This window comes from Mycobacterium sp. 852014-50255_SCH5639931 (genome assembly GCF_001665605.1).
GTDB lineage: Bacteria > Actinomycetota > Actinomycetes > Mycobacteriales > Mycobacteriaceae > Mycobacterium > Mycobacterium paraffinicum.
On sequence record NZ_LZSV01000021.1, the window covers coordinates 57,303 to 152,550 of the forward strand.

The window sequence follows — 95,248 nt, forward strand, 5'->3', positions numbered from 1 at the left end:
CGCTGTTGTCGTTGCTGCTCTTGATCTTTCCGCACCTGGCGCTGGCGCCCTACATGCGGGGTTTGGATCCGATCCTCGGGCTCGACGAACCCTCCCCGGAGCAGCCGGCGCTGGCGGTGCGCCGGCTCGTCGGCGTACTGGCGGCCGCCTTCGCGGCGTCCCCGCGCCCGCCCGTCCACTCAGCCCCACACCAATCCGAGGAGGTCTCATGACACGCACGCATACGAACTCGATGGTTCGAGGGGGACTCAACTGGGACAGCCTGCCGTTGCGGCTGTTCGCCGGCGGCAACGCGAAGTTCTGGGACCCGGCCGACATCGACTTCTCCCGCGACCGCGCCGACTGGGAGCAGCTCTCGGAAGACGAACGTCACTACGCCATCCGGCTGTGCGCGGAATTCATCGCCGGCGAGGAAGCGGTCACCGAGGACATTCAGCCGTTCATGTCCGCGATGCGGGTCGAGGGCCGGCTGGGCGACGAGATGTACCTGACGCAGTTCGCGTTCGAGGAAGCCAAGCACGTCCAGGTGTTCCGCATGTGGCTCGACGCCGTCGGCGTCACCGATGACCTGCACGAGTACCTCGACGACATCCCCACCTACCGGACGATCTTCTACGAGGAATTGCCGGACTGCCTCAACGCCTTGTCGGTCGACCCGTCTCCGGCCGCCCAGGTGCGGGCGTCGGTCACCTATAACCACATGGTCGAAGGCATGCTGGCGCTCACGGGCTACTTCGGCTGGCACAAGATCTGCGTGGAGCGCGGCATCCTGCCCGGCATGCAGGAATTGGTCCGGCGCATCGGCGACGACGAGCGCCGCCACATGGCGTGGGGCACCTTCACCTGCCGCCGCCACGTCGCCGCCGACGACGCCAACTGGGGCGTCTTCGAAACCCGCATGAACGAGCTCATGCCGCTGGGACTGCGCCTCATCGAAGAGGGCTTCTCCCTTTACGACCCGATGCCCTTTGGCCTTTCGGTGGACGAGTTCATGCAGTACGCGTCCGACAAGGGCATGCGGCGCTTCGGCACCATCTCCAGCGCCCGCGGCCGGCCGCTCGAGGAGATCGACCTCGACTACTCGCCGCTGCACCTGGAGGACACCTTCGCCGACGAGGACGAGAAGGCCCTGGCCGCCGCGTCCGCCTGAGCTATCGACCTTGCTGCTGCCGGCCGCCGAGCCGCTCTCGCCGGCCCCGATGTTGGCGACCCGCTGCGCCCGGCTGCGCCGCGCTTGCGATCGCCACTACCCGACCCAGACGGTCTTGGCGTTGCAGAACTCGCGGATCCCGTGGCCCGCGAGTTCGCGGCCGTAGCCGGACCGCTTGACGCCGCCGAAGCCCAGCTCCGGGTAGGACACCGTCATCCCGTTGATGAAGACCTGGCCGGCCTCGATGTCGTCGATGAAGCGCTGCTGCTCGGCCTCGTCGCGAGTCCAGGCGTTGGAGCCCAGCCCGAAGGTGGTGCCGTTGGCGATCTCGATGGCCTCGTCGATGGTCTCGGCGCGGTACATCGACGCGACCGGGCCGAAGACCTCTTCGGTGTAGAGCGCCATGTCCTTGGTGATGTCGGTGATTACCGTCGGCGGGTAGAACCAGCCCGGCCCGTCGAGCGGCTTGCCGCCGGTGCGCAGCTTCGCGCCGGCCGCCACGGCTTCGTCGACCTGCTTGACGATGTCGTCGCGCCCCGACTCGGTGGCCAGCGGGCCGACGTCGGTGTCAGGGTCGGTCGGGTCGCCGACCTTGAGTGCAGCCATCCGCTCGACGAACTTGTCGACGAACGCGTCGTAGATGTCGGTGTGGATGATGAATCGCTTGGCGGCGATGCAGGATTGGCCGTTGTTCTGCACCCGTGCGGTGACCGCGGTCTTGACCGCCTCGTCGAGGTCCGCCGACGGCATCACGATGAACGGGTCGCTGCCGCCGAGCTCGAGCACGGTGGGTTTGATCTCGTCGCCGGCGATGGCGGCGACCGATTGGCCGGCGGGTTCGCTGCCGGTCAGGGTGGCCGCGGCGACGCGAGGGTCACGCAGGATGCGCTCGACGGCGCTGGACGAGACGAGCAGCGTCTGGAAGCAGCCGTCCGGGAAGCCGCCGCGCGCGATCACGTCGGCGAGGTAGAGCGCGGTCTGCGGCACGTTCGAGGCGTGCTTGAGGATGCCCACGTTGCCGGCCATCAGCGCCGGCGCGGCGAACCGCACGGCCTGCCAGAGCGGGAAGTTCCACGGCATCACGGCCAGGACCACGCCGAGCGGCTGGTAGCGGATGTAGGCCTTGGACGCGCCGACCTTGCCCGCGTCGGCAGGCTCGTCGGCCAGCAGCTTTTCGGCGTTCTCGGCGTAGTAGCGAAAGCCCTTGGCGCACTTGAGTACTTCGGCCTTGGCCGACTTCAAGGTCTTGCCCATTTCCAGGGTCATCATCGCGGCGACGTCGTCGGCCTCTTTTTCCAACAGGTCGGCGGTGGCGTTTGCCCACCCGGCGCGCTGGGCAAAGGTGGTGTTATGGCGGTAGTCCTGGAACCGGGCGTAGGCGGCGGCGATGGCCGCGTCGACTTCTTCGTCGGTCGCCGGGGTGAAGGTTTTTACTGTCTCGCCGGTAGCCGGGTTGATGGTGGCGATGGGCACGCTGACATCCTTCGCTTCGGGGTTGGTAAAAGGAGCAACACCCAGCCTGCCACTATCGTTCCCTCGAGGGAGGTGCCGGATGAGTAAAGCCGCCGAGCTGATGGTCAAGTGCCTGGAAAACGAGGGTGTTTCCGTGGTCTTCGGTCTGCCGGGTGAGGAGAACATCCGCTTCGTGCAGGCGCTGGCCTCGTCGAGCATCCGCTATGTGCTCACCCGGCACGAGCAGGGCGCGGCCTTCATGGCCGAGATGTACGGCCGGGTGACCGGCCGCGCCGCGGTGGTATCGAGCACCCTGGGGCCGGGCGCGATCAACATGCAACTCGGCGTGGCCGACGCCACCACCAACAGCACCCCGTTGGTCGCGATCTCCGCGCAGGTGGGCCACGACCGGCAATTCAAGGAGTCGCACCAGTACGTCGACCTGGTGTCGATGTTCGCGCCCATCACCCGGTGGGCGGCCGGAGTCCCCACCGCGCGCGCCATACCCGAGATGTTCCGCAAGGCGTTCAAGGTGGCCGAGACCGAACGCCCGGCGGCGGTTTATCTCGCGGTGCCGGAGCACATCGATGCCGACGAGACCGACTATGACCTGACGCCGTTGCCGCGCAACGTCGTCCGTCCCGATGCGCCCGCACCCGGTCAGGTGGAGCGCGCGGTCGACATCCTGCGCAAGGCGAAGCGGCCGGTGGTGCTCGCCGGTCACGGCGCCGCCCGCGGCAACGCCACCGCCGCCTTGGTCCGGTTCTCCGAGGAATTCGGTATCCCGGTCGCCAACACCTTCCACGGCAAGGGCGTGATGCCCGACGACCATCCCAACAGCATCGGGACCCTCGGGTTCATGCGGCACGACTACGTCAACTTCGGCTTCGACAACGCCGACGTGGTCATCGCCGTCGGGTACGAGCTGCAGGAGTTCGACCCGGTCCGGATCAACCCGCAGGCCGACAAGAAGATCATCCACATCCACCGTTTCCCGGCCGAGGTCGACGCGCACTATTCGGTGGACGTCGGGATCATCGGCGACATCAGCGCCTCTTTGAACGCATTGACGGACGCGCTCGACGGCCACGCCTACGAGGCCGATCCCGAGGTACCCGGCCACGGCCTGCTGGCCGAGGAATTCGCTCGGGGGCAAGAGGATTCGCGTTATCCGCTCGCTCCGGCGCGGTTGGTGGCCGATACCCGCGCCGCGCTGGGCCGCAGCGACGTCGTCCTGGTGGACACCGGCGCCACCAAGATGTGGATGGCGCGGCTCTACCCGACGTATGAGTGCAACACCTGTCTGGTGTCAAACGGCTTGTCCACCATGGGTTTTGCGCTACCCGGTGCGCTGGGTGTCAAGCTGGCGCGTCCCGAGTCCAAGGTGCTGGCGGTCGTCGGCGACGGCGCGTTCCTGATGAACTCGCAGGAAATCGAGACCGCCGTCCGTGAGCGGATACCACTGGTCGTGCTGATCTGGGACGACGGCGGTTACGGCCTGATCGAGTGGAAAATGGACCTCGAGCTCGGCGCGCACTACTACGTGAAGTTCGGCAACCCCGATGTGGTGACCTACGCGGAAAGCTTTGGCGCCAAGGGGTATCGGATCAACAGCGCGGAGGAACTGTTGCCGACGCTGCGGGCCGCACTCGACGACGACGGGGTGTCGGTGATCTCCTGCCCGGTCGACTACTCGGAGAATCTGCGGCTGACCGACCGGCTCGGCGAGCTGGACGAGACGCTGTAATTCACGGACACATCCAGGCCAAGGGTGGGCAGACGCCGGTGTTCGGCGGCAGCCGCAGGCCCGGCGGCTGTCCTTGCACGATCAGCGCGGGCAGACCGGAGTCCGGAGCGAAGTAGTAGGTGTGGCAGACATTCATGTCCCAGTCCGGCATGCGCCGCATTTGGCCCAAGTTCGGGCACCACATCTGGCTGCAGATGTGTGAGGTGTAGCAGCCCGGGGGTCCCTCGGGCGGTGCGCATTCCGGTGGCTGGTTACCGCCGTTGTTCGTCGAGCAGGCGGCATGGGCGGCACCCGCCCCAAGCATCAGATCCGCCGTCCACATGAAGCCGGAGAGGGCCAGCACCGTTGCCAACCCTACGAGTGCTGTTCTCATGCTCGGCTCCTTTTCGCCGGTGGGGGTTCGGCGGCGTGAGTCGCAGTCGCGACAGACAGTTACGCGTCAGGGCGCCTGCCTGAGTTGCAGGTGATTCGTCTGTTGATACCCCGGTGGGTGGCCGCAGGCCGGCACGTTGTACATCAAGGTGCTTGTGCCTTCCAGGGTGTTCGGATCCCACGTGTCGTGGTACGGCTCATTGGGACCGGGGCTACCGTCGGCACAGCGTATGGCCCAGGTGCCTTCCATCGTCCATTGCCCGTTGATCAGCCGCGCCAGGGCCACGGCCTGGCCACCGGGTGCGGTTGCTACCGAAGCGCATCCGTCGCCGCAGGGTGTGAAGTAATAGTCGCCGGACATCTCCGATCCCCGAGGGGTTGTCGAAGTCCAGGTGTAGTGGCCGCTGATCGTCGTGTCGGCCCACGCTGCACTAGCCGTACCGACAGCTAAACCGGCGAACATGGCGGCTGCGGCGATCGCCCGTGTGATGGCCATGATCTCATCCTCCTGCTGAGCTGATACGTACGTAGCTCACAGTGACCGCTATACACCGAAGGCGTTCCGTTTGCTGTGCATTTGGCAAACTTCCATGCCACCGACTGGCCGGGCCATGGCGACGCGGCCTCGGTCAGCCGTGCCGTGACGTCGCCGCCGGCAGCGCCATCGGCCGGACGTAGCCGCCGATCAATGTCCGATGCCACCAGGCCCGCTCGCGGCGTAGCTCGGCGGGCGTCGTGAAGCGGTACTCGTAGAGCTGCGCACGCACGTAACGCGGTGGTGATTCCGGAAATGGGTTGTGCCGCAACAGCCGCAGCGTGGGCCGATCGTTGCGCAGCAGCCGTTGCAGAAACGGTGTCAGCCATGGTTGCGCGTAGCCGGGCGAGATGGCGGCGAACCACATCAGCCAGTCCAGGCGCAGGTGGTACGGCGCCCACTGCCGCGGAAGCCGGCCCACGGTGCCGGGCTTGCCCTTGAATTCGTATTCTTTCCACACCGTCTGGTCGCTGAGGCGGGTGTCCTCGGTGCCTTCGATCACCACCTCGCGGCGGACGCGCCCGATGCTGCCGAACGCACCGTAGGTGTTGACGAGGTGAAAAGAGTTGAACGACATGTTCATTCGCTGACGCGAGGACAGCATGTTGCGCACCGGCCAGTAACTCATGAACAACACCGCAGCCGCGAACGCGATCACCAGCGCGGCGAACCACAGCGGCGGCCCCGGCGGCGCGGGATGGGCGTGCGGACCGAGCACCCAAGCCACCGACGAGTCGTCGATGGCGCTGCACGCCAACAGGATCGTCACCCAGTTGAGCCAGGCAAAGTTACCCGACGCCACCAGCCACAGCTGGGTGACGAGAATGATCGCGGCGGCGATGCTGGCCACCGGTTGTGGCGCGAACAATCCGAACGGCACCACCAGCTGCGAGAAATGGTTGCCCGCCACCTCGATTCGATGCAGCGGCTTGGGCAGGTGGTGGAAGAACCAGCTCAATGGCCCGGGCATGGGCTGCGTTTCGTGGTGGTAGTACAGACACGTCAGGTCGCGCCAGCACGGATCGCCCCGCATCTTGATCAGCCCGGCGCCGAATTCCACTCGGAACAGCAGCAACCGGGCCATCCATAAGGTCAGCACCGGCGGCGCCACCTGGTCGTTGCCGAGGAAGATCAGCAGAAAGCCGATCTCCAGCAACAGCGATTCCCACCCGAACGCATACCAGGTCTGCCCGACGTTGACGATCGACAGGTAGAGCACCCACAGCGCCAGCCACATGAGCATGGCCGCCCAGACCGGCACCGCATCGGCCGCGCCGGCGACGATCGCCGCCGACAGCGCGGCACCGAACCAGGAGACCACCGAGAACAGGCGATCGGAATAGCGCACATGAAACAGGCTGGGCGTCCGCCAAAACGACTGCCCGGCCAAAAACCGCGGAATGGGCTGTAGTCCGTGCTCCCCGATGAGCGCCCGGAACTGCGCCGCTGCCGCGACGAACGCGAGCAGGTAGACCACCGCGGCGCCCCGCTCGAGCACCAGTCTGCCGAGCCAATATTCGGGAGCGGAAAACCAGCCCATGGCCGTAACTCCTTGGACGGTGGCGGTCACACAGACCCAGATATCCAGTCAACCAGCCGGCAAACCGCCAGCCAATACCCTCGAGCGCTATTCGTCGCGGGACCGGCCGGCCCTATCACCGATCGTCACCGCGGAAGCGGCGACCACCGCGAGCGAAATCAGCGCCAGCAGCTGAACATTCGCGGAATGGCCCGCGTAGCCGTCGACCGATCGCCAGGGATGCCGTGACAACACCGCGCCGGCCAGGATGAGCCCACCCGCGCTCAGGACCATCGTGGCGTGGTTCAAGCGCCGGCGGCGCAGCGCGTACCGCAGGCCCAGGGCGCCGCCGACCACCACGACCCCGACCACACCGGCGATCACCGCCCCGCCGGCCAGCACCGCGGCCGCCGCCCATGGTCCCGGCTGCCACGGCTGGGCGGGAGCGTCGTCGGCGCGCCCGCTTCGGGTGCGCCACAGCGCGAGCATCGCGAGCAGTGGCAGCAAGGCCAGCCCCAGCCCCAGACCGACCCGGTACGGCGCGTTGGACGGGAAGGTCAGTGTGATGGTGCCGGGGTCTCCCGGCGGCACCACCCAGCCCTGCTGCCACCCGTTGACGGCGACCGGGGTCAGCCGGGCCCCGGTGCTGGTGCGCGCCACCCAACCGGGGTTGATGCTTTCCGGGATCACCAGCACCCGCGGCGTGGTCGCCGGCGGAGCCTGCACCTCGCGGCGGTCCGGACCCCAAGCCCGCCACACCGGAACCCCTACGGGGCTGGGCGTGGCGGCGGCCGCGGCCGGCGGGGACAGGTCGACACCGTCGACGACGAACTGGGCGCCCGGACTGATCAGCAGCTCCTGCTGGCCCGCCGGCAGCGCGATCGGGTCGCGGTCGCACGCCCGCGCCGCAACCGGCTCGTCGTCGAGCAGAGCGCCGACGGTGGTGCGGATCGACGTGTGCACGAACCGGCCCGCGACCGCGACGACCGGGCCGTGGTCGCAGTCGACGGCGATCTCGCGCGTGCGATCACGGGCGGCGTCGGCGGGCGCGATCGGGTTGCCGTCGGCACCGAGCACGGCCAGCTCGGCCAGCCCCGGCGGCTTGAGCTGGTCGAAACCCAGCGCGTTGCGATCGATGACGTCTTCCCAGTCCAGCAGGCTGACGGTGACGCTGTCGGTCACCCGGGGATGCAGCGGGAGTGTCTGCGGTTCACCGGGTTTCAACGCGCGCACCTGCGGGCCGTCGCCCAGGTTGACCGCCACCACCGTCGGATGGGCGGGCAACGCCGACCGGCTCGGTGCCAGCCGCAGCGCGGTGACCTCGGTGGGCCGCGGCAGCGTGAGCGTCAGCGTGGGCGGGGTCTTGTGTTGCACCACCCGCTGCGGTGCCGTCCATGCCGTGGACGGGTCGCCGTCGGTCGCCGCATACGCCGAGCCGAGGACGTCCACCAGGTCGGAGTCGCCCCGCGCCCGGGTGGTGTTCGGCTCGGCGATCAGGTCGGCCAGCTTGGGCCCCTGCCGTGGCCGCACCCACACCAGCGCGGTCACCGACATCGGCGCCGGAACGGTCAGCGTCCGGCTGAGATTGACCGGCTCTTCGGGCGAAAGGGCCATCGACGGCGCACAGCGCACGCCGTCCGGCGTCGACGCGCAGCCCGGCCTGCCGAGCAATTCGGAACCCAGGTCCCAGCCCGCGACCGTCGCGCCGGGCGGTGGCCCGGGAACCCGCACGGTGTGTCGCAGGTCGAGCGGGTGCGCGAATCCGGACGCGTCGTACTGGGTGATCGACAGGTCGGTGATGCCGAACTGCACGCCGGGGGAGCCGTCGTCGGTGCCCGCGGCGGTGATCCGCACCCACGGCGTCTCGCCGTAGGGCAGCGCGGCGGCGAGCGGCTTGCCGGGCTCGTCGAACCGCAGGGTCGTGCTGCCGGTGGCCGTTTCGATCAGGATTCGGCGCACCTGCGCGCCGACGGCCGTCGCGCTGGGCGTCAGGGTGATCGCCGCGTTGGTCACCGGGTGGTCGAAATCGACCTGCAGCCACTGCCCGACGGCCGATTGCAGGGAGTTGGATACCCACGCGGTCGCCGGGTCGCCGTCGATGGCGGCGACGGGGGAGGTCGCCGGCGCGACGTCGGGCATCGCGGTGGAGTCCGACGACGAGCTCGACACGGTGATCCGCCCGCCGCTCCAGGCGCCGACGACCGGGTCGGCGCCGGGGACGGGGTAGTCGGGCACCCGGTTGTAGGTGTGCCGTGCGTCGCCCGCGGCCCGGATGGCCGACGAATGTTGGTCCACCCGGCCGTAATCGGTCTCGCGGGCCACCGGGGTGTCGGTGACGGTCACCGTCGGCACCGGCAATCCGGCGCCGCGCGCGTCGGCGGTCATCAGCGCGGGGCCCAGCGGCGGCTGGCCCTGCAGCCGGCGCCGCTCGTCGAGGCGCAGCAGCGCCTCCGGTCCACCGTCCACCCGGGGCAACCGGTCGACGTCGGCGAAGTACGGGGCGCCCGGATCGCCGGCGACCTCCACCCGGTAAATCTCTACGGCCGGGTAGCGCGGACGCAGTCCGCTGTCGGCGACGAAGCCCGCCAGGGTGCCGGGACCCACCGGCTCGCCGAATTGGGCCACCTTCCGCAGTCCCGGGGACCCGTCGACAGCGCGGTGTACCAGGATGGGCCGCGCCGAGCGCGACGTGTCCGGGTCCAGGTCGTTGCGCACCACCACGTACGAAATACCTTGGCGGGCAAGGGTATCGGCCAGACCGGCCGACGGACGCCCAGCGGCGAACAGGCGTTGCACCGAGTCCAGCGCCCGGATGGTTTGCGGCGGGGTCAACGGGATCGAGTCGCGCACGCCCCACGGGCTGTTGCCGAGCACCTGCAGTGGCTCGTCATGGCTGGTGCCCCACACCTGCGTGGCGAACGGCGCCCCCGGGGTCACCAGCACCCGGCCGGGAACCGGCGTGCCCGTGTTGTGCTCGCCAAGCCAGTCTGCGGTCTCCTGCCAGTAGCGGGGAATCGCGCTGAAGGTGCCGGGTGGGGTCAGCCTGCCGGTCCACGCCAGCGAGGTGCTCACCATCAGCGCCGTCAGCACGACGATCGCCACCGCCACCCGACGGTCGCGCTCGGGGTGGGCGAACGCGCGCAGCCAGGCCGAGACGGGCTCTCGACCGGGCAGCGGTATCCGGCCCAGCACCTGGGCGATGCCCAGCACGATCGGGATCCGGATCACCGACCCCAGCTTGTGCACGTTGCGCAGCGGCGCGCCACCGGCGTCCAGGAACGCCTGCACGGCGTGCGCCACCGGCGAGCCCAGCCCTCCGCTGTAACCGGCGGCCATCAACACCACCCCGGCCAGCAACATCGTCACCAACCGTCCGCGCGCGGGCATTCGCGGGCTGGCCAGCCCGGCCAGCCCCGCCGCCGCGACCAGGCAGGTGGCCAGGACGGCCGCCGAGCCGGTCACCAGCGGGGCGCCCGCGGTGGCGGTCGGCGCCACGTACGGGGTCCAGCTGTCGGTGCCGCGCAGCATCTCGGTCAGCGACGACCATTGCGTTGTCACACCGGAGGATTCGATGAAGTCCAGGAACGGCGGGCTGATGGCCCGCAGCATCACCAGCGCCACCACCCACCACAACATCGCCAGGAACAGCGCCACCAGCCACCACCCGGTGTAGCGCCACCACAGCCGGTTCGGCCGGTGGCACGCCCACCAGATCACCGCGGGCAGGCAGCCGGCCAGCGTGGCGATCGCGTTGACCGCGCCCATCAACGCGACGGCCAGGCCGGCCTGCGCGGCGAGCGCTCGCACCGATCGGTTGGCGGAAGCGCGCAGGGCCAGGATCGTGGGCAGCAACACCCACGGCGCCAGCATCATCGGCAGGGTTTCCGACGAGATGGACCCCAGGGTGGTCAGCACCCGCGGCGACAGCGCGAACGCGGCGGCGCCGATCACCCGTGACGCAGGGCTGCCGATGCCCAGCGCCTCGGCTACCCGCAACAGCCCCCAGAAGCCGATCGTGAGCAGCAGCGCCCACCACAGCCGTTGCGTGATCCACCCCGGCACGGAGAGCAGCTGGCCGATCGCAAAGAAGGTGCCATGCGGGAATAGGTAGCCGTAGGCCTGGTTCTGCGCCTGCCCGAACGGCAGGTCGCTGTTCCACAGGTTGGTGGCCCGGGCGAGGAAGCGCAGCGGGTTGGCGGTGAGGTCGAGTTTGGTGTCGGGGGAGACCCGGCCGGGGGATTGGCCGAACGTCAGCGCGCAGGCGAGCGCACCGACCAACCACAGCCATTGGCGCGACACGGGCGCGGCAGGCAAGCACGGGACCGGCGGGCCGGCCGCCGCTATGGCCGCTGAGTCCGCAGGCGGCGACCCACTGCGCTTGCGATCGCCGCTAGCTACGGTTGCCGTACTCGACCCGGTTGAGCACTGACGACTGCGGATCGCCCCCGGGGAGTGGCGGTTTCGTGTCCTGCTGCACCATCAAGGTGATCCCGAAGATCGCTGCCGCGCCGAGCAACAGACCAACCACCACGCTCGCGGCGGCGGGCGCAATGATCCGGTTCATCGACGGCTCCTAACGGCATCGGGAAAACGTGGTCGGCCTAGCGCCAACCTAGCAGAAGGGGGTCGGCGCCCCGGAGCGCTCGTCAGGGCAGGCAGTGGCCGTGAAAGCACCGGTCGCCGTATTGGACCTGGTGGGGCCCCAGCGGGTTAAGCGAAGCCGGACGGCCCCGCGCCGGTGCCCCGCCGTGGTCGGCGACGGCCAGCGTGACGCCGACCGTCGTCGCGACACCCACCGACAGACCCACCGCGATGCTGGCCGCCGCGGCCAGGGTGAAACCGGTCAACGCTGGCATCTTGGCCCCCTAGCCCCGCTGGCACCAGCCCAGGAGTGCCCCCGCAGCCGAAGAAGAAAACCCCCGACGAAAACCTCGTCGCTCCCCAGATCCGGAGGCCCGGATAGCGCCATGAAAACATGGCCCGATGTCATTTTCGCGCACCTTGGCCGTGCTCGTCTCCGTGTCGGCGTTGCTGGCGGGCTGCGCTCACCACGCCGCCCGGCCACCGGGCCCGTCGACCTCGGCCGGCAAGCCGGCGGCCGCCCCAGCCCCGCCGGCCTGCGGCGACGTCACCACGCTGCCGGTCCGCGACAAGCTGGCCCAGCTGCTGATGGTGGGCGTGAAAAACGCCGATGACGCCCGCTCGGTGGTGGACGGCTACCACGTGGGCGGCATCTTCATCGGCAGCTGGACGGACCTGTCGATCTTCAAAGGCCCGCTGGCCGATATCGCGGCGAAGGCCGGACCGCTGCCCTTGGCGGTCAGCGTCGACGAGGAGGGCGGCCGGGTGTCGCGGTTGCGGTCGCTGATCGGGGAGGCACCGTCGCCCCGGCAGCTGGCCCAGACCCAGACCGTCGTCCAGGTCCACGACCTGGCGGCCGAGCGCGGGAAGAAGATGCGTGAGCTGGGCATCACCATCGACTTCGCGCCCGTCGTCGACGTCACCGATGCCACGAGCGGCGTGATCGGCGACCGCTCGTTCGGGGGCGATCCCAACACGGTCATCGCCTACGCCGGGGCGTACGCACAAGGCCTGCGCGACGCCGGACTGCTGCCGGTGCTCAAGCACTTTCCCGGACACGGGCACGGCTCGGGCGACTCGCACACCGGCGGTGTGGTGACACCGCCGCTGAGTGACCTGCAGAACCTCGACCTGGTGCCGTACCGGACGCTGATCACCGTGGCCCCGGTCGCGGTGATGCTGGGCCACCTGCAGGTCCCCGGGCTGACCGGCGACGACCCGGCCAGTCTGAGCCCCGCGGCGGTGCAGCTGCTGCGCAACGGCGCCGGCTACGGCGCTCCACCGTTCAACGGCCCGGTGTTCACCGACGACCTGTCCAGCATGGGCGCCATCTCCGACCGATACGGGGTTGCCGAGGCGGTGCTGCGCACCCTGCGGGCCGGCACCGACGTCGCGCTCTGGGTTACCACCGACGAGGTGCCCGCGGTCCTGGACCGGCTGCAGAAGGCGGTGGCCGCCGGCGAGTTGCCTTCGCAGCGGGTCGATGACGCGCTGACGCGGGTGGCGACGATGAAGGGCCGCAGTCCCGCCTGCGGCCACTAAAGCGTGTGCCCACCCGGCGCGTTGCTTACTCTGGAGTCAGATAGACGGGCTAGAGAGGCAAGCGATGGCGGGTGGCACCAAGCGGTTACCGCGCGCTGTCCGCGAGCAACAGATGCTCGACGCCGCGGTGCAGATGTTCTCGGTCAACGGCTACCACGAGACCTCGATGGACGCCATCGCCGCCGAGGCGCAGATCTCCAAGCCGATGCTGTACCTGTACTACGGCTCCAAAGAGGACCTGTTCGGCGCCTGCCTGAACCGGGAGATGGGCCGGTTCATCGACGCGGTTCGCGCCGACATCGACTTCACGCAGAGCCCGAAAGACTTGCTGCGCAACACCATCGTGGCGTTCATGCGCTACATCGACGCCAACCGGGCGTCGTGGATCGTGATGTACACCCAGGCCACCAGCTCGCAGGCGTTCGCGCACATAGTGCGCGAAGGGCGTGAACAGATCATCGAGCTGGTCGCCGGGCTGGTGCGGGCCGGCAGCCGCAGCAGGCGGACCGACCGCGAGCACGAGATGATGGCCGTGGCGCTGGTGGGCGCGGGCGAGGCGATGGCCAACCAGCTCAGCATCGGCGACATCGACGCCGACGAGGCGGCCGAGCTGATGATCACCCTCTTTTGGCACGGGCTGCGGGGCGGCCCGGAGGAGCGGGAGGCCGCCGCCGCGGCGTTGCCCAAGAAGGGCGGCTCCAGCGCGGCCAGGCGCTAGCCCCTACATTCGTCATGTGGCTCGCCCGCCCGCCCGCACTGTCGACTTCTTCTGCGCCGTAGTCATCGTCGGGTTGCTGGCCGGGGTCGCCGGGCTGGCGACGACGTTCGTGCTGCGCTTCGTCCAGCACGTCACGTACAACTACACCTTTGGCGCACTGCTGGTCGGCGTTGCCGGCAGCAGCCCGGTGCGCCGCGTGGTGGGGCCGATGATCGGCGCGGCGTTGGCGGCGGTCGGGTGGTGGATCCTGCGGAGCAGGACGTACGTGCCGCCCCTGGCGGAGACCATCGCGCGCCGCGAGCGGATACCGCGGCTTTCCTGGAGCGTCGACGCGATGCTGCAGGTGCTGCTCGTCGGGTCCGGGGCATCCCTCGGGCGGGAGGGGGCGCCGCGTCAATTCGCCTCGGCGCTAGGCGATTTCGGGACGTCTTGGCTCAAGCGGCTATCGCCCCGCGATCGCGAGGTGTTGCTGGCGTGCGCGGCCGGCGCTGGGCTGGGCGCCGTGTACGCGGTCCCGCTGGCCGGTGCGCTGTTCTCGGTGCGGATCCTGCTCAACACCTGGCATCCGCGGGCGGTCGGCGCGGCGTTCATTTCCTCGAGCCTGGCGGTCGCCGTCGGTTCGGCCATCACGCGCGACGAACCCAGCCTGCAGTGGCCGATCGGGGAGTCGACGTACCTGCTGACCGCGCACGGGCTGCTGCTGGCGCCGCTGACCCTCGCGGTGGGGCTGGCGTTCAACCGGCTGATGGCGGCGGCGCGGCCGGCCAGGCAGATGCGGACTTGGGTGCTGGTCCCCGCGCTCGCCGGGGCCGGGCTGGTGATGGGCATCTGTTCGCATTGGTGGCCCGAGTTGCCCGGCAACGGCCGCAGCATCCTGACCGTCAGCTTGGCCAGCGGCATGACGCTGTTGTCGGCGCTCGCGATTCTGGCCCTGAAACCCTTGCTGACCGCGTTGTTTTTGCGCGCCGGCGGGGCCGGCGGGATGCTGACACCCTCGCTGGCCACCGGCGCGGCCGCCGGTGCGGCGCTGGTGCTGACGATCAACTGGGCGGCCGGGACTCACCTGCACGTGCCGGCGGTGTCACTGGCGGGCGCCGCCGGCGTGCTCGCGGTGACGCAGGGCTCACCGATCTGGGCGGCCATCTTCGTCTGGGAGCTCGCCCGGCCGCCGTTGTGGTTGTTTCTGCTCTTTCTGCTGACCGCGACCGGCGCCCACGGGCTGAAAGTCCTTGCGAAGGGCCGCGGCCCGACCCACTCGGGCTAGTGGCGATCGGGAGCGCGGCGGAGCCGGGTGAAGCGGGTCGCCACCGTCGGCACAGTGGCGATCGGGAGCGCGGCGGAGCCGGGTGAAGCGGGTCGCCACCGAAAGCGCTAAAGCGCCCGGACCGTGCCGGTCAGATACGGGTAGCCCTTGGCGATGTTGCGCAGCGAGATGTCCCAGCCCTCATGGGCCTCGTCGATGTAGAGCCCCGCGGTGCCGGGCAGCACCAGCGGTTTGCCGAACCGCACCGAATACTTCACCGCGTCCGGGAACCGGGCCTCGACGTTGGCCAATACCGCTGCCGCGCTGAACATTCCATGCGCGATGACGGTGGGGAAGCCGAACAGCTTGGCCGCGATCGGGTTGGTGTGGATCGGGTTGTGGTCGCCGCCGACAACGGCGTAGCGCCGGATCAGGCCGGGGCTGATGCGCACGACGGTGCTGGGCGGGGGCAGCTTGGGCTGCTTCTGCGGTGGCGGCTTGGGCTCGTCGGACAGGCTGGTGCGCTGCTGGTGCAGGAAGGTCGTCACCTGATGCCACGCGGTGTCGTTGCCGACGCTCACATCGGTCACCAGGTCGACCAGCAGACCTTTGCGGTGCTCACGCAGGTTCTCGGCATGCACGTGCACGCCAACGGTCTCAGTGACCGCGATCGGCCGGTACTGCGTGATGTGGTTCTCGACGTGCACCGAACCCATTGCGGCGAAAGGGAAGTCGAAGCCAGTCACCAGTGACATCATTGCGGGGAAGGTCAACGCGAACGGATAGGTCAGCGGCACGTTGTTGCCGTAGCGCAGACCGGTGACCGCGGCGTACTCGGCCACGTTCGTGCGGTCGATGGGCAGTTCCTCGATGTCCACCGTGCGCGTGGGCAGCTGGTTGCCGCGGGACACCACCGGCAGGGCCCCGGCCGCCGCGCGCAGCATGTTTCTCAGGCCGCTTGGCTGATTCATCGCTTCTCCTCGGCTATGCGCCCAGCATGGCCTGGCCGCAGACGCGGATGACGTTGCCCGTCAACGCGTTTGACGCCGGGCTGGCGAAGTAGGCGATGGTCTCCGCGACATCGACGGGTTGGCCGCCCTGCAGCAGCGAGTTCATCCGGCGGCCCACCTCGCGGGTGGCCAGGGGGATGGCCGCCGTCATCTGGGTCTCGATGAAACCCGGCGCGACGGCGTTGATCGTGATGCCCTTGGCGTACAGCTCCGGGGCCAGCGCCTGGGTGAGGCCGATCATCCCGGCCTTGGTGGTGGCGTAGTTGGTCTGCCCACGGTTGCCCGCGATGCCGGCCATCGAGGACAGCCCGACGATCCGGCCCCCCTCGCCGATGCTGCCGTTGCCCACGAGTCCTTCGGTAAGCCGCAGCGGGGCAAGGAGATTGACGGCCTGGACGGCGTCCCAGCGAGCATCGTCCATGTTCGCCAACAACTTGTCGCGGGTGATGCCGGCGTTGTTGACCAGCACGTCGGCGCGGCCGCCGTGGTGCTCGCGCAGGTGCTCGGTGATCTTGTCGACGGCGTCCTCGGCGGTGACGTCGAGCCACAACGCGGTGCCCCCGACCCGGCTGGCCGTTTCGGCCAGCGTCTCGGCGGCCGACTCGACGTCGATCGCGACGACGCGGGCGCCGTCGCGGGCGAACACCTCCGCGATCGTCGCGCCGATCCCGCGGGCCGCGCCGGTCACGATGGCGACCTTGCCGTCCAGCGGCCGCTCCCAGTCGGCCGGCGGCGTGGAGTCGGCCTCGCCGACGTAAAACACCTGGCCGTCGACATAGGCGGACTTGGCCGACAGGATGAACCGCATGGTCGATTCCAGGCCCGTCGCAGCGGGTTTGGCGTCGGGTGAGACATACACCAGCGCCACCGTGGTGCCGTTGCGCAGCTCCTTGCCCAGCGAGCGGGTGAACCCCTCCAAGGCGCGCTGCGCGATCCGCTCGTGCGGGCGGGTGGCGGCGTCGGGCGTGGTGCCGACCACCGCGACGCGCGCGGAATGGCCCAGGTTGCGCAGCAGCGGCGTGAAGAACTCATACAGCCCCCGGAGACCCTCCGGCGTTGTGATGCCGGTGGCGTCGAACACCAGGCCGCCGAACTGGTCGGCCCAGCGCCCGCCGAGGTTGTTGCCCACCAGGTCGTAGTCCTTGTCCAGCGCGGCGCGCAGCGGCCCAACGATTCGCCCCTCGCCGCCGATCAGCAGGGAGCCCGCCAGGGGCGGATCACCGGGCCGGTAGCGGCGCAGCGTCTCGGGCTGCGGGACACCGAGCTGCTTGGCGAGAAACGATCCAGGACCGGAATTGACAACCTGAGAAAACAGATCGGACGAGACCTTGGGAGCCACCGGAGCTACCTTCCATGCGCTTGCGAAGTCGGGGTGTGCCTACTGCCCACCGTATCGAGGACGAACTTACTTCAGAGTAAGAACAGTGGGTAGTATGGCCCCAGACGGGCATCCCAAAACCGATAGACGGCAGATACACGGAGAAGACAGTGGCCCCTGCAAGTTCCGAGGCAAACAACCAGCGCAGTTCGCAACGGCGACGCGTCGCCGTGCTGGGCGGCAACCGCATCCCGTTCGCCCGGTCCGACGGCGCCTATGCCGAGGCTTCCAACCAGGACATGTTCACCGCCGCGCTGGGTGGGCTGGTGGACCGCTTCGGGCTGGCCGGCGAACGGCTGGGCGCGGTGGTCGGCGGCGCCGTGCTCAAGCACAGCCGTGACTTCAACCTGACCCGCGAATGCGTGCTGGGCTCCGCGCTGTCGTCGTACACGCCGGCGTTCGACCTGCAACAGGCGTGCGGCACCGGCCTGCAGGCGGCCATCGCCGCGGCCGACGGCATCGCGGCCGGGCGCTACGACGTGGCCGCCGCCGGCGGCGTGGACACCACTTCGGACCCGCCGATCGCACTGGGCGACAACCTGCGCCGCACCCTGCTCAAGTTGCGCCGGTCCAAGTCCAACGTGCAGCGGCTGAGGCTGGTGGGCACGCTGCCCGCGACCCTGGGCATCCAGATCCCGGTCAACAGCGAGCCGCGCACCGGGCTGTCCATGGGCGAGCACCAGGCGATCACCGCCAAGGAGATGGGCATCAAGCGGGTCGACCAGGACGAGCTGGCCGCCGCGAGCCACCGCAACATGGCCGCCGCCTACGATCGGGGCTTCTTCGACGACCTGGTCACCCCGTTCCTCGGGCTCTACCGCGACGACAACCTGCGGCCGGACTCGTCGGCGGAGAAGCTGGCGAAGCTCAAGCCGGTGTTCGGTGTGAAGTCCGGCGACGCGACGATGACGGCCGGCAACTCGACCCCGCTGACCGACGGCGCCTCGGTCGCGCTGCTGGCCAGCGAGGAGTGGGCGGCCGCCCATTCGCTGGCGCCGCTGGCCTTCCTGGTGGACGCGGAGACCGCCGCCGTGGACTACGTCAACGGCCGTGATGGCCTGCTGATGGCGCCCACCTATGCGGTACCGCGGCTGCTGGCCCGGAACGGCCTGAGCCTGCAGGACTTCGACTTCTACGAGATCCACGAGGCCTTCGCCTCGGTGGTGCTTGCGCACCTGCAGGCGTGGGAGTCGGAGGACTACTGCAAGGAGCGGCTGGGCCTGGACGCCGCGCTCGGGTCGATCGACCGCTCCAAGCTCAACGTCAACGGCTCCTCATTGGCCGCGGGCCACCCCTTCGCCGCGACCGGTGGGCGGATCCTCGCCCAGGCGGCCAAGCAGCTCGCCCAGAAGAGGGCGGAGCAAAAGGGTGGCGCGGGCAAGCCGCTGCGGGCCCTGGTCTCCATCTGCGCCGCGGGTGGTCAGGGCGTGGCCGCGATCCTGGAGGCCTGAGCCGTCCCCGGGGTCCTCTGGTTCATGAAATCGGTCACAGCGGGTTAGTAATTACGGCGGAGGGGTATCCGTGTGCCCGGATGACCCCGTGTTGTGGTCTGACCCCCCGACCCCGACGGCAATACGGGGCATCCCTGAAACGACCGCCGGTCAGCGCGGACGGGCGTACGAAAAGGGCCGCCGTTGGAGTGAGGGGATCCAGCGGCGGCCTTTTTGTGCCGTCTGTGGCCGTGAAAAGCAAGAACCCCGCTTCCATCTGGAAGCGGGGTTCTTGCTTTTGCCTGTCAGAAGGCGGCTTCGTCGAGCTCCATGATGTCGTTGTCCAGCGTCTCGATCACCTCGCGGGTGCTGGCCAACAGCGGCAGGAAGTTCTTCGCGAAGAACGAGGCCACCGCGACCTTGCCCTCGTAGAAGGACCGCTCGTCGCCGCTGGCGCCGGCGTCCAGCGCCTGCACGGCCACCGCGGCGTGGCGCTGCAGCAACCAGCCGATGACCAGGTCGCCGACGCTCATCAGGAAGCGCACCGATCCCAGGCCCACCTTGTAGAGGCTGGTCACGTCCTCCTGCGCCGCCATCAGGTAGCCGGTCAGCGTGGCCGCCATCGACTGGACGTCGGCCAGGGCCTTCGCCAGCAGCTCGCGCTCCGACTTCAGCCGGCCGTTGCCGGACTCGCTGTCCACGAACTTCTGGATCTCGCCCGACACGTGAGCCAGCGCCACACCCTTGTCGCGGATGATCTTCCGGAAGAAGAAGTCCTGCGCCTGGATGGCCGTGGTGCCCTCGTAGAGGGAGTCGATCTTGGCGTCCCGGATGTACTGCTCGATCGGGTAGTCCTGCAGGAAGCCGGACCCACCGAAGGTCTGCAAGCTCTCGGTGAGCTTGGCGTAGGCCTGCTCGGATCCGACACCCTTGACCACCGGCAACATCAGGTCGTTGACCTTGACGGCCAGCTCGGCGTCCACGCCGTGCACCGCCTCGGCAACCGCCGCGTCTTGGTAGGTCGCGGTGTAGAGGTACAGCGCACGCAGACCCTCGGCGTAGGCCTTCTGGGTCATCAGCGACCGGCGCACGTCGGGGTGGTGCGTGATGGTCACCCGCGGGGCGGTCTTGTCGGTCATCTGCGTCATGTCGGCGCCCTGCACGCGGGACTTGGCGTACTCCAGCGCGTTCAGGTAGCCGGTCGACAGGGTCGCGATGGCCTTGGTGCCGACCATCATGCGGGCCTGCTCGATGACCTCGAACATCTGCGCGATGCCGTTGTGCACCTCGCCGACCAGCCAGCCCTTGGCGGGCACGTCGTGCTGGCCGAAGGACAGCTCACAGGTGGCCGAAACCTTCAGGCCCATCTTGTGCTCAACGTTGGTCACAAAGACGCCGTTGCGCTCGCCCAGCTCGCCCGTCTCGAAGTCGAACAGGAACTTGGGCACGAAGAACAGCGACAGGCCCTTGGTGCCCGGACCCGCGCCCTCGGGGCGGGCCAGCACCAGGTGGAAGATGTTCTCGAACAGGTCGTCGGAGTCGGCCGAGGTGATGAATCGCTTCACACCCTCGATGTGCCAGGAGCCGTCGCCCTGCTTGATCGCCTTGGTCCGTCCGGCGCCGACGTCCGAACCGGCGTCCGGCTCGGTGAGCACCATGGTGGAGCCCCAGCCGCGCTCGGCGCAGATCACGGCCCACTTCTTCTGCTCCTCGGTGCCGAGGTGGTAGAGGATGTTGGCGAAGCCTGCGCCGCCGCCGTACATCCACACGGCGGGGTTTGCTCCCAGCAGGTGCTCGTGCAGCGCCCACACCAGGGCACGGGGCATCGGCATGCCGCCGAGGACCTCGTCGATGCCGACCTTGTCCCAACCGGCCTCGGTGACCGCGCGGACCGACTTCTTGAACGACTCCGGCAGTGTCACCGAGTGGGTCTTCGGGTCGAAGACCGGCGGATTGCGGTCACCCTCGACGAACGACTCGGCGATCGGCCCCTCGGCCAGCCGGCTGATCTCTGACAACATTTCGCGCGCGGTGTCGACGTCCAGATCGCTGTAGTCGCCGGCGCCCAAAGCCTTCTCAACGCCCAAAACCTCGAACAGGTTGAACACCTGGTCACGGACGTTGCTCTTGTAGTGGCTCACTACGGTTCCTCCTCGTTGAGAATGCCACTTGTGGTTGGGTACTACTTCTAAGTTACCCACCAGTAACACCGCTAAAATATCGCTCCGAGTCAGTTCAACGCAAGTCAATGTGAGCTAGATTTCATCGTCTAATTAACCAACCGGTTGGGGAGCCGATAGGGCGCCTCTGACCTGCGGCGATAACGAAACGGATCTCAAACTGTGAGATGCATCACCACCCTGCCCGTAGTGGATCTGCGCACGTCGGCGGCCCAATTGCAGCGGGGTTTGCGCGAAGCCGCGCACGAGGTGGGCTTCTTCTACCTGACCGGCCACGGCGTGCCCGACGAGCTCGCCGGCAGGCTGCTGGAGGTGGCGCGCCGGCTGTTCGAGTTGCCGCAGGCCGAGAAGGACGCGGTCGCCATGGTGCACAGTCCGCATTTCCGCGGCTATACCCGGATGGGCGGCGAGCTGACCCGCGGCCAGGTGGACTGGCGGGAGCAGATCGACATCGGGCCGGAACGCGCGCCGATCGGGGCGCCCGGCAAGCCCGACTACCTGTGGCTGCAGGGCCCCAACCAGTGGCCGGCCGCGCTGCCCGAACTGCCCGGGATCGTCGACCAATGGGACGCCGCGCTCTCCGCGGTAGCCCGTACCCTGCTCCGGCACTGGGCGGTATCGCTGGGCAGCCCACCGGGGATCTTCGACCCCGCCTTCGTCGAGACGCCCGCCACGCTGATCAAGATCGTGCGCTACCCGCGGAGCGCGGCCTCGCCGCAGGGCGTCGGCCCGCACAAAGACTCCGGCGTGCTCACGCTGCTGTTGGCCGAGCCGGGGAGCCGGGGCCTGCAGGTGCGCCGGCCCGGTACTGAGGAATGGATCGACGTGCCGCCCGCCGACGGCGCCTTCGTCGTCAACATCGGCGAGCTGCTGGAGGTGGCGACGGGCGGTTACCTGCGCGCCACCGAGCACCGGGTGAACCTGGAGGAGCAGCCCGCGGACCGGATCTCGGTGCCGTACTTCTTCAACCCCCGGCTGGACGCCCGGATCCCGGTGTTGACGCTGCCCGCCGAACTGCGGGCGCGCGCCGGCCGGGTGACCGACCCTGCGGATCCGATCTTCTCGGTCTACGGCCGCAACGCCTGGAAGAGCAGGTTGCGCGCACACCCCGATGTGGCTTCGGCGCACGGACATTCGGCAGGTAGGGTCGGGAACGAGAATCCCGTTCTCGGCTCAAGGGGCGAATGAATTCCGGTGAACTCGAACAAGAACCTGACACCATCCACACTTCGTGAGGCCTTCGGCCACTTCCCCTCGGGGGTGGTCGCCATCGCCGCCGAAGTCCAGGGAACCCGGCAGGGCCTGGCCGCCAGCACCTTTGTCCCCGTCTCCCTGGATCCGCCGCTCGTGTCGTTCTGCGTGCAGAACACCTCGACGACGTGGCCCAAGCTCAAAGACCTGCCGATGCTGGGCATCAGCGTCCTCGGCGAGGCCCACGACGAGGCCGCCCGCACCTTGGCCGCCAAGACCGGGGACAGGTTCGCCGGTCTGGAGACGGAGTCCAGGGAGAGCGGCGCGGTGTTCATCAAGGGCACCGGTCTCTGGCTGGAAAGCGCGATCGAACAGCTCATCCCGGCCGGGGATCACACGATCGTGGTGCTGCGGGTCAACGAAGTGACGGTGGACGCCGCCGTCGCACCGATCGTGTTTCACCGCAGCGCGTTCCGGCGCCTCGGCGTCTGAACGCGGCTACGGGCGCCGGCCGAGTTCCGCCCGGAAGCCCGCTATCCTCTGCTCGATCTCGGCGGCGTCGTCGGGGCGGCCTTCCTTGCGCGCAAGATCGGCTCGGGCGGACAACTTCCGGATGGCGGTCCGGATTTCGTTGATGCTGGTGGTTTCTCGCATGTCTCCCACGCTGCCTTTCGGAGTTTGGGTGCTATGCGGGTACCCGGCGCGCCGGGCGGGCTAACGCCCGGGTCAGCGCCGGAACAACTTGTTGCCCAGCCACACCACCGGGTCGTACTTGCGGTCGGCGACGCGCTCTTTCATCGGGATCAGCGCGTTGTCGGTGATCTTGATGTTTTCCGGGCAGACCTCGGTGCAGCACTTGGTGATGTTGCAGTAGCCCAGCCCGTGCTGCTCCTGGGCCTGGTTGCGCCGGTCCAGCGTGTCCAGCGGATGCATCTCGAGCTCAGCGATCCGCATCAGGAAGCGCGGTCCGGCGAACGCCTTCTTGTTCTCCTCGTGGTCGCGGACCACGTGACACACGTTCTGGCACAGGAAGCACTCGATGCATTTGCGGAACTCCTGCGAGCGCTGCACGTCGGCCTGCGCCATCCGGTACTCGCCCGGCTGCAGATCCTTCGGCGGCGCGAAGGCGGGGATCTCGCGCGCCTTCTCGTAGTTGAAGGAAACGTCGGTGACCAGGTCCCGGATCACCGGGAACGTCCGCAGCGGAGTCACGGTCACCACCTCGTCCTCGGCGAAGGTTGACATCCGGGTCATGCACAGCAACCGCGGCACCCCGTTGATCTCCGCCGAGCAGGAGCCGCACTTGCCCGCCTTGCAGTTCCACCGCACGGCCAGGTCGGGTGTCTGGGTCTGTTGCAGGCGATGGATGATGTCGAGCACCACCTCGCCCTCGTTGACCTCAACCGTGAAGTCCTGCAGCGCGCCGCTGGCATCGTCACCGCGCCACACACGCATGGTCGCGTTGTAGGTCATTAGCCTCTCCGTCCTGGATGCTCGGCCAGCTCGTCGTCGGTGTAGTACTTCTCCAGCTCGGAGATCTCGAAGAGCTCCAGCAGATCGGACCGCATCGGCACCTGGTCCTTGTGGGTGATGCTGATGTCGGGGATCACCTCGTCGCCACCGGCGGCCTCGCAGACCAGCAGCACCTTGCGCCACCCCGAGTCCATCGCCGGGTGGTCGTCGCGGGTGTGGCCGCCGCGACTCTCGGTGCGCTCCAGCGCGGCCTTGGCGACGCACTCGCTGACCAGCAGCATGTTGCGCAGGTCGATGGCCAGGTTCCAGCCCGGGTTGTACTGGCGGCCGCCCTCCACGTGCATGTTCTTGAACCGCTCGCGTAGCTTGTCGAGCCGCGCGAGGGCCTCGGAGACCTCGTCCGCCTTGCGGATGATGCCCACCAGGTCGTTCATCGACTGCTGCAGCTCGAGTTGCAGCGTGTAGGGGTTCTCCGCCGGGGCGCCGTTGGTCGGTCCCTCGAAGGGGGACAGTGCCCGCTTCGACGCGGTCTCGACGGCCTCCGCCGAGATCGTCGGACGGCTGCTCAGCGCCCGCACGTAGTCGGCCGCGCCCAGGCCGGCCCGCCGGCCGAAGACCAGCAGATCCGACAGCGAGTTGCCGCCGAGCCGGTTGGAGCCGTGCATGCCACCCGAGCACTCGCCCGCGGCGAACAGGCCCGGAACCGTGGCCGCGCCGGTGTCGGCGTCCACCTCGACACCGCCCATCACGTAGTGACAGGTGGGCCCGACTTCCATTGGCTCTTTGGTGATGTCGACGCCGGCCAGCTCCTTGAACTGGTGGTACATCGACGGCAGCCGCCGCTTGATCTCCTCGGGCGTCAACCGGGACGCGATGTCGAGGAACACGCCGCCGTGTGGGCTGCCCCGGCCGGCCTTGACCTCGGAGTTGATCGCGCGCGCGACCTCATCGCGGGGCAGCAGGTCGGGGGTGCGGCGGGCCGAGTCGTTGTCCTTGAGCCACTGGTCGGCCTCTTGTTCGGTCTCGGCGTACTGGCCTTTGAACACCGGCGGGATGTAGTCGAACATGAACCGCTTGTTGTCGGAGTTCTTCAGCACACCGCCGTCACCGCGGACACCCTCGGTGACGAGAATCCCCTTCACGCTGGGCGGCCACACCATGCCGGTCGGGTGGAACTGGACGAACTCCATGTTGATCAGCGACGCGCCCGCCCGCAGGGCCAGCGCGTGCCCGTCGCCGGTGTACTCCCAGGAGTTCGAGGTGACCTTGAACGACTTACCGATTCCGCCGGTGGCAAGCACCACCGCGGGCGCCTCGAACAGGACGAACTGACCCGTCTCGCGCCAGTAGCCGAAGGCCCCGGCGATCGCGTCGCCGTCCTTCAGTAGCTCGGTGATGGTGCACTCGGCGAACACCTTGATGCGCGCGTCGTAGTCGCCGAGTTCGGCGTAATCCTCCTGCTGCAGCGAAACGATCTTCTGCTGCATCGTGCGGATCAGTTCCAGACCGGTGCGGTCGCCGACGTGCGCCAGCCGCGGGTAGGTGTGCCCGCCGAAGTTGCGCTGGCTGATCTTGCCGTCCTTGAGGCGATCGAACAGCGCGCCATAGGTTTCCAGCTCCCAGACGCGGTCCGGTGCCTCCTTGGCGTGCAGTTCGGCCATCCGCCAGTTGTTGAGGAACTTCCCACCCCGCATCGTGTCGCCGAAGTGGGTCTTCCAGTTGTCTTTCGGGTTGGTGTTGCCCATCGACGCCGCGCAGCCGCCCTCGGCCATGACCGTGTGGGCCTTGCCGAACAGGGACTTACACACCACCGCGACCTTGAGGCCGCGTTCCCGCGCCTCGATGACCGCTCGCAGTCCCGCGCCGCCGGCGCCGATGACGACTACGTCGTAGGCATGCCGCTCGACCTCAACCATGAAAACCCTCGCTAGCTAAGTTCTGATTATTCTTCAAATGGCGTTTCAGCCAACAAATCTCAGGTCACCGATAGTGCCGCTGGCTACCAGCGCGATGTAGAAGTCGGTGAGCATCAGGGTGCCCAGGGTGATCCAGGCGTACATCTTGTGCCGGGTGTTGATGTTGCTGACCTGGGTCCAGATCCAGTACCGCACAGGGTGCTTGGAGAAGTGCTTGAGCCGCCCGCCGGTCACGTGCCGGCACGAATGGCAGGACAGCGTGTAGATCCACAACATGACGACGTTGCCGACCATGATCAGGTTGCCCAGTCCGAAGCCGAAGCCGCCCGGACCGGAGTCGGAGTGGAACGCGATGATCGCGTCGTAGGTGTTGATCACCGAGATGATGCCGGCGATGTAGAAGAAGTACCGGTGGCTGTTCTGGATGATGAGCGGGAACCTGGTCTCGCCGGTGTAGTGCACGCGGGGCTCGGCCACCGCGCAGGCGCTGGGCGACTGCCACACCGTGCGGTAGTAGGCGCCGCGGTAGTAATAACAGGTCAACCGGAACAGCAGCAGGAACGGGAGCGTCAGCGCCGCGTACGGCAGCCACCAGACGTCGGGCAGGATCTGCGGCCAGAAGTCGCCGGCGGCCCCGCAGGCCTTGCTCACGCACGGGGAGTAGAACGGCGTCAGGTAGTGATACTGCGGGACGAAGAAGTAATCGCGTTGGAACGCCCGCAGAGTCGCGTAGATGACGAAAGCGGCAAAGCCCAAGTCGATCCGCAGCGGCGACATCCACCACCGGTCGGTACGTAGGGTCCGTTGCGGGATGCGGGCGCGCGTGGGTGAAAAGACACCTGACGCAGGACGGTTCGCCGTGGGTGCGCTCATCTAGTGTTCCTCTTCGAACGGGCTGTTGGTCGAAGGGTACACAGAGAGCACCCCCTCATTTCCGGGGGGCTTGGGTTGTCAGGACCTGCTGTGACCCCCGACACCCTCGTCGTCGACATCGCGCCAGAATTCGCTGTCGTACTGGGTGTCGGGAATGACGATCTTCTCGCTTGACTGCTGCACGGTGGCGCGCGAAAGGTCCAACTCGGACACGTCGGTGTCGAGCAGTTCGACGTCGGACAGGATCCGGTCGGCGTCGATGACGATGCGCCGCATCGCCGGGCTGTCACCGTAGCGACTCCTCAGGGAGCCCACGCACCGCCGCAGGCCGCCGATGAGGTCGTGCAGTTCGGCGAGTTCAGTAGTGGTGCTCAACGGATCTCCTTGCGCGGGCGGTGTTACGGATCACAGTACGCCCCCGATACTATCCACGGCACAGCCTGACGTCAGGCGACTCATTTCCTTCCCGGACACGGAGCAAACACGCCCATGCCAGGTCAGACCGCCGCCGACCGCGCCACCGCGCTGCTCGACCTGCACCGACCGGGTGACCCGGTGGTGCTGCCGACCGTGTGGGACGCCTGGTCGGCCCGGCTCGCCACCCACGCCGGGTTCGCCGCGCTCACCGTGGGCAGCCATCCGCTGGCGGATTCAGTCGGCAAACCCGACGGGGAGGGCATGTCGTTCGACGACGTGCTGGCCCGGGTCGCCCAGATCACGGCCGCGGTCGACATCCCGGTCTCGGTGGACGTCGAATCCGGTTACGGGTTGGGTGCGAAGCGCCTGATCGAGGGCCTGCTGAGCGTCGGGGCCGTCGGGCTGAACATCGAAGACACCGTGCACTCCGAGGGCAAGCGGCTGAGGTCCGCCGGTGAGCACGCCGAATTGGTGGGCGCGCTGCGGGCGGCCGCCGATGCGGCCGGGGTGCACGTCGTGATCAACGCCCGCACCGATCTGTTCCTGCGCAAGGACGGGGACGATGCGGACCGCGTCGAGCGGGCGGTGGCGCGGCTGACCGAGGCTGCGGACGCGGGCGCCGACGTGCTGTACCCGGTGGGTCGGCACGACCCGGAGACGTTGCGCCGCTTGGCCGCAGAGCTGCCGTTGCCGGTCAACGCGATCGCGCTGCCCGATCAGGACGACCCGGCGTCCTTCGGACCGCTGGGTGTCGCACGCATCAGCTTCGGCCCCTTCTTCCAGGCCGCGCTGGCGACCCGGGCCAGGGAACTGCTGGCGCGCTGGGGCTGATCTAGGACGGAAACGGGTGCGCGACAGAGCGATCCGGCGGGGCCGGTGACCCCGCCGGATCGTTGCTCACCTCTTACTTGGTGATCTCGATGCGCCGCGCCTGGCTGCCTGCATAGGCGCCGGTTACCCGCACGGTCAGCACGCCGGCGTCGTACGAGGCCGTGATGGCGTCGCCGGTGACGTGGGCCGGCAGCTGGAACGACCTGCGGAAGGATCCGTAGCGCACCTCGCGCAGGGTGCGCCCCTCTTTCTCTTCCGCGTGCTCGTCGCGGCGTTCGCCGTGGATCACGAGTCGGCCGCGGTCGACCTCTACGTTGACGTCCTTCTCGACTTCAACGCCGGGAAGCTCGATGCGTACGATCGCGTCGTCGCCGTCCTTGACGATCTCGGCGGCGGGGTTGAAACCGCTGGTCACCGGCTTGTACCAGTCTGACGCGGCGGCGGGGCCGAAGAAGTCACGCAACCACCGGTCGGTGTCCCAGGCCGGTCGCGACCACAGTGCGAGGTTACTCATGGGGATCTCCTTAAACTTCCTTGAGCTTTGTTGTGGATTTGCTGTGTCCGGCGCCCTTCCGGCCGGCTACAAGGAAAAACATGAGTCGACCACGCTTAAGTTCCACCTAGGCGTTCGCCTTGGGCGAACGAATATTCACAGGGCTCCCTGTGAGTTGTGAGATCCTCGTCATAGGACCGTCACATTGGGCGAAATCGCGGTAATTTCCGGCCGTTAATCTCAAAGCCATGGCTGCAGACGGGATTTCGCGCGCTCAGTGTGCGGGCGGTCACATCGTCGTAGTCGGGCACGGCATGGTGGGGCACCGGCTCGTCGAGGCGCTCCGGGCGCGTGACGCCGAGGGGCTTTGGCGCATCACGGTTTTGGCGGAGGAGGCCGACGCGGCTTACGACCGCGTTGGCCTCACCTCGTACACCGAGACCTGGGATCGCAAGCTGCTGGCACTGCCGGGCAACGACTACGCGGGTGACGAACAGGTTCGATTGGTGCTGAACGCTCGCGTCACCGAGATCGACCGGGAAGCGAAGTCGGTGGTCACGGCCGACGGGCAACGGCACGGCTACGACACGCTGGTGCTGGCCACCGGGTCCTACGCGTTCGTTCCGCCGGTGCCCGGCCACGACCTGGCGGCGTGCCACGTGTATCGCACGCTCGATGACCTCGACGCCATCCGGGCAGACGCCCAGCGCACGGTGGAAGCCGGTCGCACCCCGGCGGGCGTGGTGATCGGCGGCGGCCTGTTGGGTCTGGAAGCCGCCAATGCGTTGCGCCAGTTCGGGTTACAGACGCACGTCGTCGAGATGATGCCGCGCCTGATGGCCCAGCAGATCGACGAGGGCGGCGGCGCCCTGCTGGCCAAGATGGTCGGCGACCTGGGCATCGCGGTGCACGTGGGTACGGGTACTGAGTCGATCGAAGCGATCGATCATTCGGACGGTGTGTCGTCGGTGCGGGTGCGCCTGACCGATGGCGAGGTCATCGACGCCGGGCTCGTCATCTTCGCGGCCGGCGTCCGGCCGCGCGACGAGCTGGCCAGGGCCGCGGGTCTCGAACTCGCCGAACGCGGCGGCGTGCTCACCGACTTGGCATGCCGCACAAGCGATCCGGACATCTATGCGGTCGGCGAGGTCGCCGCGATCCAGGGCCGGTGCTACGGCCTGGTCGGACCGGGATACACCTCCGCCGAGGTGGTGGCCGACCGCCTGCTGAACGGGGCCGCGGAGTTCGGCGAAGCGGACCTGTCGACCAAGCTCAAGCTGCTCGGTGTCGACGTGGCCAGCTTCGGTGATGCGATGGGCGTGACCGAGAACTGCCTCGAAGTCGCCATCAACGACGCGGTCAAGAAGACCTACGCCAAGCTGGTGCTGTCCGACGACGCGAAGACCCTGCTTGGCGGAGTCCTGGTGGGCGATGCCTCGTCGTACGGGGTGCTGCGGCCCATGGTCGGCAGCGAGCTGCCGGGCGACCCGCTCGCGCTGATCGCGCCGGCTTCCGGCGAGGCTCCGGCGCTGGGAGTCGGCGCGCTGCCGGATTCCGCACAGATCTGCTCGTGCAACAACGTCACCAAGGGCGATTTGAAGTGCGCCATCGCCGACGGCTGCGCCGACGTGCCCTCCCTCAAGTCGTGCACCGCGGCCGGTACGTCGTGCGGCTCGTGCGTGCCCCTGCTCAAGCAGCTGCTGGAAGCCGAGGGCGTCGAACAGTCCAAGGCGCTGTGCGAGCACTTCAGCCAGTCGCGGGCGGAGCTCTTCGAGATCATCTCGGCCACAGAGATCCGGACCTTCTCCGGGCTGCTGCAGCGCTTCGGCCGCGGAAAGGGTTGCGACATCTGCAAACCCGTGGTCGCATCCATCCTGGCCTCCACCGGCTCGGACCACATCCTCGAAGGCGAACAAGCCTCGCTGCAGGATTCCAACGACCACTTCCTGGCCAACATCCAGAAGAACGGCAGCTACTCGGTGGTGCCGCGGGTGCCGGGCGGTGACATCAAGCCCGAGCACCTGATCCTGATCGGGCAGATCGCGCAGGACTTCGGCCTCTACACCAAGATCACCGGCGGCCAGCGGATCGACATGTTCGGCGCCCGGGTGGACCAGTTGCCGGAGATCTGGCGACGGCTGGTCGACGGCGGCATGGAATCCGGCCACGCCTACGGTAAGGCGCTGCGCACCGTGAAGAGCTGCGTCGGCACCGACTGGTGCCGGTACGGCCAGCAGGATTCGGTGCAGCTGGCGATCGACCTGGAGCTGCGGTACCGGGGCCTGCGGGCGCCACACAAGATCAAGATGGGTGTCTCGGGTTGCGCGCGGGAGTGCGCCGAAGCGCGCTCCAAGGACGTCGGCGTCATCGCCACCGAAAAGGGCTGGAATCTCTACGTCGGCGGCAACGGCGGTATGACGCCCAAGCACGCCCAGCTGTTGGCCAGCGACCTGGACACCGAGACGCTGGTCCGCTACGTCGACCGGTTCGTCATGTACTACATCCGGACCGCCGACCGGCTGCAGCGCACCGCCCCCTGGGTGGATTCGCTCGAGGGCGGGCTCGATCACGTGCGCGAGGTCGTCTGCGAGGACTCGCTGGGCCTGGCCGACGAATTCGAGGCCGCAATGGAGCGGCACGTGGAGAACTACAAGTGTGAATGGAAGGGCGTGCTCGACGACCCGGACAAGATGTCGCGGTTCGTCTCGTTCGTCAACGCCCCGGACGCCGTCGACTCGACGGTGGAGTTCACCGAGCACGCCGGGCGCAAGATCCCGGTGTCCATTGGCATGCCGAAGATCCGTACGGGAGCTGGAGAGGAATCATGACACTTCTCAACGACATTCAGGTGTGGACGACGGCCTGCGAGTACGACCGGCTCATCCCGGGTCGCGGAGTCGGCGTGCTGCTCGACGACGGTTCCCAGGCGGCGCTGTTCCGGCTGGACGACGGCTCGGTGTACGCGGTGGGTAACGTCGACCCGTTCTCCGGCGCGGCCGTGCTCTCGCGCGGGATCGTGGGCGACCGCGGGGGCCGGGTGGCGGTTCAGTCGCCGATCCTCAAGCAGGCGTTCTCGCTGGAAGACGGTGAATGCCTGGACGATCCGAACTTCTCGGTGCCGGTGTACCCGGCGCGTGTCACCGCTGACGGCTTCGTCCAGGTCGGTCGGATCGCCGCCTAGCGGGTGATATCGCCGACGAGATAGCGCTGCATCGTCGGGCCGATGGCGTCGACGATCGCGTCGACCGACATCGAATGCAGCGGCTCGGACCGAATGCCGTAGCGCATGATGCCCAGGCCGACCAGTTGCGAGGCGCACAGCGAGGCCCGGGTGGCGGCCTTGTCGGCCCCCAGGACCTTCAGCAGTGGGCCGAAAACCGGGCCGATGAACATGCTTTGAACGGTTTCGGCGGTCTTGGCCATCCCGGTGGAAGCTATCGCGCTGGCGGCGAAGGGGCCACCGCCGGCGGCGTCCCACGTGGTGATCAGCATGCGTAGCGTCTGACGGCCGACTTGGTTGACCCCACCGGTGACGATCCGGTCGATGAATTCCGGTGTGCCGAACGGCAACCGCAGCATCTTGGCGACCGGGTCCAGAAGCCCGCGCGACGGTTCTTCGTGACGGGGCATGCTGCCAGGATCGTCCGTATCGGAGTAAAGAGCAAGCGTCGGAGCCGTCGGCGCGCCTAACCGGCCAGTGCTGTCAAGCCACCGAATTCGGCCGCACGATCCGGTCGTGGACCAGCCGCTGCGCGGTCGGTCGCCGCGAAGCGTGCCGGGTGGTGGGGGCGAGGACAGGCGGCATGGCCCGGCGGAAACGATTGGCGATCAGGCGGGCCAGGCCGGGATGGGTGCCCAGCGGCCGACTGACCAGGTCGGCGCCGCAACCGTGCAGCCGTTCCTGGAACAGGCCGTCGGCCAGCAGGTAGGAGGCGACCACGACCCGCGCGTTGGGCGCATGGCGCCTGGCCTCGTCCACCGCTTCCGGCAGTTGCGGATCTCCGGTGGCCGCGAAGCCCAGGCTGACGCGCGACCCGGTCAGCGCCGACACCAGCGTCGCGGTGGTGTGCAGGTCGGCGCGGGCTCTGGCATCCGATGTTCCCGCCGCCGCGAGAATCACGGAATCGCCAGGGCGCCAACCACATTTCACCAACTGGTCGCCGACGATCCGGGCGACCTGGCCACTCGGGCCCAGCGCCGGCGTGACGATCGCGTTCGGGTGGCCGCTCAGCTCGACGTGGGCCGGCAGGTCGGCACGGACGTGATACCCGCGCGACAAGAACGCCGGCAACACGATGGCGGGCCGGCCGGTGGCCCTCGCCCGCGACAGCACCTCGCTGGGGGTGGGGCCCAGCACGTCGACGAACGCGACCTCCACCGGCCGGCCCGTCAACGAACTGGCTTGCGCGGCAAGCTCTTCGACCATCGCCACACCCTCCGGCCTGCGAGTGCCGTGCGCGACCATGATCAGCGCCATGGGGAGCCCGCCCGCTGCTCGGTCGCGAGCCGGTACCCACGCTTGACCACCGTCGCGATGATGTTCTTGTCGCCCAAAGCTGTTCGCAACCGCAGCACGGCCGTGTCGACGGCGTGCGGGTCATTGCTGTTGCCGGGCAGCGCGCGTAGCAGGTCTCCGCGGGCGACGACGTCGCCGGGGCGTTTCGCCAGCGCGCGCAGTATCCCCATGCCGGACGGCGACAGCACTTTGATCGAGCCGTCCACCAGCACGCAGGTGCCGCGGATATCGACCGTGTGGCCGGCGGCGGTCACCGTGCACGAACCTAGCAGCGGTAGCTCTTCGGCGACGTGACGGGCCAAGGCGCCCAACCGCATTCGTTCCGGGGATGAGGTCGGGACGCCCTTGCGGATCAACGGCTTGGAGGTCACCGGGCCGACGCACATCGCGTGCACGTCGCTGCGCAGGGCGCCCAGCACCTGGTCTTCGACGTCCAGCTCGCGGCTGCGCTCCAGCACCGCCGCGGCCGCGGGCGCCGACGTAAAGGTGACCGCGTCGAACTGACGTCCCGCGATCCCGGTCACCAGCTGATCGAACGTGCCGCCCAACGGCGTTGGCTTCCACCGGTACACCCGGACGGGCACCACCTCGGCGCCCCCCAGGCGCAACCCCCCGAGGAATTCCGGGAAGGGATCCCACGCGTCGGCGGCGCCATGCAACTGGACCGCCACCCGCAGTCCGGCCACTCCCGAGTTGAGCAGGTATTCCAGCACCTCCTGCGAGGACTCGGAGTCCGGCGACCACTCCTCGTGCAGACCGGCGGCGCGCAGCGCGCCGGTCGCCTTGGGCCCGCGCGAGACGATCCGGGCCGACGACAGGGCGGTGATGAGCGGGTTGACCAGCCCCCATCCCTCGGCCGCGGCCAGCCAGCCGCGGAACCCGATGCCGGTATGCGCGACCAGGATGTCGGGTGGCTCGGCGATCAACGCCTCGGTGTTACGGTGCAGTTCGTCGTCGTCGGGCAGCGCGATCATGTTGATCGCGGGTGCGCTGCACACCTCGGCGCCCTGTCGGCTGAGCAGCGCGCACAGCTCCTCCGAGCGCCGGGCGGAGGTCACCGCGATGCGGTAACCCGTCAGCGGCGGGGAGTCGGGCCGGGCCATATCACCTGTGTATGCCTGTCAGATTTCGGTTGCGTTACCTGGCAATTGCTTACGCATTGCCCACAGTGAGGCCACCCTCACACGCGGGCCAGCGCGCCTGCCGTCTCACCGTTCGCCGCCTCGGCGGGCAGCGCCGGCCGCCGCACGTACACCATCCACGTGATGATCGCTGCCACGACGTAGGAGGCGAGGAACGCCACGTATGCCGACGTCTCCGTCCCGGTGACCAGGTAGGACTGGCGCAGCGCGAGGTTGATGCCCACGCCGCCGAGTGCGCCGACCGCGGAACAGACGCCGATCAGCGATCCGGACTTGGCGCGCGCCCAGTGGCGCCGTTCGTCCTCGTCCGTCTTCAGGGCGCGGCTGCGCGCCTCATAGACCGAGGGGATCAGCTTGAACACCGAACCGTTGCCCATCCCGGACAGAATGAACAGCACCAGGAAGCCGACGACGTAGCCGATCATGCTGGTCGAGTGCGCCCCGGCATTGTGATCGTCGAAAGTGCTTATGACGACAAGCAATCCGGCGCCCAGGGTCATCCCGGCGAGCACGCCGAGGGTCACGCGGCTGCCGCCCTTGCGGTCGGCCAGCCGGCCACCGTAGATACGCGCCAGCGAGCCGAGCAGCGGTCCGATGAAGGCCACCTGCGCGGCGTGCAGCGCCGCGTGCTTGGCGCTTTCGCCGTTGGCCAGGAAGTTGACCTGCATCACCTGACCGAAGGCGAACGAGAACCCGATCCAGGAGCCGAACGTGCAGATGTAGAGCAGGGAGATCACGTAGGTGTCGCGCTCGACCAGGATCGAGCGCATCGTGTTCAGCTGCGTGCCGTGGCCGACGTTGTCCATGAACAGCACGGCCGCGATGCCCACGATCGCCAGCACCACCAGGTACACCGCGCACACCCAGTACGGCGCCTCGTGTCCGGCCGTGGCGAGCACCAGCAACCCGACCAGCTGGATCACCGCCACCCCGAGGTTGCCGACGCCGGCGTTGACGGCCAGCGCCGAGCCCTTGAGCCGCTGCGGGTAAAAGGCGTTCACGTTGGCCAGCGAAGCCGCGTAGTTGCCACCGCCCAGCCCGGTCAGCGCGGCGCACACCACGAAGGGCCACAGCGGCAATCCGGGGTTGGCGAGCAACACGATGGTGCCGGCCGTCGGGATCAGCAGCACGAACGCCGAGAAGGCGGTCCAGTTGCGACCACCGAAGGTCGCGATGCCCAGGGTGTAGGGAATCCGGGCCAGCCCGCCGACCAGAGTGGCGACGGCGCCCAGCAGCAGCTTGTCGCCGGCGGAGAAGCCGTAGATGTGCGAAGGCATGAACAGCGCCATGACGGGCCACAGCGTCCAGATCGAGAAGGCGACGTGGTCGCCCGCGATGGTGCACAACAGATTGCGGCGCGCGATCTTCTTGTTGCCGGCCTCCCAGGCCGCCGTGTCTTCTGGATTCCAGTCCGCGATGTGGTGATTGCGGGCCATCCGGTTGTCACCTTTCGTCGACTGCGATGTTTTCGGGGAACGGCACGGGGCGGTGCTCATTTCCGGTCGGCTGTCGGTGAATCCGATTGTGCGCCTTGGGATGGCGGGAGCATGCCACTGCGTAAGGAGGCGTGCATAAGACTCCCTCTCGTCAGGACCCAGTCTGCCGCACAACGGAAAGAAAAGTGGGCGCCCCGAATGAAGAGGGATGCCCCGCCGTGCATTTCGATGCTCACATTCGAGACGGAGTCGGGTCAACTCAATTCGGCCCAAATCGCCTGTAAGTTGATTACCAGTTATCTGGTAAATCCCTGTAGGCGGCGAACGCCGAAATAGCCGCCCATTTCAAGTGATTCGGCCCGGCCGGGCGATTTTATGTGAGCTGGAATACATTCCGGCTAGGAAAACGGCAAGATCGCGACGCCGGACTGTGGTTGGGCACCCACCAGAATCCTCGGGCGTGACCAGTGCAGGCGCACCGACTGTCCGGGGCGCACCTGGGCGATTTTGTCGATGTCCTCGTCGACCACGACACCCACCACCGGGTAGCCGCCGGTCACCGGGTGGTCGGGCCCGAGGATCACCGGTAAACCGTTGGGCGGCACCTGAATCGCGCCGCGGGTGGTGCCCTCGCTGGGCAGCTGGCGGTCCGGGTAGCAATGCTGCAGAGGGCGGCCGACCAATCGCATTCCCACGCGATCGCTGCGATCGGATGCCACCCAATCGTTGTGCACCAGGGCATCGGGGTCGAGGAACCAATCGTCGCGCGGCCCGGGCACCACCGCCAACTCGACCACGTTGGCGGTGATCGCCGCCACCGGGGCCTGATCGAGTTCGGGGTAGTCAAGTGTGTGCTCACCGACCGGGAGCTGATCTCCCGCTCGCAGCGGCGACGGGCCGATGGCCGACATCACGTCGTAGCTGCGCGAGCCGAGCACGGGCTCCACGGCGATACCGCCCCGCACCCCGAGGTACGTGCGCAGCCCGGCAGTCGGCGTGCCCAGGGCGATCGTTTGGCCGTCGCGAACGTGCTGAATGCTGTTGGTGCCGAACTCAATTCCGTTGACGGTCGGGTTGGTGTCGGCCCCCGTCACGGCGATGTCGATGTCGCCGCCCCGGACCCTGGCGGCGAAACCGCCGAGCGTCACTTCGACCGTGGCGCGGTCATCCGGGTTGGCCACCAGGCGGTTGGCCAACTGGTGTGCGCGACGGTCGGCGGCCCCGGACCGGCTCACGCCGAGATGGGCGAGTCCCGGCCGGCCCAGGTCCTGGACGACGGCGAGCGGTCCGGTGCGAAGAATCTCCAGGGTGCTCACGGTGATCTCCTTACCTCAGACGGCCCGGAACTGAACCCACATGCCCTGCGTCAGCAACGCCGGCCCGGGCCGTTCGAGGTCCCACAGGACCGCGTCGGTGCGGCCGATCAGTTGCCAGCCGCCGGGCGACTGGCGCGGGTATATCGCGCTGAATTCACCGGCCAGGCCGACCGAGCCGGCGGGCACCGAGGTGCGTGGCTCGGTACGGCGCGGCACCCGAAGGCGCGCGTCGCCGTCGACCAGGTACGCGAAACCCGGGGCGAACCCGCTGAATCCGACCCGCCACAGCGAACCGGTGTGCGCGTCGATCACCTGCGCGATGGTCAGCCCTGTATGGCCGGCGACCTCCGCCAGGTCCGGGCCGTCGTATACGACGTCGATGACCAAATCGGCACGGCGTTCCGGCGCGGCGAGCTCCTCGGCGGTGACCCGCATCTTGCGGAGTCGCTGACGGATCACCCCTTGGCAGCGGGGGCCGTCCAGCTTCACCAGAACCGTGCGGGCGGCCGGGACGATGTCGACCACGCCCGGCAACGCCGCGGCGCGCAGCTGTGCCGCCCACGCCAATACCTCGGCGGTGCTGCCGCATTGCAGCAGAAGCGCGTTGTCGCCGAAATCCAGAACCGTGTTGCCGACCAGTTCCGTCGGCAGGTCCTTGGACACGTTGTCGGTAAGGTCCGTCACGCTCATTACTCGACGGTAACCTCCCCATCACCGACTGGGCGAGGGGCGAGCGACGGATTTTCGAACACTGCCAGAGCTGCCTTAGCAAACGCTCAAACCCCGCTGGTGCGGCCGGGGTCTAACCGAGGATTTTGCCGATTTGCGGGGGGAGTTGATCGGCGACCAACGGGTAGCTCAGCGGCGAGGAAAAGGCGATCGCGCCGGCCTGCTCCTTGGTGGTGAAGATGTGCCGGTTCTGCGCGGTGGCCAGGGAGGCCGCTACATCGGGGTCGGCGAGCAATGCCTTTTGGTCGTCGGGGTTCTCGGTTGTCCAGATGACCACATCGGCGGAATCGAGCACCGCCCTGATGTGATCGCGGGGGATGACGGCGCGGTGATCGGTGCCGAAAGGCTTGATGCTGTCGGCGATCACCAACCCCATCTGGTTCAGGAAGTCGGTGCGCCAGCCGGCCATGGTCGCGACGATGGTTCCCTGCCAGAGCGTGCCCTGCATCAGCAACGCCTTCTTGCCCGTCCAGGCCGGGTGCTCCTTGGCGACGGCGGTGAATTTCTGGTCGACGGCGTCGATCAGCGACTTCATCTGGTCGGCCTGGAACACCGCCTGTCCGATGGCGGTGGCCTGCTCCTTCCACGGCTCGAAGAAGGCATCGCCGTCCGACTGCGGCACGGTAGGGGCGATCGCGGAGAGCTTCTGATACGTATCGGCGTCCACGCCCGCGTTGGTGGCCACGATCAAATCCGGTTTGAGGCCCGCGATCTGGTCGACCGGGATCCCGTTGTCGAGGTTCAGCACCACCGGCTGCGCCCCGCCGAGCCTGGGCTGGGCCCACGGCCACACCGCGAACGGCTGATCACCGAACCAGTAGGTCACCGCGATCGGCACCACGCCGACCGCGAGCAGGTCGTCCTGCTCGGTGTAGCCGGCACTGACCACGCGTTTGGGTGGTTCCTTGATGACGGTCTGACCGAACAGGTGGTTGATGGTCACGGATTTGCCGCCGGAGGTGTCCGACGACGGTTTGCCCGACGAGCACGCCGCCGGAGCCCCGGCGACCGCAGCGACCGTCGCAGCCCCTGCGAGCTGCAAGAATCCCCGTCGATTCCAACCCTGTCGCATCGCGTGAGATTATCGCGTTCCCTGCCCGCCAGGGCATCGCCGCGCGGTTGCGCGCTCAGTCCAGCGGCATGCCGGCGTCCAGGAAGTCCAGCGCCCGATAGATGGTGTCGGCCGTTTTCGGCGCGCTGTCGAACGCCGCCATCATGGCCCCGACCATCGCGCCGACGTACACGCGGACTTCGAAATCGGTTGCGCCACGGCCGATCCGGCGACCGATGGCCTCCGCCATGACGTTTACGGTGCGGTAGTACTCGTCGTAGAGGGCGGCCTTGAGCTCGGGTATCGAGAAGATCAGCCGCTGCCGGGTGTTCTCGAACTCCAATTGCTCGGGTGACAGGCCGGCCATCGTCGTGGCGTAGGCGCGGCGGATGGCTTGGCTCGGCGACAGCTCGGGCGGCTGGGCGTCGAACGCGGCCAGTATCAGCGGATCGAGGTCGTCGGCCAGCAGCAGCGACTCCTTGGACGGGAAATAGCGGAAGAAGGTGCTGGGGGAAACCTCGGCGGCGTCGGCGATCTGTTCGACGGTGGTGGCGCCGTAGCCGTTGGCGTCGAACAGCCGGAACGCCTCGCGGCGGAGGGCATGGCGGGTCTTGATCTTCTTGCGTTCCCGCAGCCCCAGGGGCTGGTCAGTCGCCGGCATGGGGCGATTCTCCCGCATTCTGGGTGCGAAAAGTTCTGACAGTGGCTCGAAGGCCACTGCGAGATCCACGTATCTCCGGCGTAACTGTGGCCACGCGGCCCGGTAACAGTCCTTTCCTAGCGTCGGGGTGTGACTACGACGACCTCTTCAGAGCCGATCGCTCCGGTCCTTGCGCCCGCGCCTGGGCGCCCTTCTCACCGGGGCGGGCACTGGATCGACGACTGGCGGCCCGAAGACCCCGCGTTCTGGGAGACCACCGGCAAGCCGATCGCCCGCCGCAACCTGATCTTCTCGATCTTCGCCGAGCACGTCGGCTTCAGCGTGTGGATGTTGTGGAGCATCGTGGTGGTCCAGATGACCGCCGGTCCCCACGGGCATCCGTCCGCGTCCGGCTGGGCGCTGACCGCCAGCCAGGCGCTGTGCCTGGTCGCCGTCCCAAGCGGGGTCGGCGCCTTCCTGCGCCTGCCCTACACCTTCGCGGTCCCCCTCTTCGGCGGCCGCAACTGGACGACCATCTCGGCGGCGTTGTTGCTGATCCCGTGCGTGCTGCTGGCCTGGGCGGTCAGCCATCCCGGCCTCTCGTTCACCGTCCTGGTGGCGGTCGCCGCGACCGCCGGCTTCGGTGGCGGCAACTTCGCCTCGTCGATGGCCAACATCTCGTTCTTCTACCCAGAGAAGGACAAGGGCTGGGCGCTGGGCCTCAACGCGGCCGGCGGCAACGTCGGCGTCGCGGTGGTGCAGAAGATCATCCCGCCCATCGTCGTCGCCGGCGGCGGGGTGGCGCTGGCGCGCGCCGGCCTGTTCTACGTGCCGCTGGCCGTGGTGGCCGCGGTGTGCGCGTTCGGATTCATGAACAACCTGTCCGAGGCGAAGGCCGACGTGCGGCCGGTATGGCAGTCGCTGCGGCATCCCGACACCTGGGTCATGTCGCTGCTCTACATCGGCACGTTCGGATCGTTCATCGGCTACTCGGCGGCCTTTCCGACCCTGCTCAAGACGGTGTTCGGCCGCGGCGACATCGCTTTGACCTGGGCATTCCTCGGTGCGGCGATCGGCTCGGTCATCCGGCCCCTGGGCGGCAGGCTGGCCGACCGGATCGGTGGCGCGCGGATCACCGCGGTCAGCTTCGTCATGCTCGCCGCGGGCGCCGCGGCGGCGCTGTGGTCGGTCAACGCCAAGAACCTGCCGCTGTTCTTCGCCAGTTTCATGTTCTTGTTCGTCGCCACCGGCATCGGCAACGGCTCGACCTACCGGATGATCTCGAGGATCTTCGTGATCAAGGGGCAGCTCGCCGGCGGCGACCCCGACACCATGGCGCACATGCGCCGCCAGGCTGCCGGCGCCCTGGGCGTCATCTCGTCGATCGGCGCCTTTGGCGGGTTCGTCGTGCCGCTGGCGTACGCCTGGTCGAAATCGCACTTCGGCAGCATCGAACCCGCACTGCGGTTCTACGTGGGCTTCTTCCTGGCCTTGCTGGTGGTCACCTGGTACTGCTACCTGCGCAAGGGCAACGCCTACAACGCGCAAGCGCGGGCCGGCGTGTAGCCGCCGCCTCTCAGCTCGACGGCTTCTGCTTGCCCCCGTAACCGTCCCAGGGGCTGTAGGCGGCGATCAGCTCCTCCTGCGGAGGTCGCTGGTCGACCGGCACATGCTGCAGGTTGATCCGGATGCGGTACCAGATCGAACTCGGCCCGCGCATGCCGTCGACCAGGACGTCGACCGGTTGCAGCAGGTGAGATGCATCCGGGTGGCGGCCGCGCCAGGTGTCCAGCGCGGCCAGCGCCTCGTCCTTGGTCTTGGTGCGGGCGATCTCGATGAGCGGCATCACCGACCGGCGCCGGCCGTCGGCCGTGCCGGATCCCTTCGGCGCGCGCTCGGGGGGCCCCATCTCCTCGGCCAGCACCAGCAGCCGGTCGAGCTCACCGACCGCGTCGTCCATCCCCTCCCACGGGTCACCCATCGCGGCGAACCGGCCGGGCACGGTGTCGATGGTGAACTCCTCGGGAAGGCGCTCGGTGACTTCGTCCCACAGCAGCGGCGTCGAAACCCGGGCGTCCGGCGTCGCCCGAACCGAGTACGCCGACGCGACCGTGCGGTCCTTGGCGTTCTGGTTGAAGTCGACGAACACTCCCTCGCGTTCTTCCTTCCACCACCGGCTGGTCGCCGCGTCGGGCACGCGCCGCTCGACCTCGCGGGCTACGGTCTGGGCGGCCAGCCGCACCTGCCGGAACTCCCAGCGCGGGGCGATCCGCGCGTAGATGTGAAAACCGCGGCTCCCGGAGGTCTTCGGCCACGCGGTCAAGCCGTAGTCCTCCAGCACCTCGCGGGCCACCAGCGCGACGTCGACGATCCGCCGCCAGGCAACCCCGGGCATCGGATCCAAGTCGACCCGCAGCTCGTCGGGATGGTCGAGGTCGCCGGCCAGCACCGGGTGTGGGTTGAGGTCGACACAGCCCAGGTTGATCGCCCACGCCAGTCCGGCGGCGTCATGGATGACGGCCTCCGCGGCCGATGTGCCGCGTGCGTAGTGCAGTTCGGCGACGTCGACCCAGTCGGGCCGGTTCTTCGGCGCGCGCTTCTGGAACACCGCTTCCTCGGAAATGCCCTTGACGAAGCGCTTGAGGATCATCGGCCGGCCGGCCGCGCCGCGCAGCGCCCCCTCGGCCACGGAAAGGTAGTAATGGACCAGGTCGAGTTTGGTGTGCGGCCCCGTGCCGCCGTGGGCTTCGAACACCACCTTGTCCGGATGGGTGATGGAGACCTGGCGCCCATCCACCTCCAGCGAAACCGGACCCATGTTCATCATCGTAAGTCGGTGGGTACTTACCTCTCGGAATGCGACGGACGTCACATAGGGTGGATCCATGCCTAATCTGATTGGCCTGCCTGGGCAGGCTGTTGCCAAGGTTCAGCAGTACCTGGAACGCGGCTCGGCTGAATTGCACTACGTGCGCAAGATCTTCGAAGCGGGCGCCTTCCGGCTGGAGCCGCCGCAGAACTACGCCGCCATGGCCAACGACATCTACAAGTGGGGCGAGTTCGGCATGCTGCCGTCACTCAATGCCCGACGCCATCCCGACCGCGCCGCGTGCATCGACGAAGAGGGTGAGTACACCTTCAAGGAGCTGGACGACGCCGCCCACGCGGTGGCCAACGGGCTGCTCGAGATGGGCGTCAAGGGCGGCGACGGGGTGGCGATCCTGGCGCGCAACACCCGCTGGTTTCTCATCGCCTACTTCGGCGCCGCCCGGGTCGGCGCCCGCATCATCCTGCTCAACAGCGAGTTCTCCGGCCCGCAGATCAAGGAGGTGGCGGAACGCGAGGGCGCCAAGCTGATCATTTACGACGACGAGTACACCAAGGCCGTCAGCAAGGCCGAGCCGGAACTGGGCTTCCTGCGCGCGCTGGGCACCAACCCCGACGCGGACGGGCCGTCGGGCAGCAAGGACGAGACGCTGGCCGACCTGATCGAGCGCAGCAGCAAATCACCCGCCCCGAAGGCGAGCAAGCACTCGTCGATCATCATCCTGACCAGCGGCACCACCGGCACGCCGAAGGGGGCGAACCGCAGCACCCCACCGACGCTGGCACCCATCGGGGGCATCCTGTCCCACGTCCCGTTCAAGGCCAACGAGGTGACCTCGCTGCCCGCCCCGATGTTCCACGCGCTGGGCTTTCTGCACGGCACCATCGCGATGTTCCTGGGCTCCACCCTGGTGCTGCGCCGCAAGTTCAAGCCGCCGCACGTGCTCGAAGACGTCGAGAAGTACAAGGTGACCGCCATGGTGGTGGTGCCGGTGATGCTGTCGCGGATCCTCGACGCGGTCGAGAAGATGGACTCCAAGCCCGACCTGTCCAGCCTGAAGATCGTGTTCATCTCGGGGTCGCAGCTGGGCGCCGAGCTGGCCGGCCGCGCGCTCAAGGATCTCGGCCCGGTCATCTACAACATGTACGGCTCGACCGAGATCGCGTTCGCCACCATCGCCGGACCGCAGGACCTGGAGCGCAACGCGGCGACCGTCGGCCCGGTGGTCAAGGGCGTGAAGGTCAAGATCCTCGACGACAACGGCAAGGAAAAGCCACAGGGCGAGGTCGGCCGGATCTTCGTCGGTAACGCGTTCCCGTTCGAGGGCTACACCGGCGGCGGCCACAAGCAGATCATCGACGGCCTCATGTCATCCGGTGACGTCGGCTATTTCGACGAGCACGGCTTGCTTTACGTCAGCGGTCGGGACGACGAGATGATCGTCTCCGGCGGAGAGAACGTTTTCCCGGCCGAGGTCGAGGACCTGATCAGCGGGCACCCCGAGGTGGTGGAGGCGACGGCCATCGGCGTCGAGGACAAGGAATGGGGCCACCGGCTGCGCGCCTTCGTCGTGAAGAAGGATGGCTCCGACGTCGACGAGGACACCATCAAGCACTACGTTCGCGACCACCTGGCCCGCTACAAGGTGCCGCGTGAGGTGGTCTTCCTGGACGAGTTGCCGCGTAACCCTACGGGCAAGATCCTCAAGCGCGAGTTGCGTGAGATGGAGGTCGACTAGCCGCTGTCCCCGTCGGGGTCAGCGCCGGTCTTTGATGGCGCGGGTGATCTGCGCCGCGAGTTTGGGGTCGACCAGAAGTTGGTCGATGAGCGCGGTGAGGACCTCTTGTCCGGTCACCCGGGCGACGCCCAGGCGATCGGCGGCCTCGCGCTGCCAGATGTCGAGGGCGCGGTGGGTGGCCGCGGGGAGGTCGACGGTGCGGCGTGTCCGCTGACCCCGGCTCGCCTGGTTGACCGCCGGCTGGCTGATGATCCGGTGGGCGCCCTGCTGCCCGAGCCCGGTGAGGCGCTCGGTCGGCGCGGCGTCTCCTGCCGGTGTGGCCGACGGCCCGGGGCCCCGGAACGTTCCGGCGCCGGGTCCGATGTGGCTGGGGTTGAAGTTCACTGCGGCGGTCGTCCTCCGGTGAGTGGCCAATCAGTAAATCAGCATTGAGTCTGACAATACTGATTGTTCCACCGACGACGGCGTAAGTCGCGTCGCCGGGCCGCGGGCCGGCCGCGTCCGCGGTCAGCGCCGCAGCAGCGGTTTCTCGCAGCAAATTTTCGAAGATGCTCTCCGACGCGCCGGTGGACGTCGGGAAATTCGATCAAAAGACAGGGCACGGCATGGTCCTATTGCCGTAATTCAGCGGATCCGCTGATGCGGAAGCGTGCAAACCAGTATGTCAGTAGATCGCCTCTAAACAGCACAAATGCGAAGCCTGCGTAACTCAGTAGTTGCCCATATCCTGATTTATGGAGATCATTAATTCCGGCGAAATCAGCTCTCATAAATGCCCTTAAGTCATTTGTTACATAATTCACAGCGCCATTTTTGTGTAGCAACGTTGTTTGCAGGGAAAGTTCTGGCTAACGTTTTGTTTGTCGGCATCAGGACCTGGAAGGAGGGTTGCGATGACGATTTCTGCACGATCGTTACGCGCCGCCGCCGTGGGCGCGGCGGGTGCCTCGGCGGTGGCGGGAGCGCTGCTGTTCGGCGCAAGCCCCGCCGCACAGGCGGCCCCGGTATCAGGTCCCGACACCAGCTTCACCACCACCGGTCCGCACGGTACGCCCGGCGGACCCGGCATCATTCCCGACCGTCCAGGCGGGGGTCATGGCGGTCATGGATGGGGCGGCCACGGATGGGGCGGCGGAGGCCACCCCGGTTGGGGTTCGGGCAACCGCGGATTCTGGGCCCCTGGGCACTGGTGGAACTGGTGGTGGTGAACCACCTCCCCGTGGTAGTCGATCAGCCTCGACGTGCCGATCACTCCTAGGCTGACCGGCCCACGGGATGGGGGGGAACCATGCCGGCCTGACCACCCCTCAGGTCGGCATGGCCCTCTCTCCGGGCCAAATCGGAAGTGGCAGTTAGGGATCGCGGGGGAGACCGAGTAGCCGCTCGGCGATGATGTTCAGCTGCACCTCGGAGGTGCCGCCGTAGATGGTCGTGGCCCGGCTCGCCAACAGGTATTCGCCCCATTTGCCGGGTAGCTCGCTGGTGTCGCCGATGGCGGCGTCGGTGCCGAACGAGGACACCGCGAACTCCGCGTACCCCTGACCGGTGCGCATCGAGAGCAGCTTGGAGATGGCCGCGGACGGCATGGCATCCCCGCCGGCCAGAGTCAACAGGGTGGAGCGCAGGTTCAGCACCTTGGCGGCGTGGCCCTCGGCGATCAACTGACCCGCTCGGTGTTGTGCGACCGGGTCGAACTGCCCGTCGCGAACGAACTCGACGAACTGGCCCAGAGTGGCCAGGAAGTTCGCCTCGCTGCTGCCGATGGAAACCCGTTCGGCGGTAAGGGTGTTGCGGCTGACCTCCCACCCCCGGTTCACGTCGCCCAGCACGCATTCGTCCGGCACGAACACGTCGTCGATGTAGACGGTGTTGAACATCGCGTTCCCGGTCAGCTCGCGCAACGGCTTCACCTCGACGCCTTCGCTGTGCATGTCCAGCAGGAAGTAGGTGATCCCGTTGTGCTTTGGAGCGCTCGGGTCGGTTCTCGCCAACAGCGCGCCCCACTGGGAGAGCTGCGCCGCCGTTGTCCAGATCTTCTGGCCGGTGATGCGCCAGCCGCCGTCCGTTCGGGTGGCCTTGGTGCTCAGCCCGGCCAGGTCCGATCCGGCGCCCGGCTCGGAGAACAGCTGACACCAGATCATGTCCCCGCGGAAGGTCGGCGGCAGAAACCGCTGTTTCTGCTCTTCGGTCCCAAAGGTGACGATCGACGGAATGATCCACGTCGCGATGCCCATCTGTGGGCGCTTGACCCGGCCGGCGGTGAACTCCTGGGCGATGATGATCTGCTCGACCGGGCTGGCGGCGCGACCCCACGGTTTCGGCAGGTGCGGTAGCGTCCAGCCGCCCTCGGCGATCGCGACCTTGCGCTCGGCGCGATCCATCGCCTTGAGCGCGGCGACCTCGGCCCGGATCTCGTCCCGCAGCTTCTCGGTGTCGGGGTCGAGGTCGATGTCGACCGCCCGCACCCCGGTGCTGGTCGCGGTGTGCACCACTTTCTGCGGGTACTCCGAATTGCGGCCGAACGAGGCGGCCAGCAGCAGCGCCCGGCGGTAGTACACGTTCGTGTCGTGCTCCCAGGTGAAGCCGATCCCGCCGTGCACCTGGATGCAGTCCTGAGCGCACCGTTGAGCGGCAGCCGGCGCGAGCGTCGCCGCGACGGCGGCGGCGAACTCGACCTTGGAACCCGTGATATCCCAATCGTTTTCGCGCGCCTCGTCGATAGCGCGGGCGGCGTCCCACACCGCCGCGGTTGCCCGCTCGGTGTCGGCGATCATCTCCGCGCACTTGTGCTTGATGGCCTGGAACTGGCCGATCGGCCTGCCGAACTGCTCACGGATCTTGGCGTACTGGGACGCGGTGTCGGTCGCCCAGCGCGCCACCCCGATCGCCTCCGCGGACAGCAGCGTCGTCATCAGCGCGTGCGCTGTCGCCATGCTCAGGTTGCACAACGCGGCGTCGGCGCCGACCTCGACGGCATTGGCCCGGACATGGGCGACGGGCCGTAGCGGGTCAAGGCTTTTCACGGGCTCGATCTCGAGCTCCTCCGCGCGCAGCACCACCCATTCCTCGCCGCTGTCGATCGCGACCGGGAGCACCAGCACGGAGGCCTGCGCCGCCGCCGGAACCGCGCGGACCTCGCCGCGGAGCACGAGCACGTCGTCATTCGGGCCCTGGCGGGTGGCGGTCAACCCGCAACAGTCCATCGCGTAGGCGGCGATGGCGGCGCCGGACGCCAGCTCGGAGAGCACCTTCGCGTGCGGGTCGTTGGCGGAAATCAGTGCGCTGGCGATCGCCGACGGCACGAAGGGGCCGGGCACCGCGCCGTAGCCGAACTCGGCCAGCACGACGGCCAACTCGAGGATGCCGAAACCCTGCCCGCCCACGGATTCGGCCAGATGCAGACCCTGCAGGCCTTGTTCGGCCGCGGCCCGCCAGTAGGGCGGGGGATTGTCGATCGGTGTCTCCATTGCCGCGTGCAACGTCTCGGACGGCGCGATGCGCGCCACCAACGACCGCACCGAATCGGCCAGGTCTTGATGCTCAGCAGTGATAGCGATCGGCATTGGTCGCCTTCCCATGCTTTAGGGGTTCCCGCCTTGGCCAGGCACCCTCCAAACTAACAACCGGTCGGTTGGTTGACCACAGGGGTCACCGGCGTGCCAGCGCACCTTGGTGTCCGCGCCGAGCTCTTCAGTGAAACCGCTTGGCGATCCACTTCGCGATGATGTCGGCCTGCTCCCCGCGAGCGCCCGGGGTGGTGAAGTAGTGGTCGGTGTCGATCGACGACGGCGTCTTGTCGGGGCCGGCGAGCGCGACGAAAATCCGTTGGGCGTCGGACGGAAAGACGCCGGTATCGGCCTCGGCGTTGATCACCAGGGCGGGGCAGCTGATCCGGGCCAGATGCGGTTCGGCCCTGGTCTGCGCCACCCGCAGGCTCCACATGCCCAGCCAGTTGCGCAGGGTGCAGGCCGCGGCGATGCCATGCGCCGACCGGTTCGCCTTGGCCGGAACGCCGGCATAACACATGTTTGGTTGACGCCTGGTCGGCTCGATGCTGGCGTCGACCATGCGGGGATCGGCCCAGGTGCGCATGACGCTGAACGGGCGGTCGGAAAACCCCGCTGCGCGAACGCGTTTGAGTTCCTGCTCCGCCCAGTCGGTGATGGCGTGGTTGCGCGCGGTCTGCGCCCGGCGATAGCGGGTGAGGAACTCCGGTGAATACGGCGGCCCGTTTCGCTCGTTGAACAGGTCGAGGTCGGCATCGGTGGCGACGGGGTCGTTCTCGTCGACGACGGCACCATCCATCCAGGCCGTCAACACGTCGGGTCGCCCGGGATGGGCGGCGGTGGCCACGTAGCCGTCGGCGGCCGGCAACTCGGTCAGGCCCGCGGCCGGACGCATCCCGTCCAGCGGGGTCACATTCGGCTCCACGGCCTGCGACTGATATGCGGCCATCAACGAGCCGCCGCCTGAGTTGCCGAGCAGCACAACGGTTTCCACTCCCTGCACCTCGCGCAGCCAGCGCACCCCGACGCCGATGTCGACCAGCGCGTGGTCGAGCAGAAAGCTGCTTTCGAAGCCGCGAAACCTGGTGTTCCAGCCCAGAAAGCCGACACCGCGGGTGGCCATGTAGTCGGCGAGGTAGTGCTCGGAAAAGTCGATCTGGTAGTGCGTGGCGATCATTGCCACCTTGGGCTTGCGTCCCACCCCGCGGTGGTACAGCCCCTGGCAAGGATGCCCACCCGCGCCGGCGCGGCCGGCAGTCGGCGACGGCAGGCCGACAAACTCGCGGATAACCCCGGCGGCGGCGGTGTTAGGAGTCATTTACCGGCCCTGTTGGCATTGGAGGTCTCGTTGAAACTTCAGGCCGATGTTAGATTCAGAATTACAACTTGGCCAGGACTTCAAGCCGGGGACCGAGGGGAGCCGCGCGATGATCAAGCCGCACAACACCAACACGGAATTCGAACTCGGCGGGATCAACCACGTCGCGCTGGTCTGCTCGGATATGGCTCGGACCGTGGACTTCTACACCAACATCCTCGGCATGCCGTTGATCAAGTCGCTCGACCTGCCCGGGGGTGCGGGCCAGCACTTCTTCTTCGACGCCGGCAACGGCGACTGCGTCGCATTCTTCTGGTTCGCCGATGCCCCCGACCGGGTGCCGGGCATCTCGTCGCCGGGCGCCATCCCCGGTATCGGCGACATCACCAGCGCGGTCAGCACCATGAACCATCTCGCATTCCACGTGCCGGCCGAAAAGTTCGACGCCTACCGCCAGCGGCTCAAGGACAAAGGGGTGCGCGTCGGCCCGGTGCTCAACCATGACGAGAGCCCGACGCAAGTGTCCGCGACGGTGCATCCGGGGGTGTACGTGCGGTCGTTCTACTTCCAGGACCCCGATGGCATCACCCTCGAATTCGCATGCTGGGTCAAAGAATTTGATGCCACCGATGCTCAGGCCGTGCCCAAGACCGCGGCGGACCGTCGACCTCCGGTGGTTGCCGGCCTGCCGTGACCGACGGCATTCTGTCCGACGCTCAGATCGCGGCGCTGACCCCCGGGGAGCGACGGCAGCTCATTTCCCGGCTCGAGCAGCCCGTGGGCGAATTGATCGACCCGGCGCTGCTGGCCAGGGTGCGGCGCATCCGGTTGAGTCTGATGGTCGGTGGCTCGATGGCAATGGTTCCCTGGCTGGGGTATCTCTCGGTCACGTTGCCGGAGAACTATGTTGCCCACAACTGGCCCGTGACGTGGGTGGGCTTCGACATTCTCCTGGTCGGATTCATGCTGGCGACAGCGGTGCTCGGGTATCTGCGCCGCCAGCTGCTGGTGCCGGCCGCGTTCACCACCGGCGTGTTGCTGATTTGCGACGCCTGGTTCGACCTGATGACGGCCGGCCCCAAGGATGTCTGGCTGTCGGTGATCACCGCGCTGCTGGTCGAGGTGCCGCTGGCAGTGTTCCTGATCTTCAGTGCGCAACGGCTGATACGGCTCACGATGATGCGGTTGTGGCTGCTGGACCCCGGGATGCGGCTGTGGCAGCTGCCGTTGTTTCCCTGAGGTGGCAGTGATTTGGGCTCGGCGCGCCAGTCTGAAGCGTCGGACCTGTGCTTCGGCCCGGCGAAGGTAAAGAAGATTACCGGACCTTGCCGTGCTGCCGTTGACCGATGGTGGCGCGGCGGTGAGCCTGGTGGTCACCCATTGCCTCACCGATGGCGTCGGGCTGTGCGAGGCGTTGGCCGACGCAGCATGCCGCCGCGAAGACGCCATAGCCTGGCCCGCGGCGGCGTCACGGCGGCGGTGGCGGGCGTTGCGCGAGGACGCGCGCCAAACCGCGCGGGACACACCGAATGTGGGCCGGGCCCTCGTCGCGGGCGCACGCATGGCCCGGGCCGGCCGTGCAGTCGCCCCGTCGCCGGCCACCAAGCGCCCCGTTCCGCCCGCCGGACCGGACGAACGCATCACGCTGCCCATGGCAACCGTCTTCATCGACGCCGCCGAGTGGGACGCGCGCGCAACCACCCTCGGCGGAACGAGCAACGCGCTGCTTGCCGGATTGGCGGCCCACCTCGCCCAGCGAGTGGGACGGGTCGCCGCGGACGGGACGGTCAACGTGGGGATGCTGGTCAACGAGCGCGCCCCCGGCGACACCCGCGCCAACGCGGTCGTCAACGTGGATATCACGGTCGACCCGGTGCCCGCGACCGGGGACCTGCGTGAAATCCGGGCGAGGATCAAGGAGGCGCTGTCCCGCCACCAGAATGAGCCCGACGGACGCTGGGCGTTGCTTCCGCTGGTCCCCCTGATTCCCAAACGCGTCATGCGGCGACTGATTGGCGTGGTCACCGGCAGCGCGATCACCGTCGTGTCGTCCAACCTCGGATCGGTGGACCCGGCCGTCAACCGCCCCGACGGCGCCGACGCCGATCGCTTCGCCATGAGGACTGTGTACCCGGGCGTGACCACCGCGACCATGTACCGCACCAACGGGGCGCTGGCGTTGTTGTCGGGCAGGGCGCACGGCCGGGTCTTCATCTCGTTCCTTGCCTACGAGCTGGGCCGCCCGAATTCGAAAGCCGATTTAAAGCAACACGTCTCGGCCGCGCGGAGCGACTTCTCGCTCACCGCCACCATGGGCTGGTGCACCGCCTGCCCGGTGTGACACGCCCGTGTCGGCAGCCGTCCGCCAGTTCGTCGACCGGAAATGGCACCAACCGGTCGTAAAGCTCATCCCGAGTTTCGACGGCCCGCATGCCCGTTCGGCAAACGGCTCAAATGCGCATCCGTCTCCTAATATTTTGTGCGTCGCGCGGACGACCGCTCCGGCAAACACGGCTGCGGCATCGTGAGTGAGGACGCGCGAAAGTGCGATCGATCACACGGTCATGCAATTGTTGCCTGCATCCCATTCGTGCGATACCGTCCACAGCGGCGACACAGGGGGTGCATAGGGACGCCGCAAGTGGGGGTTCCGATATCGGGAAGCCCGTCGCAAGACTTCAGCCCAACGGGAATTTCGTGCTGCGCGAAAAGCCATGCGCGAGAACTCTTTCTGCCTCCCTGGCCGTGCAAGCTACTTCGGCATCGGAAGAACGAGGACTTAAGAAAATGGTCTCGCTCGGCAACATCAACGAATGGCAACCGCCACATGGCCCGGTGACCGTGTGGATGGCCGCACCCTCTGGACGTGAAGCGGCTCGAACCGCGCAACGAAGTGACTGTCCGCCGAGTTACCAGCAGGCCCAGCATCTTTGGGCCGCCCACCATGGTAGGACCCTGAGCAGGGAGCTGCCCCGGCTGATGATCGTGGCGTGGGACATTCCCGGCGCGTGTGACATTCCGGCGATGACGGCGGCGATCAACACGCATGTCCGCCGCCACGATACTTACCACAGTTGGTTCGAATTCGAGAACGGCGTCATCGTGCGTCGCGTGATCGACAACCCCGATGCCGTCGAGCTCGCTCCGGTGCAATTCGGACGAATGGCCGCCGACCAAGTGCGTACACACGTCCTGACGACGACCCCGGGAACACTCGAATGGGGATGTTTCACATTCGGGATCATCCAGCACGCAGACTATTTCACGTTCTACGCGAGCGTCGACCATCTCCACATCGATGGCCTGTCGGCCGGGGTGATCTTCGTCGACATCCACCTGGCGTATCAGGAGCTGGCGCAGGGGCACCACTCCGCGGCCCTGCCCGAGGTCGGCAGTTACCGGGACTACACCGCGCGACAGCGTGCGAAGACGGCGAGCTTGACCATGGCGTCTCCCGCGATCAAGCAATGGATCGCATTCGCCCACGACACCGATGGCGACTGGCCGAGTTTCCCTCTGCCCCTGGGTGATACGTGGGTCAGCAGCAAAGGCGACTTGTTGACCGTGCAGCTGCTGGACGCCGCCGGCACGGAGTCTTTTGACGCCATGTGCGGTGCGGCCGGGGCCCGGTTCATCGGGGGAGTGCTGGCCTGCACCGCATTGGCCGAGCACGAATTGACGGGCAGTGCGACTTACCATGGGTTCACGGCCAGGGACACCCGGACGGCGGGCATCGACACGATGACGGTGGGTTGGTTTGCCAGCCTGGTTCCGGTCGCGGTGCCTACCGCCGGGACCACGTTCCCCGAGGCGGCCCGGGCGGCGCAGAAGTCGTTCGACGCGGCCAAGGAACTCGCCGATGTGCCAATCGAGCGGGTCTTGGAGTTGGCGGCGACAGCAGACGGACTTGAGATCAAGCCTCCAACGCGGCTGCCGATGATGTTGTCATTCCTGGATTTTCGGAAGATACCGCTCGCCGGGCTCTGGACGGAGACGAATTTCGGTACTTATGGCGACAACCTGTCCGCCGGCGGCATCAATATGTGGATCAACCGGCAGGCGGCAAGTACCACAGTGACGATCTCGTTTCCGGACAACGCGGTGGCGCGCGAATCGGTGGACCGCTACATCGCGACATTGATCGACGTATTCGCACGCGTCGCCGCCAGCGCCTCGCGCGAGCCCGATGTTGTGGCAGGCCGGGGTAACCCGGATGCGGCGGACCCTCCTGTGGCAGAGGAAGACGACGACGAGGCGGCCTAGGAATGAGCAACGTGCTGGATCTGGCCGACCAGGTCCTCTTCCTCGGCGAGCGGGCCACAGCCACCACCAGTGTGGTGCAATGTATTTGGGTCTACGATCGCGCCGTCGACATCGACGGTCTGCAAGAGTTCCATGCCCATCTTGGGCGGGGGCGGTTGTGCCGCCGCATCGAGCGGTCCCCCTTGCCGTTCGGCCGGCATCGCTGGGTGGCGTCCACCGCTGAGTCGCAATTGGAGATCGTCGCGACGCCCCGGCCACGCGATGAGATCGACGCCTGGTGCGGCGAGCAAGCGAACGCGCGGCCCGATGCCGAGCACGGCCCCGGATGGCACCTAGCCGCGCTGCCGCTCACCGATGGCGGCGCGGCGGTGAGCTTGGTGGTCACCCATTGCCTCACCGACGGCCTCGGGCTGTGCGAGGCGTTGGCGGATGCGGCTTCAGGCCGTGACGACCCGATCGGCTGGCCGGCCGCGGTGTCGCGGCACCGCCGGGCGGCGCTGCGTGAAGACGCACGCCAAACCGTCCGCGACGCACCGGGTATGGGCCGCGCCGTCGTGGCGGCGGCACGAATGGCCCGGCGCGGCCGGGGCGATACCGCCCCGCCACCCGAGAAGCGGCCATTCACCGGACCCGACGAACCCGTGGCTCTTCCGGCGACAACCGTCTTCATCGACGCCGGCGAATGGGACGCCCGCGCGAACGCCCTCGGGGGCACCGGCAGCGCGCTGCTCGTCGGCCTGGCGGCTCACGTCGCCCTTCGCGTGGGGCGCGTCGCCGCCGACGGCACGGTCGCCGTGGGGCTGCCGGTCAACGAGCGCGCCCCGGGCGATACCCGCGCCAACGCGGTCAGCAACGTCGACATCACGGTCGACCCCGCGCCCGCAACGACGGACCTGAGTGAGATCCGCGCGGGGATCAAGCAAGCGCTAGCGCGTCATCAGGATGTGCCCGACGAACGGTGGGCATTGCTGCCGCTGGTTCCCCTGATCCCGAAACGTGTCTTCCGGCGACTGATCAGCGTGGCCACCGGCGGTGGAACTGCTGTCGTGTCGTCCAATCTCGGTGCGGTCGACCCGGCCGCCAACCGGCCGGACGGAACGGACGCCGACTACTTCGCCATGAAGTCGCTGTACCCGGGCGTGACCGCCGCGACCATGCACCGCACCAACGGAGTGTTGGCGTTGCTGTCGGGCAGGGTGCACGGACGGGTCTTCGTCTCGTTCCTTGCCTACGAGCCGGGCCGCCCCAACTCGGACGCCGAGTTACGGCAACACGTTTCGAAGGCGGTGAGCGACTTCTCACTCACCGCCACGACTGGGTGGCACACCGCCTGCCCGGTGTGAGACCACGCGTCATGATTCCGCCCGCGGCTCCGCCGCCGGCTCCGTGAGTCGGTACAGGTTGGGCTCGGCGAGCTCGTCGAGCAGTGCCGCCAGGTGATCGACGAGCTCGTCCGGCTCGAGTCGGACGTCGCCGGCGAGCCAGGCGCTGATGGTTTGCCCGACGCCACCGACCACGAAGTGCGCCGCGGCCTTGATGCGGTCGTTTGCGGGAACGCGCAGCGCGTCTCCAGCGTGCTGGCCGGACAGCATCGCGAACATTGCGCTGGATTCGGCGCGCTTGCGCACGATCACGGGATCGGCCAGCTGTGTGCTGAACAGCAGGCGACCGATGCGGGCGTCGTCGGCGATGGTGCGCACGATGTTGGTCATGCCCGCGCGGGTCTGCTCGGGCGGAGGCACCGCCGCCACCGCGGCCTGTGTGGTGGCGGCCAGTTGGGCGATCACCCAGTCGAACACGGAGGCGACGAATTCGTCCTTGTCGGCGAAACTTTCGTAGAAGTACCGCGCCGCCAGGCCGGCCTGGCGGCAGACGCCGCGGACGGTGACCGCGGAGATGCTCTGTTGCTCCGCGCCGAGTAGCTCCAGACCCGCGGACAGGAGCCGGTTGCGGCGCGTCGCCAGCCGCTGCGTGGCCTCGACGCCGCGATACGGCCGCGCGCTCGAGGTGTTCATGCGAACCATCTTGACACCAACGCAACGCCGCGACAATATCAGGAAACAGGCGTTCGCACATTAACGTGCTCCGCCGCGGGAGGTTCTGACCATGGCAATACACGAGGTTGTTCACGAACCGGCTCGACATGTTGAGCGCGGCGTCTCCGACGAGCCGCGGCCATTGCCCGCACGGCGGCGTCGCCGCCGGCGGCCGCTCGGGATCGACGAGGGGTTGATGGGCGTCGCGCTCTTGGCCGGCCCGGCGAACGTGATCATGCAGTTGGCGCGTCCCGGCGTCGGCTACGGCGTCATGGAGAGCCGCGTCGAAAGTGGCCGCGTCGACCTGCATCCGATAAAGCGTGCCCGCACCACGTTCACCTACCTGGCGGTGGCGACCAACGGCAGCGAGGCCCAGAAGGAGGCCTTCCGCCGCGCGGTGAACCGGGCTCACGCGCAGGTCTACTCCACCCCCGAAAGCCCGGTGCAGTACAACGCCTTCGACCCCGACCTGCAGCTGTGGGTGGGGGCCTGCCTGTACAAGGGCGGCGTCGACATCTACCGCATGTTCATCGGCGAGCTGGACGGGGAGGAGGCCGACCGGCACTACCGCGAAGGCATGGCGCTGGCCACCACCCTGCAGGTGCCGCCCGAGATGTGGCCGCCGGACCGGGCGGCGTTCGACCGGTACTGGCAGGAGTCGCTGGCCAAGGTCCGCATCGACGACGCCGTCCGTGAGTATCTGTATCCGATCGCCGCGTCCCGTGTTCCGGGACTTGCCCTGCCCGGACCACTGCAGCGCCTCGCCGACAGGCTTCCGTTGTTGATCACCACGGGCTTTCTGCCGCAGCGGTTCCGCGACGAGATGCGGCTGCCCTGGGACGCCACCAGGCAACGCCGCTTCGACCGGCTCATCGCGACGTTGGCCGTGGTGAACCGGTGCTTGCCGCGCTTCGTACGGCGATTCCCCTTCAACATCCTGCTGGCCGATGTGGACCGCCGGATAAGGACCGGGCGCCCGTTGGTATAACAGGCGGCACATTCCGCTGAGTTGATAACGGAAATCATTTTCATTAAGCTCTCCTCTGCCTGGCAACCCTTCCAGCCCGAGGAGACCCATGACGGCGCCGATCTGGATGGCCTCGCCACCGGAGGTGCACTCCGCGTTGCTCAGTAGCGGCCCCGGTCCGGCGTCGCTGCTCGCGGCGGCCGGGGCGTGGTCCGAACTGAGCACCGAATACGCCTCGGCCGCAGCGCAACTCAGCGGCGTCTTGGCCGCTGCGCAGGCGGGCTCGTGGGAGGGGCCGAGCGCGGAGTCGTATGTGGCCGCCCATGCGCCATACCTCGCGTGGCTGACGCAGGCCAGCGCGCAGAGCGCTACGGCGGCCGCTCAACACGAAACCGCCGCCGTCGCCTACACCGCGGCGCTGGCGGCCATGCCGACGCTGCCCGAACTCGCCGCCAACCATGCCGTGCACGGGGCGTTGGTGGCGACGAACTTCTTTGGCATCAACACGGTTCCGATCGCGCTCAACGAGGCGGATTACGCGCGGATGTGGGTGCAGGCGGCCGGCACCATGACCACCTACCAAGCGGTCTCCACCGCGGCGGTGGCGTCGACGCCGCAGACCGATCCCGCGCCGCAGATAGTGAAATCCGTTGCCCCGAACCACGACTCGGGCGGCAGTATTCACGACCCCACGATCGACAACCCGCTCGACGAGTTCATCGCGAACATCCTGAGGAACCTCGGCATCAACTGGAATCCGGCCGAGGGCACCGTCAACGGGTTGCCCTACGACGCGTACACCAATGCGGGAGAACCGATCTTCTGGGTGGTTCGAGCCCTGGAACTGCTCGAGGATTTCCAGCAGTTCGGCTATTACCTGGTGCACAACCCCGCGCTGGCGTTCCAGTACATCGTTCAACTCATGCTGTTCGACTGGCCGACGCACATCCTCGAGATCTTCACCAGCCAGCCGGAATTGCTGGCCCCCGCGGTGCTCCTGGCGGCCGCCCCGTTCGGCGCCGTGGGCGGCTTCGCGGGGTTGGCCGGCCTGGCCGGCATACCGCCGCAGCCCGCGGTCGTGCCGGCGCCCGTGGCGGCGCCCGCCCCACCACCGAGCCCGATGCCGGCCGTCGTGACGGCGGCGCCCACCGTCGCGCCGGCCGCGGCTCCCGCCTCGGCGCCGGCGACCGCGCCCGCTCCGACCGCGACCACCGTTGCCAGCCCCGCGCCGCCCACCCCGCCACCCCCGCATGCGGGTTTCGCGCCGCCTTATGTGGTCGCTCCGCCGGGCATCGGGTCCGGCGCGGGGATGGGTGTCGGGGCCAGCTCGAGCGCCAAAAGGAAAGCGCCGGAACCCGATAGCGCCGCCGCCGCCGCGGCCGCGGCGGCGCGGGGACAGGCCAGGGCGCGCCGGCGTAGGCGGGCGGTCCGGCACGACCACGGGGACGAATTCGCCGACATGAACGTCGACGTCGATCCGGATTGGGGCACTCCGGGGGACGAGGTGCCCTCGTTCGCCTCGGACCGCGGGGCCGGGAGGCTGGGGTTTGTCGGGACGGCGCATCGGGAGGCGGCCGGCGATGCGGCGGGTTTGGCCACGCTTGCCGGTGACGAGTTCGGAAGCGGTCCAAGGGTTCCCATGATCCCGGGCACCTGGGAAGCCGACGCCGGCGGCGACACGCGGTAGCGCCGAACGCCCTACTGGCTGCGAACCGGTTGGGTGGTACCCGACGTTCGGCCTTCGAGGCGCGTCTCAGACCTTCGTTCCCTTCGGGGCACTGACTTCATAGCTGCCCGTGTCGTCGGTGAAGGTGACCAGGAACTGGTGGTTGAGGTGGTCGATGGTTGCCTGGCAGGTGAAGGTGCCACCCTTGGTAACGGTGGGGTTTTGTCCGTCGTTGCAGATGACGTCGCTGACGTTCTTGGCCCCGTAACCCGCGGGGTCGGACAGGACGTGCGCGACGCCGGCCTGCACGGCGGTGACGTCGAGCTGCGTGGTGACGAAGAAGCCCGGCGCCCAGAATCCCGCGATGAGCGCGGCCACGGCGCCCACCATGATCGCTACGCCCAGGTAAAGCGGCCGACGTCTGCCACGTGGAGCGGGGGCCGCCGGCGCCCAGAAGCCCCCACCAGCGGGTCGTTGGTGATGCGGGTAGGGAAATGGCCCGTGCTGGGTCCCTGTCGGGAACGGGTGCGGGCGGGGCAGAGGCTCGGTGGGCGGATCGTAGAAGCCGGGCGGGACCGGTGACATGCCTTGGCGCTGGGGGTATTGCCGTGGCGCCGGGGGCGGCTGTGGCTGCATCGGATACCTCTCTCCGTAAGGCTTATGCGGCGTAGGCCGACTTCTGCTTGAACTGTAACCGAAGCGGTAGCGGAGCGCAACGGTTATAAACGGTGCGCCTGGGAGCCACGCCGCACGGCTGTGGGCGGCGTGAGACGAGCCGGCGGCGCAATGGGTTGGTCGTCCGAGGGCGTGGGGGTTCGACCGGAATGCCTCTTGAGCTGGGCAAAATTGCGCCGTCACACAGCCGTGGCGCTGCGAGAAGCCGCACCACCTAGATGGACCGCGGCATTTCTTCCAAGGGACTGCACGCAAAGCAGATGTAGCATCATCAGCAATGCATTGGGTCGTACCGCAGCAGCAGTGAGCCCACCGGAGCGAGGAGCGACAATTGACGTCCGGCCAACCGACAACCGCGCTGACCGTACGAATCGGGCATGCGACGCACACGCTGCACCCTGCGGCCGGCGTCGCCGTCATCGGTAGAGACGCCGGGGCCGCGGTTCAGGTGGACGACGAGAGGGTCTCGCGGTGGCACGTCCGGCTCGAACCGCACCGCGACGGCTGGCACGCCTTCGACACCAGTGGCAACGGGATGTTCGTCGACGGGATTCGCCGCAACTCCGTATCGATCACCGGCGTCACCACCATCTGTCTGGGGGCGCCTGACGGGGCGGCCGTGACCCTGATCCCGCAGCGCCCGTCGGAAGTGACGCTCGAGGAGTCGACCCAGGTGGTGCGTCCGTTCGAAGCCGAGGACGAACAGTGGTGGGACGGCCAAAGCGACCCCGGCGTCATACGCGCCGGCAGCGCGGTCGCTGAACGCCGCCAGCAGCTGGGGATCTCCCAGCGCAGCCTCGACCGCGACGGGATCATCAACGCGGGCGCCCTCATCAACTTCGAGAAGGGCCGCAGCTGGCCGCGTCGCTCGACGCTGGAGAGGCTGGAGAAGGTGCTGGAATGGCCGACGGGCCACATCACGCGCATCCGGCGCGGGGCGGTTCCGGCGCCCACCGGCGGCGCCGGCCAACCCGGGGTGCCCACGGGGGCTCGCCGCGACGAGGCCACCGAGGTATTGGCCGACTCGATTCAGGCGCCGCTGATGGCCGAGACGGTGGAACTGGCCATGCACACCCTCACCACCGCCGTCTCTGGATTGCCCGAACCGGCCGATCCCGATTTCACTCCCAGGGCCACCAATATCCTGGCCGATCTGCGCAAGCTCGAGAGGCTGGCATCGAGCGCTGCGCGCAACGCCAAAGGCAGTCCGTCAGTCATCCTGGCGTTGAGCAGTGTGCGGCGCAGCTATAACGACTTGATGATGCGGGCGGCACGCTCGCCGGCGGCCACCCTGGGCCAGCGGCTCTACGGCGCCCGTCACCGGGCGGAACTGAGCCTCGAGGAAGCGGCCAACGGCGCGGGACTGCCGGCGTCCGTCCTCGAAGATGCCGAGGCGGAGCGCACCGTAGCCCCCGAAGCCGCCCGGGCCATTGAAAACCTCATCGCGCAGCTGCCGATCGGTTGACGCGCTGCGGCGCGATCATCCGTGTGTCGCGCGGGGCGACGCCGCCGACTGCGTCCAGGGAGCCGGGCGTGCGGCGGCGTAGGCCTGGGCGGCCTGGCGTCGCAGATTCTTTCGCGCATTGTGGTTTTCGAGTAAGGCAAACCAGTTCCAGCCCAAGATGGAAGCCATGCTCCACCAACCGGCGAGCAGATTGTGCAATAGAGCGTCGTGCAGTGCAGCTTCGCATTGGGCGAAAGTTCCTGTGACGGTGTAGGTCTGGTTGAACATCAGGATGATCGCGCCGGTGTGTTTTCTGATCCGTACCTGGAAGAGCGGTTGGTTGCCCGTAGGGGGCGGGGGTGGGTAGCCGGCCTGCGGCACCCGGTGCGCGGGTGCGTGGACTGGCCGCGCCACCGGGGGATAGGCCTGGGGGTACCCGTAGGGCTGTCGGTAGTGGGGGTGTGGCTGAGGCATTCTTACTCCGTAAGATGTTGGGGCAGTGGGTATTTCGCGACGGTTTAAGATATGGATGTTGCGACGGGTCGGTCAGGCCTGTGAGATCGTGGCGGTGGTTTTGGAGACGATGTCGCTTGCTTGGCTGGTGGTGTCGAATCCGCACCACAGGGTGTCGATGACGACGTTGTTGACCAGCCCCATGGCGCGTTGGCAGATCGGGCCGCGGCCACTGGGCTGTGTTTGAAGGATGGCCAAGGAGGTGTCGGTGGCCTGCAGCTCGCCGAGGTCCCAGGTGGTGGGGGCGTGACCGGGCGGGGTGATGGTGATGGAGCGGTTGGCGCAGCCGGACCAGCGTGCCTTGGACTTGCTGAAGAACTGCTGGGCCGAATCGGCGTCACGGAAGCCGACCAGGACCTGCATCAGCGCATGCTCGCGTGCAGCAGGTGTGGCGTCATCGAGTATCTGCCCTTGCAGCGCCGTCCAGTTGGTGCCTTGGTAGGCGGTGGCTTCGGCGGGTGAGTAGGTGTCCACGCAGCCGGGGTTGGTGACCATCTCGTCGTCGTGCCACATCCGCGTCACCGGCTTGCGTACGGCCATGCCGGTGGTGTGGCCGATCGTGTTGACGTCGTCTTCCTTCAGCAGCAGATCGGCGAGGTGCTGGGGCAGGATCGCGGGCGGTTGCCAGCGGCCCAGGTCCGGGGCGGCCGCGGGGTGCCCGGTGCTGGTGGCGGTGCATCCGCTCAGCAACAGAGTCAAGGCGACCGCGGCGAGGATTACCCAGCGCACCACGGGAACGAAGCGGGGTCGGCGTCCGGGGGTGTCCTGATCGGGGGCGCCGCTTTTCGGTCCAGCTTGGTGTCGCAGCGAAACAGCGCTCATGTCGGGGTCCTCCTGCCAGCTCGTCCGGGTATGACGCAGACGCTAGCAATAAAAACGCAGCGGTGCAACGGTTAAAAACGTTGCGCAGCGCCGAGCGCTATGTTTCAATTTGAAGCATGCAGCGCGACCTTGCCGCGTCGGGCGGGCCCCATCACCACGGCGGGCCGGTCCTCACGGCCCGGCCACGCCGTTCCGATCCCGCTACCCCACCAGTTCCTCATCCCGAAGGACACTCGATGCCCCACCACCCGCACCCGCCTACGGCCAACACCACGCACCCCGCGCCGGGAAGCGCCCCGCCGGTATCGCGCGGCGCCTACGGACCTGCCCGGACGGCGCCAGTCGTCCCCGGGCCCCGAGAGGAGGTCACTACCGTCTTGCCCCGCCGGCCGTTCGCGTACGCGGGCCCGCCCGGCGCGCCCCCCGCGCCGCCCGGGATGCCCACCTGGGGGCCGCGCCCCGGCTACCGACCCTCGCTCGCCCCGGAGCGCCGTCGGCGCCAGCCCACCTGGGCCCGGATCGCCATCGGGGCCGCGGTCGTGGTCGCCGTGGTGGGTGCCGGCCTGATGATCAACGTCGCCAGCAGCCCCGATGACAGTTCGACGCTGATGCCCGCGCCGGCCCCATCCGCGGCGCCGGTCGACCCAGGTCCAGCGCCGCAGGCGCCAACGGTGCCGTTGTCGGCGCTGCCCGGGCTGATGTTGGATGTGGCGACCATCAACACCATCGAGGGCACAACCGACATCGGGCCTCCGCCTGGCGACAACGGCAAGGACGACTACGCCTACAGCGGGGTGAGCACCGACCGCCCCGAGTGCAGCGAGGTCCACACCCCCGCGCTGGATTCAGAGCTCGACAACAGCGGCTGGATCGGGGTGCGAACGCAGTCCCTGCAGGACCGCGACGGCGCTCGGCACCGCAATCACAGCGCCGCGATCTACTTCGCCACGGCCAAGGCGGCCAACGACTTCGCGGCCAAACAAGCCCAGGCCTGGCCCAAATGCAACGGTGCCACCTTGCACCTCACGGAACGGGGACACCCAAGCAGCATTTGGATAGCGGGCACCGCCGCCAACCATGACGGCATGCTCAGCATCACCAACACCCAGGAAGGCGGTGGAGGGTGGCAGTGCCAACGCGCCCTGACCGCGCGCAACAACATCGTGATCGACGTGCGCAGCTGCGGTGAGAACCGCACCGATCAAGCGATCACCATCGCCACCAGGATGGCCGAGCGCGTCACCACCCGCTGAACATTTCCGCGACAGTGAGAAAGGAGGGGGCGATGAGCTGGATGCGTTTGGCGCCCAACGTCGCATCGTGGACGTCTCCGCCACCTACTTCCGTGACACGGCGACCGCTCCGGGTAAGAACGCGAGTGATGTCGCCAGGGCAATGGTGAGCAAAATCAGTGAACGGATCTGATGCGCTGGTGGCAGCAACTACCATTCTGCTGGTCTGGTCGGGATCGCCACAGGTGGCCGGCAGCGGGCGCCGAAATGAGGGGATAGGGGATGGGGGATGGGCACGCGCCGCGCGACCGCTCCCGACGGATCGGCCCGTGAGCTGGTGGCCGCGTTGGTGAGCCGGCCGGGTGCCCGGCAAGTGGATTCCGCCGACGCCGCGATCGACTATCCGGACGGGACGGCCCAGTTGGACGCTGCCGGAGCCGAATGGCACCGAATCCGCGAGGTGGATAACCGAATTGGTGCGCGGCCACGCGTGGCATCGTCTGCCCGGTTGCTGATCGCCACGGCGGCCGCGGTGATCGCCCTGGGCACCGGCTGCTCGACGGTGGTCACCGGCAGCGCCGTCAAGTCCGGCGGCCCGGCGCCCGCGGCGGCCAACGTGGCGCTGCTCGACCCCGGTAACTACCCCCGTCGACCGCGGCCACCGCTGGGCACCGTCGCCGACGACGCAGCCGGTCGCCGCGTCGAAGCCCAGCGGATGGCAGACATGGTGGCGGGCCCCTGGCAGGTGGACGGGACGCTGATCAGTCCACTGAGCGCCGAAATCGCGCCCACCACCGCGCTTCCCGAGCCGGGGCGGCTCTCGGCCCTGGTGCGTGGTGATTCGATCGCCGCGATCGCCGCTGCGCATGGCTTCGTGGCCGGCTTCGTCAGCGGGCGCGTCACGCCGCCGCCTCCACGCGGCCAACCGCCCACTGACAAACCCAAGATCCTGGACAACGGCGTGTTCCGCTTCCCCAGCCCGCAGGACGCCATCGACGCCGCCGCGGCCATGGCGGCCGCCGACATGGCCACCGTCCGGCCGGGCAACATCCCGGCCACCCGGCTGTCAATCCCGCACTACCCCAACACAGTTGCCAACGTGGCGCCCCTGTCCGGAGGCTTTGAAGCCGAAGCGTTCACCGCTCACGGCACGTACGTGTTCTTCCAGTTCGCCGGCTCTAAAGAGAGCGCCGGCGCGGTCGCGGACATGGTTGCCAAGACCCTGGACCTGCAAGGCCCGCTGGCCGACCACTTCCAAGCCACACCGGTAGACCAGCTGGCCGCCCTGCCCGCCGACCCAACTGGACTGCTGGCCCGCACCGTGCCGGCCACCGACCCCGGCGTCAACCAGGCCGCGGTCTATGCACCGCACGGCGCGCTGCATTTCCGCTCTGATCCCGTGGCGACGCAAGCGATGTACAGCGACGCGGGCATCGGCCACGTCGCCGCCGACCGCACCACCGTCTACGAGGCGGTCGATCCCACCGGCGCCCAGCGGGCGGCCGACGGGCTCGCCCGGATGGACGTGCCCTTCCTGGGCTACCACTCCGCCCCCGGCATCAATGGGCTGCCATCGGCGCGTTGCTTTGACCGCGGCCTCGACAGCACGGAGCTGGGCTCCGTGCGCTTCTTGTGCATCGCCACCGCCGACCGCTACGCGTTCAAAGCCACTGCCGCTCAAGAGGTCGAGGCCCACCAGATCATCGCCGCCCAATATCTGATGTTGACAGCGCCATGACGCGCCGCGTCCGCCTGTGGGCCCTCGCCGCCGCGGTCGCGGCGGTGACGTTGGCGTGCAGTACGACCATCCCGGGGACCGCTGTCAAAGCCCCCGGGGCGGACAGTTCCGACGGCGTCGACCTCGCCCTACTTGATGCCGGGAACTTTCCCGCCACACCCCGCCCACCGCTGGGCGTCGCCGGCGACGCGCTGCGCGGCGGGTGGGCCGAAGGGCGCCGCCTGGCCGGCGCCGTGGTGGGCCCCTGGGAGGTTGACGCCGACCTGATCGACTATGCGCAAATCGATTCCGGCGTGGTCAAAGATACCGACGCGGTCAGCGCCCTGCTGGGCAGCCCGATGGGCGAGGGGCTCAACGGCCACAACCTGATGGCTGGATTTTCCGGCTCGCGCCACACCGAAAAAGGCGCCTACAAAGGGCTGCTCAACATCGTGCTGGAACTGGGCAGCCCGGCCGATGCGACGGCCGCGGTCGCCGACATGGTCGCCAAAGGCGCCGCCTTGACCATGCCCTTCGAGGCCAAACCGATTCCCACGCAACCGTTTTCGATTCCACATCATCCGGCGACGGCCGCGCTGACCTACCAGTGGACCGCGCAATATCCAGAACCTGGCGGTCCACGGTTTTCGGTGACCGCCCTGACCGCCCACGGCCAGTACGTGCTGGCACAAACGGCGACATCGGCCGACAGGGCTGATGCCGCGGCTCAATTGATCGCCACCGCACTGGATTTGCAGCAGCCCTCTATCGAGAGCTTCAGGCCCACCCCGCCGGATCAGATAGCCCACCTGCCGTTGGATCCCGACGGCCTGATGTCACGCACCGTGGCGCCCCGACAAGAAAACGAGTCGATCAACGACGGCATCTATGACGCGCACGGAGCGCTACTCCTGGAGACCGGCGACCCGGTTCACCTGCAGGCCTTGTTCAAATCCGCCAATGTGCAGCAGGTTGCGTACGTCCTGGAAACCAGGGTCTATCAAACCCCCGACGCCGGGGCGGCGTCGCGCATCGTCGCCGATATGACCGGGCCGCATCAGGTGGGCGGAATCAGCGGCATGCCCAAGGCGAAGTGCTTCAACGAAACGTTGGGCTACTGGTGCGTGGCCCGCGCGGATCGCTACGCCTACGAGATGCAAAGCGAGCAAGAGAACGCGCTGCATCAGATGATGGCCGCCCAATATCGCATGCTGACCGGGAAATGAGCCCCTAATGCCTCTTGCTGTCGGAACCATCATCGCCGGATACCGCATCGAAGGCGTGCTGGGCTCCGGTGGCATGGGTACGGTGTATCTGGCCCGTCACCCCACGCTGCCCCGCAATGACGCGCTGAAGATCCTGTCCGCCGAGCTGTCGGTGGACCGCCAATTCAGAGTCCGGTTTACCCGCGAAGCTGACCTGGCCGCCACGCTGAACCACCCCAACATCGTGCGGGTGTACAACCGCGGCGAAACCGACGACGGCCAGCTGTGGATCGCCATGGAGTACGTCGAAGGCACCGCCGCCAACGATTTGGACCGCGCGAATCTCACTCCGGCCCGCATCGTGCGCATCATCACCGACGTCGCCGCCGCGCTCGACTACGCCCACTCGCGGCGGGTGTTGCACCGGGACATCAAGCCGGGCAACTTCTTGGTCTTCGCGCCAGGCACCGACCACGAACGGGTGTTGTTGGCCGACTTCGGCATTGCCCGCGCCCTCGATGACGCCACAAGCTTGACCGCGACCGGCTCCATGGTCGGCACCGCTGCCTACGCCGCCCCGGAGACCATCGAGGGCCGCCCGGCCGACCACCGCAGTGACATCTACTCGTTGGGTTGCGCTCTGTTTCGGCTGCTGACCAGCCGCACCCCCTACGAGGACAACTCCTTGTCGGCGATGTTGGCCGGACACCTGATGCGGCCCGTCCCGCGCCCCACCGACATCAATCCCACCCTGGCGCCCGCGATCGACGACGTGATCGCGCGCGCCCTGGCCAAAGATCCCGACCAGCGCTTCCAGACCGCGGGCGCGCTGGCCGCCGCCACCGCCGCCGCGCTGACCAACGGTCCCGCGCCGGCGCCGCCCACCGGGCCCAGCGGGCTACCGGCAAGCAACCCGACCAATCCCACCGTTACCTATCCACCGACCTTGCCGCCCACCCCGGCGGCCTTCGGCCCGGTGTGGGACCCGAACCATGCTGCGCGCCAGCACTTCGCAAGCGCTCCCCCCTCGCCACCACCGGCCGGGGCACCCGGTTCCGTATGGAAAGCCAAGCGCCGCAAACGCGCTCGCCTCATCGTGGCCGCGACAGCCCTCGTTGCGGTGCTGGTCGCGGCAATTGTGTTGGGAATTCACCTGTTCGGCCGTACCAGCGGGAGCCCGGGTCCTTACCAACCGCAAACCCTCAACACGAAGTTCGGCACCATCAAACTGCAGCACCGGCCGGTGGCTATCGCCGCACTGGGCCCCGGCGATCCCGACGCGGTCCTCTCGCTGGGCGCCCAACCCGTCCTGATGAACGCCGCCAACGCGACAGTGCCGAGCTGGTTACAGCCGTTAATCCATTCATCCCCACCGGTGTTCGCCGCGGCCGACACCGGCGCCATCGCCGCCGCGAAACCCGACCTCATCATCGACACCGGCGATATCGACCAGCCCACCTATAACTCCTTGGCGGCCATCGCACCCACCCTCACCCAACCCGCCGACAACCCCCGAGACTGGACCTGGCAGACGCAACTGAATTGGATCGCCACCGCCCTCGGTCGCACCGAGGCCGCCAAAGACCTAATCGACAAGGCGCAATCCGAGCAGAACACGATCCGTTCCGAGCATGGAGTCTTTTCCGGCAAATCCATCGTCGCGGTCAACTACACCGGCGCCGGCACGACCGCCGCCGCGACCCCGTCGCCGCCGAGCGGCTACCTGGAAAGCATCGGCTTCACCTACAACACGCACTACAAGCGCAGCCCGGGTGGCCCCCCGCAAGTCCCGTTCGACATCAACGACGTCGACTATGCCGCTCAACGCAGCGACGTCATGCTCTTGCTGCGCACCGACCCCGCTGCCGGCGGCGGTGGCTACGCCGGTCTGCCCGCAAAGTACGGCAGTTTCGGCGGCACCCTCGTCATCGTGGACGACCCCGCCACCATCGCCGCGCTGAACGCCGGCGGCCCCGCGGCCACCAGCTATCTCAATACCGCGCTGGTCACCAAGCTCAGCAACCAAATCCGCTGAAGCGGCACGTCGCCCGTCGCCGGCCGCCGGTAATGTCGACTTTGTGCGTAGCGAAGGCGATACCTGGGACATCACAACAAGTGTCGGTTCGACGGCGTTATTCGTGGCGACCGCCCGAGCGCTGGAGGCGCAGAAGCCGAACCCGCTGGTCGTCGACGCCTACGCGGAGGTGTTCTGCCGGGCCGTCGGCGGGTGGGCGGCCGACGTCCTGGACGGCAAACTGCCCGACCACCAGCTGAAGACCCCGGACTGGGGCGAGCACTTCGTCAACTTCCAGGGTGCCCGCACCAAATACTTCGACGCGTACTTCCGCCGGGCCGCCGACGCGGGTGTTCGCCAGGTGGTCATCCTGGCGGCGGGGCTGGACTCCCGCGCCTACCGCCTGGACTGGCCGGCCGGGACCACCATCTTCGAACTGGACCAGCCGCAGGTCCTCGATTTCAAGCGTCAGGTGCTCGCCGACCACGGCGCGGAACCGAAGACCCAGCGCCGGGAGATCGCGGTGGACCTGCGAGACGACTGGCCACAGGCGCTGCGCGACAGCGGCTTTGACGCCACCAAGCCGTCGGCTTGGATAGCCGAAGGCCTGCTCATCTACCTGCCCGCCGCCGCGCAGGAGCAGCTGTTCACCGGCATCGACGGCCTGGCCGCCCCGGGCAGCCACGTCGCCGTCGAGGACGGCGCCCCGCTCGACCAGGACGACTTCGAGGCGAAACGCGAGGAGGAACGGGCCGCGATGGCCGCCGGCGCGGAACGGCCCTTCTATCAGCTGGTGTACAACGAGCGGATCGCGCCCGCCACCGAATGGTTCGGCGAGCGGGGCTGGAACGCGGTCGGCACCCGGCTGGCCGACTACCTTCGGGAAAACGGCCGGCCGGTGCCCGAGGCTGACGCCGAAGCCGGGTCGATGGTGGCGCGCAACACCCTGGTGAGCGCCGTCAAAGGCTGAACGCCGGGAGCCCGGAGTCGCCGGGCTTTCCATGACTTTTCCATGAGTTGAGCGCGCGCCGGAACTTTTGCGCGCCGCCCCCCGACTACTACCGGGCTCATCCGTGCGTCGCCCAACAGCCCGGACGACGTCGCTCTCAGCCCGGCGAGGAGTCCCGGCATGGCACTATGCGCATTGATCGATAGCTCGGCGGGTGACCGAGGATGACCTCGCCGGTGTGGATGGCTTTCCCTCCGGAGGTTCATTCGGCTCAGCTGAGCAGCGGTCCCGGCCCGGCGGGCCTGCTGGCCGCCTCGGCGGCATGGAGTTCGCTGAGCACGACCTACGCGTCGGCGGCGGACGAGCTGTCCGCGACCCTGGCCGCGACGCAGGCCGGGGCGTGGGAGGGGCCCACCGCCGAGCAGTACGCGGCCGCCCACGCGCCCTACCTGGCCTGGCTGATGCGGGCCAGCACCAACAGCGCGGCGGCCGCCGCCCGGCATGAGACCGCGGCCACGGCCTACACGGCGGCGCTGGCTGCCATGCCGACGCTGCCCGAGCTGGCCGCCAACCACACGATTCACGGCGCCCTGGTGGCGACGAACTTCTTCGGCGTCAACACCATTCCGATCGCGGTCAACGAGGCGGACTACGCGCGGATGTGGGTCCAGGCGGCCACCACGATGTCCACATACCAGGCGGTCTCGACCGTGGCGGTGGCGTCGACACCGCAGACCGACCCGGCGCCACAAATCGTGCAGGCCACCGACAGCGGCCAAGACAGTGACGACGACGGAATCGTCGACAACGACGGCGGTAACCCGTACCAGCTGAGCTGGTGGATCAACCGATTCACCGAGATTTTCCAGACTATAGCCAGAGATTTAGCGGAGTTTCCCACGGACCCGGCCGACGCAATAGAGGATTTGCTACAAGACATTTTCGGGCCTGCCGGACTCATCGCTGACGAGTTCACCCACGTGGGCGAGGCCCTTCAGGCGTTCCCGCAACTTGCTGCCGTTCCGTTCATCATGCCGGCCGGATTTGCGGGGGGCGTAGCGGGCTTAAGTCTGATGGCCGGAATCCAGCCGGCCCCAGCGCCCGTCGCCGCGCCGGCACCGGTGGCGTTGGCCCCGGCACCCAATGCGCCCGTCGTCAGCGGCGCTCCGGTCGTCGCGAGCGCTGCCCCGGCTACGGCGCCAGCGCCGTCTTCGGCCCCGACGTCGGCCCCGTCACCCGCGTCGGCCTCGGCGCCGGCAACCGCAGCCCCACCGTCGCCGTCCACCGGTGTCGGTGGCGCCGCCTTTCCGTACATCGTCGGCGGTCCGACCGTGGGCTCCGGTACGGGCGCGAGCGCCCGCGCGCGACGCAAGGCACCGGAGCCCGATTCGGCCGCGGCCGCGGCGGCGGCGTCGGCGTCGGCACGGGAAGCGCAGCGGGCCCGCCGGCGCCGGCGGGCGCCGATGAAAGATCGCTACCGCGGCTACGAGTTCGTGGACCTGGATCCGGATACCGACTCAGCGGGCGATCCGCTCGACGACGCGGGGTGGTCGGTCGCATCGGATCGCGGCGCCGGGCCGCTGGGTTTCGCCGGAACGGCGCGCAAGGGCGGCGCCGACGCGGCGGGCCTGGCGACGCTGGCCGGCGACGAGTTCGGCGGCGGCCCGACGCTGCCCATGTTGCCGGGCTCCTGGGAGCCGGACTAGCGGAGCCCGTATCGGCTTGCTCGGGACCGGAACTTTTCACCTACGGCGTACGACTATTGGCTTGTCCGGCGACCGGCGCTGCGGGGGGCCTTCGGATTGATAATGAAAATGATTTTCGATAAGCTCGGCCGCTTAGAAGGCGCTGACAACGGCCTGCCAACCTACTGCGGCTGCAGATAGACCGAAAATGCGGCTGATTTCGCTGGTTAGCATCCTCATTAGCGGCATTGAACTGGGAGTGGTGTGGTGAGTCGAACAGGCGCTCGCGCCTCGACACTTAGCTTATGCAATGCTAACTTCAGGCGGGTCAAGTTAGGGGAGGCTACACAAATGGAGAGACGTGGCCGTGGAACTCGGTGACATCGGCGTGCTCGCCGCTCAACCCGTCAATTCCCGAGCGGACGTCAGGGTTGACGGCGACGTCGTCAGCCGCTTCGCCACCTGCTGCCGCGCGCTCGGCATCTCCGTGTACCAACGCCAGCGCCCGGCCGACCTCACCGCCGCGCGGTCCGGCTTCACCGCGCTGACCCGCATCGCCCACGACCAGTGCGACGCCTGGACCGGGCTGGCGGCCGCCGGCGACGTATCCCTCCGGGTTCTAGAGGCGGTGTCGCAGACCGCGACCACGGCGGGCACGTTGCAGCGCAAGGTGGACCTGACACCCGGGGCGCTCGGGTTCCGCTACGACACCGGGCTGTATCTGCAGTTCCGTGCCGCCACCCCCGACGACTTCCACCTCGCCTACGCGGCGGCCCTGGCCACGGCCGGCCGGTTCGCCGAGGCCGACCAGATCGTCACCGGCCTGACCGCGCGCCGCCCCAATTGGCGCGAAGCCCGATGGGTCGACGTCGTCATCAACTACCGCGCCGAGCGGTGGTCGGACGTCGTCAAGTTGTTGACGCCAGTCGTCAACGACGCCGAGCTTGACGAGGCCTTCTCCCACGCGGCCAAGATCGCGCTGGGCACCGCGCTGGCGCGGCTGGGCATGTTCGCCCCGGCGCTGTCGTACCTCGAGGAGCCCGACGGTCCCGTCGTGGTCGCGGCGGTCGACGGGGCGCTCGCCAAGGCGCTCGTGCTGCGCGCACACGTCGACGAGGATTCGGCGAGTGAAGTGCTGCAGGACCTCTACGCGGCCCATCCGGAAAACGAACAGATCGAACAGGCCCTGTCCGACACCAGCTTTGGGATCGCGACCACCACCGCGGCCCGGATCGAGGCGCGCACCGATCCCTGGGATCTGGACACCGAGCCAAGCGCGGAGGACTTCGTCGACCCGGCGGCCCACGAGCGCAAGTCCGTGCTGCTGCACGAGGCCGAACTCCAGCTCGCCGAATTCATCGGCCTGGACGAGGTCAAGAACCAGGTGTCCCGGCTGAAGAGCTCGGTCGCCATGGAGCTCGTGCGCAAGCAGCGTGGGCTGGCCGTCGCGCAGCGCGCCCACCACCTCGTCTTCGCCGGGCCGCCCGGCACCGGTAAGACCACCATCGCCCGTGTGGTCGCCAAGATCTACTGCGGCCTTGGGCTTTTGAAGCGGGAGAACATCCGAGAGGTACACCGTGCCGACCTGATCGGTCAGCACATCGGTGAGACCGAGGCCAAGACCAACGCGATCATCGACAGCGCGCTCGACGGGGTGCTCTTCCTCGACGAGGCCTACGCCCTGGTGGCGACGGGCGCCAAGAACGACTTCGGGCTGGTCGCGATCGATACCCTGCTGGCGCGGATGGAGAACGACCGCGACCGGCTGGTGGTCATCATCGCCGGATACCGGGCCGACCTGGACAAGTTCCTGGACACCAACGAGGGCTTGCGTTCCCGGTTCACCCGCAACATCGACTTCCCTTCCTACGCACCGTCGGAGCTCGTCGAGATCGCGACCAAGATGGCCGAACAGCGCGACAGCGTCTTCGAACAGGCCGCGCTCGACCACATGGAGGCGTTGTTCACCAGGCTGGCCACCGAGTCGACGCCGGACGCCAACGGAATCTCGCGGCGCAACTTGGACATCGCCGGTAACGGTCGATTCGTCCGCAACATCGTCGAACGCTCCGAGGAAGAACGAGAATTCCGGCTCGACCATTCGGATCACGCCGGGACCGGGGAATTCAGTGACGAGGAGCTGATGACGATAACCGACCAAGACGTCGAGAACTCGGTGGAGCCGTTGTTGCGTGGCCTCGGGCTGTCGGTGCCGGCATGACGAATCCTGAAGCCGACGACCGGCGTTCGTTCGCCTCGCGGACCCCGGTCAACGACAATCCCGACCAGGTCGAGTACCGCCGCGGTTTCGTCACCCGCCACCAGGTCACCGGCTGGCGCTTCGTGATGCGGCGCATCGCTTCCGGCATCGCCTTGCACGACACCAGGATGCTCGTCGACCCGCTGCGCACCCAGTCGCGCGCGGTGCTGATGGGCGTGGTCCTGCTCGCCACCGGCTTGGCGGGCTGCTTCGTGTTCTCGCTCATTCGGCCCAATGGGACCGCGGGGACCAACGCGGTGCTCGCCGATCGATCGACCGCCGCCCTGTACGTACGGGTAGGCGACCAGCTGCACCCGGTGCTCAACCTGACGTCGGCCCGCCTGATCGTCGGGAAGCCGGTGAATCCCGCGACGGTGAAAAGCACCGAGCTTGACCGCTTTCCGCGTGGCAACCTGATCGGCATTCCCGGCGCGCCAGAACGCATGGTGCAAAACACCACTCGCGACGCCAACTGGACCGTGTGCGACGGCATCGGCGGCACGTCGCGCGCCGTGCACAGCACGGGTGTCACGGTGATCGCGGGCCGCCCCGACAGCGGCGGCGCGCGGGCGGCCAAAATCGATGCCAAACAGGCGATCCTGGTCGATAGCGGCAACAGCGCCTGGCTGCTCTGGGACGGCAGGCGCAGCCAGATCAACCTGGCCGACCACGCGGTCACCAACGCACTTGGCTTGGGCCTGAACAACTCCGACGTGCCCGCGCCGCGGCCCATCGCGCTGGGGCTGTTCAACGCGATCCCCGAAGCGCCGCCACTTGCCGCACCGGGCATCCCGAACGCCGGTTCGCCGGCCGGCTTCAGCGTGCCGGTGCCGATCGGGGCGGTCGTGGTTTCCTATGCGCTGGAACAGAATTCGTCGGGCGCGGCGCGCTACTACGCGGTGTTGCCGGACGGCCTGCAGCCCATCTCCCCGGTGCTCGCGGCGATCCTGCGCAACACCAACTCCTATGGCCTGGACCAACCGCCGCGGCTGGGTGCCGACGCGGTCGCCAAGCTGCCGGTGTCCCGGATGCTGGACACCTCGCGCTACCCCGACCAGCAGGTCACCCTGGTCGACGCGGCCAAGGACCCCGTCACCTGCGCCTACTGGAATAAGCCTGCCGGTGCCGCCACCAGCTCGCTGAGCCTGTTGTCCGGCTCCGCGCTGCCGGTGCCCGAATCGATCCGCACCGTCGACCTGGTCGGCGCCTCCCCGGCAACCGCCACCCGCGTCGCCCTGGCGCCGGGCACCGGCTACTTCGCCCAGACCGTCACCGGCGGCGCAGGCGCGCCCGGCACCGGGTCGCTGTTCTGGGTGTCCGACACCGGGGTTCGCTACGGCATCGACAACGAGGCGGAGAACTCGGCCGCCGGGCGTGGCAAAACGGTTGAGGCCCTTGGCCTGACGGAGCCGGCGGTGCCCGTCCCGTGGTCGGTGCTGGCACTGTTCGCCAGCGGCCCGGCGCTGTCGCGCACCGACGCGCTGCTGGCGCACGACGGGCTGGCACCCGACAACAAGCCCGGCCGCGTGGCATCAGCAGAGGGAGCGCCCCGATGAGCCGACTCATCTTCGAAGCCCGCCGCCGGCTGGCGCCCCCGGTTACCCGCAAGGGCACCATCAACATCGAGGCGCCCCCCGAGCTGCCGCGGGTGATCCCGCCGTCGTTCCTGCGCCGGGCGATGCCCTATGTGCTGGTGATCCTGATCGTGGGCATGGTCGTCGCCCTGTTCGCCACCGGGATGCGGCTGATCTCCCCGCAGACGCTGTTCTTCCCGTTCGTGCTGCTGCTCGCGGCCACCGCGATGTACCGCGGCAACGACAACAAGACGCGCACCGAGGAGGTCGACGCCGAACGCGCCGACTACCTGCGCTACCTGTCGGTGGTCCGCGACAACATCCGCACCCAGGCCGCCCAGCAGCGGGCGGCGGCCGAGTGGTCGCACCCCGAGCCGACCGCCCTGGCGAGCGTGCCCGGATCGCGCCGGCAGTGGGAGCGTGACCCGCACGACCCGGACTTCCTGGTGCTGCGGGCCGGCCGCCACCACGTACCGCTGAGCACCGCGCTGCGGGTGAACGACACCGCGGACGAAATCGACCTGGAGCCGGTGTCGCACAGCGCATTACGCAGCCTGCTCGACACCCACCGCATCGTGCGGGACGTGCCGACCGGAATCGACCTGACGAAGGTCTCGCGGATCACCGTGCTGGGTGAGGCGGAAGACGCGCGGGCGGCGATGCGCGCCTGGATCGCCCAGGCCGTGACGTGGCACGACCCGACGGTGCTGGGGGTGGCGCTGGTCACCCGCGACCTGGAGAGCCCGGACTGGTCCTGGCTGAAATGGCTTCCGCACACCGATGTTCCGGGAGATCTCGACGGCGTCGGCCCGGCCCGTTTCCTGACGACCAACCCCGACGAGCTCGTCCTGCTGCTGGGCCCCGCGTTCGTCGACCGCCCGGCGTTCACCGGGGAGCCCGCCGACGCGCTGCGGCATCTGGTCATCGTGGTGGACGACCCCGACTTCGACCTGAACACCTCGACGTTGGCGCTGGGCCGGGCGGGCGTCACCGTCGTGCACCGCTCCGCGACACCGCCGCACCGCGAGCAGTATTCGGATCCGGAGAAGCCGATCCTGCGTGTCGGCGGGGGCAGCCGGGCGGGCGCCATCGAGCGCTGGCAGACCGGCGGCTGGCAGCCCTATATCGACGACGCCGACCTGCTCGGCGCCGACGAGGCCGCCCATCTGGCGCGCCAACTGTCGCGCTGGGACTCCAACCCGACCCACACCGGGTTGCGCTCGGCGGCTACCCGCGGTGCGACCTTCACCACGCTGCTGGGCATCCCGGACGCCTCCCGGCTGGACGTGCCCACACTTTGGGCGCCGCGCCAACGCGAAGACGAGTTGCGCGTACCCATCGGCGTCACCGCGACGGGCGAGCCGCTGTTCTTCGACCTGAAGGACGAAGCCGAGGGCGGGATGGGCCCGCACGGCCTGATGATCGGTATGACGGGCTCCGGAAAGTCCCAGACCCTGATGTCGATCCTGTTGTCGCTGTTGACAACTCACTCGGCGGACCGGCTGATCGTGATCTACGCCGACTTCAAGGGCGAAGCCGGTGCCGACAGTTTCCGCCATTTCCCGCAGGTCGTCGCGGTGATCTCCAACATGGCCGAGAAGAAGTCGCTGGCCGACCGGTTCGCCGACACCTTGCGCGGGGAGGTCGCCCGCCGCGAAACGCTGCTGCGTGAGGCCGGACGCCGCGTGCAGGGCAGCGCGTTCAACTCGGTGGTGGAGTACGAGGACGCGCAAAATTCGGGTGCGCCGGGCGCCGAAGATCTTCCGCCGATCCCGACGCTGTTCGTGGTCGCCGACGAGTTCACCCTGATGCTGGCCGATCACCCGGAATACGCGGAGTTGTTCGATTACGTGGCGCGCAAGGGCCGCTCGTTCCGCATCCACATCCTGTTCGCGTCGCAGACGCTGGACGTGGGCAAGATCAAGGACATCGACAAGAACACCTCCTACCGCATCGGGTTGAAGGTGGCCAGCCCCAGTGTTTCCCGCCAGATCATCGGCGTGGAGGACGCGTACCACATCGAATCGGGCAAGGAGCACAAGGGCGTGGGCTTCCTGGTGCCCGCCCCGGGCGCGACCCCGATCAAGTTCCGCAGCACCTACGTCGACGGCATCTACGATCCGCCGCAGAAGGCCAAAGCCTTTGTGGTGCACGCAACCCCGGAGCCCAAGCTGTTCACGGCCGGGCGGGTCGAGCCGGATCAGGACACGGTGATCTCGGCGGCCGACGACGAGGAATTCACCGGACCGCCGCGCAAGCTGATCGCCACCATCGGTGACCAGTTGGCGCGCTACGGCCCGCGTGCACCGCAGCTGTGGCTGCCGCCGCTGGACGAGCCGATCCCGCTGACCGCCGTGCTGGCGCGCGCCGGGGTGCCACAGCGCCAGTGGCAGTGGCCGCTCGGTGAGATCGACAAACCCTTCGAGATGCGCCGCGACCCGCTGATGTTCGACGCCACCTCGTCGGCGGCAAACATGGTGATCCACGGCGGCCCGAAGTCCGGGAAATCGACTGCGCTGCAGACGTTCATCCTGTCGGCGGCCAGCCTGCACTCGCCACGCGACGTCACGTTCTACTGCCTGGACTACGGCGGCGGCAAGCTGCGGGCGCTGGAAGACCTGGCGCACGTCGGCAGCGTGGCCTCCGCACTGGAACCCGAGCGCATCCGGCGCACCTTCGGGGAGCTGGAGCAGTTGCTGCTGTCGCGGCAGCGGCGCGAGGTGTTCCGCGACCGGCACGGCGCCGCCCCCGACGACGGGTACGGCGAGGTGTTCCTGGTCATCGACAACCTGTACGCCTTCGGCCGGGACAACACCGACCAGTTCAACACCCGTAATCCCTTGCTGGCCAAGGTGAGCGAGTTGGTCAACATCGGGCTCGCCTACGGCATCCACGTCGTGATCACCACCCCGAGCTGGCTTGAGGTGCCGCTGGCGATGCGCGACGGCCTCGGACTGCGCCTCGAGCTCAAGCTGCACGATCCGCGGGACAGCAACGTCCGGCTCGTCGGCGCGCTGCGGCGCCCCGCGGAATCCGTGCCGCACGACCAGCCGGGTCGCGGCTTGACGATGGCCGCCGAGCACTTCCTGTTCGCCGCGCCTGAGCTGGACCAGATTGCCGCGCTCAACGCCCGCCACCCGGGGGTGGCCGCGCCGCCGGTGCGTCTGTTGCCGACCAACCTCGCCCCCGAGGCGGTCGGTGCGCTCTACCGCGGCCCGGAGCAGGTGGTCATCGGCCAGCGCGAGGACGATCTCGCACCCGTCGTCGTCAACTTCGCCGACGAGCCGCTGCTGATGGTGTTCGGCGACAGCAAGTCGGGCAAGACCACGTTGCTGCGCAACATCATTCGCACCATCCGCGAGAACTCCACGGCCGACCAGGTCGCGTTCACCGTGCTGGACCGGCGGCTGCACCTGGTCGACGAGCCGTTGTTCGCCGACAACGAGTACACCGCCAACATCGACCGGATCATCCCGGCGATGCTGGGGTTGGCCAACATCATCGAGTCGCGGCGCCCTCCGGCGGGGTTGTCGCCCGGTGAGCTGGCCCGCTGGACCTACGCGGGGCACACCCACTACCTGATCATCGATGACGTCGACCAGATACCGGACTCGCCGGCGATGAGCGGCCCCTACATCGGGCAGCGGCCGTGGTCCCCGCTGATCGGGATCCTTTCGCAGGCGGCCGATTTGGGCCTGCGGGTGATCGTCACGGCGCGGGCCACCGGATCCGGGCACGCCCTGATGACCAACCCGCTGCTGCGCCGCTTCAACGACCTGCAGGCGACCACGCTGATGCTGGCGGGCAATCCGCAGGACAGCGGCAAGATCCGGGGTCAGCGATTCGGCCGATTGCCGGCCGGGCGGGCAATCTTGTTGGGCGACAGCGATAGTCCGACGTACGTGCAGTTGGTCAATCCGTTGGTGGGTGAGGCCGCGATGTTTGGTGAAACGCAACAGTAAGGGGAGAGTCATGACGTTGCGAGTGGTTCCCGAGGGCCTGGCCGCGACCAGCGCGGCGGTGGAGGCGCTGACGGCGCGGCTGGCGGCCGCCCATGCGGCGGCCGCTCCGGCCATCACCGCGGTGGTACCGCCGGCGGTGGATCCGGTGTCGCTGCAGACGGCCGTCGGGTTCAGTGCGCAGGGCCAGGAGCACGCCGCGGTCGCCGCCCAGGGCGTGGAAGAGCTCGGCCGCGCCGGCGTGGGCGTCGGCGAGGCCGGCGCCAGCTATCTCGCCGGAGACACCTCGGCCGCCGCGACGTACGGGTTCGCGGGCGCCTGAGAAATGACGTCGCCCGTTGCCCCCGTTTGGATGGCCTCGCCGCCCGAGGTGCATTCGACGCTGCTGAGCGCCGGTCCTGGACCGGGGCCGCTGCTGGCGGCCGCGGGCGCGTGGACCGCGCTGAGCACCGAATATGCAACGGCGGCAGCCGAACTCACCGGGGTACTGGGGGAGGCCCAGGCGGGGGCGTGGGAGGGGCCCAGCGCCGAGCGGTACGCGGCCGCGCACGCGCCGTATCTGGCGTGGCTGCAGCAGGCCAGTGCCGACAGCGCGGGCGTGGCCATGCAACACGAGATCGCGGCGGCGGCGTATACGGCCGCCCTGACGGCGATGCCGACGCTGGGGGAGCTGGCCGCCAACCACGCCGTGCACGGGGTGTTGGTGGCGACGAACTTCTTTGGTGTCAATACGATTCCAATCGCGCTCAACGAGGCCGACTATGCGCGGATGTGGGTCCAGGCCGCCACCGTGATGGGCGCTTATCAGGCCACCTCGGGGGCGGCGCTCGCCGCCGCGCCGCGCAGCGCCCCGGCGCCGTCGATCGTGCGTCCGGGCGGTGAGGCCAACAGTCTCGCGGCCGACGCCTCGCAGAACACGCCCGGGGATTGGTGGCAGAACCTCATCCAGCAGCTGTCCAAGTTCCTGCAGGACTTCTTCCAGAACATCCAGCAGATGCTGCAAAACTTCTTCTCGAACCTGCCGGCGTTTCTGGCCGCCAACGGTCCACTGCTGTTCTTCGTTGCCTACCAGGTGTTCTTCAACGCCGTCGGCTGGCCGACCTGGGGTGCGATCCTGACCGCACCCTTCCTCATCCCGCTGCTGCTCGGAATCGGCCTGAGTTCCTTGCTTTCCGCGCCCGCCGAAATCGCGCCGGTGGCGGCCGGCGCCGCCGCGACACCGCTCGTGACGTCGACCAGGCCGGCGTCGTCGCTGCCGGCGGTTGCGCTGGCCCCGACGGTCGCGAGTCCCGCTGGTGCCCCGGCCAGTTCGGTTGCCGCGGGCTCCGGTGCGGCTCCCGCACCCGCCGCGACGCCGGCACCGAGCACTCTCGCTTACCTGGTCGCCTACGGCGGCGACCCGGACCCCGGCATCGGCCCGACGTTGGGCGGTCGCGGTGGTGCCAAGGCGCCGGCGGCGACCATCCCTGCGGCCGGCGCGGCGGCGGCCAGCCGGGCCGAGGCGCGTGCGCGGCGCCGCCGGCGCGCCGCAATGCGCGACCACGGCGACGAATACCTGGATATGGAGTCCGACATCGGCATACCACCGGATTACGGTGACGAGGAGCGCCTGGCCGCGGCGGTGGCATCGGGCGCGGGGGCCGGAACGCTGGGCTTCGCGGGAACCGCGCGCAAGGAGAACGCCTTCCGCGCGGCCGGATTGACCAAGCTCACCGACGGCGAATTCGGCGGCGGCCCAAGGATACCGATGATGCCCGGCACCTGGGACCACGAGGCGGACCGAGACCCGGGGCATCCGACCGAGCCGAGGGAAGGGGGCTAACGCAGTCAGCACCATGCTCGCCAGTCAGCGAAACCCCTTGAGACCGAACAGAAAGGAATCAACATGAGTATGTTGGACGCTCATATTCCGCAGTTGGTGGCCGCGCAATCAGCATTCAGCGCCAAGGCGGCCCTGATGCGCAGCACCATCAGCCAGGCCGAGCAGGAAGCGATGTCGGCGCAGGCGTTCCACCAGGGCGAGTCTTCGGCCGCGTTCCAGGCCGCGCACGCCCGCTTCGTCGAAGCCGCCGCCCGGGTCAACACCCTGCTGGACATCGCACAGGCCAACCTCGGCGACGCCGCGGGCACCTACGTGGCCGCCGACGCCGCCGCCGCTTCCGGCTACACCGCCTTCTGATCCAGCCGCTTCAGACGCCACCAACCGCGAAAGGACTTGTCATGTCCCAGATCATGTACAACTACCCGGCGATGTTGAGCCACGCCGCCGACATGTCCGGCTACGCCGGCACGCTGCAGGGGCTCGGTTCGGACATCGCCAGCGAGCAGGCAACGCTGTCGAACGCCTGGCAGGGCGACACCGGTATGACCTACCAGGCGTGGCAGGCCCAGTGGAACCAGGCCATGGAGAGCCTGGTGCGGGCCTACCAGGCGATGGCCAGCACCCACGAATCCAACACCATGTCCATGCTCGCCCGGGACCAGGCCGAAGCCGCCAAATGGGGCGGTTAATCCTTGTTTCATGAACACTGAGCCGAACGCCGTCGAACTGACGGTCGATCACGCGTGGTTCATAGCGGAAACCATTGGGGCGGGTAGCTTCCCGTGGGTGCTCGCGATCACCTCGCCTTATAGCGATGCCGCGCAACGCCACGCGTTTCTCGAGCGTCAGAAGGCCGAGCTGACCCAGTTGGGTCTGGTATCGGAGGGTGGAGTCGTCCACCCGGCGGTGGCCGACTGGATCAGAGTGGTGTGCTTCCCGGAGCGATGGCTCGACCTGCGCTACGTGGGCCCCGCCAAGGACACCGGCACCGGGGAGCTGCTGCGCGGCATCGTGGCGCAGCGCTCTGCAACGACCGCCAGGACGATCGTGGCGCTGCGCAGCGCGCAGCTGATCACGTTCACCGCCATGGACATCGATGACCCGCGTGCGTTGGTTCCGGTCCTCGGCGTCGGGCTCGCGCAGCAACCGCCGGCCCGATTCGACGAGTTCAGCATGCCGACGCGGGTCGGTGCGCGGGCCGACGAGCGGCTGCGTTCGGGTGCCTCCCTGGCCGAAGTCGTTGACTACCTTGGTATCCCGCAGCCGGCGCGGCGGGTGGTGGAGTCGGTGTTCAACGGGCCGCGCAGCTACGTCGAAATCGTCGCCGGCTGCCATCGCGACGGGCGGCACGCCACCACCGAGGTGGGGATGAGCATCGTCGACGCGGCCGCGGGGCGGGTCCTGGTCAGCCCGTCCCGCGCATTCGACGGCGAGTGGGTGTCGACCTTCGCCCCCGGCACACCCTTCGCGATCGCCCTCGCGCTTGAACAGCTGACCGCGTTACTGCCGGACTCCGAATGGTTCTCCGGCCACCGGTTGGCCAGAGATTTCACTGCACAACACGCATAACCCCTTAAAGAGAAGAGAGCAACGATGTTTCAGGTATGGCCCCAGCGTGTTTCGAGGGTCCGGTGACGTCCGGCGCCGTGATGCCGATCGTCCGCGTGGCAATCCTCGCGGACAGCAGGCTGACGGAAATGGCGTTGCCCGCCGAGCTGCCGCTGCGGGAAATCCTGCCCGCCGTCCAGCGTTTGGTGGTTCCCGCGACAGCGAACGGCGACTCCGACGACACCGCCCGAGGGACGGCCGACCTCGGCGCGGCGACCCAACTGAGTCTCGCCCCGATCGGCGGCGCGCCGTTCAGCCTGGACGCCAGCCTGGACACCGTCGGGGTCGTGGACGGTGATCTGCTGGCGTTGCAGCCCGTGCCCGTCGGACAGGCGGCTCCCGGCATCGTCGAGGACATCGCCGACGCCGCCATGATCTTCTCGAACTCACGGCGCAAGCCTTGGGGCGCAACGCATATCCAGCGTGGCGCGCTGGCCGCGGTGATCGCCGTCGCGTTCCTGGCCACCGGACTCTCGGTCACCTATCGCGTCGCCACCGGCGCGCTGGCCGGGCTGGTCGTGGTCAGCGCGGTCGCGGCGGTGACCGCGATCGTCGGCTTGCTGGTCGCGGCGCGCTCGCCGCGCACCGGGTCGGCGTGCGCGATCGCCGCGCTGGTGCCGATCGGTGCCGCGCTGGCATTGGCGGTGCCCGGACGGTTCGGATCTGCGCACATCATGCTCGCCGCGGCCGGCGTGACCGCATGGTCGCTGATCGCCCTGATGGTGCCCAGCGCGGAGCGGGAGCGCATCGTCGGATTCTTCACCGCGACCGCGGTGGTGGGAGCGGGGGTGCTGCTGGCCGCCGGCGCCGGGGTGCTCTGGCACCAGCGGCCGCTCGCCATCGGCTGCGGGCTGATCGTCGCGGCGCTGCTGGTCACCGTCGAGGCGGCTCAGCTCTCGGCGCTGTGGGCGCGCTTCCCGCTGCCGGTCATCCCGGCGCCTGGCGACCCCGCCCCCTCGGCCCCCTCGTTGCGGGTGCTCGAGGATCTGCCGCGGCGGGTGCGGATCAGCGATGCCCATCAGAACGGATTCATCGCTGCCGCAGTGCTGCTCAGTGTCCTGGGCTCGGTGGCGATCGCACTGCGCCCCGAGGCGCTGAGCGGTGTGGGCTGGTACGTCCTGGGCGCCACGGCGGCAACATCCGTCCTGCGCGCCCGGGTATGGGATTCGGCCGCGTGCAAGGCGTGGCTGCTCGCGCAGCCCTACCTGGCCGGGGGCGTCCTGCTGGTGCTCTACACCGCGACCGGGCGCTTCGGCGCCGCCCTTGGTGCGGCGCTGGTGCTCGTCGTGCTGGCCGTGGTGTGGATAGTGGTGGCCCTCAACCCGCGCATCGCCGAGCCGGAGAGCTATTCGCTTCCGGTGCGCCGGCTGGTGGGCTTCGTCGCGGCCGGGCTCGACGCGTCACTCATCCCCGTCATGGCCTACCTGGTCGGCATCTTCACCTGGATACTCAATCGATGATTCGGTCCGGATTTGCCTGTCTCGCGGCGGCTTCGGCGGTCGTGCTGTGGACGTGTCCGTCGGCGTTGGCCATCGATCAGCCGAAGGTCGATCCGGGCGTCCCGCCGCCGAGCGGGGCCCCCGGCCCCGTGCAGCCAATGGAGCAGCGCGGCCCGTGCAGCGTCTCCGGGGTCATCCCCGGCAGCGATCCCGCGGCCGTCACGCCCAGCCAGGCGACGCTGAATCTGTCTGGGGCATGGCAATTCTCGCGTGGTGACGGCCAGGTGGTGGCGGTGCTCGACACGGGGGTGCGGCCGGGTCCGCGGCTGCCCAACGTCGATCCGGGTGGTGACTTCGTCGAGACGACCGACGGCCTGACCGACTGCGACGGCCACGGCACCCTGGTGGCCGGCCTCATCGCCGGCCAGCCCGGCGACGACGGTTTTGCCGGCGTGGCGCCCGCGGCGCGCGTGGTGTCGATCAGGACGACGTCGGCCAAGTACTCACCCCGCACCCCCGGCGGCGACCCGCTGATGGCGCGGGCGTCGTCGGACGTCGCCACGCTGAGCCGCGCGATCGTGCACGCGGCCGACCTCGGCGCCAGGGTGATCGACATCTCCACGCTCACTTGCCTGCCCGCCGACCGGCCCGTCGACCAGGCCGCCCTCGGCGCGGCGATTCGCTACGCCGCGGTGGAGAAGGACGCGGTGATCGTGGCCGCCGCCGGCAACACCGGTCCGACCGGATCGGTCGCCGGCGGCACGTCCTGCGAGTCCAACCCGCTCACCGACCTGAGCCACCCGGACGATCCGCGCAACTGGGCCGGTGTCACCTCGATCTCCATCCCGTCCGTGTGGCAGCCGTACGTGCTGTCGGTGGCCTCCCTGACACCGGACGGGCAACCGTCGAAGTTCACCATGGCCGGGCCGTGGGTGGGCATCGCGGCGCCGGGCGAACGGATCGTGTCGGTCAGCAACGCCGACGGCGGCGGCCTGGCCAACGGGCTGCCCGATGAGCATCAGCAAGAGGTGGCCCTGAGCGGCACCAGCTATGCGGCCGGCTATGTGGCCGGCGTCGCGGCGCTGGTCCGCAGCAAGTACCCCGACCTCAACGCCACACAGATCGTGCATCGCATCACCGCGACTGCGCACAATGGCGCCCGGGCGCCGTCCAACGTCGTCGGTACCGGCAGCGTGGACCCGGTGGCGGCCTTGACCTGGCAACTGCCCGTAGGCAATCAGGCTCCAGCGGCGCCGGTCAAGCCGGTCGCCGTCCCGCCGGCACCCGCGCCCAAGGACACCACCCCGCGGACCGTGGCGCTGGCCGGAACCGCCGCGCTGGCTGTGCTTGTCGCAGTCGCGGGCGCGGTCGCCGCCACCGCCACCCGCCGACGAAAGGACCCCACCCCGTGAGCCTGCAGCGCTGGACACCCATCCCCGGACCCGGCCGAATCACGCTGGCTTTGCTGGCCGTCGTCCCGGCGGTGATGGCCTACCCCTGGCGGTCGCCGCGCGATTACTGGCTGCTCGGCATCGCCGCGGTCGTCGTGCTCGTGCTGTTCGGCTGCTGGCGCGGTTTGTATTTCACCACGCTGCTGCGCCGCCGGCTGGCGATCATGGGACGCGGCGAGGTGACGGCACCCGAATCCGCTTCTGCCACCGCGACAACCGCGCTGCTGCGGGTCGGGGCGCCGGGTGGCGACGCGGCCGATGCACTGCCGCTGCCCTTGATCGCCCGCTACCTGGACCGTTACGGCATCCGCGCGGACAAGGTCCGGATCACCAGTCGCGACAACGCATCCGATGCGTCCAGGCGCGAGACGTGGATCGGGCTCACGATATCGGCTACCGACAACCTGGCCGCGCTGCGCGCCCGCTCCGCGCGCATCCCGTTGGATGAGACCGCACAGGTGGCGGCGCGCCGGCTGGCTGACCACCTGCGGGAGCTCGGCTGGGAAGTCAGCAGCGTCGCGCCCGACGACGTCCCGCGGTTGCTCACCTCCAACCCCCGCGAGACGTGGTCCGCGGTGCAGCGCGGCGCATCGGATTACCTTGCGGCATACCAGGTTAAGGTCAACGGTGAGTTGGCCGAGACCCTGGAGTCGATCCGGGCTTATGCGGCGCGGGAGACGTGCATGGCGCTGGAGATCGCCGGCGACGGGATCCACAACACCGTTGCGGCCGCGTGTGCCTTCCTGACCGACACGCCACCGGAGCGGACCGTGCCGGTGTCCGGGCTGATCCCGCAGCGCGGCAATCACCGGCCGGCGCTCGAGGCGCTGGATCTGTTGTCCACGCGGCGGCTGGACGGGCACACCGATGCCCCAGCGGCCCTGCTGGCGGAGCTGGACTGGCCGACGCTGCCGGACGGGGCACCGTCGACCGAACCCGTTAGAACATAACGGTCTGCAGGAACGCGGTCATCCGGCGCAGATAGTCCAGCTGGCTGACGTGTAGCACGTGGCTGCCCGGAAACCAGTGCAGCGCACAATGATCCCAATGTTCCCACAGCTTGACGGCATGATCCGGCGGCGCCATCCGATCGCCGAGCCCGGTGATGATCATCCGCCTGTCCTTGTCCAGCAGCGGCCGATAGGTCAGCGGGCAGTGGTAGGACAGGCCGTCCCATAACTCCGCGCGGCTGATGTGCGACAACCGCAGCCCCAGCCGCACGAGTTTGTTGGCCGGAAACCATTCGTCGAACAGAGTCGCCGGGGTGACGACGGGACAGTTCGGGATGACGGCCTCGAGCCGGTCGTCGACCGAGGCCACCAGCGCCGAGGTGTAACCACCCAGCGATATCCCGGTCAGCGCGATACGGTCGACGCCGGTGCCGCGCAGGTAATCGACGATGGACCGGAAGTCGTGCACGGCCTGGGCCATCGACTCCGCGAAACCGCTGAGACCGCCGGCGAAATAGCCGAAACCGCTGAACGGCGAAAGCCTTTCGGCGCGCTTGCCGTGAAACGGCAGGGTATACATCAGGACGTCGTAACCGGACCGGTAGTACCACGGCAGCGCGAAGAACCGCCCGTTGGCCAGATACGACGACCCCATGAAGCCGTGGATGACACACAGCGTGGGACGCGGCCCGTCGTCGTGGCGCCAGTGCTGCGCGCGCACGGTGTTGTTGGACTTCCACGCGCCCCACTGCTCGCGCATCGCGGGGTTGATGGCCGTGAAGCTGCTTTCGAACGCGATGTTTTCCACCGTGCCGCCGGCGACCCACTCGGTCAGCGGGCTGGCCGGTCGTGACGTGACCCGCGGCGGTTCGGTCGGCGCGGGAAACGACTTCACCGGGTCGCGCTGCGCGCCCAGCTCGGCGTAGAAGTTCAGGTTCGCGCGCTCGGCGCCGGCATCGGTGTGCCGCAGGGAAGCGGCGAGTACGGCCGGGGCCACCGTCGCGGTAAGCAGCGACGACACCCAGGTGCGCAGGGCGAGGTCGCCGATGGCGGAGCCCTCGACTACCATGCGCTGGCGGGGGGACAACGCGGAATTCGGGGGCAATCCGCCGACGTCGAGCGGTACGTCAGCGCCCTTGAATGCACCGGGAATGTCCGGAACGGGAATGGGCGGATCAATCGAAGTGTCGGGCGCCACGAACGCCGATGCTAACCGGCCGGCGCCGCTCCCGGGGCCACTTGGGCAGCGCCGGGGCGCCATGCGGTAATACGGTTGGTCTATCTGCCGACTAGTGACGGCGCGTTGATCAGGAGGACCGACATGTGGGATCCAGATGTCTACCTGGCCTTTGCGGATCATCGCAGCCGGCCCTTCTACGACCTGCTGTCACGGGTGGGGGCCGAGCGGGCCCGGCGGGTCGTCGATCTCGGTTGCGGGCCCGGCCACCTGACCAAGTACCTGTCGCGGCGCTGGCCGGAAGCGGTGATCGAGGCGATGGATACCTCGCCGGAGATGGTCGCCGCCGCAAAGGAACGCGGCATCGAGGCCGTCGTCGGCGACTTGCGGGACTGGAAGCCCAAGCCCGATACCGACGTCGTGGTCAGCAACGCCGCCCTGCATTGGGTGCCCGAGCACGCCGACCTGCTGGTCCGCTGGGTGGACGAGCTGCCCGCCGGCTCGTGGATCGCCGTCCAGATTCCCGGCAACTTCGAGACGCCGTCACACGCCACGGTGCGGACATTGGCCCGGCGTGAGCCCTACGCAAAAGCGATGCGTGACATACCGTTTCGTGTCGGTGCCGTGGTGCAACCGCCGATTCAGTATGCCAACCTGCTGCTGGACGCCGGATGCAGGGTCGACGTCTGGGAGACCACCTACCTGCACCAGTTGTCCGGTGACAATCCGGTGCTGGAATGGATCACCGGGACGGCGCTGGTTCCGGTGCGCGAGCGGCTGAGCGCCGAAGACTGGGAGCGGTTCCGCGAGGAACTCATCCCGCTGCTCAACGACGCCTACCCGCCCCGGCCCGACGGCACGACGATCTTCCCGTTCCGGCGGGTGTTCATCGTCGCCGAGGTCGGCGGCTCGCGGCGCTCCGCCGGCTAACCGCTCGCTTCCTTCTCGATGCCCCGTTCGGCAGCTATCGCCGAGCGGGAGGTCGGCTTCATCCGATGAATCTGCAGATACGTCTCGGTATAACGCGCCGAGATGCGGGTGCCGGCGAACTCCGACGGGATGACGTCACCGGTGCGCTGGCGCCAATCATGAAGCTGGACAGCTAGATCCGCCGCGATCTTGTCCGCACCCGCGACGTCACCGGCCAGCAGGTTGGTGGTCTCGGTGGGATCGGTGCGCAGATCGTAGAGTTCGCGCTCCGGGCGCGGGCCGGTGACGAACGGTGCCACCGCCATGCCGGACGGGCTCTCCTCGATATCCAACGGCAGGTCGAGCAGCGGCCGGGGCACGTAGTTCTCGATGTAGCTGTATTCCTTGGTGCGAATCGCGCGGATGGGATCGAAGGAGTCGTGATAGGTCTTCGTCGTGTACACGTGGTCTCGGACCGGCACGGTGTGCGGGTCCGGGGCGACCAGGGCACGCGCGTGCGACACGCCGTCGACATCGTCGGGAACGGCGAGGCCCAGCAGGCCGAGCAGCGTCGGCAGCAGGTCCACGCCGCTGAAGAGTTCGTCGTACACGCGCGGGGTCAGGGCCCGGCCGGTGGGGGGCCGGATGATCATGCCGATGCCGGTTCCCGCGTCGTACAGCGTGGATTTCGCGCGGGGGAACGCCGGGCCGTGATCGGTGAAGAACACCACCCAGGTGGTGGCGTCCAACCCGGTTTCGGCCAGCGTGTCCAGCAGCCGGCCGACCGCGGCGTCGGCCGTCGCGATCGCCCCGTAGAAGCTGGCGAGGTCGCCGCGCACCTCGGGGGTGTCGGGTAGGTAGTCGGGCGGGTCGACCTCCGCGGTGTCCGCCGGTTCGTAGCGGTCCCGCGGATACGGCCGGTGCGTCTCGAAGAAGCCGGCGGTCAACAGGAACGGCTGGCCCGCGAGATCTTCGGTGCCGTCACGCAGCCACTCGCCCGCCTTGCCCACCACGTACTCGCAGTACGAGTTCGACACGTCGAACTCGTCGAAGCCCAGCCGCTGCGGGTAGGACGTCTCGTGCTGCATGCCGAAAAGCGCCGAGTACCAACCCGCGTCGGTCAATATCTGGGGCAGGGTGCGCACGCCGGTGCGGTATTCCCAGCCGTGGTGCGCCAGCCCGATGAGGCCGTTGGTCTGCGGGTAGCGGCCGGTGAACAGCGACCCGCGCGACGGCGAGCACAGCGGCGCGGTGGCGTGCGCCCTGGTGAACAGGATGCCCTCGGCGGCAAGGCGGTCCAGCCGGGGGCTGGAGACGTCCGGGTGGCCGTAGACGCCCAGATAGCGCCCCAGGTCGTGCCAGTGCACGATTAGCACGTTGTCCTGTCGGTCGGCTGCTTCGCCCGGCGCCAATTGCGTCACCTCTCCAATTTGCCCGCGACCGGCGACGATACCGCAGCTACTCGGGGGGACCCTGGGCGCGCCGACTCCAGCGGTTCTCGCAGACGAACTCCGAGAGTGGGCGGGCGACGGCCCAGCCGTCCAGTTCCAACGCGGGCCGATCGGGGAATTCGGGCACCGGTCCCAGGCACAGAATGGCCACCGGCTCCGCCCCGGCGGGCATCTCGAGCAGGGCCGCCAACCGGTGTGGGTCGAACAGCGAAACCCAGCCCATGCCAAGGCCTTCGGAGCGCGCCGCCAGCCACAGATTCTGGATCGCGCACGACACCGACGCGAGGTCCATCTGCGGTAGCGTCCGCCGGCCGAACACGTGCCGCTCCCGGTCGTCGCCCAGCGCCACCACCAGAAGCTCGGCGCATTCCAGGATGCCTTCGACTTTCAGCGCCAAAAACTCCTTGCCCCGCTCGCCCAGGGCCGCGGCGGTGAGCAGGCGCTCTTCGTCGACGAGCGCGTGGATGCGCCGCCGCAGCCCGTCATCGGTGATCCGGATGAAACGCCACGGCTGCATCAGGCCGACGCTGGGCGCCGCGTGGGCCGCCTGCAGCAGGCGGGCCAGCACGTCCTCGGCCACCACGCCCGGTGAGAACCGGCGCATGTCCCGCCGTTCGGAGATCACCCGATAGACGGCCCGTCGCTCCTGCGGGCTGAAGCCCTCCTCGCTCACGGGAGTCATCGTAGGAAATCCGCGTTAGCGTGAACCCAGTCCGCAGCACGGACCCGGCGAACACCCGAGAAAGGAGTGTGTCGTGAAGCCCTTGGACGCACTCGACCAGCTGCCCACCGACCGCGCCGCCGGCCGCGTGTACGGCGAGCCCTATCAGACACCGGACGGCACCACCGTGATCCCCGTCGTCAAACCCCGCGGCGTCTTCGTCGTCCGCAACGGCGAGGCGTCCTGGACGCCCGCCGTGGACGGGAATCGAATCGCGCTGATCGGAGTGATGACCGGCCTGCTGGCGGCGGTGATCGGCAGCCTCGCGGTGCTGCGGCAGCCGCCCTGGCCGCGGATGACCGTCACGGACTATAGGTAACGCCGACCGCGCGAAAGACGTAGTCGGGCGGCATGTCGAAGGTCAGCGATCGCCGCGGCAGGGCGCTGAGCACGTCGGCCGGAATGGCGACCTTGTAGTGCAGCGACAGTTCGCCGCTGAACTTCGGGTCGACCCGATTGACGTCGACGTCGACCTGCAAACCGGTCGACGATATTTCGACCCGCGCGGAACCGCTGTTGTCCGCGTCCCAGCGGACATCGACGGTCGGGCCGGCCAGCCTGGGCAACATGGACAACGTGGCGAGCACCCGCTCGGAGCTGAACACCAGCGAACCCGTGTAGCTGGCGACGCTGTGCGGCAATCGCACGCCGGGGATGGCGCCGCGGAATCGCCGGGTCACCGGGACGTAGTCGGCAAGGTGGATAAGGCCTTCCGCCTCTACCTGCGCGTACACGTCGTCGGGCAGCTTGCCGATGCCGAACAACCTACGGACAAATACGGCCATGACGCCAGTATGGACCGGCGCCGGCGACCACGTGGTCAGGCCGCCTGCCGCTATGCGCGGCGCAGCTGGTATCCGTGGGGGTCATGACCCGATCGCGGATCATTCCGGCCGCCTGCATCGCCGTGACCGCTGTGGCGGTGTACGCGCTTATGTGGGTGGGTTACTCACAGGACTGGCACTGGCAGCAGCGCATGGACTGGTCACTGTTGGACGCCGCGCGCGACAGCGCGGTCAAACACCCGTTCTGGGTGCGGTTCTGGGCGGACGTTTCCTTTGCGCTGGGCCCGGTCCCGTTGCGGGTGCTGGGCACGGTGGCGGCGGTCGCCGCCCTGGTGGCGCGCCGGGTGCGGGCGGGGCTGCTGCTGTTGGCGTGCGCGCCGCTGAGCGGGCTCGTCACGCTGGCGGCCAAGACGCTGGTGGACCGGCCGCGGCCGTCGACCATGCTGGTGGCCGCGGCCGAGACATCGTTTCCGTCCGGGCACGCTCTGGAGGCGACTGCCGCGCTGCTCGCGGCGCTGTCCCTGGTGTTGCCGACGATGAACCGGGCGGTGCGCCGCGGTGCGGCCGCGCTGGTCGCGCTGAGCGTGCTGGCGGTGGGGGTCTCGCGGGTGGCGCTGAACGTGCACTACCCGTCCGATGTGTTGGCGGGCTGGTCGCTGGGCTACCTGTATTTCCTGCTGTGTTTCACGGTGATTCGGCCGTCGAGCCCGGCCTCCTCCCGAAAACCATGCGACGCGGGGGATTTGATCACGGCGCGGTGACCTAACCGGTTCTAAAGCTTTACTTGACCCCGTGCTGTGGGGGTTTGACGATAGAGGTCATGCGCCGACTGCTCGCTTCACTGTCCGCTTCGGCGTGCGCATTTTTCGCGTCGCTGGCGCTGGCGCCGATCGGTGCCGCGGCGGGTGCCCCCTGGTTCGCGAACGCCGTCGGCAATGCCACACAGGTGGTTTCGGTGATGAGCACCGGCGGGTCGAACGCAACGATGGACATCTATCAGCGCTCCGCCGCCGGGTGGCAGGCGTTGCGGACGGGGATTCCCACCCATGTCGGTTCGGAGGGTATGGCACCCCAGGCCAAGAGCGGGGTGCCGGCCACTCCGATGGGCGTGTACACCCTGGACTCCGCCTTCGGCACCGCGCCGAATCCCGGTACCGGACTGCCGTATACCCAGGTGGGCGCCAATCACTGGTGGAGCGGCGACGACCACAGCCCCACCTTCAACTCCATGCAGGTGTGCCAGAAGGCGCAGTGCCCGTTCAACACCGCCGAAAGCGAGAATCTGCAAATCCCGCAGTACAAGCACGCGGTCGTGATGGGCGTCAACAAGAACAAGACCCCGGGCGGCGGCTCGGCGTTCTTCTTCCACACCACAGACGGGAAACCCACCGAGGGATGCGTCGCTGTCGACGACGCTCAGCTGGTGTCGATCATGAAATGGCTGCGGCCCGGCGCGGTGATCGCCATCACCAAGTAGCGCGCGTCAGGCGTCGGTGGCCAGCGCGCGACCGGGCTTGAGCGTGAAGTTCATGCCCTCCAACGACATTGTGGCGTCGTAGGTTCGGTCGTACCCGGTCCCGCTGATCTTCCAGCCGGCGTCGGTGCGCCGGTAGGTGTCGCGGTAGAAGGCCGCACCGATCAGCATGAAGTTCAAGTCGGCGACGATCACCCGGTCCTGCAGATACCAACTGCCCGTTGCCGTATCGCCGTCGACGACGATGTCCGGATGGGTCACCCGGTGCTCGGTGATGACGTTGGCGGGCAGCGACGTACGCATGTACTCGACCAGGTCGTTGCGGTTGGTGAAGTGCAACTCGTTGCCGATCGACGGCCCGTAGTCGGCCTTGATGTCCTCGGCCAGCGTGTCGGCGAAGTCGTCCCAGTGCTTGGTGTCCAGCGCGCGCAGATACCGGTATTTGACGTGCTTGATGGCTTCGATATCGGCCAGTTCGTCGAGGGTGAGGGTGCTCATCCGGTCATTGCAGCACACGGTGATGAGCCGCCTGCGCTCGCATCGGAGAGCCGGCGTCGCCGAGACTTGAGCCACGGTCACATCGTGCGGCGTGTCCCGTGCGTGGTCTAAGTGTCGCGGTGGCCCCGACCCTCGGACAGGTAGCGGGTGACCATGTCGATCAGGGCGCGCCGTTCCAGGCTCCAGTCGATGGCCGTCCCGGTGACCATCTGCGCCAGCACCACGCCCCGCAGCGTGGCCCAGATGACTTCGGCCACACCGGCATTCGCCGGGTCGCCGGTGATCAGACGCCCCAGCTGCCCGATCGCGGCGTTCATCTCCAGCAGATGGCGCCGCGGCGACTCGCCCGGGCCGCCGCGGGTGGCCCGCAGGATCTCGAACGCCGCCATCGACGTCGGACTGCTGTAGCAGCTCCACGCGGTGTCGACGACCACCTCGATGCGCTCGCGCAGCGGCAACTCGCTGACATCGGCGGACGACAGGCTCTCGATCAGCCGGTCCACCCCGTCGTCCACGACGGCCATCAACAGGCCGTTGCGATCCCCGAAGTGATACTGGATGACGCCCCACGTCACGCCCGCGCGTTCGGCGACGTGCTTGGCGGTCGCGGCGGCGAAGCCCTCCTCCGTGATGCAGCGGACCGTCTCGTCGATGATCTTCGCGCGCGTGTCGTCGCCGCGCTTGCGCGGCGCCGTGGTGCGCCGGGTGGGGCCAACCGAACCCCCGGCCTGACCTGCAGCAATCGACATTGTTGACTTTATAACATAGCCGAGTCTATTTTTGGCCGGTGAGCCGATCCCGTTATGCGCGGTTGACCCGCGAGCAGCTGGCCGTCCTGGTTCCCGAACTGCTCTTGATCGGGCAACTGATCGACCGCTCGGGCATGGCCTGGTGCATCGGCGCGTTTGGTCGCGACGAGATGGTGCAGATCGCCATCGAGGAGTGGGCGGGCGCCAGCCCCATCTACACCCGGCGCATGCAGCGGGCACTCGACTTCGAGGGCAACGACGTGCCGACCATCTTCAAGGGGTTGCAGCTCGACATCGGCGCGCCACCGCAATTCATGGACTTCCGCTACACCGTGCACGACCGCTGGCACGGCGAATTCCACCTCGACCACTGCGGTGCGCTGCTCGACGTGGAGCCGATGGGTGAGAAGTACGTGTTCGGCATGTGTCACACCATCGAGGACCCGACCTTCGACGCCACCGCGGTGGCGACCAACGCCCGCGCCCAGGTGCGCCCCATCCACCGGCCGCCGCGGACACCAAAGGACCGCCAGCCGCACTGCGCGTGGACCGTCATCATCGACGAGTCCTATCCCGAGGCCCAGAGCATTCCCGCGTTGGACATCGTGCGCCAAACCCGAGCCGCCACATGGGAACTCGATCCGATCGACCGCTCCGGCGAGGGCAAGGCGGATTACTCCGGCCCGTTGCTGTCCGACTTCGACTTCGCCGGCTTCTCGCATTCGGCGCTGGTCCGAATGGCCGACGAGGTCTGTCTGCAGATGCACCTGCTCTACCTGTCGTTCGCCATCGCGGTGACCGCGCGCGCCGCCGACGACGCCCAGGCCGTGTCCTTGTGCACGCAAGGCCTCACCGGCATAGCGGGCGTGGCCGCCGAGCGCATTCACCGCGCGCTGGGGTTGCCGGGCGGCATCGAAGGCGTGTTGCAGGTGCTCGAACTGCACCCCCTGCTGAACCCCGCCGGCTACGTCTGCGCGGAGACGGCCAACCGGCTCGTGGTGCACCGCTCGCCGGCCCACGACGACGCCGCGTGGATCGCGCTGTGCTCACCCGAATCGGTGCAACCGCTGCAGGCGATCGCCACCGGCGTCGACCCGCACATCGAGGTCCGGGTCAGCGGCACGAACACCGACTGGACCGCGGAACTGGTCGAAACCGACGCCGCGGCCGCCGAACTGCCCGAGGTGTCGGTAACAAAGGTGAGCGGTGGAGCGACATTCCAGTTTGAGCCGAGACGATCACTGCCGCTGACCGTGGTGTAAGCGACCGCGTCAATTTGTCAAGGGGTCAGCGGTACCACTTCGGTGACGAGGTGGCATCGACCGGATACCGATGATGTTGCAAGCCATCGGTTTTGGGCGTGTCCGCGGCTATGGTTAACGCTGGCCACCGACCCCTATAGACGAAAGTTTTCGCTCTATGTACGACCCACTTGGGTTGTCGATCGGGACCACGAACCTGGTCGCTGCGCGCAACGAAAGTACACCGGTCACCCGGCGTTCGGTGCTGACGCTTTACCCGCACTGCGCGCCGGAAGTCGGCTTGCCCGAAGAGAATTCATATCTCGCCGAGCCCGGCGTGATGATGAAGGGCTTCGTCGAGCGCATCGGTGAATCGGTGGCGCTGGTGTCCGTTGACGGCTCCGCGCACGACCCGGAACTGCTGACGGTGGAGGCCCTGGACGCGATGGTGCGCGCCGCCGGCGCGGACGCGTCGTGCTCGGAGATCTCCATTGCCGTGCCCGCGTACTGGAAACCCGTTACGGTGCAGGCGTTGCGCGACGGTCTGCGGACGCATTTGGGATTCGTCCGCAGCGGCATGGCGCCCCGGCTCGTCTCGGACGCGATCGCGTCGTTGACCGCCGTGAAGTCCGAACTCGGCCTGCCCGACGAAGGCGTGGTGGGGCTGCTGGACTTCGGTGGCGGCGGTACATCGGCCACGCTGGTGAACGTCGCCGGCGATTTCGAACTCGTCACCGCGACAATGCGTTACGCGGCTCTGTCTGGCAACGAAATCGACCAGGAGCTGCTGCTGCGGGTCTTCGAGGAACTGGGTCGCGGCAGCGGTATCGACCCGGGCAGCACGGCCGCCGTCGGGCAACTCGGTGACCTCAGTGAACAGTGCCGGCTGGCCAAGGAGCGGCTGTCCACCGACGTGGTCACCGAAATCGCGGCCCATCTCGGCGAACGCAACTGCAGCTTCACGCTCAAGCGCGACGATCTCGAAGACCTGATGGCCGATCGGCTGACCGGCTTCATCTACGCCTTCGACGACATGCTGGTGCGCTACCGCAAGAACTGGGGGGACCTGGCTGCGGTGGTGACCGTCGGCGGGGGCGCATACATTCCGCTTGTCGCTGAACGGCTTTCGGTGCACGGACGCATCCCGGTCCTGACGCCGTCGCAGCCCGCACTCGCGGCGGCCTGCGGCGCGCTGCTGCTGGCGTCCCGCGGTGACGAGCTGAGCCTGCGCACGCGGACGTCGATCGGCGTGCTCGCGTCCGCCAACGCCACCAATGAGGTCGTCGACCTCGGTGCCGGCGACGTGCTGGTGATCGACGACGAGGCGTTGACGGATCGCGAATTGGCGTGGTCGCAGACCGAATACCCCGGCGACGTGCGGTTGCGGTTCGGCGGCGAAACCTATGACGAAGACGGCCCGTCCGGCTGGTCGATGCGCATGAACGTGATCGACCCGCCCCCGGACCGGCCGTGGCGCCGCCTTCGGTTGTCGCAGTTGATCATCGGCATGTCCGCCCTTGTGGCGATGACTGCGATCGGCGGCGTGGCCTACACGCTGACCGGCCTCGAAAACCGCCAGGCCCCGCCCTGTCTCTTATACACATCTCCGAGCCCACGAGACCCTAAGACATCTCGTATGCCGTCGTCTGCTTGAAAAAAAAAAGGGGGGGGGGGGGGGGGGGGGGGGGGGGGGGGGGGGGGGGGGGGGGGGGGGGGGGGGGG

General features: G+C 68.3%; 82 protein-coding genes and 2 pseudogenes (1 of these 84 running past the window's edge). 46 read left to right on the plus strand and 38 right to left on the minus strand.

Translation table 11 applies throughout. From position 1 onward, the window contains the following. On the plus strand, positions 1–212 hold the final stretch of the coding sequence (locus tag A5758_RS12790; protein WP_067740390.1) for a TetR/AcrR family transcriptional regulator. It extends 481 nt beyond the left edge of the window; only the last 212 of its 693 coding nucleotides appear in the window; the start codon falls outside the window, past its left edge; it ends in the stop codon at positions 210–212. Further along, positions 209–1,150, plus strand: coding sequence for a R2-like ligand-binding oxidase (locus A5758_RS12795; RefSeq protein WP_067740397.1), 942 nt, complete (start codon positions 209–211; stop codon positions 1,148–1,150). Before A5758_RS12790 ends, A5758_RS12795 begins: the two co-directional genes overlap by 4 nt. Positions 1,151–1,246: 96 nt before the next feature. Here the strand turns inward: A5758_RS12795 and A5758_RS12800 are convergent, their stop codons facing one another. Further along, positions 1,247–2,623 (minus strand): NADP-dependent succinic semialdehyde dehydrogenase, encoded by a 1,377-nt coding sequence (locus A5758_RS12800; RefSeq protein ID WP_067740399.1) that lies wholly within the window; start codon positions 2,621–2,623, stop codon positions 1,247–1,249. 79 nt (positions 2,624–2,702) lie between these two features. On the opposite strand from A5758_RS12800, the gene A5758_RS12805 reads away from it, so the two are divergent. Beyond that, on the plus strand, positions 2,703–4,349 hold the full coding sequence (locus A5758_RS12805) for an acetolactate synthase large subunit (protein WP_067740401.1): 1,647 nt from the start codon (positions 2,703–2,705) through the stop codon (positions 4,347–4,349). Position 4,350: 1 nt separating this feature from the next. Here A5758_RS12805 and A5758_RS12810 read toward each other — a convergent pair whose 3' ends face one another. The 6 genes from A5758_RS12810 to A5758_RS12835 form a co-directional block, all read right to left on the minus strand. Beyond that, a complete protein-coding gene (locus tag A5758_RS12810; RefSeq protein WP_156622612.1) occupies positions 4,351–4,722 on the minus strand; it encodes a hypothetical protein in 372 nt (123 codons plus the stop codon). A gap of 66 nt (positions 4,723–4,788) precedes the next feature. Continuing rightward, entirely contained in the window at positions 4,789–5,217 is a 429-nt protein-coding gene (locus tag A5758_RS12815) for a hypothetical protein (RefSeq protein ID WP_156622613.1), read from the minus strand. 133 nt (positions 5,218–5,350) lie between these two features. Further along, positions 5,351–6,796, minus strand: coding sequence for a lipase maturation factor family protein (locus tag A5758_RS12820; protein ID WP_067740403.1), 1,446 nt, complete (start codon positions 6,794–6,796; stop codon positions 5,351–5,353). Positions 6,797–6,883: 87 nt separating this feature from the next. Then, complete coding sequence (locus A5758_RS12825; RefSeq protein WP_197503925.1) at positions 6,884–11,089, minus strand: alpha-(1->3)-arabinofuranosyltransferase; 4,206 nt, start codon at positions 11,087–11,089, stop codon at positions 6,884–6,886. A 76-nt stretch (positions 11,090–11,165) separates the two neighbouring features. Further along, positions 11,166–11,339 carry a DUF2613 domain-containing protein gene (locus A5758_RS12830; protein WP_065443914.1) on the minus strand — a complete coding sequence of 58 codons (174 nt, stop codon included), beginning with the start codon at positions 11,337–11,339 and terminating at the stop codon, positions 11,166–11,168. Between the two features lie 82 nt (positions 11,340–11,421). Then, positions 11,422–11,622 (minus strand): DUF2613 family protein, encoded by a 201-nt coding sequence (locus tag A5758_RS12835; RefSeq protein WP_067212105.1) that lies wholly within the window; start codon positions 11,620–11,622, stop codon positions 11,422–11,424. Between the two features lie 136 nt (positions 11,623–11,758). On the opposite strand from A5758_RS12835, the gene A5758_RS12840 reads away from it, so the two are divergent. The 3 genes from A5758_RS12840 to A5758_RS12850 all read left to right on the plus strand — a co-directional run bounded on the left by A5758_RS12840 (position 11,759) and on the right by A5758_RS12850 (position 14,880). After that, positions 11,759–12,898 (plus strand): glycoside hydrolase family 3 N-terminal domain-containing protein, encoded by a 1,140-nt coding sequence (locus A5758_RS12840; protein WP_067740411.1) that lies wholly within the window; start codon positions 11,759–11,761, stop codon positions 12,896–12,898. A 64-nt stretch (positions 12,899–12,962) separates the two neighbouring features. Then, entirely contained in the window at positions 12,963–13,616 is a 654-nt protein-coding gene (locus A5758_RS12845; protein ID WP_067740413.1) for a TetR/AcrR family transcriptional regulator, read from the plus strand. Positions 13,617–13,632: 16 nt separating this feature from the next. Next, entirely contained in the window at positions 13,633–14,880 is a 1,248-nt protein-coding gene (locus A5758_RS12850; RefSeq protein ID WP_067740415.1) for a chloride channel protein, read from the plus strand. Between the two features lie 107 nt (positions 14,881–14,987). Here A5758_RS12850 and A5758_RS12855 read toward each other — a convergent pair whose 3' ends face one another. Beyond that, the gene (locus tag A5758_RS12855; RefSeq protein WP_067200531.1) at positions 14,988–15,830 is read right to left on the minus strand and encodes a MaoC/PaaZ C-terminal domain-containing protein; all 843 of its coding nucleotides are present in this window, start codon (positions 15,828–15,830) and stop codon (positions 14,988–14,990) included. Between the two features lie 13 nt (positions 15,831–15,843). Continuing rightward, the gene (locus A5758_RS12860; RefSeq protein WP_067740422.1) at positions 15,844–17,208 is read right to left on the minus strand and encodes a 3-oxoacyl-ACP reductase; all 1,365 of its coding nucleotides are present in this window, start codon (positions 17,206–17,208) and stop codon (positions 15,844–15,846) included. A gap of 149 nt (positions 17,209–17,357) precedes the next feature. On the opposite strand from A5758_RS12860, the gene A5758_RS12865 reads away from it, so the two are divergent. Further along, positions 17,358–18,698, plus strand: a complete 1,341-nt coding sequence (locus tag A5758_RS12865) for an acetyl-CoA C-acetyltransferase (protein ID WP_067740424.1) — start codon at positions 17,358–17,360, stop codon at positions 18,696–18,698. A 284-nt stretch (positions 18,699–18,982) separates the two neighbouring features. Here the strand turns inward: A5758_RS12865 and A5758_RS12870 are convergent, their stop codons facing one another. Further along, positions 18,983–20,818, minus strand: a complete 1,836-nt coding sequence (locus tag A5758_RS12870) for an acyl-CoA dehydrogenase (protein ID WP_067740426.1) — start codon at positions 20,816–20,818, stop codon at positions 18,983–18,985. 201 nt (positions 20,819–21,019) lie between these two features. Here A5758_RS12870 and A5758_RS12875 point away from each other — a divergent pair, with 201 nt between their 5' ends. Continuing rightward, positions 21,020–22,045 (plus strand): isopenicillin N synthase family oxygenase, encoded by a 1,026-nt coding sequence (locus A5758_RS12875; protein ID WP_156622614.1) that lies wholly within the window; start codon positions 21,020–21,022, stop codon positions 22,043–22,045. Between the two features lie 6 nt (positions 22,046–22,051). Then, on the plus strand, positions 22,052–22,540 hold the full coding sequence (locus A5758_RS12880) for a flavin reductase family protein (protein WP_067200543.1): 489 nt from the start codon (positions 22,052–22,054) through the stop codon (positions 22,538–22,540). Between the two features lie 6 nt (positions 22,541–22,546). Here the strand turns inward: A5758_RS12880 and A5758_RS26055 are convergent, their stop codons facing one another. The 5 genes from A5758_RS26055 to A5758_RS12900 form a co-directional block, all read right to left on the minus strand. Further along, positions 22,547–22,702, minus strand: a complete 156-nt coding sequence (locus A5758_RS26055) for a hypothetical protein (RefSeq protein ID WP_197503930.1) — start codon at positions 22,700–22,702, stop codon at positions 22,547–22,549. 72 nt (positions 22,703–22,774) lie between these two features. Then, positions 22,775–23,521: a succinate dehydrogenase/fumarate reductase iron-sulfur subunit gene (locus tag A5758_RS12885; RefSeq protein WP_067200546.1), complete on the minus strand. Its 747-nt coding sequence runs from the start codon at positions 23,519–23,521 to the stop codon at positions 22,775–22,777. Further along, positions 23,521–25,437: a fumarate reductase/succinate dehydrogenase flavoprotein subunit gene (locus tag A5758_RS12890; protein ID WP_067740428.1), complete on the minus strand. Its 1,917-nt coding sequence runs from the start codon at positions 25,435–25,437 to the stop codon at positions 23,521–23,523. The genes A5758_RS12885 and A5758_RS12890 overlap by 1 nt, the downstream gene beginning before the upstream one ends. A 45-nt stretch (positions 25,438–25,482) precedes the next feature. Then, positions 25,483–26,310 carry a hypothetical protein gene (locus A5758_RS12895; RefSeq protein ID WP_067740430.1) on the minus strand — a complete coding sequence of 276 codons (828 nt, stop codon included), beginning with the start codon at positions 26,308–26,310 and terminating at the stop codon, positions 25,483–25,485. A gap of 78 nt (positions 26,311–26,388) precedes the next feature. Further along, positions 26,389–26,685: a hypothetical protein gene (locus A5758_RS12900; RefSeq protein ID WP_067740432.1), complete on the minus strand. Its 297-nt coding sequence runs from the start codon at positions 26,683–26,685 to the stop codon at positions 26,389–26,391. A gap of 114 nt (positions 26,686–26,799) precedes the next feature. Here A5758_RS12900 and A5758_RS12905 point away from each other — a divergent pair, with 114 nt between their 5' ends. Continuing rightward, positions 26,800–27,558: an isocitrate lyase/phosphoenolpyruvate mutase family protein gene (locus A5758_RS12905; protein WP_067740434.1), complete on the plus strand. Its 759-nt coding sequence runs from the start codon at positions 26,800–26,802 to the stop codon at positions 27,556–27,558. A 73-nt stretch (positions 27,559–27,631) separates the two neighbouring features. On the opposite strand, the gene A5758_RS12910 is transcribed toward A5758_RS12905, so the two are convergent. Continuing rightward, positions 27,632–28,072, minus strand: coding sequence for an Hsp20/alpha crystallin family protein (locus A5758_RS12910; RefSeq protein ID WP_067740437.1), 441 nt, complete (start codon positions 28,070–28,072; stop codon positions 27,632–27,634). A gap of 227 nt (positions 28,073–28,299) precedes the next feature. Between A5758_RS12910 and nirB the strand changes: the two genes are divergently transcribed. Together nirB and nirD are read left to right on the plus strand one after the other, a co-directional pair. Further along, a complete protein-coding gene (gene nirB / locus A5758_RS12915; RefSeq protein WP_082939670.1) occupies positions 28,300–30,879 on the plus strand; it encodes a nitrite reductase large subunit NirB in 2,580 nt (859 codons plus the stop codon). After that, complete coding sequence (gene nirD, locus A5758_RS12920) at positions 30,876–31,232, plus strand: nitrite reductase small subunit NirD (protein ID WP_067200568.1); 357 nt, start codon at positions 30,876–30,878, stop codon at positions 31,230–31,232. Before nirB ends, nirD begins: the two co-directional genes overlap by 4 nt. Here the strand turns inward: nirD and A5758_RS12925 are convergent. The 8 genes from A5758_RS12925 to A5758_RS12960 all read right to left on the minus strand — a co-directional run bounded on the left by A5758_RS12925 (position 31,229) and on the right by A5758_RS12960 (position 38,902). Further along, on the minus strand, positions 31,229–31,681 hold the full coding sequence (locus A5758_RS12925) for a hypothetical protein (RefSeq protein ID WP_066947324.1): 453 nt from the start codon (positions 31,679–31,681) through the stop codon (positions 31,229–31,231). The two genes, nirD and A5758_RS12925, sit on opposite strands and share 4 nt — an antisense overlap. Before the next feature lie 73 nt (positions 31,682–31,754). Then, entirely contained in the window at positions 31,755–32,528 is a 774-nt protein-coding gene (locus tag A5758_RS12930; RefSeq protein WP_067740440.1) for a sirohydrochlorin chelatase, read from the minus strand. Beyond that, positions 32,519–33,670: a uroporphyrinogen-III synthase gene (locus A5758_RS12935; protein ID WP_067207635.1), complete on the minus strand. Its 1,152-nt coding sequence runs from the start codon at positions 33,668–33,670 to the stop codon at positions 32,519–32,521. Before A5758_RS12935 ends, A5758_RS12930 begins: the two co-directional genes overlap by 10 nt. A gap of 77 nt (positions 33,671–33,747) precedes the next feature. Beyond that, a complete protein-coding gene (locus A5758_RS12940; protein ID WP_067740442.1) occupies positions 33,748–35,145 on the minus strand; it encodes an MFS transporter in 1,398 nt (465 codons plus the stop codon). Between the two features lie 398 nt (positions 35,146–35,543). Beyond that, complete coding sequence (locus A5758_RS12945; RefSeq protein WP_067740444.1) at positions 35,544–36,461, minus strand: 5-oxoprolinase/urea amidolyase family protein; 918 nt, start codon at positions 36,459–36,461, stop codon at positions 35,544–35,546. A gap of 15 nt (positions 36,462–36,476) precedes the next feature. Next, positions 36,477–37,151, minus strand: a complete 675-nt coding sequence (locus tag A5758_RS12950) for an allophanate hydrolase subunit 1 (RefSeq protein ID WP_067740452.1) — start codon at positions 37,149–37,151, stop codon at positions 36,477–36,479. Positions 37,152–37,263: 112 nt separating this feature from the next. After that, positions 37,264–38,262 (minus strand): ABC transporter substrate-binding protein, encoded by a 999-nt coding sequence (locus A5758_RS12955; protein ID WP_067740453.1) that lies wholly within the window; start codon positions 38,260–38,262, stop codon positions 37,264–37,266. Positions 38,263–38,317: 55 nt separating this feature from the next. Next, positions 38,318–38,902: a TetR family transcriptional regulator gene (locus tag A5758_RS12960; protein WP_067207645.1), complete on the minus strand. Its 585-nt coding sequence runs from the start codon at positions 38,900–38,902 to the stop codon at positions 38,318–38,320. 156 nt (positions 38,903–39,058) lie between these two features. On the opposite strand from A5758_RS12960, the gene A5758_RS12965 reads away from it, so the two are divergent. Further along, positions 39,059–40,447, plus strand: coding sequence for an MFS transporter (locus tag A5758_RS12965; protein ID WP_156622620.1), 1,389 nt, complete (start codon positions 39,059–39,061; stop codon positions 40,445–40,447). A 10-nt stretch (positions 40,448–40,457) separates the two neighbouring features. Here A5758_RS12965 and A5758_RS12970 read toward each other — a convergent pair whose 3' ends face one another. Beyond that, positions 40,458–41,708, minus strand: coding sequence for a DNA polymerase domain-containing protein (locus A5758_RS12970; protein ID WP_067740456.1), 1,251 nt, complete (start codon positions 41,706–41,708; stop codon positions 40,458–40,460). Positions 41,709–41,766: 58 nt separating this feature from the next. Between A5758_RS12970 and fadD2 the strand changes: the two genes are divergently transcribed. Beyond that, positions 41,767–43,446 carry a long-chain-fatty-acid--CoA ligase FadD2 gene (gene fadD2 / locus A5758_RS12975; protein WP_067740458.1) on the plus strand — a complete coding sequence of 560 codons (1,680 nt, stop codon included), beginning with the start codon at positions 41,767–41,769 and terminating at the stop codon, positions 43,444–43,446. An 18-nt stretch (positions 43,447–43,464) separates the two neighbouring features. Here fadD2 and A5758_RS12980 read toward each other — a convergent pair whose 3' ends face one another. Beyond that, on the minus strand, positions 43,465–43,830 hold the full coding sequence (locus tag A5758_RS12980; protein WP_067207659.1) for an ATPase: 366 nt from the start codon (positions 43,828–43,830) through the stop codon (positions 43,465–43,467). Between the two features lie 509 nt (positions 43,831–44,339). Between A5758_RS12980 and A5758_RS25210 the strand changes: the two genes are divergently transcribed. Next, positions 44,340–44,654, plus strand: a complete 315-nt coding sequence (locus tag A5758_RS25210) for a hypothetical protein (protein ID WP_156622615.1) — start codon at positions 44,340–44,342, stop codon at positions 44,652–44,654. A 144-nt stretch (positions 44,655–44,798) separates the two neighbouring features. On the opposite strand, the gene A5758_RS12985 is transcribed toward A5758_RS25210, so the two are convergent. Beyond that, entirely contained in the window at positions 44,799–47,009 is a 2,211-nt protein-coding gene (locus A5758_RS12985; RefSeq protein ID WP_067740460.1) for an acyl-CoA dehydrogenase, read from the minus strand. Between the two features lie 127 nt (positions 47,010–47,136). Then, the gene (locus tag A5758_RS12990; RefSeq protein WP_067740463.1) at positions 47,137–48,270 is read right to left on the minus strand and encodes an alpha/beta hydrolase; all 1,134 of its coding nucleotides are present in this window, start codon (positions 48,268–48,270) and stop codon (positions 47,137–47,139) included. A gap of 109 nt (positions 48,271–48,379) precedes the next feature. Here A5758_RS12990 and A5758_RS12995 point away from each other — a divergent pair, with 109 nt between their 5' ends. From A5758_RS12995 to A5758_RS13015, 5 genes and pseudogenes are all read left to right on the plus strand, one after another. After that, positions 48,380–48,964 (plus strand): VOC family protein, encoded by a 585-nt coding sequence (locus A5758_RS12995; RefSeq protein WP_067207670.1) that lies wholly within the window; start codon positions 48,380–48,382, stop codon positions 48,962–48,964. Continuing rightward, positions 48,961–49,509, plus strand: coding sequence for a hypothetical protein (locus A5758_RS13000; RefSeq protein WP_067207673.1), 549 nt, complete (start codon positions 48,961–48,963; stop codon positions 49,507–49,509). The genes A5758_RS12995 and A5758_RS13000 overlap by 4 nt, the downstream gene beginning before the upstream one ends. Before the next feature lie 85 nt (positions 49,510–49,594). After that, positions 49,595–50,611: pseudogene (locus tag A5758_RS13005) on the plus strand (hypothetical protein); the annotation flags it as partial. A gap of 446 nt (positions 50,612–51,057) precedes the next feature. Then, positions 51,058–52,533, plus strand: a complete 1,476-nt coding sequence (locus tag A5758_RS13010; RefSeq protein ID WP_067740465.1) for a condensation domain-containing protein — start codon at positions 51,058–51,060, stop codon at positions 52,531–52,533. 2 nt (positions 52,534–52,535) lie between these two features. Then, complete coding sequence (locus tag A5758_RS13015; RefSeq protein ID WP_067740467.1) at positions 52,536–53,876, plus strand: hypothetical protein; 1,341 nt, start codon at positions 52,536–52,538, stop codon at positions 53,874–53,876. A 9-nt stretch (positions 53,877–53,885) separates the two neighbouring features. Here the strand turns inward: A5758_RS13015 and A5758_RS13020 are convergent, their stop codons facing one another. After that, positions 53,886–54,557, minus strand: a complete 672-nt coding sequence (locus A5758_RS13020; RefSeq protein ID WP_067207683.1) for a TetR/AcrR family transcriptional regulator — start codon at positions 54,555–54,557, stop codon at positions 53,886–53,888. An 82-nt stretch (positions 54,558–54,639) separates the two neighbouring features. Between A5758_RS13020 and A5758_RS13025 the strand changes: the two genes are divergently transcribed. Both A5758_RS13025 and A5758_RS13030 read left to right on the plus strand, forming a co-directional pair. Then, positions 54,640–55,557, plus strand: coding sequence for an oxygenase MpaB family protein (locus A5758_RS13025; RefSeq protein WP_067740469.1), 918 nt, complete (start codon positions 54,640–54,642; stop codon positions 55,555–55,557). Positions 55,558–55,645: 88 nt separating this feature from the next. After that, positions 55,646–57,223 (plus strand): PPE family protein, encoded by a 1,578-nt coding sequence (locus tag A5758_RS13030; RefSeq protein ID WP_067740471.1) that lies wholly within the window; start codon positions 55,646–55,648, stop codon positions 57,221–57,223. A 66-nt stretch (positions 57,224–57,289) separates the two neighbouring features. Here A5758_RS13030 and A5758_RS13035 read toward each other — a convergent pair whose 3' ends face one another. Beyond that, positions 57,290–57,580: a DUF4333 domain-containing protein gene (locus tag A5758_RS13035; protein ID WP_231987301.1), complete on the minus strand. Its 291-nt coding sequence runs from the start codon at positions 57,578–57,580 to the stop codon at positions 57,290–57,292. 628 nt (positions 57,581–58,208) lie between these two features. On the opposite strand from A5758_RS13035, the gene A5758_RS13040 reads away from it, so the two are divergent. Then, positions 58,209–59,342: an FHA domain-containing protein gene (locus tag A5758_RS13040; protein ID WP_082939671.1), complete on the plus strand. Its 1,134-nt coding sequence runs from the start codon at positions 58,209–58,211 to the stop codon at positions 59,340–59,342. 15 nt (positions 59,343–59,357) lie between these two features. On the opposite strand, the gene A5758_RS13045 is transcribed toward A5758_RS13040, so the two are convergent. Further along, complete coding sequence (locus tag A5758_RS13045) at positions 59,358–59,795, minus strand: hypothetical protein (RefSeq protein WP_197503926.1); 438 nt, start codon at positions 59,793–59,795, stop codon at positions 59,358–59,360. 72 nt (positions 59,796–59,867) lie between these two features. Further along, positions 59,868–60,656, minus strand: coding sequence for a sensor domain-containing protein (locus tag A5758_RS13050; protein ID WP_082939672.1), 789 nt, complete (start codon positions 60,654–60,656; stop codon positions 59,868–59,870). Between the two features lie 236 nt (positions 60,657–60,892). On the opposite strand from A5758_RS13050, the gene A5758_RS26420 reads away from it, so the two are divergent. The 17 genes from A5758_RS26420 (at position 60,893) to eccE (ending at position 84,521) form a co-directional block, all read left to right on the plus strand. Then, positions 60,893–61,909: a sensor domain-containing protein gene (locus tag A5758_RS26420; RefSeq protein WP_197503927.1), complete on the plus strand. Its 1,017-nt coding sequence runs from the start codon at positions 60,893–60,895 to the stop codon at positions 61,907–61,909. 268 nt (positions 61,910–62,177) lie between these two features. Continuing rightward, entirely contained in the window at positions 62,178–63,626 is a 1,449-nt protein-coding gene (locus tag A5758_RS13060) for a hypothetical protein (protein WP_231987302.1), read from the plus strand. Next, positions 63,623–64,831, plus strand: coding sequence for a hypothetical protein (locus tag A5758_RS13065; RefSeq protein WP_067740479.1), 1,209 nt, complete (start codon positions 63,623–63,625; stop codon positions 64,829–64,831). The genes A5758_RS13060 and A5758_RS13065 overlap by 4 nt, the downstream gene beginning before the upstream one ends. A gap of 7 nt (positions 64,832–64,838) precedes the next feature. After that, positions 64,839–66,845 carry a serine/threonine-protein kinase gene (locus tag A5758_RS13070; protein WP_067740482.1) on the plus strand — a complete coding sequence of 669 codons (2,007 nt, stop codon included), beginning with the start codon at positions 64,839–64,841 and terminating at the stop codon, positions 66,843–66,845. Between the two features lie 43 nt (positions 66,846–66,888). Continuing rightward, positions 66,889–67,794, plus strand: coding sequence for a class I SAM-dependent methyltransferase (locus tag A5758_RS13075; RefSeq protein WP_067740484.1), 906 nt, complete (start codon positions 66,889–66,891; stop codon positions 67,792–67,794). A gap of 203 nt (positions 67,795–67,997) precedes the next feature. Beyond that, the gene (locus tag A5758_RS13080; RefSeq protein ID WP_067740486.1) at positions 67,998–69,479 is read left to right on the plus strand and encodes a PPE family protein; all 1,482 of its coding nucleotides are present in this window, start codon (positions 67,998–68,000) and stop codon (positions 69,477–69,479) included. A gap of 346 nt (positions 69,480–69,825) precedes the next feature. Beyond that, positions 69,826–71,679 carry a type VII secretion AAA-ATPase EccA gene (gene eccA / locus A5758_RS13085; RefSeq protein WP_067740536.1) on the plus strand — a complete coding sequence of 618 codons (1,854 nt, stop codon included), beginning with the start codon at positions 69,826–69,828 and terminating at the stop codon, positions 71,677–71,679. Continuing rightward, a complete protein-coding gene (eccB, locus tag A5758_RS13090) occupies positions 71,676–73,274 on the plus strand; it encodes a type VII secretion protein EccB (protein ID WP_067740488.1) in 1,599 nt (532 codons plus the stop codon). The genes eccA and eccB overlap by 4 nt, the downstream gene beginning before the upstream one ends. Further along, entirely contained in the window at positions 73,271–77,254 is a 3,984-nt protein-coding gene (gene eccCa / locus A5758_RS13095; RefSeq protein ID WP_067740490.1) for a type VII secretion protein EccCa, read from the plus strand. Before eccB ends, eccCa begins: the two co-directional genes overlap by 4 nt. A 10-nt stretch (positions 77,255–77,264) precedes the next feature. Then, positions 77,265–77,573, plus strand: a complete 309-nt coding sequence (locus A5758_RS13100; RefSeq protein ID WP_067207722.1) for a PE family protein — start codon at positions 77,265–77,267, stop codon at positions 77,571–77,573. A 3-nt stretch (positions 77,574–77,576) separates the two neighbouring features. Continuing rightward, positions 77,577–79,073: a PPE family protein gene (locus tag A5758_RS13105; RefSeq protein WP_067740496.1), complete on the plus strand. Its 1,497-nt coding sequence runs from the start codon at positions 77,577–77,579 to the stop codon at positions 79,071–79,073. 63 nt (positions 79,074–79,136) lie between these two features. Then, on the plus strand, positions 79,137–79,430 hold the full coding sequence (gene esxG / locus A5758_RS13110; RefSeq protein WP_066947442.1) for a type VII secretion system protein EsxG: 294 nt from the start codon (positions 79,137–79,139) through the stop codon (positions 79,428–79,430). 41 nt (positions 79,431–79,471) lie between these two features. Beyond that, complete coding sequence (locus A5758_RS13115; protein ID WP_066947446.1) at positions 79,472–79,762, plus strand: WXG100 family type VII secretion target; 291 nt, start codon at positions 79,472–79,474, stop codon at positions 79,760–79,762. A gap of 10 nt (positions 79,763–79,772) precedes the next feature. After that, positions 79,773–80,642 carry an ESX secretion-associated protein EspG gene (locus tag A5758_RS13120; RefSeq protein WP_067740498.1) on the plus strand — a complete coding sequence of 290 codons (870 nt, stop codon included), beginning with the start codon at positions 79,773–79,775 and terminating at the stop codon, positions 80,640–80,642. Positions 80,643–80,677: 35 nt separating this feature from the next. Next, entirely contained in the window at positions 80,678–82,141 is a 1,464-nt protein-coding gene (eccD, locus tag A5758_RS13125; RefSeq protein WP_156622616.1) for a type VII secretion integral membrane protein EccD, read from the plus strand. Further along, positions 82,138–83,532: a type VII secretion-associated serine protease mycosin gene (gene mycP, locus A5758_RS13130; RefSeq protein ID WP_067740501.1), complete on the plus strand. Its 1,395-nt coding sequence runs from the start codon at positions 82,138–82,140 to the stop codon at positions 83,530–83,532. Before eccD ends, mycP begins: the two co-directional genes overlap by 4 nt. Next, a complete protein-coding gene (gene eccE, locus A5758_RS13135) occupies positions 83,529–84,521 on the plus strand; it encodes a type VII secretion protein EccE (protein ID WP_067740503.1) in 993 nt (330 codons plus the stop codon). The genes mycP and eccE overlap by 4 nt, the downstream gene beginning before the upstream one ends. Here eccE and A5758_RS13140 read toward each other — a convergent pair. Beyond that, positions 84,511–85,719 (minus strand): alpha/beta hydrolase, encoded by a 1,209-nt coding sequence (locus A5758_RS13140; RefSeq protein WP_067740505.1) that lies wholly within the window; start codon positions 85,717–85,719, stop codon positions 84,511–84,513. The genes eccE and A5758_RS13140 overlap by 11 nt on opposite strands. A gap of 123 nt (positions 85,720–85,842) precedes the next feature. Between A5758_RS13140 and A5758_RS13145 the strand changes: the two genes are divergently transcribed. Further along, positions 85,843–86,628 (plus strand): trans-aconitate 2-methyltransferase, encoded by a 786-nt coding sequence (locus A5758_RS13145; RefSeq protein ID WP_067740507.1) that lies wholly within the window; start codon positions 85,843–85,845, stop codon positions 86,626–86,628. Here the strand turns inward: A5758_RS13145 and A5758_RS13150 are convergent. Both A5758_RS13150 and bluB read right to left on the minus strand, forming a co-directional pair. Continuing rightward, positions 86,625–88,028, minus strand: coding sequence for a sulfatase (locus tag A5758_RS13150; protein WP_067740510.1), 1,404 nt, complete (start codon positions 88,026–88,028; stop codon positions 86,625–86,627). The genes A5758_RS13145 and A5758_RS13150 overlap by 4 nt on opposite strands. A gap of 37 nt (positions 88,029–88,065) precedes the next feature. Next, positions 88,066–88,740, minus strand: coding sequence for a 5,6-dimethylbenzimidazole synthase (gene bluB, locus A5758_RS13155; protein ID WP_067740512.1), 675 nt, complete (start codon positions 88,738–88,740; stop codon positions 88,066–88,068). Positions 88,741–88,813: 73 nt separating this feature from the next. Between bluB and A5758_RS13160 the strand changes: the two genes are divergently transcribed. Then, a complete protein-coding gene (locus A5758_RS13160) occupies positions 88,814–89,098 on the plus strand; it encodes a hypothetical protein (protein ID WP_067207758.1) in 285 nt (94 codons plus the stop codon). On the opposite strand, the gene A5758_RS13165 is transcribed toward A5758_RS13160, so the two are convergent. Next, the gene (locus A5758_RS13165) at positions 89,082–89,564 is read right to left on the minus strand and encodes a hypothetical protein (RefSeq protein WP_067740514.1); all 483 of its coding nucleotides are present in this window, start codon (positions 89,562–89,564) and stop codon (positions 89,082–89,084) included. The two genes, A5758_RS13160 and A5758_RS13165, sit on opposite strands and share 17 nt — an antisense overlap. An 83-nt stretch (positions 89,565–89,647) precedes the next feature. Between A5758_RS13165 and A5758_RS13170 the strand changes: the two genes are divergently transcribed. Next, positions 89,648–90,325, plus strand: coding sequence for a phosphatase PAP2 family protein (locus A5758_RS13170; protein ID WP_067740516.1), 678 nt, complete (start codon positions 89,648–89,650; stop codon positions 90,323–90,325). A 59-nt stretch (positions 90,326–90,384) separates the two neighbouring features. Continuing rightward, positions 90,385–91,041, plus strand: coding sequence for a L,D-transpeptidase (locus tag A5758_RS13175; protein WP_067207769.1), 657 nt, complete (start codon positions 90,385–90,387; stop codon positions 91,039–91,041). Between the two features lie 6 nt (positions 91,042–91,047). Here the strand turns inward: A5758_RS13175 and A5758_RS13180 are convergent, their stop codons facing one another. Both A5758_RS13180 and A5758_RS13185 read right to left on the minus strand, forming a co-directional pair. Then, positions 91,048–91,536: a nuclear transport factor 2 family protein gene (locus tag A5758_RS13180; RefSeq protein WP_197503928.1), complete on the minus strand. Its 489-nt coding sequence runs from the start codon at positions 91,534–91,536 to the stop codon at positions 91,048–91,050. Between the two features lie 107 nt (positions 91,537–91,643). Then, positions 91,644–92,285: a TetR/AcrR family transcriptional regulator gene (locus tag A5758_RS13185; protein WP_067207775.1), complete on the minus strand. Its 642-nt coding sequence runs from the start codon at positions 92,283–92,285 to the stop codon at positions 91,644–91,646. Between the two features lie 38 nt (positions 92,286–92,323). Here A5758_RS13185 and A5758_RS13190 point away from each other — a divergent pair, with 38 nt between their 5' ends. Continuing rightward, positions 92,324–93,547: a hypothetical protein gene (locus A5758_RS13190; protein ID WP_067740520.1), complete on the plus strand. Its 1,224-nt coding sequence runs from the start codon at positions 92,324–92,326 to the stop codon at positions 93,545–93,547. A 157-nt stretch (positions 93,548–93,704) separates the two neighbouring features. After that, a pseudogene (locus A5758_RS13195) lies at positions 93,705–95,168 on the plus strand (Hsp70 family protein); the annotation flags it as partial. Positions 95,169–95,248 lie beyond the last annotated feature (80 nt).

Coding starts and splice junctions, on each gene's coding strand:
- nirB (WP_082939670.1), top strand. CDS start 28,300: ATGGCTGCAGACGGGATTTCGCGCGCTCAGTGTGCGGGCGGTCACATC.
- A5758_RS13170 (WP_067740516.1), top strand. CDS start 89,648: ATGACCCGATCGCGGATCATTCCGGCCGCCTGCATCGCCGTGACCGCT.
- A5758_RS13145 (WP_067740507.1), top strand. CDS start 85,843: ATGTGGGATCCAGATGTCTACCTGGCCTTTGCGGATCATCGCAGCCGG.
- A5758_RS12970 (WP_067740456.1), bottom strand. CDS start 41,708: ATGATGAACATGGGTCCGGTTTCGCTGGAGGTGGATGGGCGCCAGGTC.
- A5758_RS13120 (WP_067740498.1), top strand. CDS start 79,773: ATGAACACTGAGCCGAACGCCGTCGAACTGACGGTCGATCACGCGTGG.
- A5758_RS12925 (WP_066947324.1), bottom strand. CDS start 31,681: ATGCCCCGTCACGAAGAACCGTCGCGCGGGCTTCTGGACCCGGTCGCC.
- A5758_RS12810 (WP_156622612.1), bottom strand. CDS start 4,722: ATGAGAACAGCACTCGTAGGGTTGGCAACGGTGCTGGCCCTCTCCGGC.
- A5758_RS12940 (WP_067740442.1), bottom strand. CDS start 35,145: ATGGCCCGCAATCACCACATCGCGGACTGGAATCCAGAAGACACGGCG.
- A5758_RS12895 (WP_067740430.1), bottom strand. CDS start 26,310: ATGAGCGCACCCACGGCGAACCGTCCTGCGTCAGGTGTCTTTTCACCC.
- A5758_RS13080 (WP_067740486.1), top strand. CDS start 67,998: ATGACCTCGCCGGTGTGGATGGCTTTCCCTCCGGAGGTTCATTCGGCT.
- A5758_RS26055 (WP_197503930.1), bottom strand. CDS start 22,702: ATGCGAGAAACCACCAGCATCAACGAAATCCGGACCGCCATCCGGAAG.
- A5758_RS12905 (WP_067740434.1), top strand. CDS start 26,800: ATGCCAGGTCAGACCGCCGCCGACCGCGCCACCGCGCTGCTCGACCTG.
- A5758_RS25210 (WP_156622615.1), top strand. CDS start 44,340: ATGACGATTTCTGCACGATCGTTACGCGCCGCCGCCGTGGGCGCGGCG.
- bluB (WP_067740512.1), bottom strand. CDS start 88,740: ATGACTCCCGTGAGCGAGGAGGGCTTCAGCCCGCAGGAGCGACGGGCC.
- A5758_RS12995 (WP_067207670.1), top strand. CDS start 48,380: ATGATCAAGCCGCACAACACCAACACGGAATTCGAACTCGGCGGGATC.
- eccB (WP_067740488.1), top strand. CDS start 71,676: ATGACGAATCCTGAAGCCGACGACCGGCGTTCGTTCGCCTCGCGGACC.
- eccD (WP_156622616.1), top strand. CDS start 80,678: ATGGCCCCAGCGTGTTTCGAGGGTCCGGTGACGTCCGGCGCCGTGATG.
- A5758_RS13165 (WP_067740514.1), bottom strand. CDS start 89,564: ATGGCCGTATTTGTCCGTAGGTTGTTCGGCATCGGCAAGCTGCCCGAC.
- A5758_RS12855 (WP_067200531.1), bottom strand. CDS start 15,830: ATGAATCAGCCAAGCGGCCTGAGAAACATGCTGCGCGCGGCGGCCGGG.
- esxG (WP_066947442.1), top strand. CDS start 79,137: ATGAGTATGTTGGACGCTCATATTCCGCAGTTGGTGGCCGCGCAATCA.
- A5758_RS12935 (WP_067207635.1), bottom strand. CDS start 33,670: ATGGCCCGGCCCGACTCCCCGCCGCTGACGGGTTACCGCATCGCGGTG.
- A5758_RS13175 (WP_067207769.1), top strand. CDS start 90,385: ATGCGCCGACTGCTCGCTTCACTGTCCGCTTCGGCGTGCGCATTTTTC.
- A5758_RS13065 (WP_067740479.1), top strand. CDS start 63,623: ATGACGCGCCGCGTCCGCCTGTGGGCCCTCGCCGCCGCGGTCGCGGCG.
- A5758_RS26420 (WP_197503927.1), top strand. CDS start 60,893: ATGCCCCACCACCCGCACCCGCCTACGGCCAACACCACGCACCCCGCG.
- A5758_RS13100 (WP_067207722.1), top strand. CDS start 77,265: ATGACGTTGCGAGTGGTTCCCGAGGGCCTGGCCGCGACCAGCGCGGCG.
- A5758_RS13015 (WP_067740467.1), top strand. CDS start 52,536: ATGAGCAACGTGCTGGATCTGGCCGACCAGGTCCTCTTCCTCGGCGAG.
- eccCa (WP_067740490.1), top strand. CDS start 73,271: ATGAGCCGACTCATCTTCGAAGCCCGCCGCCGGCTGGCGCCCCCGGTT.
- A5758_RS13060 (WP_231987302.1), top strand. CDS start 62,178: ATGGGCACGCGCCGCGCGACCGCTCCCGACGGATCGGCCCGTGAGCTG.
- A5758_RS12985 (WP_067740460.1), bottom strand. CDS start 47,009: ATGCCGATCGCTATCACTGCTGAGCATCAAGACCTGGCCGATTCGGTG.
- A5758_RS12795 (WP_067740397.1), top strand. CDS start 209: ATGACACGCACGCATACGAACTCGATGGTTCGAGGGGGACTCAACTGG.
- A5758_RS12955 (WP_067740453.1), bottom strand. CDS start 38,262: ATGCGACAGGGTTGGAATCGACGGGGATTCTTGCAGCTCGCAGGGGCT.
- A5758_RS13105 (WP_067740496.1), top strand. CDS start 77,577: ATGACGTCGCCCGTTGCCCCCGTTTGGATGGCCTCGCCGCCCGAGGTG.
- A5758_RS12990 (WP_067740463.1), bottom strand. CDS start 48,270: ATGACTCCTAACACCGCCGCCGCCGGGGTTATCCGCGAGTTTGTCGGC.
- A5758_RS13045 (WP_197503926.1), bottom strand. CDS start 59,795: ATGCCTCAGCCACACCCCCACTACCGACAGCCCTACGGGTACCCCCAG.
- A5758_RS12950 (WP_067740452.1), bottom strand. CDS start 37,151: ATGAGCGTGACGGACCTTACCGACAACGTGTCCAAGGACCTGCCGACG.
- A5758_RS13020 (WP_067207683.1), bottom strand. CDS start 54,557: ATGGTTCGCATGAACACCTCGAGCGCGCGGCCGTATCGCGGCGTCGAG.
- A5758_RS13010 (WP_067740465.1), top strand. CDS start 51,058: ATGGTCTCGCTCGGCAACATCAACGAATGGCAACCGCCACATGGCCCG.
- A5758_RS13030 (WP_067740471.1), top strand. CDS start 55,646: ATGACGGCGCCGATCTGGATGGCCTCGCCACCGGAGGTGCACTCCGCG.
- A5758_RS13070 (WP_067740482.1), top strand. CDS start 64,839: ATGCCTCTTGCTGTCGGAACCATCATCGCCGGATACCGCATCGAAGGC.
- A5758_RS13050 (WP_082939672.1), bottom strand. CDS start 60,656: ATGAGCGCTGTTTCGCTGCGACACCAAGCTGGACCGAAAAGCGGCGCC.
- A5758_RS12805 (WP_067740401.1), top strand. CDS start 2,703: ATGAGTAAAGCCGCCGAGCTGATGGTCAAGTGCCTGGAAAACGAGGGT.
- fadD2 (WP_067740458.1), top strand. CDS start 41,767: ATGCCTAATCTGATTGGCCTGCCTGGGCAGGCTGTTGCCAAGGTTCAG.
- A5758_RS13115 (WP_066947446.1), top strand. CDS start 79,472: ATGTCCCAGATCATGTACAACTACCCGGCGATGTTGAGCCACGCCGCC.
- A5758_RS12815 (WP_156622613.1), bottom strand. CDS start 5,217: ATGGCCATCACACGGGCGATCGCCGCAGCCGCCATGTTCGCCGGTTTA.
- A5758_RS12930 (WP_067740440.1), bottom strand. CDS start 32,528: ATGGCGCTGATCATGGTCGCGCACGGCACTCGCAGGCCGGAGGGTGTG.
- A5758_RS12830 (WP_065443914.1), bottom strand. CDS start 11,339: ATGAACCGGATCATTGCGCCCGCCGCCGCGAGCGTGGTGGTTGGTCTG.
- A5758_RS13025 (WP_067740469.1), top strand. CDS start 54,640: ATGGCAATACACGAGGTTGTTCACGAACCGGCTCGACATGTTGAGCGC.
- A5758_RS13185 (WP_067207775.1), bottom strand. CDS start 92,285: ATGTCGATTGCTGCAGGTCAGGCCGGGGGTTCGGTTGGCCCCACCCGG.
- mycP (WP_067740501.1), top strand. CDS start 82,138: ATGATTCGGTCCGGATTTGCCTGTCTCGCGGCGGCTTCGGCGGTCGTG.
- A5758_RS12820 (WP_067740403.1), bottom strand. CDS start 6,796: ATGGGCTGGTTTTCCGCTCCCGAATATTGGCTCGGCAGACTGGTGCTC.
- A5758_RS12910 (WP_067740437.1), bottom strand. CDS start 28,072: ATGAGTAACCTCGCACTGTGGTCGCGACCGGCCTGGGACACCGACCGG.
- nirD (WP_067200568.1), top strand. CDS start 30,876: ATGACACTTCTCAACGACATTCAGGTGTGGACGACGGCCTGCGAGTAC.
- A5758_RS12845 (WP_067740413.1), top strand. CDS start 12,963: ATGGCGGGTGGCACCAAGCGGTTACCGCGCGCTGTCCGCGAGCAACAG.
- A5758_RS12960 (WP_067207645.1), bottom strand. CDS start 38,902: ATGCCGGCGACTGACCAGCCCCTGGGGCTGCGGGAACGCAAGAAGATC.
- A5758_RS12840 (WP_067740411.1), top strand. CDS start 11,759: ATGTCATTTTCGCGCACCTTGGCCGTGCTCGTCTCCGTGTCGGCGTTG.
- A5758_RS12890 (WP_067740428.1), bottom strand. CDS start 25,437: ATGGTTGAGGTCGAGCGGCATGCCTACGACGTAGTCGTCATCGGCGCC.
- A5758_RS13180 (WP_197503928.1), bottom strand. CDS start 91,536: ATGAGCACCCTCACCCTCGACGAACTGGCCGATATCGAAGCCATCAAG.
- A5758_RS12885 (WP_067200546.1), bottom strand. CDS start 23,521: ATGACCTACAACGCGACCATGCGTGTGTGGCGCGGTGACGATGCCAGC.